At 75.4% G+C, this 115,343-nt stretch carries 86 protein-coding genes and 3 pseudogenes (1 of these 89 only partly in view); 38 read left to right on the top strand and 51 right to left on the bottom strand.

What is annotated here, in order from left to right; all coding sequences use genetic code 11:
• Positions 1–1,401 carry the 5' portion of an NAD-binding protein gene (locus ACZ6Y7_RS09220; protein ID WP_465757223.1) on the bottom strand. 609 nt of this gene lie to the left of the window's left edge, so the window shows 1,401 of its 2,010 coding nt (coding positions 1–1,401); its start codon is at positions 1,399–1,401; its stop codon lies beyond the left edge, outside the window.
• Between the two features lie 164 nt (positions 1,402–1,565).
• Here ACZ6Y7_RS09220 and ACZ6Y7_RS09215 point away from each other — a divergent pair, with 164 nt between their 5' ends.
• Positions 1,566–2,165, top strand: a complete 600-nt coding sequence (locus ACZ6Y7_RS09215) for an HdeD family acid-resistance protein (RefSeq protein ID WP_465757222.1) — start codon at positions 1,566–1,568, stop codon at positions 2,163–2,165.
• 153 nt (positions 2,166–2,318) lie between these two features.
• Here ACZ6Y7_RS09215 and ACZ6Y7_RS09210 read toward each other — a convergent pair whose 3' ends face one another.
• The 3 genes from ACZ6Y7_RS09210 to ACZ6Y7_RS09200 all read right to left on the bottom strand — a co-directional run bounded on the left by ACZ6Y7_RS09210 (position 2,319) and on the right by ACZ6Y7_RS09200 (position 5,973).
• The gene (locus ACZ6Y7_RS09210) at positions 2,319–2,957 is read right to left on the bottom strand and encodes a DUF6461 domain-containing protein (RefSeq protein WP_465757221.1); all 639 of its coding nucleotides are present in this window, start codon (positions 2,955–2,957) and stop codon (positions 2,319–2,321) included.
• A gap of 61 nt (positions 2,958–3,018) precedes the next feature.
• On the bottom strand, positions 3,019–4,530 hold the full coding sequence (locus tag ACZ6Y7_RS09205) for a CoA transferase (RefSeq protein WP_465757220.1): 1,512 nt from the start codon (positions 4,528–4,530) through the stop codon (positions 3,019–3,021).
• 111 nt (positions 4,531–4,641) lie between these two features.
• Complete coding sequence (locus ACZ6Y7_RS09200) at positions 4,642–5,973, bottom strand: cytochrome P450 (protein WP_465757219.1); 1,332 nt, start codon at positions 5,971–5,973, stop codon at positions 4,642–4,644.
• A 321-nt stretch (positions 5,974–6,294) separates the two neighbouring features.
• On the opposite strand from ACZ6Y7_RS09200, the gene ACZ6Y7_RS09195 reads away from it, so the two are divergent.
• A complete protein-coding gene (locus ACZ6Y7_RS09195; protein ID WP_465757218.1) occupies positions 6,295–7,227 on the top strand; it encodes a hypothetical protein in 933 nt (310 codons plus the stop codon).
• 278 nt (positions 7,228–7,505) lie between these two features.
• Here the strand turns inward: ACZ6Y7_RS09195 and ACZ6Y7_RS09190 are convergent, their stop codons facing one another.
• Positions 7,506–7,829, bottom strand: coding sequence for a zf-HC2 domain-containing protein (locus ACZ6Y7_RS09190; RefSeq protein WP_465757217.1), 324 nt, complete (start codon positions 7,827–7,829; stop codon positions 7,506–7,508).
• 97 nt (positions 7,830–7,926) lie between these two features.
• Between ACZ6Y7_RS09190 and ACZ6Y7_RS09185 the strand changes: the two genes are divergently transcribed.
• From ACZ6Y7_RS09185 to ACZ6Y7_RS09170, 4 genes are all read left to right on the top strand, one after another.
• Entirely contained in the window at positions 7,927–8,490 is a 564-nt protein-coding gene (locus tag ACZ6Y7_RS09185; protein ID WP_465757216.1) for a sigma-70 family RNA polymerase sigma factor, read from the top strand.
• A 264-nt stretch (positions 8,491–8,754) separates the two neighbouring features.
• A complete protein-coding gene (locus tag ACZ6Y7_RS09180; protein ID WP_465757215.1) occupies positions 8,755–10,128 on the top strand; it encodes an MFS transporter in 1,374 nt (457 codons plus the stop codon).
• Positions 10,129–10,218: 90 nt separating this feature from the next.
• Complete coding sequence (locus ACZ6Y7_RS09175) at positions 10,219–11,613, top strand: cytochrome P450 family protein (protein ID WP_465757214.1); 1,395 nt, start codon at positions 10,219–10,221, stop codon at positions 11,611–11,613.
• 146 nt (positions 11,614–11,759) lie between these two features.
• Positions 11,760–12,785, top strand: a complete 1,026-nt coding sequence (locus ACZ6Y7_RS09170; protein ID WP_465757213.1) for an L-tyrosine/L-tryptophan isonitrile synthase family protein — start codon at positions 11,760–11,762, stop codon at positions 12,783–12,785.
• Between the two features lie 31 nt (positions 12,786–12,816).
• Here ACZ6Y7_RS09170 and ACZ6Y7_RS09165 read toward each other — a convergent pair whose 3' ends face one another.
• The 3 genes from ACZ6Y7_RS09165 to ACZ6Y7_RS09155 form a co-directional block, all read right to left on the bottom strand.
• Positions 12,817–13,620, bottom strand: coding sequence for an ABC transporter ATP-binding protein (locus tag ACZ6Y7_RS09165; protein WP_465757212.1), 804 nt, complete (start codon positions 13,618–13,620; stop codon positions 12,817–12,819).
• The gene (locus ACZ6Y7_RS09160) at positions 13,617–14,651 is read right to left on the bottom strand and encodes a FecCD family ABC transporter permease (RefSeq protein WP_465757502.1); all 1,035 of its coding nucleotides are present in this window, start codon (positions 14,649–14,651) and stop codon (positions 13,617–13,619) included. The genes ACZ6Y7_RS09165 and ACZ6Y7_RS09160 overlap by 4 nt, the downstream gene beginning before the upstream one ends.
• 186 nt (positions 14,652–14,837) lie before the next feature.
• Positions 14,838–15,920 carry an ABC transporter substrate-binding protein gene (locus ACZ6Y7_RS09155; protein ID WP_465757211.1) on the bottom strand — a complete coding sequence of 361 codons (1,083 nt, stop codon included), beginning with the start codon at positions 15,918–15,920 and terminating at the stop codon, positions 14,838–14,840.
• Between the two features lie 275 nt (positions 15,921–16,195).
• Here ACZ6Y7_RS09155 and ACZ6Y7_RS09150 point away from each other — a divergent pair.
• Positions 16,196–16,771 (top strand): annotated as a pseudogene (locus ACZ6Y7_RS09150) (helical backbone metal receptor); the annotation flags it as partial.
• Positions 16,769–17,218, top strand: coding sequence for a transglycosylase SLT domain-containing protein (locus ACZ6Y7_RS09145; RefSeq protein WP_465757501.1), 450 nt, complete (start codon positions 16,769–16,771; stop codon positions 17,216–17,218). The pseudogene ACZ6Y7_RS09150 and the gene ACZ6Y7_RS09145, both read left to right, overlap by 3 nt.
• Positions 17,219–17,312: 94 nt before the next feature.
• Here the strand turns inward: ACZ6Y7_RS09145 and ACZ6Y7_RS09140 are convergent, their stop codons facing one another.
• From ACZ6Y7_RS09140 to ACZ6Y7_RS09130, 3 genes are all read right to left on the bottom strand, one after another.
• The gene (locus tag ACZ6Y7_RS09140; protein WP_465757210.1) at positions 17,313–19,553 is read right to left on the bottom strand and encodes a hypothetical protein; all 2,241 of its coding nucleotides are present in this window, start codon (positions 19,551–19,553) and stop codon (positions 17,313–17,315) included.
• A gap of 207 nt (positions 19,554–19,760) precedes the next feature.
• Positions 19,761–21,347, bottom strand: a complete 1,587-nt coding sequence (locus tag ACZ6Y7_RS09135; protein WP_465757209.1) for a lipase maturation factor family protein — start codon at positions 21,345–21,347, stop codon at positions 19,761–19,763.
• A gap of 392 nt (positions 21,348–21,739) precedes the next feature.
• On the bottom strand, positions 21,740–22,816 hold the full coding sequence (locus ACZ6Y7_RS09130) for a GAF domain-containing protein (RefSeq protein WP_465757208.1): 1,077 nt from the start codon (positions 22,814–22,816) through the stop codon (positions 21,740–21,742).
• A gap of 427 nt (positions 22,817–23,243) precedes the next feature.
• Here ACZ6Y7_RS09130 and ACZ6Y7_RS09125 point away from each other — a divergent pair, with 427 nt between their 5' ends.
• The 5 genes from ACZ6Y7_RS09125 to ACZ6Y7_RS09105 all read left to right on the top strand — a co-directional run bounded on the left by ACZ6Y7_RS09125 (position 23,244) and on the right by ACZ6Y7_RS09105 (position 28,716).
• Positions 23,244–24,515: an acyl-CoA dehydrogenase family protein gene (locus ACZ6Y7_RS09125; RefSeq protein ID WP_465757207.1), complete on the top strand. Its 1,272-nt coding sequence runs from the start codon at positions 23,244–23,246 to the stop codon at positions 24,513–24,515.
• Positions 24,516–24,930: 415 nt separating this feature from the next.
• Positions 24,931–27,153 carry a sensor histidine kinase gene (locus ACZ6Y7_RS09120; RefSeq protein WP_465757206.1) on the top strand — a complete coding sequence of 741 codons (2,223 nt, stop codon included), beginning with the start codon at positions 24,931–24,933 and terminating at the stop codon, positions 27,151–27,153.
• A complete protein-coding gene (locus ACZ6Y7_RS09115; RefSeq protein ID WP_402209789.1) occupies positions 27,153–27,584 on the top strand; it encodes a roadblock/LC7 domain-containing protein in 432 nt (143 codons plus the stop codon). Before ACZ6Y7_RS09120 ends, ACZ6Y7_RS09115 begins: the two co-directional genes overlap by 1 nt.
• Positions 27,581–27,964 carry a DUF742 domain-containing protein gene (locus ACZ6Y7_RS09110; protein ID WP_402209787.1) on the top strand — a complete coding sequence of 128 codons (384 nt, stop codon included), beginning with the start codon at positions 27,581–27,583 and terminating at the stop codon, positions 27,962–27,964. The genes ACZ6Y7_RS09115 and ACZ6Y7_RS09110 overlap by 4 nt, the downstream gene beginning before the upstream one ends.
• A gap of 176 nt (positions 27,965–28,140) precedes the next feature.
• Complete coding sequence (locus ACZ6Y7_RS09105; RefSeq protein WP_465757205.1) at positions 28,141–28,716, top strand: GTP-binding protein; 576 nt, start codon at positions 28,141–28,143, stop codon at positions 28,714–28,716.
• A 208-nt stretch (positions 28,717–28,924) separates the two neighbouring features.
• Here the strand turns inward: ACZ6Y7_RS09105 and ACZ6Y7_RS09100 are convergent, their stop codons facing one another.
• The 8 genes from ACZ6Y7_RS09100 to ACZ6Y7_RS09065 form a co-directional block, all read right to left on the bottom strand.
• A complete protein-coding gene (locus ACZ6Y7_RS09100; protein WP_465757204.1) occupies positions 28,925–29,377 on the bottom strand; it encodes a MarR family winged helix-turn-helix transcriptional regulator in 453 nt (150 codons plus the stop codon).
• Positions 29,378–29,522: 145 nt separating this feature from the next.
• On the bottom strand, positions 29,523–31,487 hold the full coding sequence (locus tag ACZ6Y7_RS09095) for a hypothetical protein (protein ID WP_465757203.1): 1,965 nt from the start codon (positions 31,485–31,487) through the stop codon (positions 29,523–29,525).
• A gap of 2 nt (positions 31,488–31,489) precedes the next feature.
• Positions 31,490–35,320 (bottom strand): vWA domain-containing protein, encoded by a 3,831-nt coding sequence (locus tag ACZ6Y7_RS09090; RefSeq protein ID WP_465757202.1) that lies wholly within the window; start codon positions 35,318–35,320, stop codon positions 31,490–31,492.
• Positions 35,321–35,324: 4 nt separating this feature from the next.
• Entirely contained in the window at positions 35,325–36,485 is a 1,161-nt protein-coding gene (locus ACZ6Y7_RS09085; protein ID WP_465757201.1) for an ATP-binding protein, read from the bottom strand.
• Positions 36,482–41,638, bottom strand: coding sequence for a hypothetical protein (locus ACZ6Y7_RS09080; RefSeq protein ID WP_465757200.1), 5,157 nt, complete (start codon positions 41,636–41,638; stop codon positions 36,482–36,484). Before ACZ6Y7_RS09080 ends, ACZ6Y7_RS09085 begins: the two co-directional genes overlap by 4 nt.
• On the bottom strand, positions 41,635–42,492 hold the full coding sequence (locus tag ACZ6Y7_RS09075) for a DUF4132 domain-containing protein (protein ID WP_465757199.1): 858 nt from the start codon (positions 42,490–42,492) through the stop codon (positions 41,635–41,637). The genes ACZ6Y7_RS09080 and ACZ6Y7_RS09075 overlap by 4 nt, the downstream gene beginning before the upstream one ends.
• A gap of 544 nt (positions 42,493–43,036) precedes the next feature.
• Positions 43,037–43,819, bottom strand: coding sequence for an ABC transporter ATP-binding protein (locus tag ACZ6Y7_RS09070; protein ID WP_465757198.1), 783 nt, complete (start codon positions 43,817–43,819; stop codon positions 43,037–43,039).
• 26 nt (positions 43,820–43,845) lie between these two features.
• Positions 43,846–44,892 (bottom strand): ABC transporter substrate-binding protein, encoded by a 1,047-nt coding sequence (locus tag ACZ6Y7_RS09065; protein WP_465757197.1) that lies wholly within the window; start codon positions 44,890–44,892, stop codon positions 43,846–43,848.
• A gap of 128 nt (positions 44,893–45,020) precedes the next feature.
• Here ACZ6Y7_RS09065 and fhuB point away from each other — a divergent pair, with 128 nt between their 5' ends.
• The gene (gene fhuB, locus ACZ6Y7_RS09060; RefSeq protein ID WP_465757196.1) at positions 45,021–47,201 is read left to right on the top strand and encodes a Fe(3+)-hydroxamate ABC transporter permease FhuB; all 2,181 of its coding nucleotides are present in this window, start codon (positions 45,021–45,023) and stop codon (positions 47,199–47,201) included.
• 31 nt (positions 47,202–47,232) lie between these two features.
• Positions 47,233–48,372, top strand: a complete 1,140-nt coding sequence (gene fes / locus ACZ6Y7_RS09055; RefSeq protein ID WP_465757195.1) for an enterochelin esterase — start codon at positions 47,233–47,235, stop codon at positions 48,370–48,372.
• 57 nt (positions 48,373–48,429) lie between these two features.
• Here fes and ACZ6Y7_RS09050 read toward each other — a convergent pair.
• From ACZ6Y7_RS09050 to ACZ6Y7_RS09035, 4 genes and pseudogenes are all read right to left on the bottom strand, one after another.
• Positions 48,430–48,813: pseudogene (locus tag ACZ6Y7_RS09050) on the bottom strand (Uma2 family endonuclease); the annotation flags it as partial.
• A gap of 232 nt (positions 48,814–49,045) precedes the next feature.
• On the bottom strand, positions 49,046–50,386 hold the full coding sequence (locus ACZ6Y7_RS09045; protein ID WP_465757194.1) for a DHA2 family efflux MFS transporter permease subunit: 1,341 nt from the start codon (positions 50,384–50,386) through the stop codon (positions 49,046–49,048).
• Between the two features lie 197 nt (positions 50,387–50,583).
• On the bottom strand, positions 50,584–50,769 hold the full coding sequence (locus tag ACZ6Y7_RS09040) for an MbtH family protein (RefSeq protein WP_465757193.1): 186 nt from the start codon (positions 50,767–50,769) through the stop codon (positions 50,584–50,586).
• Positions 50,766–58,559 carry an amino acid adenylation domain-containing protein gene (locus ACZ6Y7_RS09035; RefSeq protein ID WP_465757192.1) on the bottom strand — a complete coding sequence of 2,598 codons (7,794 nt, stop codon included), beginning with the start codon at positions 58,557–58,559 and terminating at the stop codon, positions 50,766–50,768. Before ACZ6Y7_RS09035 ends, ACZ6Y7_RS09040 begins: the two co-directional genes overlap by 4 nt.
• Before the next feature lie 118 nt (positions 58,560–58,677).
• Between ACZ6Y7_RS09035 and ACZ6Y7_RS09030 the strand changes: the two genes are divergently transcribed.
• Positions 58,678–59,835, top strand: a complete 1,158-nt coding sequence (locus tag ACZ6Y7_RS09030; RefSeq protein ID WP_465757191.1) for an amidohydrolase — start codon at positions 58,678–58,680, stop codon at positions 59,833–59,835.
• Between the two features lie 181 nt (positions 59,836–60,016).
• Here the strand turns inward: ACZ6Y7_RS09030 and ACZ6Y7_RS09025 are convergent, their stop codons facing one another.
• The 7 genes and pseudogenes from ACZ6Y7_RS09025 to ACZ6Y7_RS08995 form a co-directional block, all read right to left on the bottom strand.
• Entirely contained in the window at positions 60,017–60,772 is a 756-nt protein-coding gene (locus tag ACZ6Y7_RS09025; protein ID WP_465757190.1) for an AMP-binding protein, read from the bottom strand.
• Between the two features lie 56 nt (positions 60,773–60,828).
• Positions 60,829–61,062, bottom strand: a complete 234-nt coding sequence (locus ACZ6Y7_RS09020; RefSeq protein ID WP_465757189.1) for a phosphopantetheine-binding protein — start codon at positions 61,060–61,062, stop codon at positions 60,829–60,831.
• 173 nt (positions 61,063–61,235) lie between these two features.
• Positions 61,236–61,853 (bottom strand): annotated as a pseudogene (locus tag ACZ6Y7_RS09015) (isochorismatase family protein); the annotation flags it as partial.
• A 29-nt stretch (positions 61,854–61,882) separates the two neighbouring features.
• Entirely contained in the window at positions 61,883–63,559 is a 1,677-nt protein-coding gene (locus tag ACZ6Y7_RS09010) for a (2,3-dihydroxybenzoyl)adenylate synthase (protein ID WP_465757188.1), read from the bottom strand.
• Positions 63,556–64,767: an isochorismate synthase DhbC gene (gene dhbC, locus ACZ6Y7_RS09005; RefSeq protein WP_465757187.1), complete on the bottom strand. Its 1,212-nt coding sequence runs from the start codon at positions 64,765–64,767 to the stop codon at positions 63,556–63,558. The genes ACZ6Y7_RS09010 and dhbC overlap by 4 nt, the downstream gene beginning before the upstream one ends.
• Positions 64,768–65,047: 280 nt before the next feature.
• A complete protein-coding gene (locus ACZ6Y7_RS09000; protein ID WP_465757186.1) occupies positions 65,048–65,830 on the bottom strand; it encodes a 2,3-dihydro-2,3-dihydroxybenzoate dehydrogenase in 783 nt (260 codons plus the stop codon).
• Positions 65,831–66,954: 1,124 nt separating this feature from the next.
• Entirely contained in the window at positions 66,955–68,121 is a 1,167-nt protein-coding gene (locus ACZ6Y7_RS08995) for a CapA family protein (RefSeq protein WP_465757185.1), read from the bottom strand.
• Positions 68,122–68,609: 488 nt separating this feature from the next.
• Between ACZ6Y7_RS08995 and ACZ6Y7_RS08990 the strand changes: the two genes are divergently transcribed.
• From ACZ6Y7_RS08990 to ACZ6Y7_RS08975, 4 genes are all read left to right on the top strand, one after another.
• The gene (locus ACZ6Y7_RS08990; protein WP_465757184.1) at positions 68,610–69,374 is read left to right on the top strand and encodes a universal stress protein; all 765 of its coding nucleotides are present in this window, start codon (positions 68,610–68,612) and stop codon (positions 69,372–69,374) included.
• A 143-nt stretch (positions 69,375–69,517) separates the two neighbouring features.
• Positions 69,518–70,927, top strand: coding sequence for a M48 family metalloprotease (locus tag ACZ6Y7_RS08985; RefSeq protein WP_465757183.1), 1,410 nt, complete (start codon positions 69,518–69,520; stop codon positions 70,925–70,927).
• Positions 70,928–70,970: 43 nt separating this feature from the next.
• Entirely contained in the window at positions 70,971–71,393 is a 423-nt protein-coding gene (locus ACZ6Y7_RS08980; protein ID WP_402209714.1) for a MarR family winged helix-turn-helix transcriptional regulator, read from the top strand.
• Between the two features lie 71 nt (positions 71,394–71,464).
• Positions 71,465–72,730: a PP2C family protein-serine/threonine phosphatase gene (locus ACZ6Y7_RS08975; RefSeq protein ID WP_465757182.1), complete on the top strand. Its 1,266-nt coding sequence runs from the start codon at positions 71,465–71,467 to the stop codon at positions 72,728–72,730.
• Between the two features lie 103 nt (positions 72,731–72,833).
• Here the strand turns inward: ACZ6Y7_RS08975 and ACZ6Y7_RS08970 are convergent, their stop codons facing one another.
• Complete coding sequence (locus ACZ6Y7_RS08970) at positions 72,834–74,294, bottom strand: ABC transporter substrate-binding protein (protein WP_465757181.1); 1,461 nt, start codon at positions 74,292–74,294, stop codon at positions 72,834–72,836.
• Positions 74,285–74,893 (bottom strand): MTB12 C-terminal domain-containing protein, encoded by a 609-nt coding sequence (locus tag ACZ6Y7_RS08965; protein WP_465757180.1) that lies wholly within the window; start codon positions 74,891–74,893, stop codon positions 74,285–74,287. The genes ACZ6Y7_RS08970 and ACZ6Y7_RS08965 overlap by 10 nt, the downstream gene beginning before the upstream one ends.
• A gap of 105 nt (positions 74,894–74,998) precedes the next feature.
• Here ACZ6Y7_RS08965 and ACZ6Y7_RS08960 point away from each other — a divergent pair, with 105 nt between their 5' ends.
• The 5 genes from ACZ6Y7_RS08960 (at position 74,999) to ACZ6Y7_RS08940 (ending at position 80,109) form a co-directional block, all read left to right on the top strand.
• The gene (locus tag ACZ6Y7_RS08960) at positions 74,999–75,676 is read left to right on the top strand and encodes a hypothetical protein (protein ID WP_465757179.1); all 678 of its coding nucleotides are present in this window, start codon (positions 74,999–75,001) and stop codon (positions 75,674–75,676) included.
• A 6-nt stretch (positions 75,677–75,682) separates the two neighbouring features.
• On the top strand, positions 75,683–77,764 hold the full coding sequence (locus ACZ6Y7_RS08955; protein ID WP_465757178.1) for a branched-chain amino acid ABC transporter permease: 2,082 nt from the start codon (positions 75,683–75,685) through the stop codon (positions 77,762–77,764).
• Between the two features lie 309 nt (positions 77,765–78,073).
• Entirely contained in the window at positions 78,074–78,844 is a 771-nt protein-coding gene (locus tag ACZ6Y7_RS08950; RefSeq protein WP_465757177.1) for an ABC transporter ATP-binding protein, read from the top strand.
• A complete protein-coding gene (locus tag ACZ6Y7_RS08945; protein ID WP_465757176.1) occupies positions 78,844–79,515 on the top strand; it encodes an ABC transporter ATP-binding protein in 672 nt (223 codons plus the stop codon). The genes ACZ6Y7_RS08950 and ACZ6Y7_RS08945 overlap by 1 nt, the downstream gene beginning before the upstream one ends.
• A gap of 60 nt (positions 79,516–79,575) precedes the next feature.
• Positions 79,576–80,109 carry an SCO4402 family protein gene (locus tag ACZ6Y7_RS08940; RefSeq protein WP_465757175.1) on the top strand — a complete coding sequence of 178 codons (534 nt, stop codon included), beginning with the start codon at positions 79,576–79,578 and terminating at the stop codon, positions 80,107–80,109.
• A gap of 40 nt (positions 80,110–80,149) precedes the next feature.
• Here ACZ6Y7_RS08940 and ACZ6Y7_RS08935 read toward each other — a convergent pair whose 3' ends face one another.
• The 4 genes from ACZ6Y7_RS08935 to ACZ6Y7_RS08920 all read right to left on the bottom strand — a co-directional run bounded on the left by ACZ6Y7_RS08935 (position 80,150) and on the right by ACZ6Y7_RS08920 (position 84,061).
• Positions 80,150–80,932, bottom strand: a complete 783-nt coding sequence (locus tag ACZ6Y7_RS08935; protein WP_465757174.1) for a GNAT family N-acetyltransferase — start codon at positions 80,930–80,932, stop codon at positions 80,150–80,152.
• Positions 80,933–81,280: 348 nt separating this feature from the next.
• On the bottom strand, positions 81,281–81,853 hold the full coding sequence (locus ACZ6Y7_RS08930) for a 3'-5' exonuclease (protein WP_465757173.1): 573 nt from the start codon (positions 81,851–81,853) through the stop codon (positions 81,281–81,283).
• Positions 81,854–82,100: 247 nt separating this feature from the next.
• Entirely contained in the window at positions 82,101–82,892 is a 792-nt protein-coding gene (locus ACZ6Y7_RS08925) for an SDR family NAD(P)-dependent oxidoreductase (RefSeq protein WP_465757172.1), read from the bottom strand.
• Between the two features lie 242 nt (positions 82,893–83,134).
• The gene (locus tag ACZ6Y7_RS08920) at positions 83,135–84,061 is read right to left on the bottom strand and encodes an NADP-dependent oxidoreductase (RefSeq protein ID WP_465757171.1); all 927 of its coding nucleotides are present in this window, start codon (positions 84,059–84,061) and stop codon (positions 83,135–83,137) included.
• Between the two features lie 148 nt (positions 84,062–84,209).
• Here ACZ6Y7_RS08920 and ACZ6Y7_RS08915 point away from each other — a divergent pair, with 148 nt between their 5' ends.
• From ACZ6Y7_RS08915 to ACZ6Y7_RS08905, 3 genes are all read left to right on the top strand, one after another.
• Complete coding sequence (locus ACZ6Y7_RS08915; RefSeq protein ID WP_465757170.1) at positions 84,210–85,853, top strand: helix-turn-helix transcriptional regulator; 1,644 nt, start codon at positions 84,210–84,212, stop codon at positions 85,851–85,853.
• 199 nt (positions 85,854–86,052) lie between these two features.
• Positions 86,053–86,583 carry a protein-tyrosine phosphatase family protein gene (locus tag ACZ6Y7_RS08910; protein ID WP_465757169.1) on the top strand — a complete coding sequence of 177 codons (531 nt, stop codon included), beginning with the start codon at positions 86,053–86,055 and terminating at the stop codon, positions 86,581–86,583.
• A gap of 10 nt (positions 86,584–86,593) precedes the next feature.
• The gene (locus tag ACZ6Y7_RS08905) at positions 86,594–89,563 is read left to right on the top strand and encodes an NACHT domain-containing protein (protein WP_465757168.1); all 2,970 of its coding nucleotides are present in this window, start codon (positions 86,594–86,596) and stop codon (positions 89,561–89,563) included.
• On the opposite strand, the gene ACZ6Y7_RS08900 is transcribed toward ACZ6Y7_RS08905, so the two are convergent.
• The 13 genes from ACZ6Y7_RS08900 to ACZ6Y7_RS08840 form a co-directional block, all read right to left on the bottom strand.
• Positions 89,547–90,158, bottom strand: a complete 612-nt coding sequence (locus ACZ6Y7_RS08900; protein ID WP_465757167.1) for a restriction endonuclease — start codon at positions 90,156–90,158, stop codon at positions 89,547–89,549. The two genes, ACZ6Y7_RS08905 and ACZ6Y7_RS08900, sit on opposite strands and share 17 nt — an antisense overlap.
• An 80-nt stretch (positions 90,159–90,238) precedes the next feature.
• Positions 90,239–90,469, bottom strand: coding sequence for a hypothetical protein (locus ACZ6Y7_RS08895; protein ID WP_465757166.1), 231 nt, complete (start codon positions 90,467–90,469; stop codon positions 90,239–90,241).
• A gap of 236 nt (positions 90,470–90,705) precedes the next feature.
• Positions 90,706–91,095 carry a hypothetical protein gene (locus ACZ6Y7_RS08890; RefSeq protein WP_465757165.1) on the bottom strand — a complete coding sequence of 130 codons (390 nt, stop codon included), beginning with the start codon at positions 91,093–91,095 and terminating at the stop codon, positions 90,706–90,708.
• A 126-nt stretch (positions 91,096–91,221) separates the two neighbouring features.
• Positions 91,222–92,181, bottom strand: a complete 960-nt coding sequence (locus tag ACZ6Y7_RS08885; RefSeq protein WP_465757500.1) for an urease accessory protein UreD — start codon at positions 92,179–92,181, stop codon at positions 91,222–91,224.
• 89 nt (positions 92,182–92,270) lie between these two features.
• Positions 92,271–92,891 carry an urease accessory protein UreG gene (gene ureG / locus ACZ6Y7_RS08880; RefSeq protein WP_465757164.1) on the bottom strand — a complete coding sequence of 207 codons (621 nt, stop codon included), beginning with the start codon at positions 92,889–92,891 and terminating at the stop codon, positions 92,271–92,273.
• Between the two features lie 122 nt (positions 92,892–93,013).
• Positions 93,014–93,853, bottom strand: a complete 840-nt coding sequence (locus tag ACZ6Y7_RS08875) for an urease accessory protein UreF (RefSeq protein WP_465757163.1) — start codon at positions 93,851–93,853, stop codon at positions 93,014–93,016.
• A 14-nt stretch (positions 93,854–93,867) separates the two neighbouring features.
• A complete protein-coding gene (gene ureC, locus ACZ6Y7_RS08870; protein ID WP_465757162.1) occupies positions 93,868–95,592 on the bottom strand; it encodes an urease subunit alpha in 1,725 nt (574 codons plus the stop codon).
• Entirely contained in the window at positions 95,592–96,047 is a 456-nt protein-coding gene (locus ACZ6Y7_RS08865; RefSeq protein WP_465757161.1) for an urease subunit beta, read from the bottom strand. The genes ureC and ACZ6Y7_RS08865 overlap by 1 nt, the downstream gene beginning before the upstream one ends.
• Before the next feature lie 23 nt (positions 96,048–96,070).
• Positions 96,071–97,003 carry a sirohydrochlorin chelatase family protein gene (locus ACZ6Y7_RS08860; protein ID WP_465757160.1) on the bottom strand — a complete coding sequence of 311 codons (933 nt, stop codon included), beginning with the start codon at positions 97,001–97,003 and terminating at the stop codon, positions 96,071–96,073.
• Positions 97,004–97,114: 111 nt separating this feature from the next.
• Complete coding sequence (locus ACZ6Y7_RS08855) at positions 97,115–97,420, bottom strand: urease subunit gamma (RefSeq protein ID WP_465610343.1); 306 nt, start codon at positions 97,418–97,420, stop codon at positions 97,115–97,117.
• Positions 97,421–97,481: 61 nt separating this feature from the next.
• Positions 97,482–98,453, bottom strand: a complete 972-nt coding sequence (locus ACZ6Y7_RS08850; RefSeq protein WP_465757159.1) for an urea transporter — start codon at positions 98,451–98,453, stop codon at positions 97,482–97,484.
• 234 nt (positions 98,454–98,687) lie between these two features.
• Complete coding sequence (locus ACZ6Y7_RS08845) at positions 98,688–99,446, bottom strand: dienelactone hydrolase family protein (protein ID WP_465757158.1); 759 nt, start codon at positions 99,444–99,446, stop codon at positions 98,688–98,690.
• A 142-nt stretch (positions 99,447–99,588) separates the two neighbouring features.
• Complete coding sequence (locus tag ACZ6Y7_RS08840) at positions 99,589–100,353, bottom strand: alpha/beta fold hydrolase (RefSeq protein WP_465757157.1); 765 nt, start codon at positions 100,351–100,353, stop codon at positions 99,589–99,591.
• 344 nt (positions 100,354–100,697) lie between these two features.
• Here ACZ6Y7_RS08840 and ACZ6Y7_RS08835 point away from each other — a divergent pair, with 344 nt between their 5' ends.
• The gene (locus ACZ6Y7_RS08835) at positions 100,698–101,231 is read left to right on the top strand and encodes a SigE family RNA polymerase sigma factor (protein ID WP_465757156.1); all 534 of its coding nucleotides are present in this window, start codon (positions 100,698–100,700) and stop codon (positions 101,229–101,231) included.
• The gene (locus tag ACZ6Y7_RS08830) at positions 101,228–102,133 is read left to right on the top strand and encodes a hypothetical protein (protein ID WP_465757155.1); all 906 of its coding nucleotides are present in this window, start codon (positions 101,228–101,230) and stop codon (positions 102,131–102,133) included. The genes ACZ6Y7_RS08835 and ACZ6Y7_RS08830 overlap by 4 nt, the downstream gene beginning before the upstream one ends.
• A 99-nt stretch (positions 102,134–102,232) precedes the next feature.
• Here ACZ6Y7_RS08830 and ACZ6Y7_RS08825 read toward each other — a convergent pair whose 3' ends face one another.
• Positions 102,233–103,447: a glycosyltransferase gene (locus ACZ6Y7_RS08825; protein ID WP_465757154.1), complete on the bottom strand. Its 1,215-nt coding sequence runs from the start codon at positions 103,445–103,447 to the stop codon at positions 102,233–102,235.
• A 180-nt stretch (positions 103,448–103,627) separates the two neighbouring features.
• On the opposite strand from ACZ6Y7_RS08825, the gene ACZ6Y7_RS08820 reads away from it, so the two are divergent.
• Positions 103,628–104,431, top strand: a complete 804-nt coding sequence (locus ACZ6Y7_RS08820) for a nucleotidyltransferase domain-containing protein (protein ID WP_465757153.1) — start codon at positions 103,628–103,630, stop codon at positions 104,429–104,431.
• A gap of 260 nt (positions 104,432–104,691) precedes the next feature.
• Here ACZ6Y7_RS08820 and ACZ6Y7_RS08815 read toward each other — a convergent pair whose 3' ends face one another.
• On the bottom strand, positions 104,692–106,494 hold the full coding sequence (locus tag ACZ6Y7_RS08815; RefSeq protein WP_465757152.1) for a 2-isopropylmalate synthase: 1,803 nt from the start codon (positions 106,492–106,494) through the stop codon (positions 104,692–104,694).
• A 180-nt stretch (positions 106,495–106,674) separates the two neighbouring features.
• Between ACZ6Y7_RS08815 and ACZ6Y7_RS08810 the strand changes: the two genes are divergently transcribed.
• From ACZ6Y7_RS08810 to ACZ6Y7_RS08780, 7 genes are all read left to right on the top strand, one after another.
• Positions 106,675–107,358: a FadR/GntR family transcriptional regulator gene (locus tag ACZ6Y7_RS08810; protein ID WP_465757499.1), complete on the top strand. Its 684-nt coding sequence runs from the start codon at positions 106,675–106,677 to the stop codon at positions 107,356–107,358.
• A gap of 564 nt (positions 107,359–107,922) precedes the next feature.
• Positions 107,923–111,033, top strand: a complete 3,111-nt coding sequence (locus ACZ6Y7_RS08805; protein ID WP_465757498.1) for a sensor histidine kinase — start codon at positions 107,923–107,925, stop codon at positions 111,031–111,033.
• Positions 111,030–111,476: a roadblock/LC7 domain-containing protein gene (locus tag ACZ6Y7_RS08800; RefSeq protein ID WP_465757151.1), complete on the top strand. Its 447-nt coding sequence runs from the start codon at positions 111,030–111,032 to the stop codon at positions 111,474–111,476. The genes ACZ6Y7_RS08805 and ACZ6Y7_RS08800 overlap by 4 nt, the downstream gene beginning before the upstream one ends.
• Positions 111,477–111,673: 197 nt before the next feature.
• The gene (locus tag ACZ6Y7_RS08795; protein ID WP_465757497.1) at positions 111,674–112,039 is read left to right on the top strand and encodes a DUF742 domain-containing protein; all 366 of its coding nucleotides are present in this window, start codon (positions 111,674–111,676) and stop codon (positions 112,037–112,039) included.
• A gap of 2 nt (positions 112,040–112,041) precedes the next feature.
• On the top strand, positions 112,042–112,665 hold the full coding sequence (locus ACZ6Y7_RS08790) for a GTP-binding protein (protein ID WP_465757150.1): 624 nt from the start codon (positions 112,042–112,044) through the stop codon (positions 112,663–112,665).
• A gap of 170 nt (positions 112,666–112,835) precedes the next feature.
• Positions 112,836–113,969, top strand: a complete 1,134-nt coding sequence (locus ACZ6Y7_RS08785; RefSeq protein ID WP_465757149.1) for an FAD-dependent monooxygenase — start codon at positions 112,836–112,838, stop codon at positions 113,967–113,969.
• A 243-nt stretch (positions 113,970–114,212) separates the two neighbouring features.
• Entirely contained in the window at positions 114,213–115,217 is a 1,005-nt protein-coding gene (locus ACZ6Y7_RS08780; protein ID WP_465757148.1) for a hypothetical protein, read from the top strand.
• Positions 115,218–115,343 lie beyond the last annotated feature (126 nt).

Here is a 115,343-nt window from a genome sequence, read left to right as displayed (position 1 = left end):
CAGCTGCTCCTCGAAGGGGCCGTCGCCGATCACGACCGGGATCCCGAGCGCCCGGACGGCGGCCACGCCGCGCGCCTGCGGATCCCGTTCCATGCAGACCACGGGCACGCCCATCTCGTGTAGTTGGGTGGCGACCCGGGTACCGACGTTGCCGAGTCCGACCACGATCACGTGGTCCCGGGTGCCCGCACCGGGGCTGCGGGGCTGTCCCCGGCGCCCGGAGCCGAGCACCTCGACCGCGATGGCGGTGGCGACCGGCGCGAAGGTGATCCCGCAGATGGTGATCACCACCTGCGCGACCCGCTGCCAGATCCCGCCGGTGCCCGTCCCGGCGGCGATGTCGGAGAGCTGGTCGGGCTGCGCGGCGCCGGCCAGGTCCAGCAGCGAGATGTAGACCGTCCAGCCGAAGTCCCGGTTGAGGTACCAGAGCACGCCGAAGGACATCAGCACCGCGGCGAGGGCGGTGAGCAGCACCAGCCGCATCCGGGCGCTGGTGAAGAAGCGCATGGTGTCGAGCACGCGCCACCGCAGGCGCCGCCGCCAGCTGATCGGCTCCCGGGGCTCGATCCGCAGCACCTGGAGCGCGGCGGTGCCGCCGGGCCCGTCGGCGGTCTCGGGCTCCTCGGGCACGGTTTCGGAGGCGGCATCAGGGTCGGGCTCGGGTGCGGGTCCGGAGTCCGCCGCGGCGGCCGCCGAGGCGGCGGGGGCGGTGGGGGACGCTTCGCGCCGTACGCTGCCCGGGCGGATCGGCCCGTCGTCGCCGAACTCGCGCGCGAGCCGGACGAATTCGGCTGAGTCGCCCTCCTGCTCGGGGAGCAGCCGGATCCTGCCGAGGTCCTGCCGGTGGATCTGGTCGGCGACGATGCAGACCCGGTCGGCGGTGATGGCGTCGTCGAACGCGATGTGCAGGTAACGGCCGTCGATCTCCACCGAGTTTGGTCGTCCGAGGGCGGCGGCCGCGAAGGCCGGGGCGGCGGTGGCGGACCCGGAGAGCGCGGCCCCGTTCCTGAGCAGCCGTTCGATGTTCTCGCCGAGCCGCTGGTTGAACATCCGGAACACGATGCGGATGTCCGGGTTGTGGTTCTGGGCGCTGAGCGCGGCGTGGATGTTCTCCTGGTCGCTGCCCTCGACCAGCGCGAGGCCGCGGGCGGTGCCGATGGACACCGCCCGCAGGGCCTCGTCGGTGATGCTGGCGTACTCCACGACCGCGGCGACGCCGTCGAGTTGCTCGATCTGCGGCGCGTGGTCACGGGTCCGGTCGGCGACCAGGACGACGACCGGGACCTCGTAGTGCTCGACGAGTTCCAGGACCAGTCGGTGCGCCAGCGCATTGCCTCCGCAGACGATGTAGTGCTGGCTGATCGCCTCGACCGGAGGGGTCCCCCACCCTTCAGAAGTCATACCGCCGGATGGTATCGACCGCGAGTGTCCGGAGGATGTCGTTCCGGCGACCGCGACGGGTCCCTCGAACGGCGGTGTCCGGCGCGCGGACCGGCGGCGGCGCGGAGAGGCTGGGGTTCGCTCCCTGCCCACAGCTTCCGTCCCAGCCCGAGGAGTTCGCCACCGTGGTTTCTCCGATCATCACCCCCGACGGGTCCCCGGTCCAGGGCCCGCTCGGCGCCCTCGCCAAGGCCGCCTGGCAGGTCCTGCTGGTCGCCGGGCTCGTTTCCCTCGCGCTCGGGATCGTGGTCTTCGCCTGGCCCGAGCAGACGCTGCTGGTGGTGGGCGTGCTGTTCGGCCTCTACCTGCTGGCGGTCGGCATCATGCAGCTGGTCGCCGCGTTCGGCACCCACGCCACGACCGCGCTGCGCGTGCTGGCCTTCATCAGCGGCGCGATCTGCGTCCTGCTGGGGCTGCTCTGCTTCCGCAGCGGGACGCGGTCATTGCTGCTGCTCGCGCTCTGGATCGGGATCGGATGGCTGTTCCGCGGCATCACCCAGCTCGTCGCCGCGATCTCCGACCCGCTGATGCCGGCCCGTGGCTGGCAGGCCTTCGCGGGCGTGGCCAACACGCTGGCCGGCGTGCTCCTGTTGGTCTGGCCGGTCGAGACGATCTCCGCGCTCACCGTCCTGGCCGGCTGCTGGCTGGTGATCCTGGGCCTGGTCGAGATCATGACGGCGATCCAGGTGCGCAGCCGGGCCAAGACGATCCCCTCGGGGGTCTGAGCGGCGCACCGCCCGAGCGGGCGGACCGCCGGATCGACCCGCCCGCTGCTCACCGGGCGCCGCTCACCGCGCACAGCTCGGACCGGCCGGGCGCCGCAGTCAGGTCCCGCGGTCAGGGCCCGCGGTCAAGGTCGCGGCGTCAGGGCCTCGACGTCAGGGCCGCGGGGCGTAGCCGAGCCGGAACGTGGCCGCCTCCAGCCGCTCCGGATCGAGCCGGACCTCGGTCAGCCGCTCGGCCAGCGCGAACGCGGCCTCGGTGTGCAGCTCGTGCCGCTCCCCGTCGAGTCGGAAGCCGCAGGCGGTCATCAGCTCGGTGATGGCCGGGGCGTCGGCGTCCGTGCCGTGCCGCTGGTCGGCGAAGAGGGGTTCGAAGCCGAGCCGGCAGCCGTTCCGCTCCCACCAGGTGAAGGCGTCCTCCGCCATGGCGCCCCGGTAGTTCGAGACCAGCCGGGTGCCGTCCGCCAGGCCGGGGATGATCTCGGGCAGGCTGCCGAGGTAGCCGTACGGCTCCACCGCCAGCGCCCAGCCGTCCAGTTCGGTGACGGCGACGAGTAGCCGGTCCTCGTCCTCGCCGAGCAGGGCCTCGGCCTCCTCGTCCTCCCCGTCGTCGAAGGCCTCCCAGGCCTCGACCACGGCGTCCAGGCCGGTGGCCGAGCGGCCGGGCAGGGCGTCGAAGCGGCGCAGCAGTTCGTCGGCGGATATCCCCTGGACGCGGGTGAGGCAGTGGGCCTCGCCCAAAACGGGATAGCGCTGCTCGAACCAGGTGTAGTCGGTGGCGTGTACGGCGGTCATGCCCCTGATGCTGTCAGACGGCTCCGACACCGCGCCGCCGGGATCTCGGCCGGACGCCGGTTCAGCGCCAGACCGGCGCGTCCGTGCCCCAGCGCCCGGGCGGCCGCGACCAGTCGGCGGGCGCGCCCTCGTAGCCGATCGGCGGCAGGGCGTGGCGCAGCCGCCCGTGTGCGGAGTCGGTCTCCACGAGCCAGCGCGCGGGGTCGTAGGGCTCGACCGGTGCGGCGGTTTCCGGAGCGGCGGTCTCCGGTGTGGCGGTTTCCGGTGTGGCGGTTTCCGGTGCGGCGGTCTCCGGTGCGGCGGTGTCCCGGTCGATGCCGTGCATCAGCCAGGCGGCGGTGCCGGCGAGGGAGAAGCGCAGGTGGCGGCCGCCGGGGCGGCCGGTGCGCTGTTCGGTGAGGGCGCGCAGGACGGCGGCGGCCATGAGGTAGCCGGTGCCGTGGTCGAGGGCCTGGGCGGGCAGGACGCCGGGGCGGCCGTCGGGGGCGGCCTCGTGGGCGGCGATGCCGACGCCCGCCTGGACCAGGCTGTCGAAGCCGCGCCGCGCGGCCCAGGGGCCGGTCCAGCCCCAGGCGCAGAGCTGGACGACGATCAGGTCGGGCCGGCGGGCGAACAGGTCCGCCGGGGCGAGGCCGTGGGCGTCGAGGGCGCCGGGGCGGTAGCCGGTGATGACGACGTCGGCGGTGGCGAGCAGTTCCTCGAAGGCGGCGCGGTCGGCGGCCTCGGCGAGGTCGAGGCGGGTGGAGCGCTTGCCGAAGCCGGTGTCGGCGTGGGCGTCCTCGGCCTCCGGCAGCCGGGGCGAGTCGATCCGCAGGACGTCCGCGCCGAGCAGGGCGAGGGTGCGGGTGGCGACCGGTCCGGCGATGACCCGGGTGAGGTCGAGGACCCGGACCCCGGCGGCCGGCCGGTCCACCGGCGCCTCGCCCCATGGGCGGGCCGGTCCCGCGTCGGCGCCACCGACCGCCAGGTGTTCCACCAGGGGGTGTGCGGCCGTGCTCACCGGCGCGACGGCCACGGCGAGCGCCCCCGCCGCGTACGCGCGCTCCTGGATCTGCTCGGCCGGCAGGGTGCCGAGCACCTCGGCGAGCTGCTCGGGTCCGGCGTCCGCGGCGAGACCGAGGGCGGCCAGCAGCCGGGTGCGGTGGTGCGGGTAGTTGGCGTGGGTGCGGACCCAGCCGTCGGCGGTGCGCCAGAACCCGGAGTGCGGGGCGAAGCTGACGGGTGTCCGACCGTCGATCGTCAGATGCCGCTCGCTGAGGAAGGCGGTGGCGACCGCCCCCTGGTCCACCCGTACGGCGGGGACCGGGCCACCGCTGCGGAGCGCGGCCAGCTCGGCGGCGGCCAGCGAGCAGACCGCCACGGTGGCCCGGGCCAGCCGCCGGACCGGCAGTCCGGAGGGCAGGACGTCGTCCGGGCCGTGGAAGCTCACCCGAGCCGGCAGGTCGGCCGGCCCGCCGAGCGCCGCCCAGGCGTCGGCGGTGGGGCGGTCGGCGGACTCCCCGCTGACGGGACCGGCGGGACCGGCCGTTCCGGTGGGTCCGGGGGCTGCGGCGGGCAGCGGACGATCAGTCATGCCCGGCATTGTGCTCCCCTTCCCGCCCCCTCGCTGTGACGCCGGCCACCACCGTCGGCGGCTGGTGCGGCTGCGGCTGCCGCTGCTGTCGCGGCGGCGGGCATCGGCGGCTCAGGACGTGAAGCGCAGGGAACGGACCCGGTGGTCGAAGCTGGACGGGACGAGCTCCGGCTCGCCAACCGACCGCGTCTCGGGCAGACGGGTGAACAGCTCCCGGAACAGCGCCGTCATCTCCTGTCGGGCCAGGTGCGCACCGAGGCAGTAGTGCGGACCGCCGCCGCCGTAGCCGAGGTGGGGGTTGGGCGTGCGGGTGATGTCGAAGGCCTCCGGGTCAGGGAAGACCGCCTCGTCGCGGTTGGCCGAGCCGTAGAACAGCGCGACCTTCTCCCCCGCCCGCAGCAGCGGGCCGCCGGGGCCGCCGAGCTCGTGGTCCACGGCGACGGTCCGGTGGAACTGGATGATCGGCGTGGCGTGCCGGACCATCTCGTCCACCGCACCGCCGATCCTCCCGTCCAGGTCGGCGAGGAGCAGCGCGCGCTGCTCGGGGTTGACGGTCAGCAGGTGCAGGCCGTGGGCGAGCGCGTTGCGGGTGGTCTCGACCCCGGCGACCAGCAGCAGGGTGAAGAAGGCGCCGAGCTCGCGGCCGGTGAGCCGACGGCCGTCCACGTCGGCCGTGACGAGCGCGGAGATCAGGTCCTCGGCCGGCCGACGGCGCCGCTCCCGGCCGATCCCGGCCACGATGAGCTGCATCCGGGCGAGCGCGCGCAGCCCGCGGCCGGGGGACCGGAGCCGGTGGCGCAGCGTCCGGGCCACCCCGATGTCCGCGGAGGTCCGGTCGACCAGGTCCAGGATCTCGCGGCGGGGCCGCTCGGGGATGCCCATCATCGTGCAGATCACCTGGAACGGGAGTTCGGCGGCGACGGCGCTCACGAAGTCCTCCGGCCGCTCCCGTTCCACCCGGTCGACCAGGGCGACGCTGATCCGCCGGACGTCCTCCTCGACCCGGCCGAGCAGCCGAGGGGTGAACGCCCGCGAGACGATCCGGCGCAGCTGGGCGTGGCGGGGGTCGTCCAGGTTGACCATCGAGTCGCCGAACAGCAGCCGGACCCAGCGGGCCGGGGCGGGCGTGGTGACGCCCGGGCCGCTGAGGAAGACGGCGGGGGTGCGGCTGGCCTCGACCACGTCGGCATGGCGGACCAGGGCGTGGAAGCCCTTGCCGGCGGCGCGGTCGCCGAAGAACACCGGCTCGGGGCGGCGGCGCAGCTCGGCGAAGGCGGCGGCACGGGCGGGGGCGGGCAGCTGCCAGAAGCGCGGGTCGGCGAGGTCGGGAATCCCGCCGGCGGAGGTGGGCGCTCCGGTGGGGGCGCCGGGGCCGGAGGTGGACGCTCCGGTGGGCGCGGCCATGTCGGCAACGGACTCCGTGGCTTCCGTCGGGGTCTCCATGGCCGGCCTCCCTGCTCCTGGACGACACCGCTCCGATACGCACGGAACGTGTCTACGTGTGGACATTTAGTGAGCAGGGGGTGAGCGCTTGTCAAACCGCGCTGATGGTCGTACGAACAGACTGACAGCGCCGACGCCTCCGACGAGCGCCTGGTCCGCCCTCCCGAGCAACCGGCCAAGAGCCGAGCAGTCGAGCAGTCGAGCAGTCGAGCAGCCGAGCAGCCGAGCAGCCGAGCAGCCGAGCAGCCGAGCATGGTCTCACGGGCCGAAATCGGCCAGAGCCGGAGGGTGCGGTACGAGCGGGGCGGGGCGGGTGCGACGATGAGTGCCATCGTGATGACCGACCGGATCCGCCTGCTGCGCGCCGCGGTCTTCGCCGCGCTCTGCGTGGCGATGGCCGCCACCGCGCACGTCGTCATGGCCGGATCCGGGGTCTCGCCGACGACGCTGGCCGGCACGTTCGGGGCGGTCCTCGGGCTGACCTGGCTGCTCGCCGGGAAGCAACGCGGGCTCGGCGCGATCACTCTCTGGATGATCGTGGCGCAGACCGCCCTGCACCAGCTGTTCGAGCAGGCCGGGGCGCACGGCCGCGGGGGCGGCGGTCTCGGCCGACTCGCCACCACGGACTGGACCGCCCTGCTGCTCTGCAACCCCGACCGCATGCCCGGCGGGCTCTCGCCGGTGGAGCTGGCGCGGACGGCCGGCATCGACCCGGACCTCCCCCCGGCCACCGGCGGCCTGCGCCCGATGGCGGGAATGCACCACACCACCACCGGGGCCGGGGCGCCCGCCGACGGCATGGCCATGGACATGAACCTGCCCGGGATGACGGGGATGCCCGGGCCGTCACACCCGATGCCGGGCGGGGCGCCCGGCGGAACAGCAGTCGGCATGACGCACGACATGGCGCACGGCACGGCCGGCGGCATGACGGGGGGTCTGCCGGACGGCATGGCCCACACGATGTCGGCGGGCATGGCCACCGCCCACGTGCTGGCCGCGGTGGCCTGCGCGCTGCTCCTCTGGCGTGGTGACGCCGCTCTGGTCCGGCTCTTCGACCTGCTGGGCGCGCTCGGCACCGTGGTCGCGGGGGCCCTGCTGCTCCCGCTGCTGGCCCTGTTCGCGCGCCCCTTCGGCTACCGGGCCCCGGCAGCACCGCGACCCGCCGCCGACCGGCCCCGACCGCCCCGGACGGTGCTGCTCACCCATGCCCTGGTCCGGCGCGGACCGCCCGCGTTCGCCCTCGCCCGCTGACGCGCCCGCCGCCCCCCTCCCCCGGCCGACTCCGGCCACCGGAATCCCCGCGACGGGCAGGTCGCCCTGCCGTACGGACGCGCCTTCGGCCGCCGTTCCGTCAGGGCCCGGGCGCGCGTCCGGCACCGCGCCCCCGGCTTCCCGGGGAGGCGCGGCGTGCCGCGCGCGCCCACGGTCGCCGACGGCGCCGCCCCGAGCGGTGCCGTCCCCCGCCTTACCCTCGGGACCCTTCCATGTCTGACCACGACGGCGCACCGGCTTCCGCCGGCGCCCTCGCCCTACCGCTCGCCGGCCTGCGGGCCCTGCCCGGACGGCCGGGATTCCTCTGTCGAGCCGGTCTTCTCCGCCCGGGACTCCTCCGCCCGGGACCCATCCGACCCGGACGGCTCCGACCCGGACGGCTCCGACCCGGCGGCTTCCAGTCCGGCCAACAGCCGGGCCGACCACGCGGACGACGGGCCGTCGGCGGCGGCCGTCCGGACGTGGCCGCGCAGGCGTTCCGCCCGGTCCAGCCAGTCCCGGCAACCGGCGCAGCGCGCGATGTGCCTGTCCAGCCGGGAGTCCGGCAGACCGCTCGGTTCGCCGTCGAGCCGTGCGGACAAGGCGGTACGGAACTGCGCGCATCTCATATGACCATCGTCCCGCACGCCCACCGCGCCGGGACCGACCGGGTCAGCACCGACCGGGTCGGCGGTCGCCGTGGATGACGAGCAGCTCACCGCCCTCGCGCTGAGCGCCCGCTCCGGCCGGGCATCGGACGTCGAGGCCTTCGTCCGCGCGACCCAGCGGGACGTCTGGCGCTTCGTCGCCCACCTGACCGACGTCCAGTCCGCCGACGACCTCGCCCAGGAGACCTTCCTGCGCGCCCTGCGCGGCCTGCCCGCGTTCGCCGGGCGCTCCTCGGCCCGCACCTGGCTGCTGTCGATCGCCCGGCGCACGGTGATCGACCGGTACCGGATGGCCGCCGCCCGGCCGCGCTGCGCGGCGCTGCCCGATTGGCAGGAGGCGGCGGAGCGGCAGAGCGGCGCGCCGGAGGCCGGGTTCGAGGACGGAATCGCGCTCGGCGACCTGCTCGACCGGGTGCCCGCCCAGCGACGGGAGGCCTTCGTGCTGACCCAGGTGGTCGGGTTGAGCTACGCCGAGGCCGCCGAGGTCGCCGGCTGCCCCGTCGGCACCGTCCGCTCCCGGGTCGCCCGCGCCAGGGAGGAACTGATAGCGCGCCTGCGGGCGGCGGAGGCCGGGGAGCTCGCCGCCGCCTGCTGAGCGACGGAGACGGGCGAACAGCTGGCAGCCGACGGACGACGGATGACAACCGACCGGTAACAGATGACAGATAACAGATTTCGAAATCTGTTATCTGTCATCTGTCGCCTGTCATCCGCCGTCCGTTCTGCCACCGCCGGCCACGGCGTCGCCGAAAAAATCACCCAAGTGTTCGGAACCGGAGCCCTCGCGCCCCCGACTGCTGTACCGGACCTCGCCGCCGAGGCGGCGTCCGGTACGGCAGCACGGGAACGGAGGGACTCCATGGCAGCGCAACCGCCCACGGCCACAGCTGAACTGACGGATCGTCAGCAGGAATCGGTCGATCGCTGGAGCCTGGTCGTGGCCGCGGGCCTGCTCTCCTTCGTCGCGATGCTCGACATGAACGTGGTCAACCTCGCGCTCACCGACATCTCGGCCGGTCTGCACGTCTCCCCCGGCGTCGCCCAGTGGGCCGTGCTCGGCTACCAACTCCCGCTCGTCGCCCTGCTCCTGCCCGCCGGGCGGTGGCTGGACCAGGTCGGCACGCGGTCCGCGCTGCTGCTCGCCGTCGGCTGCTTCGCCGGGTGCAGCGTGCTGGCGTCCGCGGCCCCGTGGGCGGGTTGGCTGATCGCCGCCCGGCTGGTGCAGGGCGCGTTCGGGGCGGTGCTCTTCGTCCTGATGCCGGTGCTCGCCGCGACCTCCGTGCGGGCGGAGCTGCGCGGGCGGGCGATGAGCGTGCCGGCGACGCTCGGCCCACTCGGCGCCGTGACCGGCCCGGTCGTCGGCGGTCTGCTGCTGGACCACCTCGGCTGGCGGGCGATCTTCCTGGTGAAGCTGCCGGTCTGCCTGGCCGCCGTGCTGATCGTGCGCCGGCACGCCCCGCGCCGCGGCGGGCTGCGGCTGCCCGACCGGGGGTCGCTCGGCGACGCCGGACTGATCGGCGGCGCCGTCGCCTCCACCCTGCTCGGGCTCACTCTGGCGCCCGAGGCGCCGCAGTGGCTGCTGCTCGTCCTGCCCGCCGTCCCCCTGGTGCTGCTGTGGCTGCGACGGCCCGGCGGCCGACCGGTGGCCGAGGTGCTGCGGGCCGCCGGAACCGCCGGGGTCAACGCCTCGGTGCTGGCACTCGCCGCCGGCTTCGCGGCCTGCCACTACCTGCTCGCCCAGCACCTGCGCGGCCCGCGGGGCGAGAGCGCCACCACCACCGCGCTGACCATGCTGGCGTTCCCGCTCGGCATGGTGCTGGCCGGGCGGGTCGGCGGGCGGCTGGCCGACCGCTGGGGCGCCCGCCCCACCGCGCTCACCGGCGCCGGCGTCACCACCCTCGGCCTGGCCCTGCTCGTCCCGCTGGACACCGGCTGGTCCGCCCTCGACATCGCCGCCCGGCTCGCCCTCGCCGGTGCCGGGATGGGCCTCAACGGCGGGCCCACCCAGGCCCTGGTGATGACCGCCTCCCCGCCCGGCAAGCTGGCCACCGCCGGGTCCGCCGTCCAACTCGCCCGCAGCCTCGGGTTCGCGCTCGGCCCGGCCCTCGCCACCGCCGCCTCCCTCGCCGGCCCGGGCAGCACCGCCGGGACCCGTGCCGGGATCGCCCTGGCCGCCCTGGCCGCGGCGACCGCGGTCGCGCTGCTCGCCCTGCACCGCCGCCCCGCGCCCTGAGGGCCCCCGGCCCCACCCGTCACCCGCCACCCATCACTCGTCACCCGTCCCGAAGCTCCCGGATCCGCTCCCACCGAAGGACCGTCCCAGATGACCGACACCATCCCCGGCGCAACCCCCGACACGACAACCGACACGACAGCTGACACGACAGCCGACGCGACAGCCGGCTTGACGGCCGGTCCCGACGGCACGCCGCGCTGTCCCCACGGCCATGACCGCCTCCCCTCCCCCGTCCCGCTGTACGGTCCGGCGTACAAGGCCGACCCGTACCCCCTGTACCGCCGGATGCGGGAGGCGGGGCCGGTGCACCGGGTGGAGTTCCCCAGCGGCATCCACGCCTGGCTGGTCACCGGCTACCGGGCCGCCCACGCGGCCCTCAACGACCCTCGCCTCGGCAAGAACCACGCCCTGGGCAACGACGATTGGCGCCGGTTGGCCTCGATCATGCCCGAACCGCAGCACTCCCAGCTCCAGGTGCACCTGCTGCACCAGGACCCGCCGAAGCACACCTCGATGCGCCGGCTCGTCCTGGACGCCTTCGCCCCGCGCCGGGTGGAGTCCCTGCGCCCCCGGCTGCGGGAGCTGGCCGACGCACTGGTGGACGGCCTGCCCGAGACCGGCGGCGCCGACCTGGTGGCCGGGTTCGCGGCCCACTACCCGTTCCGGGTGCTCGCCGAAGTCATCGGCCTGCCCGCCGAGTTGGCGGACCGCTTCGACCGCGACTGGGGCAAGGTGGTGCAGCCCGTCGGCCCGCAGGACCCGGGCCGCCCGGCGTACGAGGCGCGGCTGCGCGCTCTGCAGACGTACATCGCCGAGGTCGTCGCCCGGAAGCGCGCCGACTGCCGCGAGCCCGGCTGGGTGGAGTCCGAGGACCTGCTCGGCCGGCTCGTCGCCGCCCACGACGCGGGCGAGTTGAGCCGCGAGGAGCTCGACTCCATGGTGTTCCAACTGCTGGTCGCCGGGCAGGAGCCGGTCACCAACCAGATCACCACCATGCTGATCACCCTGCTGCGCCACCCCGAGCAGCTCGAGCGCCTGCACGACGGCGTCGACGAGCCCGGCCGGCTCGCCCGCGCGGTGGAGGAACTACTCCGCCACGACGCCGCGTTCGAGCTCACCACCTGGCGGTTCTTCGCCGAGGACAGCGACCTGTTCGGCACCGCCGTCCCGGCCGGCGACTCGGTGATCGTCTCGCTCTGCGCCGCCAACCGCGACGACGAGCAGTTCCCGGAGGCCGACCGACTCGACCTCGACCGTTCTCCCAACGCCCATCTCGCCTTCGGCCACGGCATCCACTACTGCCCCGGCGCCGCCCTGGCCCGGGCCGAACTCCAAGTCGCCCTCGGCACCTTGCTCACCCGCCTGCCCGGCCTGCGCCCGGCCGAGGCCCCCGGGGACGGCCTGGCGGACCTCGCGTGGATCCCCGCCGTCCTGGCCCGCGGGGTCAACCGGCTGCCCGTCGCCTACGACCGGCGCCGCTGACCGCACCGGCACCAGCCCACCGAGGCGCCATCCCGCGGTCGGCGCCCTCGGAACGCCGAGGCTGCGCACGCCGCTTCGCACCCCGCTCCGGACCCGCTCCGCCCGCCCGAAACCCGTACCGCCCCGCCATCCGTGGAGGACCGACCATGCCGCCCGGCGGCACCGCCACCGCCCCGCACCCCGAGACCAGCACCAGCACCAGCACGCCCCGCACCAGCACAGCGAGCACCAGCGCACCGAGCACCGTCACCGGCAGCACCGACCACGCCGAGCGGCTGGCCGCCCGCATCCTGGGACTGCTGCTGCCGCACCGACGCGCCTGCGACCCGGAGCTCGACGCCCGGCCGGAGCACTTCCCGCTCCAGCTAGCCCAGTTGACGGAGTTCATCGCCGCCGACGAGCCGATCGTGTTCACCCTGCCCGGATTCCCGTGCAAGTCGCCGAACCCCGCGAAGGTGCTCGGCCACCTGCCGGACGAGGGCGAGCGGCTGTCGCTGACCTTCCTCGACCGGCTCTGCGCCGAGATAGGCCGCCACCACGCGCCCGGCGCCCGGATCCTGATCTGCTCGGACGGGCACATCTTCGGCGACCTGATCGACGTCCCGGACGAGCACATCGACGCGTACTCCGACGAGTTGACCGCGATGATCGCCCGCGAACGCCTCGGCCACCTCGCCACCTTCGACCTCCGGGCCGTCCTCGGCGACCTCCCGTACGACGAGAAGCGCGCGCGGGTGCACGAGCGGTACGCCCCCACCGTCGAGGAGCTGCGCGAACAGGTCCTGACCGAGGAGGAGACCCTGCGGCTCTACCGCGGCATCACCCGCTTCCTCACCGAGGACGCCGTCGACTTCCCCGGCACCCGCTCGGCGCTGCAGCGGGAGTGCCGGCGCCGCGCCTACGGGGTGATCCAGCGCAGCCGCGCCTGGGGCGAGTTGATCGCCGAACAGCACCCCAGGGCCGTCCGGCTCTCCATCCACCCGCAGCCGGCGGGTGCGGCGAAGTTCGGCATCCGGCTGCTGGCGGCGGCCGACGTCTGGACCACGCCGTGGCACTCCTCGGTGCTCCACCGGAGAGACGGGAGCTGGGAGTTGCTGCGCAGCGAGGAGGCCGCGAAGCTCGGCCGGCCGGTGCTGCGCGACGGTCGGCCGAGCCACTACGAGGCCTGCTGAGGAACCTTCCGGGGGCGACGGAAGGGGCGGACTACCGCGCCGCCGCCGCGGCCACCGCACCGGCGACCGGGGTGCGGTGGTCGAAGGCGATCAACGGGTCGCCGGTGAGCGGGTGTTCGACCACCGCCGCCCGCACGCCGAAGACCTCCGCCAGCAGCTCGGCGGTCAGCACCTCGCGCGGCGCCCCGGAGGCGACCAGGGCGCCCCGGTGCAGGACGTGCAGCCGGTCGCAGACCGAGGCGGCCGCGTTGAGGTCGTGCAGCGCGACCAGGGTGGTGCGGCGCTGCTCACGCAGCAGGGCGAGCAGCTCCACCTGGTGCCGGACGTCCAGGTGGTTGGTCGGCTCGTCCAGCACCAGGACGTCGGGCTGCTGCGCGAGCGCGCGGGCCAGCAGCACCCGTTGCCGTTCGCCGCCGGAGAGTTCGGCGAACCGGCGGTCGGCGGACGCGGCCATGCCCACCCGGGCCAGCGCCTCGGCGGTGATCCGGTGGTCCTCGGCGTCGTCGGCGGAGAAGGCCCGCTTGTACGGGGTGCGGCCCATCGCGACCACCTCGCGGACGCTCAACTCGAAGTCACCGCCGCGCTCCTGGGGCAGTGCCCCGACGTGCCGGGCGGACTGCGCGGGCTTCAGCTCGGCCAGGTCCCGCCCGGCCAGCAGCACCCGTCCGGCGCTCGGCCGCAGGTGCCGGTAGACGGTGCGCAGCAGGCTGGACTTGCCGCTCCCGTTGGGCCCGACCAGTCCGGCGATCTCCCCCTCCTCGGCGACCAGGTGGACTCCGGCGACGACCGTCCGGCCGGCCAGGGTGACGCTCAGGTCCTCGACGGCGATCCTCACGTGCGCTCCAGTCGTCGGTCCAGCAGGTAGAGCAGGGTGGGGGCGCCGAGGACGGCGGTGACCACGCCGATCGGCAGCTCCTGGCCGTCGAGGGCGGTGCGGGCCACGGTGTCGACGACGACCAGCAGCAGCGCCCCGGTGAGTGCGGACAGGGGCAGCAGGCGCCGGTGGTCGCCGCCGAGGAGCAGCCGGCAGACGTGCGGCACCATGAGCCCGACGAAGCCGATCGCACCGGAGACGGCGACCAGGACGCCGGTGAGCACACTGGTGACGACGAAGACCTCGCGGCGCAGCCGGGTGACGTCCACGCCGAGCCCGGCCGCCGTCTCGTCGCCCATCAGCATCGCGTTGAGCCCCCGGGCGCGGGCCTGCAGCAGGGCCAGGCCGAGCGATACCGCGGCTGCGGGCACGGCGAGTTGGGCCCAGACGGCGCCGCCGAGGCTGCCCATGAGCCAGAACAGCACGCCCCTGGTCTGCTGCTCGTCGCGGGTCTGCAGGACGAGGTAGCTGGTGAGGCCGCCGAGGAACTGGGCGATGCCGATGCCCGCGAGCACCAGTCGCAGCGGAGAGAAGCCGCCGCCGCGTCGGGCCATCAGCCAGACCAGGGAGAACGCGGCGAGCGCGCCGGCGAACGCCGCCAGGGAGACGGTGAGGCCGAGCGCGCTGCCGAAGGAGAGCTGGAGCCCGAGGGCGCTGCCGAGGACGATCGTGGCGACGGCCCCGAGTGAGGCACCGGAGGAGATGCCGAGCAGGTACGGGTCGGCGAGCGGATTGCGGACCAGGGCCTGGACGGCGGTGCCGACCAGGCCGAGTCCGGCTCCCACCACGGCCGCCAACAGGGCCCGTGGAACGCGCAGTTGCCAGACGATGAGGTCGCGGGTGCCGGGTTCGGCGGGCCGCCCGGTGAGGCGGCGGGCGACCACCGACCAGACCTCGCCGGGTGGGAGGTCCACCGAGCCGAGCGAGACGGCCGCGGTCAGTGCGAGCACCAGGGCGACGGCGAGGGCGGCGGCCAGCGGCCCGGCCCGCAGCGTGCGGGCCGGGCGGCGGGTGTCGAGGGCCCGGGCGTGAACGGCCTCGGGGCCGGCGGCGGGATCACCGGCGGCGGGGCCGGCCTCGGAGCCGGCGGCGGCGGGATCAGCGGCGGCAGGATCAGCGGCGGCGGGGCCGGCGGCGTCGGCTTGGTCCCCCTCGGTGCGAGCGGCCGAAGTCACGGTCTACTGGCCGTTCTTGACGAGATCGGGGTGGACGGTCGCGGCGATCTGCCGGACGGCGTCGGCGTTGCGCACGCCCGCGATCGTGGTCACCTCGGAGCCGAGCCGGACGAAGTGGCCCTCCTGGACGGCCTTCAGGCCCTGGGTCGCGGGGAAGCCCTTCAGGAAGGCCTCGGCCTCGTCGAAGGCCTTGCGGGTGGCTTCCTCGCTGCCCCGGTTGCGGACGGCGAGCTGGATCCAGTCCGGGTTCTTGGCGACGACGTCCTCCCAGGAGCCGGGCTTGAAGTCGGCGTCGCAGTCGGCGAACACGTTGCGCGCCCCGGCCTGGGCGATCACCGCGTTGGCGACCTGCCGGCCGCAGACCGCCACCGGCTGCTTGGTGCCGGCGTCGAAGTCGAAGACGAAGTAGCTCGGCCGCTGACCCTCCGGGAGGGACGAGAGCGCCGTGCGGACCTCCCCGACCTGCTTCTCCATCCCGGCCACCAGCTCCTCCGCGCGGGCCGCGGTGCCGGTGACGGCGCCCAGCCGGCGGATGTCGTCCTCGACGCCCGCGAAGTCGGTGCGCGGCGCCTTGGCGGCCTTCGGGGTCCCGGCGCAGGCGGTGGAGAGCAGGAAGACGTGCTGGATTCCGGCCGCCGCGTACTCCTGCTCGCTCGGCCCGGTCGCGCCCCCGCCCATCATCGGCATCGCACTGAAGGTGTCGACGTAGAGGTCGGCGCCGGAGCCGAGCAGCTTCTCCTTGGGGATGGCCTTCTCCCCCAACACCGGGATCCTGCCGCCCTGTTCGGCGAGGTCGGCCGGCAGGGTGCCCTTGCCGGGCGGGAAGCCGGTGCCGATCACCCGGTCCCCGGCACCGAGGCGGAGCAGTAGTTCCAGGCTCGACGCGTTGCTGGTGACGATCTTCGTCGGCGCCTTGGTGATCACGGTCTCGGTGCCCGCGCAGTCGGCGACCTTGACCGGGTAGGCGCCGGCCGGGGCGGCCTGGGCGGTGACGGCGGCGCCCTGTCCACCCCCGCCACCGCTTCCGCAGGCCGTGGCGAACAGGGCGACGGCGGCCGCGATTCCGCAGACAACGCGTGGGCGCATGACAACTCTCCTGGTCGTGGTCCGTGCTCGGGCCCGTGCTGCGGACCCGGACCAGGTAGTCGGACGGCCGGGTCGGCCGGTTCCCGGGAATCACGGCGGCCTTCCGGACATAGGCTGGCCGGATGGCCGACCCCACCGCCCCGCGCGACGACCTCGACCTCCCCGTCCCGCGCGACGACCTCGACCCCACCGCCCCGCGCGACGACCTCGACCCCACCGCCCCGCGCGACGACCTCGGCCTCCCCGTCCCGCTCGGACCGCGCCCGCCCCGCCGGGTGGTCTCGCTGGTGCCCTCGCTGACCGAGGCGGTCGCCGCCACCGCCCCCGGCCTGCTGGTCGGCGCCACCGACTGGTGCAGCCACCCCGCCGACCTGGCCGTTCCCCGGATCGGCGGCACCAAGAACCCGGACGTCCCCCGCGTCCTCGCGCTCGAACCCGACCTGGTGATCGCCAACGACGAGGAGAACCGGCGCCCCGACCTGGACGCGCTGCGGGCGGCCGGCGTCCCGGTCTGGGTCACCGACATCCGCACCCTGGGCGACGCCTTCCGCTCGCTGGACCGGCTGCTGACCGTCGCCTGCCGACTGCCGCGCCCCGCCTGGCTGGACGAGGCCGCGACGGCCTGGGCACCGGTCGGGCCCGACGGGTCGGACACGGCCGTGGGCCCGGCGGAGGGCCCGGCGGAGGGCACGGCGGACCGGGATCCCGACGGCCCCCGCACGATCGTGCCGATCTGGCGCCGCCCCTGGATGGTCCTCGGCCGCGACACCTTCGCCGGGGACCTGCTGCGACGCCTGGGCCTGCGACTGGTGCACGCCGACCACCCCGAGCGCTACCCCGCCGTCCCGCTGCCCGTCAACCTGGTCAAGGCGATCGCCTGGCAGGAGAGCGGCTGGCAGTCCGGCATCCTCGCCTGCGACGGCGGCATCGGCACCATGCAGGTCATGCCGAACACCATCGGCTGGATGAACGGCAAGTACGGCACCACCTCGGACGCCGCCACCCTCGCCGGGAACGTCCAGCTCGGCACCCAGCTGCTCGACTGGCTCGTCGCCTACTACGGCGACTCCTCCTTCGGCGGCACGTACGACCTCTCCCCCGACCCGGCCACCGGCAAGACGCACCTGCTCGACCTGGTCATCGCCGCGTACAACGCGGGCGCGGGCAACGTGCACTACAACGCCGTCACCGACCCGACCACCGGCGAGGTCGTCGGCAGCCTGGTCATCCCCAACCCCGGGTACGTCGCCAACGTGAAGGCCCTGATGGCCGGCCAGCCCTGGAACAAGGCCGGCTGACCCGAGCCCGGAACACGACGGGCCCGGAAAACGAAGGGGCCCGGGACGCGATCCTGCGTCCCGGGCCCGTTCGGTCCGGCGGGCGGGTCCCCGGTCAGCCGCGCGCGGCGGTGACGGCGGCGCCCAGCGCCTCCTTGATCCGGGGGCCGAGACGGGCGAAGCCCAGCTCCTTCATGGCCGCCCGCAGCAGCTCCTCCTCGCTCCGCTCGACCCCGTCGCCGTCCACCCACCGCACGACGGCGAGCAGCTCGTCGGCCGAGTAGGCGGTCACCGGACGACCGGGCGTGAAGTCCGGCTTCGCGGGACGGCCGGAGGCGTCGTCCGCGGCCACCGGCTCAGCGGCGGGCGCCTCGGCGACCTCGGCCTCAGCGGCGGGCTCGACCGCGGCCTCAAGCCCGGCAGGGGGCTGTTCCACGACGGCCCCGGGCTCGACCGCGGACTCCTCCACCGCGGACTCCTCCACCGCTACGGCGACCACCTCGGCCTCGGCAGCCGGCTCCTCGACGACGGCCTCAGCCACCGGCTCGACGGTCTCGGCGGTCTCGGCGGTCTCGGCGGCAGGCTCCTCGACCGCAGCCTCGGCCACCGGCTCGACGGCCGTCTCCTCGGCGACGGGCTCGGCCACGGGCTCGACACCAGCGGACTCCTCGACGACCGGGGCCTCCGCCACGACCGCCTCATCGGCCGCCTCGGCGACCTCGACCTCGGCCGCGGGCTCGACGACCTCGGCCACCGGCTCCTCGGACGCCTCCGCCTCGGCAGTGGGCTCCTCGACCTCGACGCCCCGGTCGGTCTCCTCCGCCACGGCCTCGTCCGCCTCCGCGGCCTCGGCCAGGGCGGCGGTCGCGGCGGCGACCAGGTCGTCGGCGGCCGGGGAGGGAGCCGGGAGGGAGACCACGTCGACCGGGGCCTCCTCCTCCGTCAGCTCCTCCAGCGCGGCCGGCTCGACCTCGGCAGTCGCGGTGTCGGTGTCCGTGTCGGTGTCGGCGTCCGCCGCCGGGGCCGACTCCAGCTCGATCTCAGGCTCCGCCTCCGCCTCGGCCTCAGCTTCGGTCTCCGCCTCGGCCTCGACCTCGGGCGCGGCGGCCTCCTCGACCGCCACCTCGGTGTCGGCGACGACCTCGACCGCGGCGGCCTCCTCGATCGGAGCGGTCACCGAGACCGGGACCTGCTCCACGAGACCGTCCCGCTGTCCGCCCGCCAGCGCCTGACGCGCCGCGGCCTCGGCGTCCGTCGCCTCGGCGTCCGACAGCTCGGTCTCCGACTCCGCGACGTCCGATCCCGCGACGTCCGATCCCGAAGCGTCCGACGCCGCGACGTCCGAGGCCGGAACGCCGGACGCCTCGGTCGCCGTCTGCTCGACGACGGCCGGCTCCGCCAGCCCGTCCCGCTGCCCGCCCGCCAGCGCCTGACGGGCCGCGTACGCGGCCTCGGCGGCGCGGCGGTCGGCCTTGGCGGCGGTGAGTTCGGCGAGCAGTTCGCCGAGGCCGGCCTCCTCCAGGGCGGCGCGCAGGGTGCGGATGGTGGGGAGGCGGTAGAGGGTGCCCTCGTCGGCGGCGAACCGCTCGACCAGGTCGACCAGGTCGCCGAAGGCCAGGCCGTCGAGGTCGTGGTCGGGCAGCAGCCGGGCGAGGTCGCGCAGGCCGGTGGTGATGGCCTCGAAGGCCTGGGCGGTGCGGTCGACCAGGGCGCCGTCGGAGGGCGCGACCGGGAGGGTGCCGGCCGGGGCGAGGGCGGCCCAGGCGCGGCGCTCGATCTCGGCGGAGGCGAGGGCCGCGTGCAGGTCCTCGCGGCGGACCCGGCGGTCGGTGGCGAGGGCGGTGGCCTGCTTGCGCAGCGAGCGGCCGCGCAGCCAGGAGAGCTTGACGCCGTTCTCGCGGCGCCAGGCGCTGTCGGCGGTGGCGGCGGCGAGGGCGCCGAGGTCGGCGTCGTACGCGGCGGGGACGAGGGTGGCGGAGGTGCGGTGCACCCGCTGGAGCAGCTCGACCAGCAGCGCGGTCTTGGCGACGGTGTCCGGCTCGTCCAGCTTGACCTCGGCGGCCAGCGCGGTGACGGCCTCCCAGGTCTGCTGCAGGTCGCGGCCGCGCAGTTCGGCGAGCGCGGTGGAGGCGGCGCGGGCGTCCTCCGGGGTGGCGACGGTGTCGACGGCCGCGTACCAGGCGTGGGTGTCGGCGGTGAGCGTGAAGGCCCCGAGGTCGGCGTAGCGGCCGAGGTCCTCGCGGAGGTCGGGCTCCGCGGCGGCGTCCTGGGGGTCCTTGACGTCTGCGGCGTCGGCGGCGTCGGCGACGTCCGCCGGGTCGGCTGCGTCGGCGTTGCGCGAGTGAAGCACTGTCATGTGAGGTCCGGTTCTGGGCGACGGCGGCGGGGCTGACGACGAGGGGGCGGCGGACCGGGTGCGCGGGGGTGCCCCGGGGGCGGGGCGAGGGGGCGCGCGGTCGGGCTGCCGGTTGTGGAGGCCCAGAATACGGGTGCCCGTTCGAGCCTTGCACGCACCCACCGCCCCGACGGGCCGGTGTCGTATGCCGTACCGCCCGCCTGGCCGCTACTCGGGGGACCCTCCCGGGTGGTCCGGCGCTGGTCCGGACGGGTGCTCCGTGCGCCGACCGGTGGACGGGCCGGGGCGGCGGACGGGCCGTCGGGGCCGTTCCAGCGGGACCTCGCGGACGCCTCGGCGCGGTCGGCCGAGGGGTGGTCGGTACCCGGCCCGGCCGAGGGCGGCCAGGTCGACCGGCGCGAGGTACTCGCTCAGCGCGGTGCGGTGCCACCACGCGCCGGTTTCCCGCAGTTCGCGCCAACCGGTGAACCGGTAGAGGTAGAGGGTCGCCCGGACGTGGGTCGGCGGGGCGTCCGGGAAGGGGTTGTGGCGCAGCAGGCGCAGCGTGGCCGGGTCGCCGGCCAGCAGCCGGGCGACGAAGGGCAGGAACCAGGGGCCGGCGTAGCCGGGGGAGATGCCGGCGAACCACATCAGCCAGTCGAGCCGCAGGTGGTAGGGGGCGTACTGGCGCGGCAGGCGGCGCACGTCGCCCGGTTTGCCCTTGAAGCCGTACTCGCGCCAGACCGTCCGCGGGGTGAGGGCGGCTTCGTCGGTGCCCTCGACCACGACCTCCTGGCGGAGGCGGTTGACGCTGCCGAAGGCGCCGTAGGTGTTGACGAGGTGGAGCCGGTTGAAGGAGCGGTTCATGACCTGGCCCCGGGAGACCATGTTCCGCACCGGCCAGTAGCTGAGGACGGCGACGGACGCGGTCAGCGCGATCACCAGTGCTTCGTACCAGACCGGGCTGCCGGGGTAGCGGCGGGCGTGGACGGGCAGGCCGAGGCGGGCGGGTTCGACGGCGGCGACGGCGAGGGTGACGGTGAGCCAGTTGAGCCAGGCGAAGTTGCCGGAGGCGATCAGCCACAGCTGGGTGGCGATGACGGCGCAGGCGGCGTAGCTCGCGACGGGCTGTGGCAGGAGCAGGCCGACCGGTACGACGAGTTGGACGACGTGGTTGGCGGCGACCTCGACCCGGTGCAGCGGGTCGGGCAGGTGGTGGAAGAACCAGCTGAGCGGCCCCGGCATCGGCTGGGTCTCGTGGTGGTAGCGCAGGCAGGTCAGGTCGCGCCAGCAGCTGTCGCCGCGCAGTTTGATCAGTCCGGCGCCGAACTCGACCCGGAAGACCAGCCAGCGCATCAGCCACAGCACGAGGGTGGGCGGGGCGGTGTCGGCGTTGCCCAGGAAGGCGGCGAGGAAGCCGGCTTCGAGCAGCAGGGACTCCCAGCCGAAGGAGTACCAGGTCTGCCCGACGTTGACGACGGAGAGGTAGAGGACCCAGAGCACCGCCCAGAGCGGGACGGAGGCCCAGAGCGGGACGGCGTCGCCGAGCCCGGCCGTCACGGCGGCGGCGAGGGCGGCCCCGCTCCAGGCGACGACGGCGAAGAAGCGGTCGCTGTAGTGGAGGTGGAACAGGCTGGGCGAGCGGCGGAACGGGACGCGGGCGGTGAAGCGGGGCACCGGCAGCATGCCGTCCGTGCCGATGAGGGCGCGGAACTGCGCGGCGGCGTTGAGGAATCCGATCAGGTAGAGCGCGGCGAGCAGGCGTTGGACGATCAGCCGGCTCGGCCAGTAGTCGGGGGCGGCGAACCAGTCCATGCGGCCCATGCCTACCACCGCCGCCCGGCGGACGGGTCCGGCCGGGGCGCGGGCGGGGGACGGTTCACCCGCTCGGACCGGCCGGACCGCGCGACGCCGCACGGCCGGGGTGCCCGCCCGGGCCCGGCCCCGGACGGCGCGATGGCGGGGAGCCCCTCCTCGGGGGCGAGGGGCTCCCCGCCACGGTGGCGGGCAGGACGGGCGCCGCGGTGGGCACCGGTCGTGCGGACGGCGCGGGTGCCGCAGGTGCCGCGGGTCGGACGAGCAATGCGGGTAATACGGGCGAACCAGCCGGTACGGACGGACGGCAGGACGGGCGGACGGGCGGACGGGCGGACGGACGGGAGGAGGCGCAGCCGCGCGGGACGACGGGCGGGCGGGCGGGCGGCAGTTCAGCTCGGCAGGACGAGTCCGGTCCCACCCGGGACGCCGGGGCGGCCGGTCGGGGTCGCGGCGCCGTTCTGCTGCAGCCGGTCGACCAGCAGCGCGGCCAGCGTGCCGAGCTCCTCCTCCGTGCGGGACTGGGCGGTGACGTCCATGCCCACCGTGAGGACGCCGTTGACCTGGCCGGTGCGCGCGGCGCGCATCGGGGTGCAGGTGAAGCTGAAGATCTGCTGGATCCGCTGGGCCTCGGGGCGGTTCGACTGCACCCGGACGTCGTTCAGCACGGTGGCGCGGCCGGTGTGGTACGCCTCCGCGACGGCCTGCTGGAGGCCGGCCGCTCCGAGCTGCGGGTAGGCCTGCCCGATCGAGCCGTACGCCACCGGGGCGCCGAAGGTGTCGGCGTGCTGGGCGTTGGCGTAGCGGATCTCCTGGCCGGGACCGTCGGTGAGCATGATGGGGAACGGGGAGCCGTCGAAGGCGGCGAACATCTCCTGCTGCTGGGCGAGCAGGTTGTCGCGCAGGCGGATCTCGGAGAGCAGCGCCTCGGCGAGGTGCTGGATGTCGCGCAGCCGCTCGCGGCCCCACTGCCGGGGTTCCCGGTCGAGGACGCAGACGGTGCCGATGACGGTCTTGGTGTCGTCGACGAGCGGGGCGCCGAGGTAGGCCCGGACGCCCAGTTCGTCGACGACCGGGTTTCCGGCGAACCGGGGGTAGGCGAGGATGTCGTCCAGCGCGAGGGGCGAGCGCTGGGCGACCACGTGCGGGCAGAAGCCGTGGCTGAGGGGCATCTGCCGGGTGGGGAGGTCGAAGGCGATGCCCCGGTCCGCCCAGGAGGCCCCCTCTTCGGCCGCGATCTCGGGCGAGCTTGGCGGAATGTAGAGCCCCCGGAACATCTGGCGCTCGTCGTTGATGAAGTTGACCATCGCGATGGGAGCGCGGGTGATGCTGGCTGCCAGGTGCGCGAAGCGGTCGAAGGCCTCGTCCGCGGACGGTTCGTTGAGACCCAGGCTGCGCAGCCTGCGAGTCCGCTCGGACTCCCCGGCGGCACCCGGGAACTGGCCTTGAGTGCTCATCACATCAGTCATGGCGCACATGTAATCAGACATTCGGGCTCTTCGGTGCTACCGGTACCGGCCACCCAGCTTGCTGATGGCCAGTCAAAGCCGCATGTGAGCGGCCGTTCACCGGCCGCAACGAAGGGGAAGATCATTTCCCCGCCCGCGCCGGACTCAAACACACCAGCGAGAAGGCCGACTCGAATCCCGCCAATCCAAGATCGACTCTGCCCGGAGGGGCACCCCCATACGACAATGAGCCCTGCCGAAGACACGGACGGTATTCGCCCCCTCTCGGGGCGGAGCCGCTCCAGGGTCCGCAGCACCGATTGCACGGGGGCGATCGGCCCGCCCCATCCCCACAGCTCCACCGGGTTCCACCGGTTCCACTGGGGCGGCCGCGGCATCGACGGCGCGAACGGAGGGCACGACACCCGCTGCAACGAGAGGACCGACCATGGCGATGGACTACTTCACCGACGAACGGCACGAGAGCCTCCGGGCGGAAGTGCGTGAGTTCGCGGAGAAGGAGGTTCGGCCGCAGGTGGCCAGAATGGAGGCCGACCGGGAAGTCGAGTTCGAGCTCTCGCGGGAGATCGCGCGGCGGGGCTGGATCGGTGTGACCATCCCCAGGGAGTTCGGCGGTCTGGGCCTCGGCCACCTCGCCAAGACCATCATCGTGGAGGAACTGGCCCGGGTCAGCGGCGCGATGGGCGCCGTGGCGCAGGCCTCCCAGCTCGGTGTCGCCAAGGTCATCCACTTCGGCTCGGACGTCCAGCGGCGCAAGTGGCTGCCGAAGTTCGCCTCCGGCGCGTCCCTGCCGACCATCGCGGTCACCGAGCCGGAGTCGGGCGGCCACGTGCTGGGCATGACCGGCTCGGCCCGCCGCGAGGGCAACGAGTACGTGCTGAACGGCCGCAAGTGGTTCGTCGGCAACTCCCACATCGGCGACGTGCACGGCGTGGTCCTGCGCACCGGCCAGGGCAGCGGCGGGCTCTCCGCCTTCCTGGTCGAGAGCGACCGCCCCGGCTTCCGCACCGGCGACCTCGGCAGCCAGGGCGGCCTGCACGGCTTCAGCTTCGGCGAACTCGTCTTCGAGGACTGCCGCATCCCGGTCGGCAACCGGCTGGGCGCCGAGGGGCAGGGCCTGGACGTCGCCTACTCCTCCTCCACCCTGTACGGCCGCCTCAACCTGGGCGCCGTCGCGCTCGGCATCCACGTGGCGATCGTCGAGGAGGTCGTGCGGTACGCGGAGGAGCGGGTGCTGTACGGCCGGCCGCTCAACCAGCTGAACAGCGTCGCGCTCAAGCTGGGCGAGCTGCAGTCCCGGCTGATGACCGCCAAACTGGCCGCGTACCACGCCTCGCACCTGCTCGACAACGGCAAGGCCTGCGACGCCGAGCTGATGAACGCCAAGCTCATCAACACCGAGTACGCGCTGGACTCGGCCCGCAGCGCGATGGAGATCCTCGCCGCCCGCGGCACCCAGGAGGAGTTCAACATCATGCGCTACCTGCGCGACGCCACCCACGTCTACGCCCCGGCCGGCACCTCGGACGTCCAGCGGCTGCGGCTCGGCCAGGTCGCCTCCGGCACCTACGGCAAGCAGTGGTCGGCCGAGCTGTCCGACCTGGCGAGCTGGGCGTGGACCGAGCTGAAGGAGCTGGAGGCTGCGGAGGAGCGGGTCCAGCGGGGCGGACGGGTGGTCCCGATCCCGCTGGCCAGCTGACCCGCCCCCGGTCGGGCGGGAGGACGGCGGACGTTCGCCGCAGGATCGTTTGACCTGTTCCTGACGACTCTCCGGGGGCCCGACTCGCCCCCGGAGAGTCGTCCGGCCCTCCCCGCAAACATGCTCCGAGCTGCTGCGATCCGTCGGCGAACAGATCCGCGCGACGGATCCGCCGACGCCGCCCTCCGCTTACATATCGTCAGTTGATGTTGCGATAAGGCCACCTGGGACTGATAGGTTTCCTGCCGTCGGCGGCCGTGGCCGCATTCGGCCCGGACGGTGACACTGCGTCACCTCGCCCGGCGACCCCGGCCTCGGCGCCCTGAACCCGCCCGGGCCACCCGGGCCGTACGGGCCGACCCACCGTTCGGACCCGAGCCCCGGCCCGCAACTCGGCCCTGCACCAAGGAATCAGATGCCAGGCATATCGGCCCCCCGCACGGGCCACCGCGCCGGCCGGTCCGGCTCCCTCCGCAGCTCCCTCCTCGCCCTCGTCCTGGTCCCCAGCCTCGGCCTCGCCGCCGCCTGGGGCTACGCCGCCTACCTGCTGCGCGACGCCGGGAACCGCACCGCGGTGCTGGCCGGCAGTGCCGCCGTCGCCGTGGTCCTGCTGTTCAGCCTGATCCGCGGCGTCCGGGCCGCCCGGACGCTGTCCGGCCGGCTGTCCGGACTGCGCGCCGACACCCTCGCCCTCGCCCAGCAGGAGATCCCCGAGGTGGTCGGGCGGCTGCGCGCCGGGGAGCCCGTGCCCACCCCGCCCGCCTGGGCGCCCTCCCGCCGGATCGGCGACGAGGTCCAGCAGACCGCCGACGGCCTCGCCGCCGTCCGCCAGGCCGCCGTCGCCGCCATCGTCCACCAGGCCCAGGGCCGCGAGGGGACGAAGAAGGTCTTCCTCAACATCGCCCGCCGCACCCAGATCCTGATCCACCGCCAGATCAGCATGCTGGACGCGCTGGAGCGCGAGCACGAGGAACCCGAGCTGCTGCGCGAACTGTTCGCGGTCGACCACCTGGCCACCCGGATGCGGCGCAACGCCGAGAACCTGGTCATCCTCGGCGGCGCGCTGCCCGCCCGCCGCTGGCGCAACGCCGTACCCGTCGTCAACGTGCTGCGCAGCGCCGTCTCCGAGACCGAGAACTACGCCCGCGTCGTCGTCCAGGGCGTGCCCAGGGCCTCGCTCAGCGGACAGGCCGTCGCCGACGTCATCCACCTGACCGCCGAGCTGATCGAGAACGGCACCACCTTCTCCCCGCCGTACACCCAGGTGCAGGTCTCCGCGCAGGAAGTGCCCAAGGGCCTGGCGGTCGAGGTCGAGGACCGCGGCCTCGGCATGACCGAGGACGAGTACGAGCGCCTCAACGCGTACCTGGCCAACCCGCCCGAGCTGGACGTCTCCGCGCTCGGCGACGACCTGCGCCTCGGCCTGTTCGTGGTCGCGCGGCTGGCCGCCCGGCACGACATCCAGGTCACCCTGCGGCCGTCGCCGTACGGCGGCACCCGGGCCGTGGTGCTGGTGCCCTCGGTGCTGCTGGAGCAGCCCGAGCAGCCGGCCGCGGTGCCCGGGCTGCCCTCCGGCGCGCGGGTCACCCGCACCCCGGTGGCGGAGGCCCGGCCGAGCGCGGACGGGAGCGTCCGGGGCCCCGGGGGCGTCGGGGACCTCGGGGACGTCGACGAGGAGCTCTCGGGCACGCTGGCCGGGGTGCTCGGCGGGCTGCTGGGCAACGGGCCCGCGGGGCCTGCCGCTTCGGAGGCTCCACCGGTCGTCGGCGGTGCCGCCGGGATCGGCGGTGCGGCGGGCATCGGTGCGCCGGGTGCGGGTGACGGCGTCGTGCGGAGCGCGGGTGACGGCGGCGTGAGCGCCGACGCGCTGCTCGGTCCGGGGTCCGGAGGCGGTCCGGCGGAGGGAGCGGGCGGTACGGCGGACGGTGGTCCGGCGCTGCCCCCCAACGGCGGCCTGCCCGTCGGCGCCGAGATCCCCGGGCTGCCCGGGGCCGTGGTCGTCCCCCGGCCCGCCATGCCGCGCCCTTACGAACTCCCGGTCGCCGTCCCGGCGGACGCCGTGCCGGACACCGGAGCGGGCGCCGTGCCGGACACCGGAGCGGGCGCCGTGCCGGACACCGGAGCGGGCGCCGTGCCGGAGGGGGTGCCGGGCGCCCGGCCGAGCGGTGTGCCGGACGCGCTGCCGGGCGGCGTGCCCTCCCCGTTCGACGGGGTCCCCGCCGACCGCTCCGCGCCCACCCACGAACGCCCGCGGGAGGACCGGGTGGAGCACGGCCCGGACGGCGAACTGCGCACCCCGCGGGTCCTGCCGCAGCGGGTCCGCAACGCCAGCCTCGCCGAGCAGCTCCGCGAGGCCAACGCGCCCGGCGCGATGCTGCCGCCGTCCGTCGGCCGCTCCGCCCCCGTCGCCCCGACCGTGCCGTCCGTCCCGGCCGCCCCCCGGTACGGCGGTGCCGACGCCGCCGCCGAGGACCCCTCGCCGCAGCGCTCCCGCGCCACCATGGCCGCCATCCAGCGCGGCACCCGGACCGCCCGCGCGGCCGACACCGAACCGGGCGACCCGGCCTCGCCCGCGCCCGCCGCCCCGCACACCCCGGCCGCACCTTCCGCCGCTCAGGACGCCAAGGAACAGCAGTGATGACGCAGCACACCGAAACCCAGCGCGACCTCAACTGGCTGCTGGACCAGCTGGTCGCGCGGGTCCCCGAGACCCGGCACGCCATCGTCCTCTCGGAGGACGGCCTGCTGGTCGGCACGTCCCAGGGCCTGGACCGGGCCGACGCCGAGCACCTGTCCGCCGTCGCCTCCGGCCTGCAGAGCCTGGCCCGCGGCGCCGGTCACCGCTTCAACGGCGGGCGGGTCCGGCAGACCGTGGTCGAGATGGACCAGCTGTTCCTGTTCGTCACCACCGCCGGTCAGGGCGCCCGGCTCGCCGTCCTCACCAGCGAGCAGGTGGACGCCGGGCTGATGGCCTACGAGATCAACATGCTGGTCAAACAGGTCGGCCAGTACCTCACCGCGGCGCCGCGCAGCGACGCCGGCCAGGCCGGCGCGGGCGGCGGTGCGTGACCACCGCCGACGCCGACGAGGGCTGGTTCTACGACAAGGACGCCGGCCACCTGGTCCGCCCTTACGCGATCACCAACGGGCGCACCGGCCCGGTCCGTGACGGGTTCGCGCTGATCACCCTGGTGGTCACCGCCGACCCGCGCACCGACACCACCCGGTTGGCGCCCGAACCGGCCGCGATCATCGACCTGTGCCGCGAACGCCCGCTGGCCGTGGCCGAGATCGCGGCCACCCTCGACCTGCCCGTCAGCGTGGTCAAGGTGCTGCTGGACGACCTCGCCGAGGCCCGGCTGATCCTCACCCGCGCCCCGGTCCAGCTCGCCGAGGCGCCGGACATCTCGCTGATCCAGGCCGTGATCGAGGGCGTCAGACGGCTCTGACGGGCGTCCGCCGGACGTCGGACGGTCCTCGGGCGGACGTCCGGCGCACGGGCGTTCCGTGCTCCCGTCCCCGTCGGCGCTGCTCTCGGCGACCGACGGGGCGTCCCTCCGCCGGCGGCCGCGGCCGCACCGGTCGGGGCCCACCGTTCTCCCAGCACACTTCCAGGAGACCCGAATTGACGACCCAGAGCCTGGTGCCGGGCGCGGTCAAGATCCTCGTCGCCGGTGGCTTCGGCGTCGGGAAGACCACCATGGTCGGTTCCGTCAGCGAGATCGAACCGCTGCAGACCGAGGAACGGATGACCCGCGCCAGCATCGGGGTCGACAGCCTCGACGGCGTCCAGGACAAGTCCACCACCACGGTGGCCATGGACTTCGGGCGGATCACCGTCCACGAGGACCTGGTGCTCTACCTCTTCGGTACGCCCGGGCAGTTCCGGTTCTGGTTCATGTGGGACGACCTCGCGCTCGGCGCCCTCGGGGCGATCATCCTCGCCGACACCCGTCGGCTCGAATCCAGCTTCGCCGCCGTGGACTTCTTCGAGCAGCGGGGCATCCCGTTCGCGATCGGCGTCAACTGCTTCCACGGCCGCCGCGAGGCCACCCCCGAGGAGGTCCGCCGCGCCCTCGACCTCGGGCCGGAGGTCCCGGTCGTGCTGTGCGACGTCCGGGAGCGGGCGTCCAGCAAGGAACTGCTGCTCGCCCTGCTCGACCACGTGCACCGCACCGCCCTGGCCGCCGGGCGGCGCTGAGGGCGCCGGACGGGGGGCGGGCGGACGGGCGGACCGGCGGACGGGCGGGCGGACCGGCGGGCGGACCGGCGGCCCGCCGGAAGCCGCTGGGGGCGTGGAAGGCCGCTCGGGAGCTTCGCGGGCCTCGGCAGCCGCAGGAGCCGCAGGAGGCACACGAGCCCCGGGAGCCTCGGGAGCCTCGGGAGCCGAGGCGGCTTCGGCTGCCGGTTCAGGCGTGCGCCGGGTCGAGTTCGGCGAGCGAGGTGACCAGCGGCGCCAGCTCCGGGACCTCGGTGGCCCGGGCCAGGACCTCCTCCAGCGCGGCGTCGTGCACCGGACGGGCGGCCGCCAGCAGGTCGCGGCCCTGGGGCGTCAGCTCCGTGTAGATGCCGCGCCGGTCGTCCGCGCAGAGGTAGCGGCTCAGCAGGGCACGGTCCTCCAGACGGCTGACCAGCCGGGTGGTCGCGCTGCTGCTCAGCGCCGCCGCGCGGGCCAGCTGCTGCATCCGCATGTGCCAGCCGTCCTGGCGCGAGAGCGCCTCCAGCACCGTGTACTCGACCACCGACAGCTTGCACTCGGCCTGCAGCGCCTTCTCCAACGCGGCGTCGATCATTCCGTGCAGCGCGGCGAGCGTGCGCCAGCCGCGGGCCCGGATCTCGGCCGCGTCGTCCCGGATCCCCATGACGCGCCGTCCTTTCCGCTGCGCTGCGGCACCGCGGGCGCTTCCGCGCTGCCGCTCCGCCGTACCGGCTGGTGAGTGCCTCCCTTCCCGTCAGTATGCCAGTCCGCGCGGATTACCGGTCCGTGCAACCAGTTCGTCCCGGGGTTCACCCCTCCCCTTCCCAGGCCGCCGAGCACAGCGCCGTCGCCAGTTCCTCGGTGTACCAGGCGGCCGCCAACCAGGCGGTGGCGAAGGCGTCGTGGTCGTCCGCGACGATCCGGCCGAAGACGTCGCGCCGCTGGTTCGCCGCGGCGGCCCGCAAGCCGTCCAGGAGCTCGGCGGCGGTGGACAGCCCGGCGGCGCGCAGCAGGCCCCGGTCGGCCGCCGCCGTGGCCCGGCTCGGGGCGAGCGCGTGCCGGCCGGTGGTGACCGTCTGCTCCACCCGACGGCCGAGCACATGGACCGGCGGGCCGGCGGGCGCGGGCGGCCCCGGCTGCCCCCCGGCCGGCAACGCGCCGCCCCCCGCCGGGGCCACGAGGTCGGTGGTCCGCAGGTCGGCCGTCTGAAGGTGTTCGAGGCCGAGGTTGACCCGGCCCGCGAGGTCGGCGGGGAGCGCGAGCGGGTCCGGGGCCTTTGGGGGCGCGCCGATCGCGAGCAGCCGCAGCACCGGACGGTCGGCGCGCTCCAGTCGGCCGATCACCCGCAGCCGCAGCCCTGGGGCGGTGGCGAGCAGCGCGAGGTTCGCGCGGAAGGGCAGCCCGGGGTGTTCGATCGCCGGCCGCAGGGCGAGCACCGGGCCGTCCTCCGCCCACTGTGCCGACAACTGCGGCGCCCCGCCCGGCCCGCCGGGGGCGGCGCCGAGCAGCGTCACGTCCAGGAACAGCAGATCGCTCCCGGCCGGTCGGCTCTCGTACGGCTGGTCCAGCGCCGCCAGCGCCCGCTCCACCTGCACGGCCGCCGGGACCGACCACAGCCGGGCCGCCGGCTCCGCCGTCCACGCCGCGCCCGCCGCCCGGACCGCCCGGACGGCCGCGCCCGCGCCCAGCCGCCCGGAGGCCGACCTGGTGGCGCCCTGGACGGCCAGCCCGGCGCGGCTGAACTCGCGGTGGCTGAGTGCCGCGTCACCCAGGCGGAGCGTCCGGTTGCCCGCCCCGACCGCCTGCGGGGCGGCCGCCGCCGCGTCCTGGTGCGGCATGACCTCGGCGATCGTGCTGAGGCGCCCGGTGGCGTCCACCGCCCAGCTGACGACGCCCGCGTGGGTCGCCGTCAGCACCGGCTCGGCGAACAGCCCGTAGAGGCGCAGGCCGCCCTCCTCCCGGTAGCTCTGCCGCGCGGTGCCGCGCAGCTCGGCGACCGGCCCGGTACCGGCCGTCAGCGCGGTGGTGAGGCCGAGCAGCTCCCGCAGTCCGGCCACCAGGTCCGCCAACCGGTGGTCGGGCGCGCCGGACCGGGCCGCGCGGACCCTGGTCGCCACCGCGACGCCCGCCGCGGCCGGGCGGTGCAGGCCCGCGAGCCGGGCCCGGTGGGCGGCCCGCAGCAGCTCCGCCTGGGCCACCGCGCCCGCGCCGCCCACCCCGGCGGCGAGGACGGCGGCCGCGGCCCGGTGGAGGTGCCGGGCGGCGGCCAGCTCGACGGCGGTGAGGGGCGCCTGCGGAGTGGCCGGTCCCGCGGGGGCGGCCGACCCGGCGGGGCCGGTCGGTGACGGCGTGTCGGTCGGCCCCGTGGCCGTTGCCGCTGAACCCGGTTCGGCCGTCGCGATCGGATCGGTCAGCGCGGTCGGACCGGGCGTCGCGGTCGGATCGGTCAGCGCGGTCGGTTCGGCCGGATCGGTCAGCTCGGCGATCGGGCAGAGGGTGACGGCTGCGGCCCGGTGCACGCAGGCCGGGGCCAGCAGGCAGCCGCAGCGGACGTCCGCCTGGCCGGCGACCACCCCACCCGGGGCGTGCAGGACGAGCGTCGTCTCCTCGTCCACCTCCACCCGCCACTCGTCGCCGTCGCGGACCACCGGACGGTCCGCCAGCTTCGCCGCCGCGCCGTCCAACCGCTTCTGCAGCCGGGCGCTCAGCCCGGCCACCACCTCGGCGACCACCTCCGGCCGCACCGCGGGCCAGTCGTTCGTCCGCCCCGTCACGCTCATCGCACCTTCTCCCCCACCCAGCGGGCCAGTTCCAGCGGGCTCAACGCCGCCACGGGCATGCCGGCCGCGACCAACTGGCCCGCGACCGCCTTCGAGTAGCGGGCCGTCCCGGTGTCGTCCAGCGCCGCGCAGCCGAGCACGTGCACGCCGGAGTCCACCAGTGCCCTGGTCTGGGCCAGCAGCCCGGAGACCGGCCCGCCCTCCTCGAAGTCGCTGACCACCGCGACCAGCGTGCGGGACGGCACCGTCACCAGCTCCCGCGCGTAGCGCAGACCGCGCGCGATGCTGGTGCCGCCGCCGATCCGTACCTCCAGCAGCAGGCTCAGCGGGTCCTCCACGCGCTCGGTGAGGTCCACGACCTCGGTGGAGAACGCCACGAAGTGGGTGGTCAGCGAGGGCACCCCGGCGAGGATCGAGGCCGTCAGCGCGGCCCAGACCGTGGAGGCCTCCATCGATCCGGAGACGTCCACCACCAGGATCAGCCGCCAGTCGTTGGCCTGCCGCGCCCTCGTCCGGAACACCGGGCGCTCGGGCACGATCAGTGTGCCGCCCTCCGGCGTGGGACGGGCGGTTGCCAGGTTCGCCCGGATGGTCCGGTCCAGGTCCAGACCGCCGCCCGGCCGGCGGGACGGCCGCGGCACGGCGATCCCGGTCAGCGCCGGGCGCAGCCTGGTCGCCAGCTCCCGGGACAGCTCGTCCACCAGGCGCCGCACCAGCGGGCGCAGCCGCGCCACCCGGGCCTCGGGCAGGCCGCCCGCGTGCTCCAGGACGGTGCGCAGCAGGTCGACCGAGGGGCGGACGGCGGAAGGGTCGATCGCCTCCAGGACGTCGTCGCGGCCCCGCGCGACCGCGGCGGCCAGCACCTCCTCCCGCAGGCCCGGGCCGAACAGCGCCTCCAGCTCCTCCGCCCACTCCCGCACCCCGGGGTAGGGGGCCTCGCGGCCGCCCCGGTCGCCCCGGCTCTCCAGGCCGGGGCCGGAGCCCTCGCCGCGGCCGGTGCCGTACAACTCGTCCAGGGCGGTGGCCAGTCGGGAGCTGCGGCCGCTCAGGCCGCCGCTGCCGGGCCGGCCGAGGAGCAGCCGCCAGCGCTCGGCGGGGGAGAGGGCGTGCCGGGACTCGCCGGTCCGTACGGGAGCGGGCTGCGGCGCGGGCGCCACCGTCGGCTCCGGCGTGCTGGGAGGGGCCTCCGCCGGGAGCAGGCCCCGGCGGGCCAGCGCGGCGCGGGCCGCGAGGTCCGCGCGCACCCAGCGTGCGACCACGGCGGGGGCGGTCTCCTCGGGCAACGCGGTGAGCCGGGCGCCCAGTTGCTCCTCGACCAGGGCCAGCAACCGGTCGCGGGCGGCGGGGCTGAGCGTGTCGAAGCCGCCGCGCAAGGCGGGCAGCCGGTCCAGGAAGGCGCTGTCGGACAGCGAGGTGACCCGCTCCAGCACCGGTTCGAGCGCCTCCGGCGCGGAGTCGAACAGCCCCTCCGCGGCCGTCAACAGGCCCACCAGCGCCCGGCCGAGCGCGTGCCTCGCCTGCGGCCCGGTGGCCCCGTCCACCCAGGACGCGGCCCGACCGCCCAACGCGCCGGCCGGCTCCTGCCCGAGCAGCACCCGCACGGCTCCGGCCGCTCCCCGTACCAACGGGCTGCCCTGCTCGGCGAGTTCGGCCAGCACGTAGGCCAGCCGCACCCCGCCCAGTCGGTCCGCCCGCCGCACCAACTCCACCAGCGCCCGGGCGTCCTGCGGATCGTCCGACCCGCCCAGCCCCTCCAACTGCCGCACCGCGGCGACCGTCAGCACCTCCCCCGCCTCGGCCAACGGCCCACCGGGAACGGCGGATCGGGAGGAGGTGGGGGTGGAAGAGGGGGTGGGGGCGGAAGAGGGGGTGGCGGAGGAGGGCGCGGCGGCAGAGCCCTCGGCACCGGCACCGGCGGAGGGCGCGGCGGTGGAGGAGAGCGCGGCGGTGGGGGCGGCACCGGAGGGGGGCCCGACGGCGGAGCCCTCGGCACCGGTACCGGAGGAGGAGGCGGCTGCGGAGGTGAGGGCGGCGGAGGTGGGCGCCGGTGCGGCGGCGACGCCGTCGGCGGTGCCGGGCGGCCCTTCCTCGGCCGGGGTGTGGCCCGGGAAGTGGCCTGCGGTGAGGCGGTCGAGGAGGGCGATGGCGTCCAGGAGTTCGGGGAGGGTGGCGGTGGTGGGGAGGACGGTGGTGAGTTGGGTGAGGCGGGTCTCGGTGAGCGCGGGGAGCGCGCAGGAGGCGGCGGCGGTGAGGCCGTCGATGATCTCGCGCGGGGTGGGGTCGGCGGTGAGACGGGCCCGCAGGGCGCCTTCGGCGGCCTGGGCCGGGGTGACGCCGCGGGTGCCGGCGACGGTGAGCATGGCGGCGGTGGCGGGCGTCCAGTGGAGCTGCCAGCGGGTGCCGAGGGTTTCGGTGCCGCCCGCGCCGGTGGTGGCGACGGGGTCGGCGTAGGGGACGTCGCAGGCGGTGAGGCGGTGGAGGAGGATCTCGCGGCGGCGGTCGAGCGGGCTGCGCAGCGGGTCGAGGCGCAGGTCGCGCGGGCCGGGGTCGGCGGGGCCGGGGAGGCCGAGGTCGGCGAGGAGGCCCTCGACGGCGGGGGCGAGTCCGCTGCGCGGGGCGGCGGGGGTCGGGCGGCCGGTACGGGTGCCGACCAGGACCTGTTCGAGGGCGCGGGCGACGGCCCGGCCGCGGCCGAGGGGTTCGCCCTGGGCGAGGACGGTCTGGACCGCCTCGACGAGCTCCCCGCGGCCGGGGGCGGCGTGGCCGCGCAGCCGGGCGAGGTCGCCGGCCAGGCGGACGATCTCGCGGGCGTCGGCCGGGCCGCTCGGGTGGTCCTGGGTGCGCAGGGCGGCGCAGATCCGGACGGCGGTGGCGGTGAGCGCCTCGGCGAGCCGCTCGGGGTCGCCGGCGGCGTCGAGGACGGTGTGCTGCCACTCCGGGTCGCGGATGCCGGCCGGGTAGCCGGAGCGGGCGTCGAGCAGCGGGTAGGTGTACGGGATCAGGGACAGGACGTGCCCGGGGTCGCCGGGCCGGGGCGGTTCCTCGGTGGCGATCGGCCCGTCCAGCAGGGCGGGGGCGTGGAAGGCGCCGATGACGGCGGCGATCCGGCGCCCGCCGGCCGCGGCGGCCCGGATGCGGGCGCGCATCCAGGCCTCGCGGCGCAGGTCGTACGGGTCGACTCCGGGGCCGGTCTCGGCGTCGCGGCGCAGGGCCCAGCCGACGAGCAGGGCGGCGCGCCGCACGGCTTCCGGAGTGGAACCCGGGGCGGCGGTCTCGACCAGCCGGTCCCACAGGTCCTCGTCGGAGTCGCGGCCGGTGAGGCGGTGGCGCAGGGCGTCGGCGAGGCCGGGGGCGTTCGGGTCGCCGACGGACGACTCCCGGGGGCCGCCGGGGTGCCGGCCCTGCGCGAGGGAGCGGGCGGTGCGCTGGGCGAGCGGGAGGTCGCAGGCGACGGCCTCCACGCCGTTGCGGCGGGCCCACCGCAGGGCGGCGAACTCCGGGGAGAAGTCGGCGAACGGGTAGAAGGCGGGCCCGCCCGCCTCCTCGGGCCCGGCGGGGGCGGCGGCGAGGGCGACCGGGGCTTCGGTCGCCTCGTCCGCGAGCCAGCCGAGCCAAGGCTGGAACTCGGCGGGCAGTTCGACCAGCACCGCCTCGGGCCGGGCCGCGTCGAGCAGCGCGGGGACGACCGCGCTGAGGGACGGCGCGTGGTGGCGCACGCCGATCAGGTAGGGGCCGGGGCGGCCGGCGCCCGAGGCGGCCAGGCGGTCGGCCTCGGTCCGGACCGTCCGGTCCGCGTCGTCCGGGACGCGGGTCTCCGCGCTGCTCATCGGCTCAGGCCTCCAGTGCCGAGCGGAGGTCCCACAGGGTGCGCCAGGTCGCGGCGCCCTGTTCGGCGCGGCGGCGGACCGGGCCGTCCCAGTAGCCGAGCAGCCGGGCCGCGTCGGCCGGGTCGTCCTTGCGGACCACGCCGAGGAGTTGGCCGGGGAGGCGGCCGAGCAGGTCGCCGCCGTCGGGCAGGTAGGCGGCGGTGACGCCGAGGGCGGTGGCGACGGAGACCGCCTCGGCGGTACTCATCACGGTGGACGGGCGTTCGACGTCCCAGCCCTCGGTGGAGCGGCCGCTGCGCAGGTCGCGGAAGGCGGTGACCAGGGCCTCCAGGACGGCGTCGTCGACCGCGTAGGCCGCGCCGGCCCGGGCGACGGCGACGGTGGACTGGCGGCGGACCAGCTCGACCTCGGCGGCGAGGCTGCCGATCGGGCCGACCGTCTCGAAGTTGAACCGCCGCTTGAGGGCCGCGGACATCTCGCTGACGCCCTTGTCCCGCAGGTTGGCGGTGGCGATCAGGGTGAAGCCGGCCGCGGCGTGCAGCTGCCCGTCCGGGCTGCCGGCCAACTCGGGGACGGCGATGCGCCGTTCGGAGAGCAGCGAGACCAGGGCGTCCTGCACCTCGGGCAGGCAGCGGGTCACCTCCTCGACCCGGGCGACCGCGCCGGTGGTCATCGCGGTGAGCACCGGGGAGGGGACGAGGGCCTCGCGGCTGGGGCCCTTGGCGAGCAGCAGGGCGTAGTTCCAGCCGTACTTGAGCTGGTCCTCGGTGGTGCCGGCGGTGCCCTGGACGGTGAGCGCGCTGGTGCCGCAGACGGCGGCGGCGAGCAGTTCGGAGAGCATCGACTTGGCGGTGCCGGGCTCGCCGACGAGCAGCAGGCCGCGCTCCCCGGCGAGGGTGACGACGCAGCGCTCGACCAGCGCGCGCTCGCCGACGAACTTGGGCTCGATGGCCAGGCTCCTGCGCCCGGCCTTGAGCTTCTCGCCGCCGCTGCCCATCACGAAGGTGACCACGGCGCGCGGGGTGAGGCGCCAGCCGGGCGGGCGCGGTCCGCTGTCATGCGCGGCCAGGAACTCCAGTTCGGCCGCGTACTTCTCCTCGGGCGGGACGATCTGCCGCTCTGCAGTCTTGGGGGCGGTGGTCCCGGGGGCGGTGGTGGTGCTCATCGGCGGGCCTTCCTGCGCTTGCTGGTCTGGAGCTCTTCGTAACCGGGGGTGTCGCCGTCGAGGGTGCGCTGCCAGGCCCGGGCGAACAGCTCGGGGACGGGCAGCTGCGCCAGCACCGGCCGGTGGGTGGGCAGTTCGTACAGGGCGGCCTTCCAGGTCTCGGCCGGCAGGGCCGGGGCCTTGGCCTCCTGCCAGCCGCCGGGCAGGAAGAGTCCGCGGCCGGCCCGGGACCGCTTGGCCTCCAGCACCAGGTCGGTGGCGGCGAGTTCGGCGCGGGCCCGCTTGAGCCGGGCGGGCTTCCAGCCCGTCCAGCGGGCGACGTTGCGGTCGGTGGGGTCGGGCAGGGCGAGCAGTTGGAGGTAGAGCGCGGCCGCGTCCTCGCCGAGGCCGTGGGTGCGGGACACCTCGGCGACCAGCTCGGGGACGGACAGCTGCGGGTTCTGCAGCCAGACGGTGCCCGCGCCGGTGTCGCTGCTGCCGCTCCCCTCCGTCGCCCCGGGCGCCACCGGGACCGACGCCGTGACCGTCACCGCGGCGGCGGAGGCGGCCAGGCGCTCCGGCTCGCCGCGCAGCACGGACGCGATGGCGGCCCGCTCGGGACCGAACCAGTAGGTGTTGGCCAGCCCGCCGATCAGGTCGAGCAGCGGGTCGTCCGGGCCGGTGAGGGCGGCCGGCCGCAGCCAGACCCGCTCGTACGCCTCGTGGCTCGGGGTCAGGACCAGGGCGGGGCCGCAGCGCACCACGCCGTCCGGGTCGGCGCCGCCCTCGGCGGGCAGGCCGAAGTGGGTGCGCAGCACGGGGGCCAGCGGGGTGTTCTTGGTGGTGCCGAGGAGGTCGTAGTCGAGCAGCAGCTCCGGGTCGGCGAGCCGCTCGCGCAGTGCGGTGGCGGCCCGGGGCAGCAGCGCGCGCAGCGGGCTGTCCGCGGGCAGGTGGTAGGCGAGCCAGCGGATGGCGTCGACGGCCTGGGAGAGCGCGCCCGAGTCGGGCAGGGCGGTGACGTCGTCGGCGACCAACCGGGGGGTGCCCTGGGTGTCCTGCCGGATCCGAAAGGCGGTGGTGCGGCTGAGCCACGGGGTGTGGGCCGAGTTGAGCACCGCCTCGATGGCGCCGATGGTGACGCCCTGGACGGTGGTGTGGGCCTCGTCGGGCAGGGTGACGAGCCGTCCGAAGCGTCGGATCCAGGCCTCGGCGCCGGCGGCGAGGTCGGGGCCCTCGGTCCACAGCGTCTTGGGATCGGCGGTGAGCAGGGCGCTCCAGACCTCGGCGACACCGTCGTGGTCGTGTCCGCGCAGCCAGTTCTGGGCGGCCTGGACCTGGGCGGGCTTGAGGCCGTACTCGGCGGGCAGCTCGGTGGCGCCCCAGTCGAGGAGGCCGGAGGGCGGGCTGAGCAGCAGGGTGGCGCGGGCGGTGCCGATGCCGGTGAGTTCGGAGAAGGCGGCGGCCCGGGACGGGTCCCACGGGACGGGCCGGCGGATCGCGACGACCCGGCAGAGCTTGGCGACCCAGGCGGCGGTGACCCGCTCCTCGGTGTCGCGCTCCTCGACGGTGGTGAAGTGCGCGACGGGGCCGAACCGCCCGCTCGGGTCGTGGTCGACGGCGAGCCAGTGCACCGTGCCGTCGTCGAACTGGCGCCGGTGGCCGAGGATGACGACGGTGCGGTCGCCGTGGCGCAGCACCTCGCCCTGGCGGTGGTCGGCGGGGCCGTCGCCCCGGGCGTTCCTGGCGCTCTCGACGGACTCGGCGAGGACGATCTCGCGCAGGGTGGCGCCGCGGTCGGCGAGCGGGCCCTTGGTGAGCTCGGTGAGGAGGAGCGTCAGCGTGGAGCGGGAGGCCGACCGGGTGAGCGGGGCGGCCACGGCGTGCGCCAGCACGTCGACCCGGCCGAGCAGGTGCAGCCAGCCGTGGTAGGCGTCGCCGCCCCGCAGGGTGACGCTCGCCGGGGAGCTCCAGCCCTCGCCGGTCGGGGCGGGCGGGGCGGCCAGGACGGCGGTGACGGCGCGCAGGTTGTTCAGCACCCAGCAGCGGTCGGAGCTGCCCCAGGTGTTGCCGAAGCCGCGGATACCGGGCAGCACCGTGCGGACGGCGTCGCGCAGTTGGTCGTCCCGGCCGTGGTCGGGACGCCATTCGGCGGCCTCCGCCTTGCCGGGGCGCTCGGCCTCCGGCTGCGGGACGAACCGGGCGACCCGGTCCAGCAGGTCGGCGGCGGCGCGGGCGAGCCCGGCGACGCCGGCGAGCAGCAGCGGGTGGGTGATCCCGGGCAGGGCGGTGCCGACCGCCTCGACGGGCAGGGTGTCGCGGGCCTCGCCGCGCTGGGCGAGCGGGCGCCGGACGCCCTGGACCGTCAGCCAGCGCTGCTCGTCCTCCGGGACGGGTTCGGCGTCGACGGGCCAGGCGAGGTCGATCAGGCGGGCGGCGTGCTCGGCCGTCACGCCGCGCAGCACGCGCGATCCGGCTTCGTCGCGGGGCCGCAGGGAGTGCCAGTGGTCGTACGGCGGGACGAGCGCGGTGCCGGCCGCGGAGAGCTCGCCGGACCGGCAGGGGCGCAGGTCGGTGGTGCGGTCGGCGCGGTCGGCGAGGTCGGGCAGGTTGAGCGCGAGGTCCTCGCCGCCCGAGCGGCTGACCACCGGGGCCGCGCCGCCGGGCAGGGCGAGCCGGCCCACGGGGAGGGTGTCGGGCTCGCGGCGTCCGTTCAGCGGCAGGACGATGCGCTGCCCCCCGGCCGTGAAGGTGGTGACGGCGCGGCCGGGGTCGGTGCGGAGCCAGTGGCCGAGCACGGTGCCGTCGGTGCCGAGCGGGGTCTGCTCCAGGCCGGGCTGCAGCGGCAGCAGCCGGGTGGTGCCCGTGGCGAGGCGGCCGGCCTCGGCGGTGGCGGCGATCACGGGCGGCTCGGCGGCTCGGCCCACGGTGCCGGTGGCCGGGTCGAGTTCGCGCAGGACGGGGCCGTCCGGCCCGTGGCGCAGCGTCCAGTAGCCGGTGCCGTCGCCGAGGACCGGGTGCTGGTGCGGCATCCGGGTGTCGCCGGCGTGCAGCGGACGCTCGCCGGTGGTGCGGCCGCCACCGGGCAGCGGGAGGGAGGGCTCGTCCGGGAACCGGTCGCCGTAGTGGTAGCCGGCGATGGCGCGGCCCTCGAGTTCGAAGGTCTCGCCGGGTCGGCCGGACCAGTACGCCGTCTGCTTGTTGCCCTCGTACCAGGCGACGAGGAGTTCGCCGTCGACCAGGCGCAGCCGGGGCCGGTTCCAGCTCTCCGGGAGCTTGGGCACGCGCAGGGTGTGCTCCAGCAGGATGCCCTGCGGGCCGACCACGACGGCGCGGTCGAGGCGGGACAGGATCAGGTGCGGCCAGGCGTCCTCGACGATCAGGCCGCTCAGGCCCCGGGCGCGCAGGCCGGGGGCGGTCACCGGGAGGGCGTCGGCGGCGGGCGGGTCGGCGAGCTTGTCGAGCGCCTCCTCCAGGGCGGGCCAGCCGAGTTCGTCCAGGATGCCGGCGCCGAGGGCGCGGGCGAGCAGGCCGGTGACGTCGAGCGCGGCGATCCGCTCGGCGGCGGCCGGGGCGACCGTGCGGATGGCGGTGCGGTGCTGGGCCAGCGAGCGGACCAGTTCGGCGGCGCCGGCCAGGCCGCGGGCGGCGCCGACCTCCTGGGCGCGGGCCTCGGCCCACTCCGCGAACAGCTCGTTCAGCAGGGGCAGGACGGCTGCGCGGTTCTTCACGGCCGTCTCCCAGGCGGCCGGGGTGGCCTGGCGCAGCAGCGGCCGGTAGCGGGCGTCGGCGGCCACGGAGGCGAGGGCGGGGCTGTCGGGGCCGCACTGCCCGATCCAGTCGCGCAGGTCGAAGCCGGCGCCGGCCGGCGGGTCGGCCACCGGCACACCCGCGGTGAGCAGGAGGTCCAGCAGGTCGATCCGGGTGTGGCTGGCGCGGATGCCGGTGAAGAGGTCCACCGGGACGGCGTCGGCGCGCAGCCGTTCGACCATCCGGCCGGCCAGGGCGAGGGTGGCCGGGCAGCTCGGCCGGGTGCGCCAGCCGCGGCCGAGGTGGTGGCACCAGCGCTGGAGCCAGGCGGCGGCGGGTTCGGCGTCCTCGGCGCGGGGGCCGGTGAGCAGGGTGTCGGCGCCGGTCTCGGCGAGCACCGCCAGCCAGGCGGCGTCCTGCTGGGCGGAGTCGGAGCCGGCGGAGGCCGGGTCGGGCAGCAGCTCCAGCAGGCGGTGCCGGACGCCCGCGTCCCGCTTGCCGAGTTCGACCAGCGCGCCGTGCCAGGACTTCCAGAACGCGGCGGGCGCCCGGTTGACCGCCGGGGAGTCCAACAGCTCGGCGAGCAGGGCGTGTTCGTGTTCGGTGCGGTCCAGCCCGGCGGCCCTGATCAGCGCACGGGCGTCCTCGGCGACCCCGGCGTACGGGGCCATGCCGGCCGCGGAGCGCTCGGTGCACAGCTGGCGGAACCGCTGCCAGGCGGTCAGCGGGTCAAGCCGCTGGGCGAGCTCCTTGACGTACTGGCGCAGGGACTTGACGGTGAGCGCTCCGGCCAGGGCGAACTCCAGGAAGACGGCGCGCAGCCGCTCCTCGTCCACCGTCAGTCCGTACGTGCGCTCGGCCTCGCGGGCCTTGCCGAACCAGGCGGCGGCGTAGGTCTGGTTGCCGTGGCCGAGGAAGATCCGGCCGACCTCCTCGCAGAAGGTGGGCAGGAAGTGCGGGACGGCGCGGCCGAGGCGGGCGGCGAGCGCGTCGAAGCCGTCCTTGGCGGCGCCCGGCTTGGAGGTGGCCTGCCGGGCGAGCCGCTCCATCTCCTTCACCAGGGCGAGCGCGTGGTGGCCGTTGGCCGGGTCGTGGACCAGCGCCCAGGCGGGGAAGCCGAGCGCCTCCTGGCGGACCTGGCCGACCTCGACGGGCTCCTGCTCGGGCGCCAGGCCGAGGAAGTCGAGGGCGAGGTCCTCGGCCCGGCCGAGCGCGCCGGGAACCAGCCGGACGATCCGGCGGCCGTCGAGCGCGGGGTGGCTGTAGCCGCGGGCGGTGAGCACGTCGGCGGCGCTGTCCGGGCGGCCGGCGCCGGGCACGGTGCCGAGCGGCAGCACGGCGCCGGCGTCGAGCAGGGCCTCGGGCGTGGCGGTGGCGGTCGTGGCGGTGCTGCTGCTGGTGGTGGTGTTCGAGCCGGTGGCGGTCATGCGGCGTCCTCCCCTTCGTGCGTGCGGCCGGCGTACAGGGCGGCGGCCATCCGCATGCCCTCGGACCAGGCGACCGGTCCGACCTCGGTGAGCGGCAGCGCCCGGCCGTCGGGCCCCGCCCAGCTGAGCGCGCCGGTCTCGCACGCGTCGTACTCGTAGTAGTCGCCGACCCAGACCCGGGCCTCGACGGTGCGCCCGCCCTCGGTGACCGGCAGGACGGCGGAGCCGCCGCGGACCCGGCAGCCGAGCCGGTTGCAGCGCCCGACCAGCTCGCGCAGCTCGCGGTAGCGGCCGCCGGCGTAGGTGGTGACCTCGGTGCCGCCGGGCAGCTCGGCCGGCCGGTGCCAGACCTCGCGGTAGAGCTGCTGGAGGCGCTGGGAGACGCCGAGTTCGACGGCGAACTCGCGCAGCTCGTCGAGGTCCTCCAGGAGGACCGGGTGGGGTATCAGGACCTCGCCGTCGGTGAGCCGGACGGTGTCGCCCTCGAGGTCGACCAGGCCGAGACCGCGCTCGGCGTCCGCCCCGCGCAGGAAGCCCGCCACCGAACCGTCCGGGGCGGTGACCACCAGGTCGCGCAGCACCGCCTGCCAGGCCTCGTCCGGCCAGACGGCGGTGATCACCGCGGCGGGCACCGGCAGCGAGCGGACCATCCAGCGCTCGACGTCGTCCTGGCAGCCGCGCTCGTGCGCGGCCAGCCACTCGGCGAGCTGCTTGAGCTGGACGACCACCGGGTCGTCACCGAGCTTCGACGGAACGGACTTGAGCGCGCGGCCCGCCGCGTTGCGGCACACCACCCTGCCCTCCCCGTCGAGCGCGACGCGGTACCCACCCGCGCCCGTCTCCACCCATGCCACGGCCGTACTCCTCCCACCGGGGAACCACCCGGGAACCACCTCCCGCCGGCCTGCTGACCAGCGATGCGAGGAACGTAGCGAGGCCCTCTGACAACGAGGAGGCCGGGGGGCGGTGGACGGGGTCCCACGGACCCCAAACCCCTCGAACAGGTGAACCAAGCCGGTCGGGGTGCGAATCGGGAGCGGGGTGCGGATCGGGAGCCGGGTGCGGATCGGGAGCGGATGCGGATCGGGAGCCGGGTGCGGGTCGAACGGGGCCGGACCGGGGCGAGGCCGGCCGGGGCCGGGCCGATCATTCCGAGCCGGGCCGAGTCAGCGTGCGCGGTCATCGCGCCGGCGGGCCCGGGAGGGTGGGCCGGAGGACGCCGTCGTCGCCCGGACGCGGATCACCGCGGCCGTCCGGGGTACCGGTGGCGAGCGGCGGCGTGCCGTCCGGGTCGGCGACGTGTCGGGCCCGTCCCGGCCGTCCGTGCCGAACTCGCGGGCCCTCAGCCGGGATTCGGCAGGACACCGCACCCCACCCGACGGACCCGCCGCCCCGCCGTCACACCACCGGCGCCCGGGGCACGATGAGCGGGGCACCGTCGCCCGGCGCCGTCAGGACGTGGCTGTCGATGTCGTACAGGGCCCGCACCAGCGACGCGTCCACCACCTCGCGCGGCGGCCCGCAGGCCACCACCGCGCCGTCCCGCAGGGCGACCAGCAGGTCCGCGTAGCGGGCGGCCGCCGCCAGGTCGTGCAGCACCATGACCACCGTCCGCCCGCCCGCCGCGACCTGGCGGACCAGCTCCAGCACCTCCACCGCGTGCCCGAGGTCGAGCGCGCTGGTCGGCTCGTCCAGCAGGACGACGGGGGTGTCCTGGGCCAGCACCATGGCGAGCCAGCAGCGCTGGCGCTGGCCGCCGGAGAGCCGGTCCAGCCGGCGGTCGGCGAGTTCCTCGACGCCGGTGGCGCGCAGCGCCTCGGCGGTCAGCCGCTCGTCCTGCGGCGACCACTGCCGGAACAGGCCCTGGTGCGGGTGGCGGCCGTAGCGGACGAGTCCGGTGACGGTGACCGCCTCGGGCGCCTGCGGGCTCTGCGGCAGCAGGGCGATCCGGTGCGCGGCCCGGCGCGGGCGCAGCCGCCACACGTCCTCGCCGCCGACCAGCACCCGCCCGCCGTCCGGCCGGTGCAGTCGGGCGACGGCCCGCAGCAGGGTGGACTTGCCGCAGCCGTTCGGCCCGACCACCGCCACCACCTGCCCGGCCGGGACGGTGAGGTCGATCCCGCCGAGCACCGGGCGCCCCGGGCCGTAGCCGGCGGTGAGCCCCTCGATCGTCAACTCCATGGCCGCTCCCCGGATCCGGCGCCCGCTCAGTGGCCGCCGAGGGCCTTGCCGAGGTCGCCGATGACGACGTCGGCCGCGAGCGGGCCGCCCCGGGTGGACCAGACGGAGCCGTCCACGGTGACGACGTGGTCGTTCTTCACCGCGTTCAGTCCCCGGTAGGCGGGCTTGGACTGGACGTCCTTGAGCGCGGACCTGCCGTCGTCGGTGAGGGTGGACAGGAACAGCCAGTCGCCGTCGATCTCGGAGAGCTTCTCCAGGCTGAGCGCCGGACTGTGGGCGTTGCCGTCCTTGTCCTGGGCGGCCGGGCGGGTGAGGCCCATGTCGAGGGCGACGCCGCTCGCGAACTGCTTCTTCTCCATCCAGCTGGGGCCGGTGGGGTTCCAGCGGACGATGGAGACGGCGGCGCCCTTGTTCCCGGTGAGCTCGCCGCCGGCCTTGGCGGCCTTGGCCTCGTACTCGCCGATCACCTTGTCGGCGGTGTCGAGCTTGTTGACGGCGTTGCCGATGCCCCGGAAGGCGAGCTTCCAGTCGTCGGTGGGCGCCATGGTGACCAGCGTCGCCGGGGTGATCTCGCGCAGCTGCTTGAGCACCTGCTCGTCCTGCATGTCACCGGCCAGGATCAGGTCGGGCTTGGCGGCGATGACCTTGTCCATCACCGGCTGCAGCAGGTTGCCGACCACCGGCACGCCCTGGACCTTGTCCTTCAGGTACGCGGGCGGCTCGTTGAGGCCCTGTCCGTTGGTGATGCCGGCCGGCTTCACGCCGAGGGCGAGCACCGCGTCGAGGTCCTCCTGGGTGAGGGTGACGATCCGCTTGGGCTCGGCCGGGACCTCGACGGCCTTGCCGGTGGCGTCCTTGACGGTCCGCTTGCCGCCGACGCCGCCGCCGGCCCCGCCGTTGCCGGCCCCGCCGCCGGCCACCGCGCCTCCCGACGGGGAGGAGGCGGACGAGGAGGAGCCGGAGGAGCCGGAGGACCCGCAGCCGGCGAGCAGCAGGGCGGCCGCCCCGGTGACGGCGAGCGCCTGGGCCGCGCGGCGGCGGGCGGGGCGGTGCGGGCGGCGGGCGAACGGCATGGGTGCCTCCGGGCAACGGTGGTACGGGAGTTGAGCGACGTCCGGGCAGCGCGGCGGAGCGGGAGTGCCGCGCGGTGCGCTGTGGGGTTCCCCACGGGACGGCTCGATGATTAGGTTAGCCTTACCTTATGACACTGTCGCAAGCGGGCGTCCACGAAGCGTCCCCCGCCCCCGCGCCGGACGCCCCGCCACCGGAGCGGGAGCCGCGCCGGTCCGCGCCCCGGCGGCCCACCTGGCCGCTCGCCCTCGGAGCCGTGGCCCTGCTGCTCGCGCCGACCGCGCTCTCGCTGTCCGTCGGCGCCGGCGAGGTCGGCCCCGCCCGGGTGCTGGACTACCTGCTGAACCGCGACGGCGCCCGCGCCGACGGCCGACTCGCCCTGGTCGTCGGCGACCTGCGACTCCCCCGCACCCTCACCGCCCTGCTGGTCGGATCCGCGCTCGGCGTCGCCGGGGCCCAACTGCAGGCCGTCACCCGCAACCCGCTCGCCGAGACCGGCCTGCTCGGCGTCAACGCCGGCGCCTCCCTGGGCGTCGTCCTCGGCGTCGCCCTCCTCGGCGTGCAGACCTCGTACGGGTACCTCGCCTTCGCCTTCGGCGGCGCGGTGCTCGCCAGCACCCTGGTCCTGCTGATCGCGGGCAGCCGGGGCGGCGGGTCGCCGATGCGCCTGGTGCTCGGCGGCTCCGCCGTCGGCGCGACCTTCGGCGGCCTCACCGGCGTGCTGACCGTCAACTCTCCGGAGGCCTACGACCGTTACCGGGTCTGGGTGCTCGGCTCGCTGTCCGGCGTGGAGGGCTGGGCCGCCCTGGGCCGGCTCGCCCCCGTACTCGGGGCCGGCTTCCTGCTCGCCCTGCTCACCACCCGGCCGCTCACCGCCCTCGCCCTCGGCGACGACCTCGCCCGCGGCCTCGGCCACCGGCCCGGCGCCACCCGGGCCGCCGTCGCCCTCGCCGTCACCCTGCTGACCGCCTCGGCCGTCGCGCTGGCCGGACCGGTCTCCTTCCTCGGCCTGCTCGCCGGCTACCTCGCCCGAGCCGTCGCCGGGCCCCGGGTCGGACGACTCACCCTGCTCGCCGGGCTGTTCGGCGCCGCCGTGCTGACCGGCGCCGACGTCCTGGCCAGGGTGGTCGCCCGACCCTTCGAGGCGCCGGTGTCGGTGATCGTCACCCTGGTCGGCGCCCCCGCGCTGATCGCGATCGTCCGCTCCCGGCGTTCCGCCGCGCTCGCCCTGACCGAGCCCGCCGAGGCCTCCGTCCCGCCCGCACGGCGCGCCGAACCAGCCGCCCCGAAGCCCGAGGTGGCGCTGCGGTGCGGCGCCTGGTCGCTGCTGCTGCCCCGGCGGGCGCTGATCGCCGCCCTCGGCCTCGCCGCCGCGCTGCTCGCCGCCGTCGTGGTCTCCGCGTACGCCGGGCAGGGCGAACTCGGCCTCGGCCGCACCTTCCGGGCCGTGTTCGGCTACGGCGAGCGCCTCGACGTGCTGCTGGTGCGGAAGTTCCGGCTCGGCCGGATCGTCGCCGGGCTCGCCGCCGGAGCCGCGCTCGGCCTGGCCGGCTGCCTCACCCAGACCCTCGCCCGCAACCGGCTCGCCACCCCCGAACTGCTCGGCGTCAACGACGGCGCGACCGCCGCCGTGCTGATCTCCGCCACCGTCTCCGGCACCTTCGGCGCCTGGTGGGCCGGGCCGCTCGGCGCGCTCGCCGCCGTACTGGCCGTCACCCTCGCCTCCGGCGGGCTCGGCGCCCGCGGCCACCGGGTGCTGGTCGTCGGCCTGGCGATGTCCGCGCTCGCCTCCGCGGTCGTCCAGGTCGCGCTGGCCCGCCGCTCGCTCAACGCGGCGGGTTCGCTGTACGTCTGGACCTCCGGCAGCCTCAACGGACGGGACCACGCCGTCGCCACACCCGTCCTGGTCGGGCTGGCCGTGCTGGTGCCGCTCGCCCTGGGCGTCGCCCGGCGCCTGGCGGTGCTGCGCTTCGACGACGACGTCGCCTCCGCCCTCGGCGTCAGCCCCGGTCGGGTCCGGCTCGCCTGCCTGCTGCTCGCGGTCGCGCTCGCCGGACTGGCGGTCGGCGTCTGCGGGCCGGTCGGCTTCGTGGCGCTGGCCGCGCCGGTGATCGCCGGACGGCTGGCCGGGCCGGCCCGCGTGCCGGTCCTCGGCTCGGCCCTGGCCGGCGCCCTGCTCGTCGTCCTCGCGGACACCCTCGGACGGGTGCTGATCGGCGGGGTGGAGATCCCCGTCGGCATCGTCACCACCGTCCTCGGCGGCCCCTTCCTGCTCTGGGTACTGCTCGGCCGCAAGGGCAGCACCCCGTAAGCCCCTTGGAGTCATCGCTGTGGAGAACCCCGTGGAAACCGCTCCCGTCGTCGCGCCGGATCCCGACGACCCCGCCTACCGCCTGGTCACCCTCACCCACCGCGGCGAGGAGTGCGACGGCGTCCTCGCCCTGCTGCACACCGTGACGGACAAGGACCGCCACTCCGGCGACCTGACGCCGCACCTGATGGTGCGCCGGCCCGACGGCGCGTGGTCGATCACCTACCGGCTGCGCGCCGACCACCGGGCCTCGTACCAGCTCTACCCGTTCCGCGGGCAGGCCCCCGGCACCGGCCGCCCCGACTGGGTGCGCGTCCTCGACCACGCCCGCCCCGACCCGTACGACACCGAACCCCGGCTGCCCGCCCGCGACGGCCGGCACCCCGCCTCCGTGCTCAGCCTCCCCGAGGCGCCCGCGCAGCCGTACGTCCGGCGGCGGCAGCACGTGCCGCGCGGCCGGACGGTGCCGCACACCGTCGCCGGGCGGCGGGTGGACGTCCACCTCCCGGCGGGGCACGGGGACGGCTCCGGCCCGTACCCGGTCGCGGTGCTGCTCGACGGCGAGATGTGGGGCGAGGTGCTGTCCGTCGGCGACACCCTCGACAACCTCACCGCCGACGGCGCGATCCCGCCCACCGTGGCGCTGCTCGTCCACACCATGGGCCCCGGACGGCCCGACGACCTCAGCTGCAACCCGGCCTTCGTCGACCTCCTCGCCGACCGGCTCCTCCCCTGGGCCGCACGGGAGTTCGACGCGACCACCGACCCGGCCGGCACCGTCCTCGCGGGCCAGAGCGCGGGCGGACTCACCGCCGCCTACGCCGCCTACCGGCGCCCCGAACGCTTCGGCAACGCGCTCTGCCAGTCCGGCTCCTTCTGGTGGCCGGACGAGACCGAGTTCGACGAGGGCAGCGAATGGCTGACCCGCCGGTTCGCCACCGGCAAGCGGCGCCCGGCCCGCTTCTACGTCGAGGTCGGACTGCAGGAGTGGATGCTGCTCACCCAGAACCGGCACCTGCGGGACGTCCTGCGGGCGCGCGGCTACGACCTCGCCTACCGCGAGTTCAACGGCGGCCACGACTACGCCTGCTGGCGCGGCGGCCTGGCCGACGGACTCGCCCACCTGCTCGGAACGCCGGCCTCGACGGCCGCACCCGCCGGGGCGGGGTAGCGCGGACCGGCCCGCCCCGCCGGCCACCGAGGCCCGCCCGGCGAAGGCGGGCCCGGCTCAGTCCCGGTAGGGCACCAGCCGGGCCAGGTCCAGCTCGAAGCCGAACGGCTCGGGGATGCGGATGGTCTCGCCGAACTCCCGTTCCGTCCGGGTGTGGTAGCGGTCGCGGTTCGGCTCGGAGAACAGCGTCACGGTCTTCTGCCGCGGATCCACGACCAGGTAGAGCGGGAAGCCCATCCGCGGGTAGTCGCGGACCTTTCCGGTCCAGTCGTTGTCGGGATCGGAGGGCGAGACGATCTCGACCGCGATCAACGCCAGTTCGGCGGGAATCTCCCGACCCAGCTCGATCACGTCGTCGGGCAGGTACGTGAGGTCGGGATTCCGGACGGAACCGACCTCCGGCGAGGAGAGGTCGCTGTTCCCGGTCGGGAAGTAGCCGGCCGGGCAGTGCGCCTCGAACTGGCGCTGGACGAGCGCAAGGTTGAGCTGGTGATCGGCCCCGGCCGCGCCTGCAGGACGATCAGCTCGCCCGCCAGCTCGGCCTTGAAGCCGTCCGGGAGGCGGCGCCGCGCCTCATCGAGCAGGCGGAAGCGCTCAGGGTTCATGCGGACTCCTCCGGTGCTCCGACCACCGTACGGCAGCCTGGGCAGCGGAGGAGGGATCCGCAAGGTGGTCAGTCCTCCGGGGGCGGGGCCGGGGGGCTGGTGGGGAGGCGGGCGGCGAGGAGGGTGGCGGCGGCGACCAGGGCGGCGGTGAGGAGGAGGGCGAGGCAGTAGGGGGTGGTGCCGGAGTCGGTGGGGAGGGCGGCGACGAGGGCGGCGGTGGCGGCGATGCCGAGGGCGCCGCCGAGGGTGCGCAGGATGGTGAACAGGCCCATCGCACGGCCCATCGCGGGTGGGGGGAGGTCGGCGAAGCCGGCGATCTGGACGGTGAGGACGGCGGTGCCCAGGATGAGGCCGACGCCGAACATCAGGGCCCGGACCAGCCACGGGTTCTCCGCGCAGCCGAGTGCGGCGAGGACCGCGGCGGCGAGCAGCAGGCCTGGCAGGGCGAGGCGGCGGGGTCCGAGACGGGGCAGCAGGCGGTCCACCACCTGGGAGGCGGCCATCAGGCCGATCGCCTCCGGGAAGACGCTCAGTCCGGCGTCGAGGGCCGAGGCGCCGAGCGCGGCCTGGTGGAGCAGCGGCAGGGCGAACAGCGCGCCCATCAGTCCGGCCGAGGTGAGCAGGGCCGCCCAGCTCGCCGCCCCGAAGGTCCGGTCGGCGAGCAGCCGTAGGTCCACCAGCGGTTCGTCGGAGCGGAGTTGGTGCCGGACGGCGGCGCCCAGCAGGCTCAGGCCGGCGACACCGGCGATCGCCACTCCCGGGGACGACCAGCCGTGCGCCGGGCCGAAGCCGAGGGCGTAGGTCAGCAGGCCGAGTCCGGGGGTGGCGAGCAGGAAGCCGGTGGTGTCGAAGCGGCCGGCCGGGGGTTCCTCCGCGCCGCCGCCCAGGCGGAGCAGACCGAGCGTGACGGCGGCCACCCCGATCGGCACGTTCACCAGGAACAGCCAGTGCCAGGAGAGGTGTTCGGTGAGGAACCCGCCGAGCGGCGGCCCGAGGGCGGGCATCAGGGCGGTCGGGACGATCAGGATCCGGCCCAGGCCGGCCCGCTCGTGCGGGGCGAACGCCCGGAACAGCAGGGTCATCCCGACCGGGGTGAGCAGTCCGCCCGCCACGCCTTGGACGGCGCGGGCGAGCGCCAGCGGGCCGAGGCCGGGTGCGGCGGCGCACAGCGCGGAGGCGAGGGTGAAGGCGCTCAGCGCGCCGAGGAACACCCGCTTGACGCCGTACCGGTCGCCCAGCCAGCCCGCCACCGGCAGGCCGAGGGCGAGGCCGACCAGGAAGGCGGTCTCCACCGCGTTGGCCGCCGAGACCGGCCGGCCGAAGTCCTCGGCGATGCTGAACAGCGCGGGGTTGACGATGGTCGAGTCCAGGCCGTTCATGCACATCGCGGCCGTGTAGACCGCCACCACGGCGGCGCGCCCCCCGAGCGGGGGGCGCGCCGGAGCCTGGACGTCGGGGACCGCAGCGACAGACCCCTGGGCACCGGCGGACCGGGCGTCGGGGACCTGGGCGCCGGGAGCTTGGGCGTCGTGAGCCCGGGCGTCGGGAACCCGGGCGTCGGGAACCCGGGCGCCGGGAGCTTGAGCGTCCTCGGCCTCGGGAGGGGTCACAGGGCGGTCCAGTGCGTGCTGATCCACTCCAGCGCCGCCGCCCGTCCGCAGGGGCCGTGGGCGACGTCCCAGCCGGCCGGGACGGCGGCGAAGGCGGGCCACAGGGAGTGCTGCCCCTCGGGGTTGACGAGGGCGAGGAAGTCGCCGTCGGCGTCGAAGGGGTTGGCGGGGGCGTCACTCATCGGTGGTCCTCTCCATCGTCGGTCGTCGTCAGGTGGTCGGCGATCACGCGCGCGATGTGCGCGATCGGGGCGGGCAGGGTCATGTCCTTGTGGGAGCAGGCCACGTCGGTCGCGGCGATCCGCCCGGACACGTACGGGGTCCACAGCGCGGGCACCAGGGTGTCGTCGACGGTCTCGACCGTGGCGCGGAAGAACAGCACGTCGCCCTCGAAACGGCGGTGGTCGTAGCCGCGCACCAGGTGGTTGGTGTGGAGGTAGATCCGGTTGAGCGCGGCCACCGTGGCGTCGTCGAGTCCGGCGAGCGGGCTGCCCTCGCGGCGCAACAGCTCGGTGACGGCTTCGAGTTCGAGCGGCCGGCCGGCGAGGTCGGCCGGCCCGAGGCCGCCCATGGTGAGCAGCGCCTCCAGGGCCTCGGCCTGGTCGGGGACGGGCAGGCCGCGGAAGCCCTCGGCCGGGTAGGCGTCCAGGATGGCGAGCAACTCGACCGCCTGGCCGAGCTCCTGGAGCCGGACCGCGACCGCGTGGGCGATGATTCCGCCGGTGGACCAGCCGAGCAGCCGGTAGGGCCCCTCGGGCTGGACCTCGCGCAACCGGTCGACGTAGTGCGCGGCCAGCTCCTCCAGGGTGCGGGGCAGCGGCTCGGCGGCGGTGGCCGCCCCGACGCCCTGGGCCTGCAGGCCGTAGATCGGCACGCCCCCGGGCAGGTGGCGGATCAGCCCGGTGTAGCACCAGCTGAGGCCGCCGGCCGGGTGGACGGCGAACAGCGGGCGCTGCCGTCCGGGGGCCGCGGGCCGCAACGGGAGCAGCACGTCCAGGGCGTCGGTGTCCTCCGCTCCGGCCGCGAGCGCGGCGTCGAGGGCGGCCACGGTGGGCGCCTGGAAGAGCGTGCCGATGCCGACCTCCCGTCCGAGCACCTCGCGGATCCGCCCGGCGAGGCGCACGACCAGCAGCGAGTGCCCACCGAGGGCGAAGAAGTCGTCCTCCACACCGACCTCGGCCACGCCCAGGACCTCGCCGAACAGAGCGCAGAGCTGCTGCTCGCGCGGGGTGCGCGGCGGGCGCCCGGCGGCGCGGGCCGGCGCCTCGGGGGCGGGCAGGGCCCGGCGGTCCAGCTTGCCGTTGGCGGTCAGCGGCAGGCGGTCGAGCAGGACGACGGCGGACGGCACCATGTGGACGGGCAGTTCGGCCGCGGCGTGGGCGCGCAGCTCCTCGGGCGTGAGGCTCCCGGGGTGCCGACCGGCGCCGCCTTCGGCGCCGTTGTCGCCGTCGTCGTCGTTGTCGCCGTCGTTGTCGTTGTCGTGGTCGTGGTCGTTGTCGGCAGCAGCAGCAGCAGCGGCAGCGGCAGGGGCAGGGGCAGGGGCAGGGGCAGCAGCCACCGCGTAGCCGACCAGTCGCTTGTCGCCGGGCGCGTCCTCGCGGACGATCACCGCCGCGTCGGCGACGCCCGGGTGGGCCGCCAACACGGCCTCGATCTCGCCGAGTTCGATCCGGAAGCCGCGCAGCTTGACCTGCTGGTCGGCGCGGCCGACGTACTCCAGGACGCCGTCCGCGCGGCGCCGGGCGAGGTCGCCGGAGCGGTACATCCGGGTGCCGCGTTCACCGAACAGTCCGGCGTACGGGTCGGCGACGAAGCGGGTCGCGGTGAGGCCGGGCCGGCCGAGGTAGCCGCGGGCGAGGCCCGCCCCGGCCACGTACATCTCGCCGGTGACGCCGGGCGGGACGGGCTGCAGGTGCTGGTCGAGCACGTAGACCCGCAGGTCGGGGATGGTGACGCCGATGGTGCTGCTGCTCCCTGCGGCGGCGCTCGCCCGGTCGAGGGCGACGTACGAGACGTGCACGGTGGTCTCGGTGATGCCGTACATGTTGACCAGGGTCGGCGCGTCCTCGGCGTGCCGGGAGTACCAGTCGTCCAACCGGCCGAGTTCGAGCGCCTCGCCGCCGAACACCACGTAGCGCAGGGCGAGTTCGCGTCCGGGGCGGTCCCGGTCGGCGGCGCTGAGCTGGTAGAACGCGGACGGCGTCTGGTTGAGCACGGAGACGCGCTCGCGGGCGAGCAGGTCGAGGAAGGCGGCCGGGTCGCGGCTGACCAGATGCGGGACGACCACCAGCCGGCCGCCGTGCAGCAGGGCGCCCCACAGCTCCCAGACGGAGAAGTCGAAGGCGTAGGAGTGGAAGAGCGTCCAGACGTCGTCGGCGCCGAAGCCGAACCAGTGGTCGGTGGCGGTGAACAGCCGGACCACGTTCCGGTGGGTGACGGGCACGCCCTTGGGGCGGCCGGTGGAGCCGGAGGTGTAGATGACGTACGCGGTGTCCTCGGCCCGCAGCGGGCGGGTGCGCTCGTGCGGGGCGAGCGGGACGGCCGGGTACCGTTCGGCCTCCGGTCCGTCGACGAGGATCCGGGGCACCTCGTGGGCGGGCAGCCGGGCCGCGGTGGCGCGGTCGGTGAGCACGGCGGCCGGGGCGGCGTCGGCCAGCATGTAGGCGAGGCGGTCCGCCGGGTAGTCGGGATCGAGCGGCAGGTAGGCGGCGCCGGACTCGGTCACCGCCAGCAGGGCGACCACGAGGTCGAGCGAGCGGGGCAGGGCGAGGGCGACGATCGTGCCGGGGCCGATGCCGCCGGCGACCAGCAGCCGGGCCAAGCGGTCGGCTCGGGCCGCGAGTTCGGTGTAGTCGAGCTGCTCGTCCTGGTAACTGACGGCGACGGCGGCCGGGTTGGCCGCGGCAGCGGCCCGGAACAGCTCGGACAGGGTGGCGGACTCGGCGTCGGCCGTGGCGGACGGGCCGGGCGCCGGGGTCCCGGTGTTCCAGGTGACCAGGGCCCGGCGCCGCTCCTCCTCGCCGATCAGCGGGAGCCGCCCGATCGGGGTGTCGGGGGCGGTGGCGGCGGCGGTGAGCAGCCGGGCCAGGCGTTCGGCGAGCGCCGCGACGGTGGCGGCGTCGAAGAGGTCGGTGCGGTACTCCAGGAAGCCGCCGATGCCGCCGCCGGGCAGCTCGCCCGCGTTGAGGGTGAGGTCGAACTTGGCGGTCCCGGTGGGGACGGCGGTGACCTCGGCGGTGAGGCCGCCGCCCAGTGCGAGGGGCTCGTCCGGGCGGCTCTGCCAGGCGAGCATCACCTGGAACAACGGGTGCCGGGCGAGGGAGCGATCCGGGTTGAGCTCCTCGACCAGGCGGTCGAAGGGCAGGTCGGCGTGCTCGTGGGCGCCGAGGACGGCGGCGCGCACCCGGGCCAGCAGCTCGCGGAAGGTCGGCTCGCCCGCGGGGGCGTCCCCGGCGGAGCGGGCCGACGTGTCGATGCGCAGGACCACCGAGTTGACGAAGTAGCCCACCAGCGCGGCGGTTTCCTCGTCCTCGCGCCCGGCCACCGGCGTGCCGACGGGGATGTCGGTACCGCACCCGTGCCGGGTGAGCAGCGCGGCGAGGCCGGACAGGACGGCCATGAAGACGGTGCCGCCGGCGGCCCCGGCGAGTGCGGCGAGGGCGCGGTGGGCGGTGGCGTCGAGGGCGAAGGGCACGGTGGCGCCCCGGTGGCCGGCGACGGCCGGGCGGGGGCGGTCGGTGGGCAGCTCCAGCCGGTCGGGCAGTCCGGCGAGCGCGGTGCGCCAGTACTGCGTCTGCCGGACGGCGAGCGGGGTGGGTGCGTCGGCGGTGCCGAGGCGCCGGTGCTGCCGGGCCGCGTGGTCGGCGAACTGGTAGGGGAGTGCGGGGAGTTCGGGCACGCGGCCGGCGATCCGGGCGGTGTAGGCGGCGGCCAGGTCGCGGACCAGGGGGGTGGTGGAGGCCCCGTCGCCGGCGATGTGGTGCAGCAGCAGGAGCAGGGTGTGCCGGTGCGGGCCGGTGGAGAACAGCGTGGCCCGCAGCGGCGGTTCGACGGTCAGCTCGAAGGCGTGGCGGACGGCCTCGGTCGCCTCTCCCGAACCCTGGTGGAGTTCGATCGGCCCTGCGGGCAGGATCCGCTGGTACGGCGTGCCGTCCGACTCCTCCCCGTAGACGGTGCGCAGGACCTCGTGGCGGGCGACGAGGTCGCCGAGGGCGAGGGCGAGGGCGTGCCGGTCGAGCGGGCCGGTGAGGGTGAGGGCGAGCGGGATGTTGTAGGTGGGGGTGGGGCCTTCGAGGCGGTGCAGGAACCAGAGGCCGCGCTGGGCGGGCGAGAGCGGCATCCGCTCGGCGCGCGGAACGGGCGCGAGGGCGGTGGCGGGAGGGGCGGGGGTGCCGGTCTCGTCGGCGCCGGTGCCGGTGCCGGCGCACTGCGTGCCGACGAGGAGCCCGTCGCGCAACCCGTCGAGCGGGGCCTCGCGCAGCTCGTCGAACGGGGCGTCGCGCAGCCCGTCGAGCAGACGGGCGAGGCCGGCCGGCGTCGGGTGGCGGAACACGTCGGCGAACCCGACCGGGGCGGCGAAGGTCTGGCGCAGCCGGGCGGCCAGCCGGCCGGCGAGCAGCGAGTGACCGCCGAGGTCGAAGAAGGAGGCGTCCCGGCCGGGGGCCCGCGGCAGGCCGAGGACGTCGGCGAACAGCCCGCAGACCAGCTCCTCCCGGGGCGTGGCCGCGGCGGCCCCCTCGGCGGTGGCGGCCGGCTCGGGCAGGGCGCGGTGGTCGAGCTTGTCGTGGGCCGTGCGGGGAAGGGCGTCCAGCAGCAGCACGGCCGCCGGGACCATGTGCGCGGGCAGCCGCGCGGCGAGCGCCTCGCGCAGCCCGGCCGGGTCCGGAGTGCCGCCGGGCGCGGGGACGGCGTAACCGAGCAGGCGGGTGCCCTGCGGACCGGGGCGGGCGATCACCACGGCCTGGGCGACGCCGGGCAGTTCGGCCAGCACGGCGGCGGTCTCGCCGGGTTCGACCCGGAAGCCGCGGATCTTCACCTGGTCGTCGACGCGGCCGAGGAACTCCAGGGTGCCTCCCCCGGCCTCCGCCCGGGGGCACCCCGACGGGCGGCGGCGGGCGAGGTCGCCGGTGCGGTACATCCGGCTGCCGGGCGGCCCGAAGGGGTCGGCGACGAAGCGTTCGGCGGTGAGGTCGGGGCGGCCGAGGTAGCCGCGGGCCAAACAGGCGCCGGCGACGTACAGTTCGCCGGTCACGCCGTCGGGCACGGGGCGCAGCGAGCCGTCCAGGACGTAGGCGCGGGAGCCGCGCACCACCCGGCCGGCCGGGGCACCGTCCGGGCCCGGGGTCCAGGCGTAGGCGTCGACCGTGGTCTCGGTCGGGCCGTAGAGGTCGACGGGGTGCAGGCCGGGGACGGCGGTCAGGCGCTGCCAGAGGGCGGGCGGGGTGGCCTCGCCGCCGACCACGAGGACGGACGGGCGGTGCCGGCCTTCGTCCAGGATCCCCTCGGCGATGAGGACGTCGAGGTAGGAGGGGGTGAGGTCGAGGTAGTCGATGCGCTCGCGGTCGAGGTGGGCGGCCAGCGCGGCCGGGTCGCGGTAGGTGGCGTCGTCCAGCAGGTGCAGCTCATGGCCGTGGACCATCCAGAGCACCGGGTCCCAGGAGGCGTCGAAGGCGAACGAGGCGCTGTGGGCGACGCGCAGGCGCTCGCGGCCGGTGCGCCGCACGGCGGGGGCGATGTGGTCCTCGGCGAGGCCGGCGTGCAGGTTGGCCAGCGAGGCGTGGGTGACCACGACGCCCTTGGGGCGGCCGGTGGAGCCGGAGGTGTGCAACACGTAGGCGGGGTGGTGGAGTTGCGGTGCGGGCGGGGCGGTCGGCGACTCAGCTTCGGCCGGGTCCTCCCGTGCGGCCGGGTCCTCCCGTGCGGCCGGGTCCTCCCGTGCGGCCGGGTCCTTGGCTTCGGCCGGGTCCTCCCGTGCGGCCGGGTCCTTCGCTTCGGCCCGGTCCTTCGCTTCGGCCGCGCCCGGTGGCACGGTGGGCAGGCCGGCGAGCAGCTCCGCGGGCAGGTCGAGGGCGGCGAGGGCGTCGGGGGCGCCGATCGCGCAGACCGGGCGGGCGTCGGCCAGGACGGCGGCGAGCCGCTGCCCGGGGTGGGTGAGGTCGAGCGAGACGCAGGCGCCCCCGGCCTTGAGCACGGCGAGCATCGCGACCAGCGTGTCCGTGCCGCGCGGCAGGGCGATCGCGACCGGCGCGCCGTCCCGTACGCCGAGCGCGGTCAACCGGTGGGCGAGGCGGTTCGCGGCGGTGTCGAGCCGCCCGTACGTCAGGGCGCTCGTGCCGCAGCGGACGGCGACGGCCCGCGGGGTGCGGGCCGCCTGGGCGGCGAACAGCTCGGGCACCGTCCGCTCGACCGGCGGTTCGGTGCGACCGGCGGTGGCCCGGCGCAGGCCGTCCGCGTCCAGCAGCTCGATCCGGGCGATCGGCGTCGTCGGGGCGGTGAGCAGCAGCTCGACGAGGGCGTCGAGGTAGCGCACCAGACCGTCGCGGTGGGCGGCGAGGGAGGCGGCGCCGTAGCGGGTCGGGTCGGCGTCGACGACCAGGCGCAGCGCGCCGTCCGGGCCGGGCGAGACGTTCAGGGCGAGGTCGTCGACCGGTCCGGCGGCGAGGTTGCGGACGGTGCCGGGCAGACCGGCCAGGTCGAGATCTCCCTCGAAGGCCTTGATGTTGACCATCGGGCCGAACAGGGCGCGGCGGTCGCCGGTGCGGCCCAGGTCGCGGCGCAGGTCCTCCAGCGGGTAGCGCTGGTGGCGGCGCACGGCGCGCAGCTCGCGGACCACCCGGCGCAGCAGCGCCTCCGCGCTGTCGGCGGGGCGGACGGCCAGGCGCAGCGGCAGAACGTTGACGGTGGCGACGGGGGTGCGCAGCGCGGCCGGGCCGCGGCGGTTGGCGAGCGGCAAGCCGAGGACGACGTCCGGGCTGCCGGACAGCCGGTGCACGTAACCGGCGGTGGCGGCGAGGAGCAGTTCGGCCCAGGTGGCGCGGACGGCGTCGGCGGCGCGCTCCAGGCGGTCGCGGGTACCGGCGGGAAGGTCGGCGGTGAGGCGCAGCGGGGCCGGGTGGGCTTCGCCGGCGGGGGCACCCGGGGTGCCGGGGACGGCGGACGGGATGGCCGGGGTGCCGCCGAGGGCGGACGGGGCGGCCGGGGTGCCGGGGACGGCGGACGGGATGGCCGGCAGGGTCGCCGGGGTGGCGGCGTCGGCCATCCGGGCGGACCAGTGGGCGCGGTCCGCCCGGTACTCCTCCCCCGCGCGGTACGCGGCCTCCTCGGCGGCGACCTCGGCGAGGTCGGCGAACGGGTTCGGGGTCGGCTCGGTGCCGGTGGCGTGCACGCGGTACAGCTCGGCGACCCGCTCGCCGAGGAGGGTCAACGCGTAGGCGTCGACGGCGAGATGGTGGATCCGCCGGTACCAGATCCACCGCTCGTCGGCGAGCCGGATGAGCGCGTGGGTGAACAGCGGGCCCTCGGCGAGGTCGGCCGGACGGGCGAGGTCGGCGCGCATCCAGGCCTCGGCCTCCGCCATCGCGCCGGCCTCGGAGGCGGGCTCGGAGGCGGGCTCGGCCCGGAGGTCCAGGCGGTGCAGCGGCCACGCGCGGTCGGGCCTCAACCGCTGCCGGGGCGCGCCGTCCGGGCCGGTGACGACGACCGCGCCGAGCGCCTGCGCCTCCGCCACGGCCTGCCGCAGCGCCCGCTCGAACCGCTCGTCGTCGAGTGGACCGGTGATCTCGACGGCGTCGCCGGTGTTGTAGACCGGGCTCGCGGGTTCGAGGGCCTGCGCGTACCAGATGGCGGCCTGGGCGGCGAGCAGCGGGATGTCGCCTTCGGGGCGGTCGACGGCGGGAGTTCCGCCCTTCGGGAGGTCGCCGGTCGGAAGGTCGCCGGTCGGAAGGTCGCCAGTCTGGGTCTCGGCGGCGGGCATGGTTCGGAGAACTCCTCGGGGATCCGGGCGACATATTTAGGTTAGCCTAACCTAACTTTATAGGATCTGGTCAACGGCCCAGGAAGGGCCCGGCCCTGACACCCCGGAGGCGCCAGCCATGCCCCTGTCCGCGACCAAGCAGGCCGTCCGCGACCGCGTCCACGCGCACCGCACGGACCTGCTCGCGCTCAGCCGCCGCATCCACGCCCACCCCGAGACCGCCTTCGAGGAGCACCGCGCGGCCGCCTGGTGCGCCGAACTGCTGCGGCAGCACGGCTACTCCGTCACCGCGCCCGCCCACGGCCTGGCCACCGCGTTCACCGCGACCCTCGGCAGCGGACCGGTCACCGTCGCCCTGGTCTGCGAGTACGACGCGCTGCCCGGCCTCGGACACGCCTGCGGGCACAACCTGATCGCCGCCGCCGGCCTCGGCGCGGCGCTCGGCCTCGCCCCCTACGCCGGCCGACTCGGGCTCACCGTACGGGTGATCGGTGCACCGGCCGAGGAGCGCGGGGCGGGCAAGGCACTGCTGCTGGACGCCGGAGCCTTCGACGGAGTGGACGCGGCGATGATGGTCCACCCCTGCCCGGTCGAGGTCGCCGACTTCCGCTCCTTCGCGCTCGGCACGCTGTCCGTCCGCTACACCGGGCGCGCCGCCCACCCGAGCCTCGACCCGCAGGAGGGCCGCAACGCCGCCGACGCGCTCACCGTCGCCCAGGTCGCGATCGGACTGCTGCGCCAGCAACTCCCGCCGCACTGGCGGGTGCACGGCATCACCACGACCGCCGGGACGGCACCGAACCGGATCCCCGACAGCGCGAGCGCCGAGTACGAGATCCGGGCCTCGGCGGCCGAGGACCTCAAGGAGCTGCGCACCCGGGTCGAGGACTGTTTCCGCGCCGGGGCGCTCGCCACCGGCTGCACGGTCGAACTGACCCGGCCGGAGCCGGACTACCTGGACATGCGCTCCGACCCCGGGCTGCTGGCCCTGTGGCGCGCCAACGCGGCGGCGCTCGGTCGGCCGGAGCCGGTCGAGCGCGAGCCGTTCGCCTGCACGGACATGGGGAACGTGTCGCACGCGGTGCCCTCGATCCATCCGGTCCTGGACATCACCGGCGGAGCCTGCGCCCCGCACGAAGCGGCGTTCGCCGAGGCGGCGCTGGGCGCGGAGGCGGAGCGTGCGGTACTGGACGGCGCGGTGGCGATGGCCTGGACGGCGGTGGACCTGGCGGCGGCGCGATCGGATGACGGCGCAAGGGTGAGCGCGGACGGGTGATCGCGGACGGGTGATCGCGGACGGGTGATCGCGGACGGATGGCGGCGAACAACTGACAGCCGACAGCTTTCAGCGAACAGATTTCAGATGACAGATTTCATCATCTGTTCGCTGAAAGCTGTCATCTGAATCCTGTTCGCCGCCCCTCCCTGCCAACCCGCCACCCGCTTCCCTCCGCCCGTCACCCGCCCGGCAGCGCCGCCGGAGCCACCCGCACCGCCGTCACGCCCAGCTCCCGGACCAGCGCCCCGACCTCACCCTCCCGCCGCGGGTCGGCGAGCACCACGGCGGCGCCGGTCCGCAGCGGCCAGAGGAACTCCCAGAGCGGCAGGCCCAGGTGCAGCACCCGGTCACCCGGGCCGAGCGGGTGCTCCGCCTGCAGTGCGCGCACCCGGCGGTCCGCCTCGGCATGGGTGAGCCGGACGGCCGTCGGGCGCCCGCCCGGGCCGTACCCGACGCAGAGCAGGTGCTGCGGGGTGAGCGCCCTCGGCGGGTCGGTGGGCAGCTCGCCGTCCGTCTCCGCGCCGGTGGGAGCCCCCGGCACGCCCTCCCCCAGCACGCACACCGGGGCGTTCTCGGCGAGCAGCCGCTCCCGCCGCCCGGGGGTGTCCGCCGGGTCCAGCGGCAGGTAGGCCGCCCCCGACTTCACCACCGCCAGCAGGGCCGTCAGCAGCTCGGCCGGATTCCGGAAGCCCGCAAGCCCGACCACCGTGCCGGGCCGGGCCCCGCGAGCGGCCAGGGCGCGCGCCAGGCGGTTGGCCGAGGCGTTCAACTCCCGGTAGTCGACGGTCTCCCGGCCCGCGAGGACCAGCGCCGGCGCGTCCGGGGTCCGTGCCGCCTGGGCCTCGACCGGCCCGATCAGGGTGGTCGCCGGATACGTCACCATGCGCCGGGGCAGCGGCGGCACCGCGCCCAGCGCGTCCGTCCGCGCCGGCACCGCAGCCCCCTCCCCCCGGTCGGCCCCGCGGACGGGCACCCGGGCGATCGCCGCCATCAGGCCGCGCCCAGCAGTTCGGCCCAGGCCTCCAGGGCCGGACGCTCCGCCAGCCGGACGAAGGACACCTCGGCGCCCTCCGCCCGCCAGCGCTCGGCGAGCGTCATCAGCCGGATGGAGTCCAGCCCCCAGTCGACCAGGTTCTCGTCCGGCGGGATGTCCGCCGGGTCCTCGCCGAGCAGGTCGGCGACCTCGGCCCGGATCCGCTCCACCGTGAAGCCCACGCCCGTCACTTCCCGTCCACCTCGTCCGTGTCCGTCGCCCCGCCGGAAGCCCCGCCGGAAGCCCCACCGGGAGCCCCGCCGGGAGCCCCGCCCGTCGGCCCTTCCCGGTCCGTCGGCCCGTCCCCGCCCATCGCTTCGCGTCCCCCCGTCGCCCCGGCCGCCGCCCCGCCGAGCGCCGCGCGCACCGCCGCCGTCGTGGTCACGACCCCGCAGCGTCCGGCCACCCAGGCCAGGGCCGCGCGGTGCTCCTCGGGCCCGAAGTCGGCGACCGCGTCGGCCACCACGAAGGCCTGGACGTCGCGCATCCAGGCGTCGCAGGCGGTGGCCTGCACGCCGATGTGCGCGTACACACCGGTGATCACCAGCTGGTCCCGGCCCTGCTCGCGCAGCAGCCGCTCCAGTTCGGTGCGCACGAAGGCGCTGTACTTCCACTTGGTCAGCAGCGTGTCGCCCGGGGCCGGCGCGACGGCGTCGGCGATCGCGGTGGCGTGCGGGTCGTCCGGGATGCCGGGGCCCCAGAAGTCCTGCTGCAGTCCGCGCTCGGCCGGGCTCTGGCCGCCCGGCTGCGCCGAGTACACGACCGGCACTCCGGCGGCGCCGGCCGCCTTGGCCAAACCGGCGACGTGGCCGAGGAGTTCGGGCACCGGGGCGGCCTCGGGGTCGAAGGCGCCCAGGAAGTGGTTCTGCAGGTCGTGCACCAGCAGGACGGCGCGCGCCGGGTCCACCGTCCAGGGGACCCGGTTGGCGGGCAGCTCCTCGGCGTCGGGCAGCGGGTAGGAGGGAATGCGGGGCAGGCCCACGGTGGTCGTTCCTTCGGTAGACGGATGGTTCAACTGGCCTTCACTGAGGCCTGGATGGCGGCGCGCAGGTCCTTCTTGCTGACCTTGCCGATGCCGGTGGCCGGGAAGGCCTCGACGAACTCGACCCGGTCCGGGACCTTGTAGTCGGCCAGCCCGCGCCGCCGCACGAACCGCTTCAACTCGACTCCCTTCGGGGGTCGTTCGCGGTGCTCGGCGCGGAGCACGACGTACGCGCAGGTCCGCTCGCCGAGGTACGGGTCGGGCATCGACACCACCGCCGCGTCGTGCACGGCGGGGTGCGCCAGCAGGTGGTTCTCGATCTCCTCGGCGGCGACCTTCTCGCCACCCCGGTTGATCTGGTCCTTGGCCCGCCCCTCGACCACCAGGTGGCCGGTCGGGGTCCGCCGGACCAGGTCCCCGGTGCGGTAGAAGCCGTCCGCCGTGAAGGAGTCGGCGTTGTGCTCAGGGGCGTTCCAGTAGCCGCGGATGGTGTACGGGCCGCGGGTGAGCAGGTGGCCGGTGGTGCCGTCGGGCAGGTCGCGGTCCAGGTCGTCGACCACCCGGACCTCGTCGTCCGGGGAGATCGGACGGCCCTGGGTGGTGGTGATCAGGTCCTCCGGGTCGTCCAGCCGGGTGTAGTTGACCAGGCCCTCGGCCATCCCGAACACCTGCTGGAGGGTGCAGCCCAGCACCGGCCGCACCCGGCGGGCCGCTTCCGCGCTGAACTTGGCGCCGCCCACCAGCAGCACCCGCAGGCTCTCGTAGCCGGTGGCGCCGCGCTCGGCGGCGTCCAGCCAGAGCAGCGCGAGCGGCGGCACCAGTCCGGTGATGGTCACGCCTTCCCGCTCGATCAGCGGGAAGGCGGTCTCCGGGCCGGGCTGCGGGCAGAGCACCACCCGGCCGCCCGCGTACAGCGTGCCGAGCGAACCCGGCGAGCTGAGGGGGAAGTTGTGGGCGGCGGGCAGCACGCACAGGTACACGCCGTCCGCGTCCAGCCCGCACAGCTCGACCGAGCCGCGTAGCGAGTAGATGTAGTCGTCGTGGGTGCGCGGGATCAGCTTCGGCACGCCGGTGCTGCCGCCCGAGAGCTGCAGGAAGGCGACGTCCCCGGGCCCGGGTTCGCGCGCGGGCCCGGGCCCGTCGCAGGGCACGTCCGCCAGCCGGACGTGCTCGCCCGGGTCCTCGCCGGCCACCAGCACCAACCGCAGTCCGGGGTTCTCCGCCCGGACCCGGGAGGCGAGTTCGCGGTGGTCGAAGCCGCCTTCGACGCCCGGTACGACGTACGCCGCCGCGCCCGTGAAGGAGCAGAAGTGGCCGATCTCGGTGTACCGGTGCGCGGGCAGCGCGAAGACCGGCAGCGCGCCGATCCGGAACAGCGCGAAGACCACCTCGAAGAACTCGGCGGCGTTCGGCAGTTGGACGACCACGCGGTCCCCGGCGGCGATCCCCCGAGCGAGCAGTCCGGCGGCCATCCGGTCGGCCCGGCGGTCCAGTTCGGCGTACGTCCAGCGTCGTTCCGTCGCGGCCACCGAGTGGCCGCCGGGGTCGACGACGGCGATCCGCTCGCCGTGCGCGGCGGCGCGCTCGCGCAGCATCCGCCCGAAGGTCTCGCCGCGCCAGTACCCGGCGGCCCGGTAGCGCTCGGCGAACTCGGCGGGGTACGGGGTGAACCCGTCCGGGAGCGTCCGGGGGGCGGGCGCCGTCACCGGGACACCCCCGCCGCGTCCAGGAACGTACGGAACTTGGCGCTGGTCTCGGCGAGTTCGTCCGCCGGTCGGGACCGGTCGACCACGCCCGCACCCGCGTACACCCGCAGGGTCCGCCCGTCCGCCTCCGCGCATCTGATGGTGACCACCCACTCGCCGTCGCCGGACGCGTCGCCCCAGCCGACCATCCCGGTGTACAGGCCCCGGTCGAAGGGCTCGACCTCGTCGATCACCCGGCGCGCCACGTCCGTCGGAGTGCCGCAGACGGCCGGTGTCGGGTGCAGCGCGCAGGCCAGCTCCAGGGCGGAGACGGCCGGGTCGGCCAGCTCGCCGCCGATCGTGGTGGCCAGGTGCCACATCGCCGCCGTCCGGACCAGGGTGGGCCGTTCGGGCACCTCCAGAGTGCGGCAGTACGGCGCCAGCGCCGCGCGGACGGCGTCCACCACGACGGCGTGCTCGTGCAGGTCCTTGGGCGACTCCAGCAGCGCGGCGGCGCGACGGACGTCCTCGCCCAGGTCCTCGCTGCGCGGCACCGAGCCGGCCAGCGGGTTGGCCAGCACGGCCGTTCCCCGCCGGGAGAGCAGGAGTTCGGGGCTCGCCCCGATCAGGGTGCGACCGCCGCCCGCCGGGACGGCGAAGCTGTAGCCGCCCGGATCCCGGCGGGCCAGCCGCTGCAGGACGGCGGGCAGGTCGAGCGGTTCGGCGGCGGTCAGCTCGAGCGTCCGGGCCAGCACCACCTTGCTCAACTCCCCACCCCGCAGCCGTTCGACGGCCGCCGCGACACCGGCGCCGTACGCCTGCGGCTCGGGCACCTGCCGGATCCGCCAGTCGATCCGCTCGGCCGGCGGCGCGGGCAGCGCGATCAGCGGATCGTCGCGCAGCGCCCCGGCCGCCCTGACCCGCTCCGGCACGGCGAGCTCGACCCGGCCGTCCCGGTCGAAGGCCACCGCACCGACCACCAGCGGCCGTTCGACCCCGGCGGCGTCGGCCGCGGCCAGCGCCTCGGCGACCCGTACGGGCAGCGGCCGCCCGTCCTGCAGCACCCGGGCGCGCACGCCGGAGGTGAGCAGGGTGCGGGTCGGCGAGGCGAAGAAGGTCTCGTCGGCGGCGGCCCGGTACTGGCCGAGCAGTCCGCTGGCCGCGCCGATGACGGCGTGGTCGGGGCCGCCCGCAGTGGGGGCCGCCGGGGCGTGGTGCACCGTGGTCACGGTGGATTCTCCAGTCTGGGACGGGTCTACGGGGGCGCCGGTCTACGGCGGGGAGGCGGACGGCGGATGCGCGGGTCCGCCGCCGGCCCGAAACGGAGCGCGAACGGGAGGCTCAGCACGTCAGAGGGCTCAGCGACTCAGGGGGCTCAGCGACTCACAAGCTCAGCGACTCACAAGCTCAGCGGCTCACAAGCTCAGGGGCTCGTGGGACTCAAGGGCCTCAGAGGCTCAAGGAGGCTCAACGGCAATCGAGGAGGTTGGACAGGACTCAGGCGGCGGATCAGGCGCGCAGCGTCGCGCCGCCGTCGACGTAGAGGTCGTGCATGGTGATGTGCCGTGCGCGCTCGGAGGCCAGGAACACCACGGCCTCCGCGACGTCGGCGGGCGCGGCGATCCGCCCGAGCGGGATGCCGACCCGCCAGGCGGCCAAGTCGCCGTCGATCACCCGCTGTTCGGCCGCCGCGGTGTCCTCGCCCCACAAGGCGCGCTGCATCGCGGTGTCGGTCGATCCGGGTGACACCACGTTGCACCGCACCCCGGAGCGCGCCAACTCCAGTCCCAGGCAGCGGGTGAACATGGTGGCCGCCGCCTTGGACGCCGCGTACGCGGCCATTCCGGCCCGCGGCACCCCCGCTGCGTTGGATCCGACGGTCACGACGGACCCGCGTCCGCGCCGGGCCATCCGCCGCCCGACCGCGCGACTGACGTGGAACACCCCGGTGGCGTTGACGGCGAAGGTGTCCGCCCAGTCGGCGTCGGTGAGTTCGGCGACCGGTGCGGTGCGCAGGATGCCCGCGACGTTCGCGAGCACGGCGATCGGACCGAGCTGTCGCTCGATCAACTCGATGACCGAGTCCACCGCTTGGCCGTCGGACACGTCCAGCACGTACGGCCGGACGGCCGGGAGCTCCGCCACCAGCGCGTCCAGCGAACCGGCATGACGGTCCACCGCCGCGACGACGGCCCCCTCGGCCGCCAGCGCCCGGACGACGGCCGCGCCGATGCCCTGCCCGGCCCCTGTGACCACCGCGACGGCACCGGCGAACTCGGACTGCTGCTGCACAGGACATCCCCTCCGACCAGCAAGATTAGGTAAGGCTAACCTAACACAGCTGTTCGCCTACGCCGAGAGCCTGTGCGAGCGTGCGGGTTCGGACATCCTGCGGCCGGCGCGCACCCACGAGACGGGGCGATCCGTCGCACCGCCCCCGCCGACCTCCACGCCTGCGCCCTTCCGACGCGTCGGCTACCCGCGACCGCAGCCGCCCGCGTCACCCGCGCCACCTGCGTCACCTGCGTCACCCGCGTAACCTGCGTCACCCGCCCGCAGGACGGCGTCCGCGAACAGCTCGCTCGTCAAGTCCCGACCGTGGAGGCCGAATTCGTCCATCGCCGCGCGCACCGCGGCGAGTGCCGGTGCCAGGTCGGCGGTGTCCTGGGCCGCCGCCTCCACCTCCAGGAACACCCCGCGAGCTGCGGCACCCGGACGAGTGTGGCGAGGAAGCGGCGGCCGTTCCGCCCCAGGCGTAGCTGCGGCAGTGTGTGCGGTAGGCGAGCCGGGCGCGGTACCCGAGGCCGCGGAGGATGGGGTGGGCGGCCTCGGTGCTCGCGACGGCGGTCTCGTGCTCGCGCTTGGAGCCGGAGGCGTCGTCGACGCGGGGGGGCCTTGTGGGTGAGCAGGGTACGGCGGGCGCCGTCGTGGGAGGTGATCCGCGGATGCGCAGTCCGCGGTCGCCGCCGAGGAGGCTGCCGTCGGGCAGGTCGTCGTAGGTGTCGCGGTAGACCTCGGGCCGACCGGGGCCGTGGGCGGCTTCCGGCCGGCGCAGCAGGGCGCCGGGGTCGCGGACCCGCGCCGTGAGTTCCGCCTCGATCGTCGCGCCGCCTCCACCCGTGTCGGCCCGAACGCGCGGCGGGGACTCCGGCTGCGCCAGGCGGTGGTGGCTCCGGTCGAACCTTCGCGACCTTCCGCGTCAAGGTGCCCGGCCCCGCGCCGCAGCGGCGCGGGGCGCGAGCCGATCGGCCATCAGGTGCTCACGCTCCTCCGCGCGACGGCACCGCCCCTCGGCGCGAAAGAGCCGCGGCTCGGCGCGAGGGAGCCGCGGCTCGGCGCGAGGGAGCCGCGGCTCGGCGCGAGGGAGCCGGGGCTCGGCGCGGGGGAGCCGGGGCTCGGTGCAGGGGAGCCGGGGCTCAGTGCGACGGGGACGGAGCCGGGGCCGGGGCCTGCGGCGCCGGCGAGAGTCCCGTGCAGCCCCGCAGTCCGTCGCGGCGTTTGAGCGCGGCCTCGGCGGCGGCGCCGCTGACCGGCTCCGGGATGCCCTTGTCGTCGATGGTCGCCGGGGCGAAGGACTCGCCCGTCACCTTGCCGTCGCCGGTGAGCGTGAGGGTGGTGACGCCGGTCTCGTTGGAGTTCGCGTAGTTGGAAGTGCCGTACCAGAGGAAGTTGCCGAAGCCGTAGCCGACGTAGGTGTTGCCGAGCATGCCGGAGCCGACCATGGTGTGCGCGTGGGTGCCGACCACGGCGGTGGCGCCGGCGGTGGCCAGCTTCTTGGCGACGGCGGTCTGCGCCGAGGTCGGGCAGGCCTTGCCCTCCTCGCCCCAGTGCAGGTAGACGAGCACCACCGGGGCCTGCTGCTTGGCCGCCTCCACCGCCTTGACCAGCGCCGGGACGTCCAGGGCGGAGGCGATGCCCGGCTTGTTCGCGCCGGCCCGCCACTTCTGGTTGGTGATGTCCTCGACCTGGCTGGCGGCGACCACCGCGACCTTCACCCCGCGCACGGTGGTGACGTACGGGGCGTACGCCTCTTTGGCGTTGCGGCCCACGCCGACCACCGGGATCGGGGAGGAGTCCTTGGCGGCGAGGGTGTCGGCCAAGCCGTCGGCGCCGAAGTCCACGGCGTGGTTGTTGGCCATCGAGACGACGTCGACGCCCGAGTCCTTGAGCACCGAGAGCGCCTTGGGCGAGGTGCGGAAGGTGTAGGTCTTGGGCTCCGGGGCGCCGCGCCCGGTGATCGCGGTCTCCAGGTTGAGGACGGACAGGTCGGCGTCGGCCAGGGTGCGGGAGATCGGGCCGAGCGCCGGCTCGGGCGGCTGGACGGCCAGCCGGGCCTCGGTGCGGCCCTCGAAGTGGACGTCCCCGGCGAAGGCGACGGTGATGGTGCCGTCGGGCCGCGGTGCGGCGTTCTTGCTCGGGGCCGCGCCGGCCTGGGCGGCGCCGGAGGACGGTGCGCCCGGGGTCGGGTCGGCGGACTTCGGGGCGGCGGCACCGGCCGGGGCCGGTTCGGGGTCGTCCGGCCCGCAGGCGGCGACGGCGGTCAGCCCGACGAACAGCGCGACGGCGGCCGCGGCACGGCGCATGAGTGGTTCCCCCCGAGGACGAAGCAAGAGCGGTCAGCCTACGCCACCGAATCACCACCGTTTGAGCCCGGACCCGCAACGTTCCGGCCACAAAAGGGCACCGGCGGATCGACTCCTGGCCCGCACGTCCCCATCGCCCCGCCCGTCCGGGCCATGGCGTCCCTGGCGCCGGGGCGGGGAGGGCGCGCAGCGTGGTGGTACGGGAGGTGCGGTCGTGCGCACGGGGAACCGTCCCGCGCCGAGGGACGCGGTCCCGCGCCGGAGGTCCGCAGGCCCGGGAGGACCGGAGGTGTGACGTGATGAGCAGCAACGCGGGCGGCCGGCCGGTCGACGGGCCGGGCGGGGAACCGGGAGGGGCGCCACGCGGGTCGCCGGGTGGTGGCGGGCCCTCCCCCGCCCCGGAACGCCGCTCCCCTGAAGGCAGCGCCGCGGAACGCAGAGCCCTGGAACGCGGCGCTCCGGAAGGCGCTGCTCCGGAACACCGGATCGTGGTCGGCATCGACGGCTCGGGCCCGTCCGAGGCCGCCCTGCGCTGGGCGGTCGGACAGGCAGCCCTGACCGGGGCGACGGTGCACGCGGTGGCGGCCTGGGAGTACCCGTCGCTGTACGGCTGGTTCGCACCGATGGTGGACGACGGTTTCGAGCGGACCGCCCGCCGCACGCTGAGCGCGGAGGTCAACGAGGTCCTCGGCCCGGAGTGCCGGGTGGAGGTCCGGGAGAGCCTGGTGCTCGGTCACGCCGCCGAGGTGCTGTTGGAGGCGGCCGAGGGCGCCGACCTGCTGGTGCTCGGCAGTCGCGGCCGCGGCACTTTCGCCCGCACACTGCTCGGCTCGGTCAGCGCCCGCTGCGCGGTGCACGGGAGCTGCCCGGTGGTGATCGTCCGCGCGGACGGGTCGGCCACCGTGCCGCCGGGGCGGGAGGAGACGGCGGACGCCTCGGCGCCGACGACGGCGGATGCCCCGGCGCCCGCACCGGCGGCCGGGCGGGGCGAGGCGGCGAAGGGGGCCGTCCGCACCAAGGACTGGCAGCTCAGCCTGCACGTGGTCGAGGACCGCGACACCACCCGGGTGCACGCCGTCCTGGACGCGGACGGCACCCTGCTGCACAGCGACGCCCGCTCCCGCCGCAACCCGCGCGACACTCCGGCCCCGCAGGTCGGCGACGAGTTCGCGGTCGGCCGGGCCCTGGTGGACCTCGGCCACCAGCTGCTGCGCGCCGGTGTCCACGGCGCCACCGGCCCCACGGAGGAGTGAACGACCCCGCCCGGGACGGGGCAGGGCACGCAGGAGTGAGCGGCTCCCCGCGGAGGAGTGCGCACCGCCCGCCCGGGTACGCCATGCTGAACCGCCGCACCCGCCCGGAAGAGCCGCCCGACCGGAGGACCCTCATCCCGCCCATGGACACCACCCCGGACCCCCGGCCCGCCCCCGAGCCGAGCCGCGCCCCGGCCGCCGGTCCCACCGCCGAGCCGACCGCCGGACCGGCCGTCGGACCGGCCGTCGGACCGGCCGCCGACCCGACGCCCGGCTCCGTCTCCGCACCCACCCCCGGTCCCGCCCCCGGTCCCACCCCCGACCCCGCCCCCGACTTCACCCCCGCCGAGCGCGCCCGGGGCCGCGAGCTGCGCCGCGCCCAGCTGCCCTGGGCGCTGGGCGGTCGGCTGGCGGGTCTGGCGCTGACCCTGGTGCTCGGCCTCACCCCGGCGGGCGCCGCCCTGGTCACCGCCACCGGCAGCCTGCTCGGCGGCTCCCGCACCGCCGACGTCCTGGGCGGCGCGGCGGCCCTGGTGGTCCTCGGCCAGGTGCTGCAGCTGCCGTTCGGGGCCGGGGTGCGGACCGTCCGGGCCCGGTTCGGGCTGGTGACGCAGGGCTGGGCCGGGTGGGCGCTGGACGCCCTGCGCGGCCTCGCGCTGACCCTCGTCCTCGTCCTCCCGCTCGCCCTCGGGCTGTTCGCCCTGACCGCCCGGTCGCCGCAGCACTGGTGGCTGCCGGCGGCGGGCGCGGCGGCGCTGCTCACGGTCGCGCTCTCCTTCCTCCACCCGCTGCTGATCGAGCCGGTGTTCAACCGCTTCACCCCGATGGAGCCGGGCCCGCTGCGCGGCGCGCTGTCGGAGCTGGCCGAGCGGGACGGCGTCCGGGTGCGGGACGTCCTGGTGGCGGACGCCTCCCGCCGCACGACGGCGCTAAGCGCGTACGTCTCCGGGTTCGGCGCGACCCGCCGGATCGTCGCGTACGACACGCTGCTGACCACGGCCGAGCCGCGCGAGGTGAAGCTGGTGGTCGCGCACGAGCTGGGCCACGTGAAGCACCGGGACGTGCCGGTCGGTACGGCGCTGGGCGCGGCCGGGGCGGCCGTCGCGGTGGCCGTGCTCGGTGTGTTGAGCACCTGGCGGCCGCTGCTGGAGGCCGCCGGGGCGACGGACGCGGCGGACCCCCGGGCGCTGCCGCTGCTGGCGGCGCTCGCGGCGCTGCTGGGTGCGGTGTCGGGGCCGGCCCAGTGCGCGGTGAGCCGCCGGGTCGAGGCCCGGGCGGACCGGCACGCACTCGAACTGACGGGTGACGCCGAGCAGTTCGTGGCCATGCAGCGCAGACTTGCCCTGGCGAACGTGTCCGATGTCGACCCGCCGAGGCTGCTTGAGCTACTGTTCGCCACTCACCCGAGTGCGACCCGCCGGATCGCCGCCGCGCGGCTCTGGCAGGCCGACCGGACCGCACAGGCCACCCCGACCGAGCGGGCCACCCGGACCGAGCGGGACCCGAGCGGCACCGGGGCCACCGGGCCCGGAGCAGCGCGGGACTCCGAGTGAATCCGTTGTATAGTGCAACAAATATCGAGGAGGTAGGAACGCCGTGCCCGGCCGCCAGTCGTCCATCGACACCATCCAGCGCGAGCTGACCGCCTTCGCCCGCCGCGCCCGGCACAAGGCCTCCCAGCTGCACCCCGACCTCTCCCTGGTCACGTACAGCATCCTCGACCTGATCACCGAGCGCGGCGGCTGCCGGGCCGCCGACGTGGCCGCGCACTTCATGCTCGACAAGTCCACCGTCAGCCGCCAGGTCACCGCCCTGGAGAAGCTCGGGCTGCTGGCCCGCGAGGCCGATCCGGACGACCAGCGCGGCCAGATCCTGCGGGCCACCGAGGCCGGACTGACCCTGCTGAGGGACGCCAACGAACAGCGTCGGCTGGCCTTCACCGCGCGCTTCACCGACTGGTCCGACGAGGACGTCGCCCGCTTCGCCGCCTACCTGGCCCGCTACGGCGAAGAGGGCTGACCCGGACGGACCACCCGCCGGGGCCCGGTCTCGGGGTGCGCCCCGCCGCCACCACGGTGTACAGAGGAGAGGTGCCCCTCCGGCAGCGTCCCGATGCGCCGCACCCGCCGCACCCGCCGCATCCCCCCGGCCGCCGCCGCGCCTGGCGACCCGACAGCCGGGTGCTGACGGCGCTGACGCTCGCGCTGATCGTGCTGATCACCGTGATCGACATCCTGACCCCGCCCGACGTCCATCTCGGCCCGCTGCTGATCGTCGCCCCCGCGCTCACCGCCTCCTTCGCCGGGCCCCGGGCCACCGCCGCCGTCGCCCTGATCGCGTTCGCCGCGCTGGCGGTCATCGGCGCCGTCCGCGACAGCCTGACCAGCGCCAACATCGAGAGCCAGCTGAGCGCGCAGTTCGTCGTCTCCGTGCTGATCATCGGCCTGCGGGTGCTGCGCGAGCGGCACGAACGCGAGCTGGCCCGGGTCCGCTCGGTGTCCGAGGCCGCCCAGCGGGTCCTGCTGCGCCCGCTGCCGGAGCAGATCGGTCCGCTGCACCTGGCCTCGGTCTACCTGGCCGCCGAGGCCGAGGCCCAGGTCGGCGGCGACCTGTACGCGGCCGCCCGCACCGCCACCGGCACCCGGCTGCTGGTCGGGGACGTGCGCGGCAAGGGCCTGTCCTCACTGGGCGACGCGGCCCTGCTGCTCGGGGCCTTCCGCGCCGCCGCCCACCTGCACGCCGAGCTGCCCGACCTGGCCGCCTACCTGGACGGCAGTGTCAGCTGGGACCTCGCCCAGCTCGCCGAGCAGTCCCGGCAGGCGCGGCAGTCCCGGCTGCCCGGACTTCCGGGCCTCCCCGGGCTCTCCGGCCTCTCCGGGCCGTCCCCGCTGGCCATGCCCCGCGACCCGCCCGAGGAGGTGCCCGAGGAGACCGGCGAGGCCGGGGAGTCCTTCATCACCGCCGTGCTGCTCGACATCCCCGACGACGGCTCGCCGGTGCGCCTGATCGACTGCGGCCACCCGCCCCCGCTGCTGCTGCGCCCCGAGGGCATCACCACCCTGGCCGCACCCCACCCCGCCCCTCCCCTGGGCCTCGGCGAACTCGCACCGGTGCGGTACGTGGTGGAGACCTTCCCGTTCCGCCCCGGCGACCGGCTGCTGATCTACACCGACGGCGTGATCGAGGCCCGGGACGCCCAGCGCCGCTTCTACCCGCTCACCGAACGCGTCACCGCGTGGCGCGCCGACCGCCCCGCCGCCCTGCTGGACCGCCTGCGCCACGACCTGCTCGCCCACGTCGGCGGCCGGCTGGACGACGACGCGGCGATGGTCCTGGTCGAACGGCTCCCGGAGTGACGGCCCCGGCTCCGGGTCGGACGGCCGGGGCAATGTACGGACGGGGCCCGTACCGCCAGGCGTCGTACGGCCGGGGGTCGTGCGGCTACGGCCCGGACGGCGGCTACGGCTTGTACGGAAGCTGCGGCACGTCGAAGCAGTTCGTCGTCATCGACGGCACCTGGGTGACCCAGCCGCCCTTGCCGCCCTGTGCCGAGTCCTGCCAGCGGGCGGCGTTCAGGCAGGCACGGGTCGGCCCGCTCGGCGGCGGCTGCGGGACGAAGGAGGCGGGCAGGATCAGGCCGTGCGCGTCGTAGGGCTCGGCCCGGTTCATGAACGCCTCGACGCAGGAACGGGTCGGCGCGGTGCCGCAGGAGTCCAGCGCGTCGGTCAGCCACTGCGCTCCCGCCCAGCCCTCCAGCTCCCAGGCGGACAGCAGCCCGGCCCGGTCCGGGTAGTAACGGGCCATCGCGGTCCGGAAGTCGCGCACCGCCGGGTACTGCTCGTCCTCGTAGTTCAGGCTCGACGAGGTCGCCCAGAGCGCGTTGCGGCAGTTCGGCGAGGACTGGTAGTCGCCGCGCACCGACTCCGACCAGTTCTGCACGTTGGTCACCTTCGCCGCGACCGTCACCCCGGACTCGTCCAGCGCCCGGCAGAGCGCCGCGTTGCCCCGGGTGTCCATGGCGTCGAACAGCAGCTGCGAGCCGTCGGCGCGCACGGCCGCGGCCACCGCCTGGAAGTTCGGCAGCGCGAAGTCCACCGTCTGGAGCAGCACCCGGTAGCCCTCCGCCTCCAGCCCGGACTTCAGCTGTCCGGCGTAGCGGGCCGAGTCGGCCTGGTTGTACGCGACCACGGCGGCGCTGGTCGCGCCCAGGCGCTGCTTGAAGAAGCGGAACACCTCGGTGCTCTGGTACAGCGTCCCGTTCCAGCCGACGGACCGGCCGTCGCGCGGGGCGCCGCTGCCGTAGATCCCGTACAGGTGCGGCCAGCGGTCGTAGGCCGTGCCGATCGGCTGGCCGCCGACGTCCGGCACCGCCTTGCCGCTCACGTACGGGGCGCCCGCGTAGTCGAGGACGCTGCCGCTGACGAAGGCGAACACGTGCGCCTGGTCGGTCAGCCGGTGCACGCAGTCCTGGTTGCCGACGCCGCTTCCGCCGTCGTCGCAGGTCACCACCCGGATGGTGCGCCCGTGCAGGCCGCCGCGGTCGTTCAGGGCCTGGAAGAAGGCCTGGGCGCCGTACCGGGGGCCGCTGAACACCTCGCTGCCGACCGGGCTGGTGAGGGAGGTGACGATGCCGATCCTGATCTCGTCGGGGGTCACACCGGTGTCGGAGGCGGGGTTGGTGCTCCCGGTAGTACCGGTGCTTCCGGTGGTGCCGCTGGTGCCGGTGGTTCCGCTGGTGCCGGTCGTTCCGGGGGTGCGGGTGGCGCGGGCGGTGAAGACGCCGTCGGGCAGCCGGGTGCCGCAGCCGGCCAGCGGCGCCAGGGGCAGGAGGACGGCGAGCACCGCCGCCACGACGCGGCCGGGCCGCCGCCGCGCGAACGCGACGACGGCCCGGCTCCGCGGGGCGGCGGTCAGCTGCATCCGGGGATCGGGGTGCCGCTGGCGCCACCGGCCTGGGTCAGCAGACCGCACAGGGTCGAGCGGGACACCTTCCAGGTGCCGTTCTCCAGGACGGACTGGCCCGACGCGCTCGGCTCGACCACGGTTCCCTGGAGCGACAGCGAGTAGGTGACGGTCGCGTCGGAGGCGTCCGTGAACGCGACGTCGGAGACCTTCGCCTGCACCTGGCCGACCCGCGGGTCCTGCGAGAAGCCCTGCAGCACCGGGAGCAGCATGTCGCCGCCCTGGAGCAACTTGGCCTTGTCGGGGATCGGGGTGTCGGGAGCGAAGAACTTCTCCCAGTTGGCGGTGATCTCGGCCTTGGCGGCCACCGGGTCGGCGGGGGCGGTGCCGGTGGCAGTCGCCCCGGCGGTCGCGCTGGGGCTGCCGGTCGCGCCGGCGGTCGGGCTGGCACTGGCACTGGCGCTGGCGCTCGGGCTCGCCGGGGAGGAGGTCGAGGAGCTGGACTTGCTGCTGCTGCACGCGGCCGCCGTGCCCGCCAGTACCAGGACGAGCAGCGCGCTCGCCGTCCGCAGGGCCCGGCGTCCGCCCGTGGGGGTGCCGCTTCGCGTCACGTGCATGGTGTTCCCTCTCGACTGCGCCGCCGGGGCCGGTCGCACGGTGTCCCGGATGCTGTTCCAGGCCGATCCTGGAAACGTCTCAAGTGACACCATGAAGGCGGATCCATGGACGAATCGCAATCCGACCGGGAAATCACCCGTAACGCCCCACGGCGTTCCTCCGTCCGGGGCGGTGCGGTCCGCGGTGCGCTGCGGGGCGGCGCGTTCCGGAGCGATGCGGCCCGGGGCGGTGCGGCTCGTGCTGGGCGGGAGTGGGCCGGCTGGCTGCTCGTCGCCGTCGGGGCGGTGCTGAGTGTGCTCGGCTGGTACGGGGTCTCCGGAGAGCGCTTCGTCGAGCAGCAGATCCCCTATCTGGCCTCCTCCACCGTCCCGGGTGCGGCACTGATCGTGGCCGGGGCCCTCCTGGTCGCCCTCCGGCCACCGTCCCCGCCGGTGCGCCCGGACCTGACGGACCAGCGGGTGCAGCGGCTGTACACGCTGCTGGTCGAACCGGAGGAGGAGCCGACGGCGGAGCCGCCCGGGGAGCCGACGGAGGCCGACCCGGGCGCCCCGGAGCCGGGCGGCCCGCGGACGGAGGGGTGGCTGGCCGTCCCCGAGGGCACCCGCTACCACCGCCCGGACTGCCCGCTGATCACCGGCAAGGCCCGGGCCGGCCCGGTGGACGCGGACACCGTCCGGGCCCGGGGCCTGACACCCTGCCCGCTCTGCTCGCCGCCCTCGCCGCCCCCGGCGGGGCCCTCCCCCGCCACCCGTCCGGGCGAACCCGCCCCGCCCACCGGCTGACCGCCCGTGCCCGCCGCAACCCTGCTCACCACAGCGCCGCTCACCGCAGCGCCGCCCAGCGCCGCGCCCGACTCCGTCGGCCTCACCGTGGACCTCGCCCTCGCCGGGCTCACCGTCGGCGGCGCCGCCGCGCTGAGCGGCATCGGCCTGGTGGTCTGCCACCGCGCCACCGGGGTGCTCAACATCGCCCAGGGCGCCCAGGCCATGGCCGTCGCCTACCTGCTGCGCGACCTCGTGGTGGTCCGGCACTGGCCGGTCTGGCCCGCCGTCGCCTGCTGCCTGCTGGTCGTCGCCCCCGCGCTGGGCGTGCTGCTCGACGTCCTGGTCTACCGCCCGCTGCAACGGCGCGGCGCCGGACCGGCCGAGACCATGGTCGCCGGGCTCGGCGTGTTCGTGCTGCTCATCGGGGTGACCGTGCTGCTGTGGGGCACGGCGCCGCTGGCCGGCGCGCCCTCCCCGCTCGGCGGCGCCGCGATCCACCTGCCCGGCGGACACCGGCTGCGGCCCGACACCGTCGCCCAGCTCGCCGCCGTCCTGGTCCTCGGCCTCACCGTCCTCGCCACCACCCGGTGGACCGGCTTCGGCCTCCGGCTGCGCGCCGTCGTCGACGACCGACGCCTCGCCGCCCTCAGCGGGGTCGACGCCGACCGGGTCTCCGCCGCCGGCTGGGCCTTCGGCACCTTCACCGCGGGCCTCGTCGGCATCGCCCTCGCCCCCTACCTGCTGCTCGATCCGTACGGGCTGCCGCTGCTGGTGATGGAGACCATGGCGGTCGCGGTCGCCGCCCGGCTGCGCAGCATCCCGGTCGCCGTCGTCACCGCACTCGCCCTCGGCATCGCGCAGGCCGAACTCACCCGGCTGCGTCCGTCCGGGCAGCTGCTGCCGCTGGTCGAGGCGGTGCAGTCCAACCTGTTCGTGGTCGCGCTGCTGGCCACCGCGCTGCTGGCGGGGCCCCGCATCGGCGGGGGCCGCTCCGAGGCCGCGCCGCTGGCCGTCGGCCGTACGCGAGGCGTCGGCCGTGCGCGAGGCGCCGGACGTGCGGGGGGTGGGCGCCATCCGGCGACGGGGGGACGTCCGCGGGGTGGGGGCGGACGACTGGCCGGGGCGGTCTGCCTGGTGCTGCTCCTGCTGCCGCTCGGCTTCCGGGGCAACGACCTGCGCGACGCCCTGCTCGTCCCCGCGCTGGCGCTCGTCCTGCTCTCGATCGTCGTGGTCACCGGCTACGGCGGGCAGATCTCGCTCGGCCAGGCCGGGTACGCGGGCCTCGGTGCGCTCGGCACCGCGCTGCTGATGTCCGGCCGCGTCCCCGGGCTGCCCCCGCTGCCCGCCGCACCCGCGCTGCTGATCGCCGTCCTCGTCACCGCCCCGCTCGGCCTGCTCACCGGGTGGCCCGCGATCCGCCGCCGCGGGCTCGCCCTCGCCCTGGTCACCTTCGCGGTGGGGACGGCGATGAGCCGCTTCGTCTTCCAGCAGCCGTACGCCACCACCGGGCTCCTCCTGGACCGCCCGGGTTTCCTGGCCGGCGACCGCGCCTTCTACCTCGCCGAACTGCTACTCCTCGGCCTCGGCCTGCTCGCGGTCCGCGCCCTGCACCGGGGCCGCCTCGGCCGCGCCCTGACGGCCATGCGGGACCACGAACCGGGCGCGGTCGCGGCGGGGGTGGACGTCCCGGGCCTCAAGCTCTTCGCCTTCGTCGCGGGTGCGGCCCTGGCCGCCCTCGGCGGCGGGCTGATGGGCCTCGCCGGTCGCGCCTTCGACCCCGCCGCCTTCGATCCGGTCCGCGGCCTCCTCTGGTTCGCCGCCGTGGTCGTCGCCGGTGCCGACAGCGCCCTCGCCGCCGTCCTGGCCGCGGCCCTCCTGATCGGCCTCGACGCGGGCACCGTCGCCGGGGTCTCCGCGGTCGCCGTCGGTGTCCTCGCCGCCGCCATCGGCCGTCTCCCCGGGGGCCTCGCCGCCCTCCGCGCCCCCCGCCCCGGCCCTCCCCCGCCGCTCCCACCGCTCGCACCCTCGCGCCTCAGCCCGACGGGGCTCCGGGTCCGGGCGGTGGTCGCGGCGCGACTGGAGAGAGAGGACGGGGCGTCGTCATGAGCAACTCTCATGGCAGGACACCGACCGGCGGGTGGGGCGTCATGAGTGACGCTCATGGCCCTGCGGGCGACAACCCACATGAGCAACTCTCATGGCGGCCCACCGGTCGCCGGGCGCAGATCCATGAGCAACTCTCATCGCCCTCCCATGAGCGACTCTCATCACCGCCTCGACATGAGCGACTCTCATGGAGGCCTCCCATGAACAACGCTCATGCCCGCCCTCCGTCCCCACCGCCCGAGCCGTCCCCACCGCCCTCCGCACCCTCCCCGACCCGGCCCGCGACCGTCACGCCGGAGGGCAGCCCCCATGAGCAACTCTCATGACCGGCCCGCCGCCCGGCTCACCGCCCGCGGCATCGTCCGGCGGTACGGCGGGATCGAAGCCGTCGGCGGGGTGGACCTGGTGGCGCGGCCGGGGCGGATCACGGCCTTGGTCGGGCCGAACGGGGCGGGCAAGAGCACCCTGTTCGACTGCCTCGCCGGGACGGTCCGCCCGGACGCCGGGCGGGTGGTGCTGGGCGGCCGGGACGTCACCGGGCTGCCCGCGCACCGTCGGGTGCGGCTCGGGCTGGCACGGACGTTCCAGCAGATCGCCGTCTTCCCCACGCTCTCGGTGGCCGACAACGTCCGGGTGGGTGCCGAGCAGTCGCCCGGGCCGTCCGGTCAGAGCCGCCGGATCGGCCGGGCCGAGGCCCGGGCCGTGGCGGAGCGGACGGCCCGGGCGCTGCGCCTGTTCGGGCTGCAGGACCTCGCCGCCGAGCCCGCCGGGGCGCAGCCGACCGGCGTCCTGCGGCTCGTCGAGCTGGCGCGGGCGCTGGCGGGCGGCCCCCGGGTGTTGCTGCTGGACGAGCCGGCGGCCGGGCTCGACGCGGCGCAGACCGCCCGCCTGGTGTCCGTGCTGCGCGGTCTCGCCGAGCGCGGCATGGCACTGCTGCTGGTCGAGCACGACGCCGAGCTGGTCGCCGAACTCGCCGACACCGTTTACGCCATGGCCGAGGGCCGGATGGTCGCCGGCGGCCCGACCGCCGGCGTCCTCGCCGACCCCCGGGTCACCCGGGCCTGGGGGACGGTGCGCTGATGCCGGTCGAAGCCGCCCTCCGCGCCGCCCGGGTCCGGTACGGCCCGCTGGAGGCGCTGCACGGGGTCGACCTCGCCTTCCCCTCCGCCGCCGTCACCGTCCTGCTCGGCCGCAACGGCGCCGGGCGGACGAGCGCGCTGCACGCCCTCGCCGGGGTAGTGCCGCTGTCGGGCGGGCAGGTGCTCTGGCGGGGCCGGGACATCGGCGGGCTGTCGGTGCACCGGCGGGTACGGCGGGGGCTGGCCCTGGTCCCCGCCGAACGCGGGGTGTTCGGGTCGCTGACCGTCGCCGAGAATCTGACCATCGGCGGCCCCGGTCGGAGCGAAGTGCTGGATCTCTTCCCGGAGTTGGCCGCGCTGCTGCCCCGCCGGGCGGGCAGCCTCTCCGGCGGTCAGCGGCAACTGGTCGCCATCGGTAGGGCGTTGGCGGCGAGGCCCGGCCTCCTCCTGCTCGACGAGCCCGAGCGCGGCCTGGCCCCCGCCGTCGCCGCCCGGCTGCACGCCCACCTGCTCGCGGGCGCCGCCGACGGCCGTACGGTCGTGCTCACGGCGCAGTCGCTGCCGCGCACCCTCGCCGGGGCGGCGGCGGTGCACCTGCTGCACCGGGGCGAGGTGGTCTTCTCCGGCGAGCCCGGGGAGCCGCTCCCGGGGCGGCTCACGATCACCCGGTGAGGAGCACCCCCGAGCAGAAAAGGTCTGCCCCGATGATCATGCCCTGAGTACCCTCGGGGCGTGATCGATCACGGCATCGCCTTCCCGTACTACCGCCTGCACATCGTCCCCGCGGTGGTGGCCCTGGCCAGCCCGTCCTGGCAGGGGGAGGAGTGGCTCGACCCGGGCAGGCTCGAGGACCTCGACCACGTCGTGCACGTGCTCTTCGACGATTTCTGCGATGCGCGGGAGCCCGCTCCCTGGCTGGGACTCAGTCTGCGCACCGAGGAGGAGGTCGAGCTGATGGCGCGTCTCGGGGTCGCCTACGACCGGGTGCAGGACACGGTCGGCGCCGACGCCCCGGACGAGGTCTACCTGGACGCACCGGGCTGGCCCGCCGTGGTCGCCGAGGCGGCCCGGCTGGCCCAGGTGATGGTGACCAACGACCTCATGGCCTTGCAGGGCTTGCAGGGCTTGCACCAGGCCGGCCACCGCTGGCCGCCCGGCACCGGCATCGCCCCGCACGAGCTGGGGGAGCAGGAACGCGAGCAGGCGAGGGAGTTGGCGCGGGAGCGGGAGCCGGGCCGGCCAGGCGAGGACCCGGCGAAGGCCTGACGGCCCCGCCCGGGGCCGTCAGACCCCGGGGCTCCGCGCCTCAGGCCCCGGGCCGGTACACGTACGGCGTCGTCGTGCTCAGCCGGGCGAAGCCGAGGCGCTGGAGGATGGGGCGGCTGTCGTCGCTCGCGTCGACCTGCAGGTACTGGTAGCCGAGGTCGGCGGCGATGCGGGCGCGGTGGGCGACGAGGGCGCGGTAGATGCCGCGGCCGCGCCAGTCGGGGGCGGTGCCGCCGCCCCACAGGCCGGCGAAGCCGGTGCCGGGGTTCAGTTCGATCCGGGCCGCCGACACCGGGCGGTCGCCGGCCAGGGCGACGACCATCCGGACCGTGTCGGTGCCGTGCCGGAGGTGGTCGAGCAACCGTCCGCGCAGCCGCGCCGAGTCGGTGCCGAACGCCTGCCGGTGGGCCTCCGCCATCAGGTCCACCCCGGCCTCGTCGGTCACCGGGTGCAGTCGGACGCCCTCGGGCAGGACCACCTCGGTGGGCAGGTCGGCGATCCGGGCGATCATCAGCGCCTCGTCCGGTTCGGCCTCGAACCCGGCCGCCGACAGCCGGTCACCGAGGTCCGCGGGGCGGTCGTGGGAGTAGACCTTCCATTCGAACTCCAGGCCCAGCCCGGTGAAGTGGCGCACCTGTGCCGCGATCGCGGCGTCCGCCCCGGCCTCGTCCAGGCCGGACCAGAGCACGCCGTTCCAGTCGTCCTTCCCGCCCACCTGCCGTATCACGGCGCCGTCGTGCTCGATGCGGGCACCGGGGCCGTCGGCGAGCGCGTTGCGCCGGACCCGGTCGTCGAACAGGGCGAGTACCTCGTCATGATCCATCCGCTCACTCCAGCACGGTCCGGGAGGGCACGCCACTGGTTTCCGCACGGCCCGCTCCAGCTGCTCGGACGGTGGGCCGGGCACCCGTCGGGCGCCCGAACAGGCCGCCCCACAGACAGCGGATCGGGCAGCCGTGCCGCATTGCACCGTGGTCGAGCTGCTCTCCGTCCAGGCTCGGCCCCGCAGGAACAGCCGGCCCAGAAGTGGCCCGCCCAGGAACAGCCCGCCCAGGAACAACCCGCCCAGGAACAGCCGGCCCAGAAGCAGCCGGCCCAGGAACAACCCGCCCAGGAACAGCCGGCCCAGAAGCAGCCGGCCCAGGAACAGCCCGCCCAGGAACGGCAGTTCTCAGGGGCGCCCCGTCTGCGGCCAGTCCCCGCGCCCGGCCAGGTCCAGGACCAGGGCGGCGATGTTCCACGCGTCGTCGTCGCCGCGGTGGTGGCGGCCCTCCAGGGGGAGGCCGGCCACCGTCAGGGCCTGCGCCATGCCGGGGCGCCGGCGCAGGCCGTAGGAGGCGGTGAAGGCGACCTTCGCGTTGGTGTGGTGCCCGCCGAAGGGGTACGCGGCGCCGGTCCGGTGGCATTGGCGGGTGAACTGGTTGCGGTCGTAGTCGCCCCAACTGGCCCATGGCAGCGCGGCCGTCCGGTGTTCGGCGGCCAGCGCCCGGCAGGCCTCGGCGAAGGAGAGGCCCCCGTCCACCTCGGCCTGGGTCAGCCCGGTCAACCCGGTGCAGAACGGGCTGACCTCCGAACGGGCCGGGCGGACCAGCAGGCGGTGCTTGGCGAGGCGTTCGCCCGCGCGAAGGTCGACGACGGTGAGCCCGATCTCGATGATCTCGCTCACCTGGCCGGGCGGCGGCTGCCCCTCCCAGCAGGTCGCTTCCACGTCGACCACGTTCAGCAGCTGCGCCTTGACGTCCATGGGAGCGAGCGTAGGGACGGCGTCAGCGCGGGTCACCCGGTTTTCGCCGGGCCCACGACCGGTCTCGCATCCGGTCCGCGCGCCCGGTCTCGCCGCCTGGGCCTCGGGCCCCGGACTCACCGCCTGTGCCTGGCATCCCGGGCCCGGCACCTCGCACTGGGACCCCGGCCTGGCACCTCGCACTGGCATCCCGGCCTGGATTCCCGGGCCTCGCCGCGCGGGCCGTACGTCCAGCACCGCCTCCGCGCTACTGCGCCAGGTACCCGCCGTCGACCGGCAGGACGGCGCCGGTGATGAAGGAGGCGTCGTCGGAGGCCAGGAAGAGGACGGCGGCGGCGACCTCGGCCGGGGCGCCGAGGCGGCCCATCGGGTGGAGCTTCTCGATCGCCGCGAGGTACTCGGGGCCGCCCGGTTCGTCGCGCAGGCGGGCGACGCGTTCGGTGGTGATGGTGCCGGGGGCGACGGCGTTGACCCGGATGCCGCGGTCGGCCCACTCGACGGCCAGGTGCTTGGTGAGGCCGGAGGCCACGAACTTGGCCGGCCCGTACACCGCCTGGCCGCGCTGTCCGGCCTCGCCGGAGATGGAGGAGAGGCAGACGACGGATCCGCCGGGCCGTTCCTGGGCGGTCATCGCCTGGATCGCGTACTTGCAGGTGAGGAACATGCCGCGGCCGTCCACGGCCATCACGTGGTCCCACTGCTCGGCGGTGGCCTCGGTGATCTCCATCAGCGGGAGCACCCCGGCGTTGGCCACCAGGACGTCCAGGCGGCCGTACCGGTCCACGGCGGCCTCGATCATCCGCCGGGCGTCCCCGTCGTCGGCCACGTCGCCGACCACCGTGCTGACGGCTCCCGGGAGTTGGGCGGCCAGCCGGTCCAGGCCGACGGCGTCGAGGTCGGTGGCGACCACCGACGCGCCCTCGCGGACGAACCGTTCGGCGACGGCCCGTCCGATCCCGCTCGCCGCACCCGTCACCACGCAGGACCGACCGGCCAGCCGCCCGGCCGCGGGGCTTTCCGCCGCGTTCTCCGTCGCCATGGCGCGACTCTACCGACCGGGCGGGCGGCACACCCGTCTCCCACCACCGGTCGCCGGTGCGCGCGTCGGCCGGTCGGCGCGCGCGAGGGCCCGCACCACGGGCGCATCGACCGACGCCGCAAGGACCACACGGACCACAAAGACCACCAGGACCACAAAGACCGTGCAGGCCTGGTTCGTTGTGGCGGCGGCGCCCACGAACGGCCCGGCGCGGGGCCGGTGCGAGCGCCGCCGGCCCCGGATCAGACCGTGAGCACGATCTTGCCGCGCAGGTGGCCGTGCTCGCTGAGCCGCTGGGCCTCGGCCGCCTCGGCGAGCGGGAACACCCGGTGCAGCGGCAGTCGGAGGGTGCCGGCCTCGTGCAGGGCCAGCGCGGTGGCGAAGGCGCGCTGGTGCTCGTGGTCGGTGTCAGCGCCCGCGCTGATGCGGACGCCGTACTTCTGCGCGCCCACGAAGTCGGCGATCGTCAGGACCCGGTCCGCGCTGCCGGTGAGCTCGATGGAGAGCGGCAGCACGCCGCCCTGCCCGGCCGCGTCCAGCGCTCGGTCCACCCCGCCCGGGGCGGCCGCCCGCACCCGCTCGGCGAGGCCCTCGCCGTACGTGACCGGGATGGCGCCGAGCGCGCGCAGGTGGTCGTGGTTGGCCTCGCTCGCGGTGCCGATCACGGTGATCCCGCGGGCCCGGGCGAACTGCAGCAGCACGGTGCCGACCCCGCCGGCCGCGCCGTGCACCAGCAGGGTCTCGCCGGACCGGACGCCGAGGATGCCCAGGGCCCGCTCGGCGGTCTCCGCGGCGACCGGGAGAGCCGCGGCCTCCTCCCAGCGGAGCGAGGTCGGCTTGTGGCCGAGCGAGGCCACGGACACCAGCACGTGCTCGGCGTAGCCGCCGCCCATCACGGCGCCGAACACCTCGTCGCCGGGTGCGTAGCCGCTCACGCCCTCGCCGACGGCCTCCACCACCCCGGCCACCTCGTAGCCGGGCACGGCCGGGAAGGTGACCGGGAACAGCTCGACCATGGCGCCGCTGCGCACCTTGTGGTCGATCGGGTTGACGCCGGCCGCACGGACGGCCACCCGTACCTGGCCGGGCCCGGGGACGGGCAGTTCGAGGTCGATCGGACACAGCACGTCCGCGTCGCCGTACTCGTGGAAGGCGATGGCCTTGGTCATGGAAGCTCCTTGGACTGGGGGGAGTCGGCTCCTCCGACGGTTCCCATCCTGATCCGGGGGCCGTGGTCGGGGGACCCTGCCGTTCGGCCGGTCCGACCTGTCCGAACGGCCAGGCGGATCCGGTCGCGTCCGGACTAGGCTCGACGCCATGGACGGTGCGTACGGCGTGAACGGGACGGGCGGCATGAACGGGACGGGCGGCGTGAACGGGACGGGCGGCACGAGCGGCGTGAGGGGTGGCACGCGTGGCACGCGTGACGCGGACGGCGTGAGCGGGGCGAGCGGCCCGGACGAGAGGTGGCGGGAGTCCTGGGGCCGGCCGGAGGACGCGCTGGCGCGGGCCGTCGAGGTGCTGCGCACCCCGCGGCCGGAGCTCCTGATCCACCTCTCCCGGATCCTCCGCACGCTCGTCCCGCACGTGGCGGTCGCCCAGCTCAGCGGCGTCTGCACGCACTCACCCACGCACGCCCACGGCCTGCCCGAGCTGACCGAGGGGGTCAGCGGACTGGAGCTGTCCCGGCTGGCCGAGCGCGCCACCGCGACGACCGCGGCCGGCCGGCCCTGGCAGGGCGAAGCCGAACTCGCGGGCCGGACCCGGCCGGTGGTGGTCGTCGCGGCCGACCCGGCCCGCAGCACCGAACCCGACCACAGCACCGCCCCCGCCCGAAGCACCGCCCCCGCCCGCAGCACCGAACCCGGCCACGGCACCGGCCCCCGCAGCGGCACCGCCCCCAGCAGCGACAGTGGCCCCGGCGACGGGAGCACCACCGGCACCGCAGCGGTCGGCGGCACGGCGCAGAGCGGCAACGGTGCCGTGCTGGTGCTCGTCCGGGCGAACGCCGACCCGGTGGCGCCCGGTGCGCTCGCCGTCCTGCAGCAGCTGTGGGAGCTGGTCGTCGCCCACTCCGACCACCGCGCCACCGACGCCGGGCCCAAGTACGCCGCGGCCTCCCGCGCCGCGGCGAACGCCCGCGCCCGGGCCATCGCCGAGTTCACCGGCACCCACAGCGCGGCGCTGAGCGCGATCCTGGCGCCGCTGCGCTCGACCGATCTGGACGACGCGGCCGCGCGCCGCAACGCCACCGAGCTGGCGGTCACGGCCCTGCTCGACCTGCGCCGCGGCGCCGAACTGGACCGTACGCTCAGCGAGGAGCCGGCCGACGCCGCCTTCGCCCGTCTCGTCCGGGAGCTGCGCCCGCTGCTGCGCCACACCGGGGTCCGACTGGACGCGGCGCCCCCGGCCGAGGTCTCCCGGACCGTGCCGGCGGACGCCGCGCACACCGTCCGCGACGCCGTCCGGGCGGCCGTCCTGCTGATGCTGGAGCAGGAGAAGCCGTCCCGGCTGCACGTGAGTTGGCGGTTCACCCGGGAGGACGCGCTGCGGGCGGTGGTCCGCGGCGACGGTCTCGGCGTGCTGGCCGTCGACGCGCTCGCCGTCCACCGCACCGCCGACCGCGTCGCCGCACTCGGCGGCCGCTGCGCGGTCGAGGCCGTCTCCGGCTGGGGCACGACGGTGACGGTCGACCTGCCGCTCACCCTCCCCGAGCCCGCCCTCGCCACCGACCCCCTGGACGGCCTCCAGCCACGGGAGCTGGACGTGCTCGACCAGCTCGCCCGGGGCCGCCGCAACCGGGACATCGCGGCGGAACTGCACATCAGCGAGTCGACGGTGAAGTTCCACGTCGCCAACATCCTGGCCAAGTTGGGCGTGGCCTCGCGCGGCGAGGCGGCGGCCCTGGCCCACCGCGCCGGGATGCCGGGCGGGATGGTGGGCCTGCACGTGGCGTCCTGAGCCCGCACCCGGCACCCCCGCGGCCCGGCGCCCGCGGCCCGTCCCCGACCCGCCCCCGGGCCGCTCCTACGGCCGGACCCGCGAGGCCGGGGCACACGCCCAGGCCTACGACCCGCGGGCCCGCGCCGAGTTCTGGCGGCGCAGCCTGCGGCTGGTCGGGCACCTCGGTTTCTGACGACTCCCCGTGGAGAGAAGCGACATGACCGGACCCACCGAACCCGCAGAACCCACCGAACCCACCAACCCGACGCACCCGGCCGAATCGGATGACACCGCGGGCCCCGCGCACCAGCCGGACACCTGGGCCGCCACCACCCCCGGCCTCCTGCGGCTGCCCTCCGGCCGCCTCCTGCGCGGCCGCGGCCTCAGCCGTCCGATGCCGCCCGGCCCCCAACCCGCCTTCGGCCTCTACCTGTTGGGCCGTCCGCCGCAGGGCATCGCCTGGCCGCACCGCTGGGTGCGCTGGCCCGACTTCCGGCTGCCCGCCGACCGGGCCGACGCCGCCGACGCCTTCCGGGAGGCCTGGGAGCGGGCCGCCACCGAGCGCGTCGAACTCGCCTGCGCGGGTGGGCGCGGCCGCACCGGCACCGCGCTCGCCCGCATCGCCGTCCTGGACGGCGTCCCGGCCGCCGAGGCGGTCGCCTACGTCCGGGAGCACTACGGTCGGCACGCCGTCGAGACGCCCTGGCAAAGGAAGTTCGTGGAGCGGTCGGGTCGGCCGAGCGGCTAGCCTGGGCGGCATGGGTGGGGATCCAGAGGTCTCGGCGGTCAACCGCGTCTCCGTCGGCACGATCACCGGCGGCGTCTACCAGGCCGGGACGATCAACCTGACCAGCGGGGGCGGCGAGCCGCAGGTCAGCGCCGAGTCGATGGCCGCCGCCCGTAACGCGTACGCCCGCAGGGTCCGCGAGACGTACGGCCGACTGGACCTGGAGGTGCTCACCCCGCTCTCCGAACAGGGCGAGCACCCGGTCGTGGAGCTGCGGGAGGTGTTCGTCACCCCGCAGGTCCGGGAGGACCCGCCGCCGGTGGAGCTGCCCCGCGAGCTGGTCCGACGGCTGCTCGCCGGCGGTGAGTTCACGGACGTGGACGAGGCGCTTCTGCCCGGTCACGCCCAGGCCGCCGTCGAGCAGCTGCGCGGGGGCTACCTGGACCGCCCGACCGAGGACGCGCTGTCCGTCCTGACCGGGTCACGCGGCCGACGGGTCGTCCTGCTCGGCGACCCCGGTTCGGGCAAGTCGACGCTCGCCCGCTACCTGGCCCTCGCCCTCCTCCACGGGAGTGCCGGACCGCTCGCCCCGCTGGACGGCCTGGTCCCCCTGGTGGTCGAACTGCGCCAGTACGCCGAAGGGCAGTGGCGCGAGCGCACGTTCGAGGACTTCCTGGACCACCGCCACCACGTCGCCGGGATGTCCCTCCCCGGGCCCGAGCTGCGCCGGCTCCTCGACGAGGGCCGGGTCGTGATCGTCTTCGACGGACTCGACGAGGTCTTCGACCCGGGCGTCCGCGCCGCCACCGCCGAGCGGATCGCCGCCTTCGCGGCCCGCTACGGCCGGGTGCGGGTCATCGTCACCTCCCGGGTCATCGGCTACCAGCGCGGGGCCCTCGGCGGCGCCGGCTTCACCCACGTCATGCTGCAGGACCTCGACCCCGGCCGGATCGCCGACTTCGCCCGCCGCTGGTACGCGATCGCCTGCCCGGCGGATCCGGACCTCGCCGCCCGCCTGGTCGACCGCATCACCGGCGCGGTGGAGGCCTCCCGGCCGATCCGCGAACTCGCCGGGAACCCGCTGCTGTTGACCATCCTCGCCATCATCGGTCGGCGCCAGACCCTGCCGAGGGACCGCCGGGGCGTCTACGAGCACGCCGTCCGCGTCCTCGTCGCCCACTGGGACCGCGACACCAAGTACCTGAGCACCCCGCTGAAGCCCGGCGCCGCCGAGGCCATCGACCTCCTCGACGACCGCGAGCGCATGGAACTGCTGCGCCTCCTCGCCCGCCGGATGCAGGAGGGCACCGGCGGCATCGCGGGCAACCACATCCACGCGGAGGACCTGGAGGCCGTCTTCCGGGACTACTTCGCCCAGTTCGGCCTGCCGCCCCTGCAGTGCCTCACCGCCGCCCGCGCCCTGCGCGACCAACTGCGCGAGCGCAACTTCATCCTGGCCCGGTACGGCGGCGAGGTGTACGGCTTCGTGCACCGGGCCTTCCTGGAGCACCTGGCGGCGGAGGACGTCGTCCACCGCTACACGGTGCGGCGCGAGTGGACGCCGGAAGGACTGATCGAGGAGGTCTTCGCGGAACGGGCGGACGATCCCGCCTGGCACGAGGTGCTGCTCCTGGTGGTCAACCAGCTGAGCGAACCGGACGCGGGGCGGGTGATCGACCACCTGCTGGACCGGGGTGACGAGGCCTCGCTGGTGCTGGCGATCCGCTCCCTGGCCGAGGTGCGGAAGATCGGGCTGCTGCGCGACCGGAGCGACCGCGCGGTCGACGCCCTCATCGCCCGGCTGTCGGGGCGCACCGACTTCGCGTTCCGGGCCGACACGCTCCTCGCGGCGCTGTCGGTCCTGGCGGCGACCTCCGCCTGGACGGGGCGCGAGCGCTACCTCCGGTGGTTCCACCTGCGGGGCCAGTTCCTCTCCTCGGGCAGTGTCGGGACCGCCGTGGCGGTCACCTTCCACACGTCCATCAAGGCCTCGATCGCCCTCGCCGCCTTCGGGTTCGGCGACACCAGGCACTCCGCGATCCCCGCGCTGGCCCGGCGGTGGAGTTCCCACCCCGACATCGTGCCCGCCCTGCTCGCCCTCGCGAACGACCGGACCTCCGACCTGTCCCGGTACAAGGTGATGGCCGAACTGGTCGCCCGGTGGCCCGATCACCCGGACGTCCTGCCGCTGCTGCCGGATGCCGAGCGGCTCCTCGCCTCGCCGCTGTTCAAGGAGGACCGGGTGATCATGGGGGTGCGCCCCGTCCTGTGGCGGGAGGACCCGGGCGATCCGGCCGTGCTCCTGGAGCTCGCCGCCGACGGGAAGACGGGCTCGGTCCGGACCGACGCCCTCAAGCGCCTCTCCGTGGCAGGGCCCGCCCATCCCGGAGCACTCGCCGTGTTCCTCGACCGCGCCGTGGGCGACCTGCAGAACGGCGTCCGGGAGATGGCGGTCACCGGACTGGCCCGCTGGTGGGCGGACGACCCCGCCGTCCAGTCGGTCCTGCGCGACCGGGCCGCGCACGACCGCAGCCCCAACACCCGCCGCCGCGCCCTGGAGGGGCTCGCCGCCGTGGACGCCGAGGGCCCCGAGACCGTCGCGTTGCTGACCCGGACCGCGTCCGGCGCCGAGAACTCGCAGGTGCGGCTGAAGGCACTGGACCTCCTGGCGGAGTACCGGGGTTCGCACCGGGAGACGGCCCGGGTCCTGCTCGACCGGATGGTGGCGGATCCCGACCACGAGGTCCGCGCCGCGGCGCTCGGCCACTTCGCGGTGCTCGTCCCCGACGACGCCGAGGCCGTCGTCCGGGCCCGGGCCGGCGACGATCCCGGCCCCGGTGTGCGCCGCCAGGCGCTGACCATGCTCGCCTGGCAGTGGCCCGACCGTCCCGCGACCTGCGCCGCGCTGGAGCGCGCGGCGGCCGCGGACCCCGAGGAGTACGTCCGCGACGCCGCCCGGTCGGGCCTCGCGGCCGTCGCCCACCTCACCTCCGCCTCCTGAGCCGCAGCACCTCCTCCAGCGGCACGCCGCCCTCCGCCCACGCCGCCAGCCGCGCCCGGTCCAGCCAGTGGACGGCGTGGCGGTCGCCCCAGGCCATGGCGTCCCTGGTGAGGCCGCCGTTGGTGACCACGACCGCCAGGTCCGCGCGGTGGACCGGGCCGGCGGTGCCCTTCACCTGGTACATCACCTGCACGCCGACCTTGGCCGCGACCTTGGTGTGCTTGGCCTGCAGGACGATCCGGCCCAGCTGCGGGTGGTGGCCGACGACGTCGGCCGCCTGGTCGCCGTGCTGCCCGACCTTGCGCGCGCTCCAGCCGTCGCGGACGAGCAGGTCGCGCAGCGCGTACTCGAAGGCCTGGTCGTCCATGGCGTCGACGGTGGTCAGCGGGATGCGCAGCGCGGCGAGCCCGCGGCTACGGGCCCGGTCGAGAGCGGGGCCGCGGGCGGCGGAGAGCAGGCAGGCGACGGCCACCGCGGCGAGGAACACCCAGGACCGCAGCAGCGACTGGGTCACGTCGACGACGACCACCGCCGCCGCGACCGCCACCAGGGCCGCGCCGATCCGCTCCGCCGCCCCGCGCGGGCGCCGCACCACCCGGCAACGGCGGGCCGTCCGGGAACGGCGCACCCCCGGGGAACGGCGGGCCGTCCGGCCGGGGCGCCCCGGGCCGGCCATCAGGGCGCGCCGATCGCGCCGCCGGGCCCGGTCGTCGTGGCCGCGGCCGGCGCGGGCGGCGGTGCGGCGGGCGGGGTGTCGGAGAAGCCGACGAAGTGCGCCCAGAGCCAGAACGCCGCGGCCGCCCCGGCGATGAGCCAGCCGCTGCCCCTGGCCGCGGCCGAGCCGCCGCGCGTCGGTCGACGGCGGACGTGTGCCCGGACGAAGACCCGGTCGTCGTGGTTCGCCACTGTGCCTCCCCTGCGGGGCCCGGCGCCCGGTGCGCCGGTGTGCCCCCTCCTCGGATGTAGCAGCGGGTGTTCGGCACACGCACCACCGCCCGTTCCGGAACCGGCCACCCGACACTCCGGCGGGCCCACGACGGGCGGGCCGGGGAGGGCCCCTGAGCTGCGCCGACGCCGCCGCGCCGGGTTGGCGCGAACGGGCCCGGCTCGTACGGGTGCGGGTCGGGGCGCCCGCGCGCCGTTCACTCCGCCCGCTCCTCCCGCAGGGGCGTCAGGTCGGCCGCCTCGCCCGTCGTGGCGAAGCGCTGCGCTGCGCCCGGCTCCTCGGGGCGCCAGCCGGCGGCCAGGCCGGCGCGGATCAGGTCGGCGGTCAGGGCGGGGGTGACGGGGACGAGTTGGAAGACCTCGGCGATGCGGTCGGCGGGCGCGGCCAGCAGGACGCCGTAGTGGTGCCAGGGGTCGTCGAAGCGGCGGACGACCTCCAGCGGGCGCCCGGGGCGGCCGGCGGGGCGGGATTGTTCGGTGGTGTCGAGCCAGACGCGCACCACCACGTGCTCGCTGTCACGGAAGCGGACCACCCAGTGGTAGTCGCGGCCGTCGACGTGGATCCTGCGCGGTGTCCTCGGGGCCATCCGGACACCGTACGCCCCGCGCCCTCGGCCGGATCCGTCGCGGCACCTTCCTGCTCAGGCACATGAAGCGCACGGTGGAGCTCAGCCACCGCCAGATCACCCGGCTGGCGGGGGCGAGCCGCTTTCCTAGGTCTTGCGCAGGTCCGGCGCCGGAGCCCCGATCAGCAGCCGCCGTACCGCGTCCCAGGCCGTTCGCAGGGCGGCGGCGCAGGCGCGGGTGTCGGAGCCGAGCAGGCGCAGCCAGGCGCCGCTGTCCTGGGGGAGCACGCTGACGCCGTGGAGCAGGCCGGAGCCGGCCAGCGCCTCGTGCAGCGTGTCGGCGACCTGCCCGGGCGGGGCGAGCGGGGTGAGGACGTAGAGGCTGGACATCACGCCGTGGCCGGCCAGCACGGCCGGGCCGGTGACTCCGGCGGCGGTGGTGGAGGGCTCCAGCCGTACGGTGTCCAGGGCGACCAACTCGCCGTCCGGCCGCCGCACTTCGAGGTCGGAGGCGAACACCCGGTAGGCGTTGCGCTCGCCGCGCGCCAGGCGGCCGGCGAGCACGGTCTCCCCGGCCAGGACGGTCGCGCCCGGGTCGACGGTCAGGACGGTGCGCTGGTAGAGGCGGGAGTCGACGAAGGGGATCACCGGCTCGGGCAGGTACTCGACGTAGGCGCCCGGGCCGGCCGTCAGGTGGAACAGCTGGGTCGCGTAGTCGTGCTCCATCCGGTAGACCTTGGTGGCCGCCTGGGTGGTGAGGTGGACGGCCGTGTCGGCGCCGCAGCGCACGTCCGTCCGCAGCCGGTCGGCCTGCAGGATGCCGCCGCCGGTGGACAGCAGGAAGGTGACGGCGAGGTCGGGGCGGGCCGGGTCGAAGTGCAGCGGGCGCATGATCTGCAGCGGCGACTTCTGGTAGTGGCCGGTGAGTTCGGTGCGTCCGCCGATCCGATCGAAGGCCAGTTCCAGCAGCCCGACCTTGCCGGGGCGCCCGACCGCGAGGGTGTCGGGCGTCCCGGCGTACCGGCGGACCTGGTGCGGGACGCGGGCCGGCTCGTAGTGCCGGGGGTCGAGCCGGGGCACCGCGGCCGCGTGCGCCGCCGCCGACAGCGCCTCCGCCTCCGTCGGCACCGCCTCCGCCCCCGCCGCCGCTCCTGCGTCTCCTTCTGCGTCCGCCTCCGCCGGGAACACGGGAACCGTCACGCCGGGACCTTCCGGAAGGTCGCCAGGAAGGCCGCGACCTCCTCCAACCCCTCCCCCGTCAGGGAGTTGGTGAGCACCACCGGCCCGCCCTCGCGGACCCGGCGGGCGTCGGACTCCATGATGCCGAGGTCGGTGCGGACGTACTGGGCGATGTCGATCTTGTTGATGACCAGCAGGTCCGACTCGGTGATGCCCGGGCCGCGCTTACGGGGCATCTTCTCGCCCTCGGCGGTGTCGAGGACGAAGAGGAACAGGTCCACCAGCACCGGGCTGAAGGTCAGCGTGAGGTTGTCGCCGCCGGACTCGAACAGCAGGGTGTCCACGTCCGGGAAACGCTCCAGGAGTTCGGCGCCGGCCGCGAGGTTCATCGTCGGGTCGTCCCGGACGGCGGTGTGCGGGCAGGCGCCGGTCTCCACGCCGACCACCCGCTCGGGGTCCAGCACCCCGGCCAGCGCACGGCGCACGTGCTGGGCGTCCTCCTGGGTGTAGATGTCATTGGTGATGACGGCGGGGCGGTGGCCGCTCGCGATCAGCACCGGGACGAGCGCCTCGATCAGCGCCGTCTTGCCGGAGCCCACCGGGCCGCCGATGCCCACGCGGAGCACGTTGTCGGTCAATTCTCCTCCTTGGTCCTTGGTCCTTGGTCCGTGGTCATGGAATCGTCCGTGGAACCCGAACGACGGGGAACCCGTACGACGGGAACCCCGAACGACGGAGAACCCGTACGGCGCGGGCGGGTTCAGGTCGCGAACAGCCGGGCCTCGGCCCGTTCGTGCCGTCCGGACATCGCGTCGGCGACCGGGACGCAGCCGCCGAGGTCCGCCAACTCCCTTTCCAGTGCGGCCTCCACCACCTCCCGGATGACCGGCGCGGCGGCCCGCAGCACCACCTGCGCCTTGCGGTGGTCGGTGAGCCGCAGCCGGAGCGCCGCCCCGACGAAGCTGGTGCAGAAGGCGAACAGGTCGCCGGTGACGGCCTGTTCGACGGGGACGGCCGCCGAGGCGTAGGCCACGCCGGCGGCGACCGCCTGGCAGCCGGGGGCGCGCTTGGCCGCGACCAGGGCCGCGTACCGCTCCAGCGGCTCACCGCCCACCGACTCCCGCGCGATGTCCAGGAGTTGGCGTCCGGTCCGGGTGGCGGCCAGCCGCAGCTCACGGTTGAGCTTGGTGGCGTGCAGCCGCCGGTCGGTCTCGGCGAGCAGCTCCCAGTCCCACGCCGAGGCGGCCCGGTGGGCGAGCGCGAGCGCGGTGGCGTCGGACGGTCCGACGCCGTGCCGCAGCAGGTCGGCGAGCAGCCCGGGCAGGGTGTCGGGGGTGACGGCCTTGGCCTGCGCGTAGCCCTCCAGGCCGTGCGAGAGGGTGTAGAAGCCGCTGGGGAAGGCGGAGTCGGTCAGCTGGAGGCAGACCAGCAGGGCGTCCAGCCCGCGCCCACCCGTCTGCGGCCCGCCCTCCCCGGCGTCCGGACCGACGATCCCGACGTCCGGACCGCCCTTCCCGGCGTCCGGACCGGCGTTCCCCACGATCGACCCGCTCTCCCCGACATCCGGACCGGCGTTCCCCGTGTCCGCTTCGGCGCTCATCCGAGGGGCTCCGTTCACGCGAGGTAGAACAGGTGGTTGAGCGGCAGTTCGCGGGCCGGTTCGATGGTGGCCGGTTCGCCGTCCAGGGTGACCTTGTACGTCTCCGGGTCGACCGCGATCTTCGGCAGCGCGTCGTTGCGGACCATGTGCTGCTTGCCCACCGACCGGCACCGCCGCACCGGCAGCACCCGGCTCTCCAGCCCGAGTTCGTCCGGCACGCCGAGGTCCACCGCGGCCTGGGACATGAAGGACACCCGGGTGGCCTGCCGTGCCCGCCCGTGGGCGCCGAACATCGGCCGGTAGTAGACCGGTTGCGGGGTGGGCAGGGAGGCGTTCGGGTCGCCCATCAGCGCCCAGTTGATCACGCCGCCCTTGATCACCATCTTGGGCTTGGCGGCGAAGGAGTTGATCGGCCAGAGCACGATGTCGGCGAGCTTGCCGGGCTCCAGCGAGCCGATGTGGTCGGCGGTGCCCGAGGCGACGGCCGGGTTGATGGTGAGCTTGGCGAGGTAGCGCAGCACCCGGACGTTGTCGTGGCGTTCGCTGTCGCCGTTCAGCTTGCCGCGCTGGTCCTTGCAGTGGTGGGCGGTCTGGAAGGCGCGGGTGAAGCTCTCCCCGATCCGGCCCATCGCCTGCGAGTCGGAGGAGAAGATCGAGATGACGCCCTCGTCGTGCAGCACGGTCTCGGCGGCGATGGTCTCGGCGCGCACCCGGGAGTCGGCGAAGGAGACGTCCTCGGGGATGTCGTGGCTGAGGTGGTGGCAGACCATCACCATGTCCAGCAGCTCGTCGACCGAGTTGACGGTGTAGGGCAGCGTCGGGTTGGTGGAGGACGGCAGGACGTTGGGCTCGCCCGCGATCCGCATGATGTCGGGGGCGTGGCCGCCGCCCGCGCCCTCGGTGTGGAAGGTGTGGATGGTGCGGCCGTCGATCGCGGACAGGGTGTCCTCGAAGTAGCCGGACTCGTTGAGGGTGTCGGTGTGGATGGCCACCTGGACGTCGTACTCGTCGGCGACGCTCAGCGCGCTGTCGATCGCGGCCGGGGTGCTGCCCCAGTCCTCGTGCACCTTGAGCCCGCACACGCCCGCCTCGACCTGTTCGCGCAGGGCGCCGGGCAGCGAGCCGTTGCCCTTGCCGAGGAGCCCGACGTTGACCGGCAGGTCCTCCACCGCCTGGTACATCCGGCCGATGTTCCACGGTCCGGGCGTGCAGGTGGTGCCGTTGCTGCCGTCGGAGGGGCCGGTGCCTCCGCCGATCAGGGTGGTGATGCCGTTGCTGAGCGCCTCCTGCACCTGCTGCGGCGAGATGAAGTGGATGTGGGTGTCGATGCCACCGGCCGTGGCGATCAGGTGTTCCCCGGAGATCACGTCGGTGCCGGGGCCGATCACCAGCCGGGGGTGCACCCCGCTCTGGGTGTGGGGGTTGCCGGCCTTGCCGACGGCGGTGATGAAGCCGTCCTTGACGCCGATGTCGCCCTTGACGACGCCGAGCACCGCGTCCATCACGACCACGTTGGTGATGACCAGGTCGAGCGCGCCCTGGGCGGAGGTGGCGGCCGGGTCCTGGGCCATGCCGTCGCGGATGCCCTTGCCGCCGCCGTAGACGGCCTCGTCGCCGTAGTGGCCCTGGTTGAAATCCCGTTCGACCTCCACCACGAGGTTGGTGTCGGCGAGGTGGAAGCGGTCACCGACGGTCGGGCCGAACAGGTCGGTGTACTGCTTGCGGGGGAGGATCGCCATCAGCGGTCGCCTTCCTGCTGGGTCGCCGTGCGGTGGTGGGTCTCCGTGTGGGAGTCCTGGGGCCGGTCTTCCTTGAGGTCGAGGTTGGTGCCCTTGAAGCCGCGGGCGATCGCCCGGTCGATGGCGCGGGCGCGGGTGGCGGGAGCGGTGATGCCGCCGTCCACCAGGTTGCTGAAGCCGACCAGCCGGCGGTGGCCGCCGAACTCGGTGAGCGTGACGTCCCTGGTGTCGCCGGGCTCGAAGCGGACGGCGGTGCCGGCCGGGATGTCCAGGTGCTTGCCGAAGGCGGCGTTGCGGTCGAAGTCGAGGGCCCGGTTGGCCTCGAAGAAGTGGTAGTGGGAGCCGATCTGGATCGCCCGGTCCCCGGTGTTGCTGACCGTGACGGTGGCCTTGGCGCGCCCGGCGTTGATCTCCACCGGGTCCTCTCCGTACAGGTATGCGGCGCCACCGGACATGGCTGGCCTTCCTCTCTGACGGTTCAGTGGGGGATTGGTGCGTGCGCGTGGGGATGCGCGTGGGAGTGGGGATGCGCGTGGGAGTGGGGGTGTGGAGGGGAGTGGGGGTGGTGCGCTTCGCCGGGTCCGTGGCTGTGCGCGTAGCCGTGCCCGTGCTCCGCGTCGAGACCGGCCAGGATGCCGTCCTCCCCGTGTCCGAGCAGGTGCACGGCCGCCGCCGTGCGGGCCGCGATCACGCCGGCGATCGCGGACGGTCGCAGCAGCGGTCCGCCGTCCCGGACGCCTGGCGGCGCGGTGCGCAGGGCCGGGCCGAAGGCGGCCGGAACGGCCGTCACCTCGCTCGCCCCGAGCAGGCGGCAGCGCTCGGCACCCTCGCCCGGGTCGGGGTCGCCGCCCTCGAAGGCCACCTCGACCCAGCGGTGCCGACCGTACTGGCGGACCAGTCGGGCGATCCGGAACAGTTCGGCGTCCTCGAAGGGGCCGGCCGCCGGGGCGGTGATCAGCACCGCACCGTCCGGGGCCGGGCCGGCGGCGGCGCGCAGCCAGCCGACGAGGTGCTCGGCGGCCCCGAAGGGGGCGGTCAGGGCGAGCCGCCCGCGGGCCGCCGGGGTCTCCCCCGTGCTCGCCTCCGCTGCGAGCCAGCGCAGCGTCCGGGCGGTCTCGGCCACCAGGGCGGGGTCACGGCCGAGGGTCATCGGCACCACGCAGACCGGTCCGTCGCCCGCCGCCAGCGCGGACCGTACGGCTTCGGCGAGCGGACGGCCGGCGGGGGCGACGGCGTGCGCCGCCGGCGCGGAGGACGCCGTGGGCGCGGCGGTGCTCCCGTGGGCCGTCGGCAGTCCGGCCAGGTCCCGTCCGCCGTGGCTCTCGTGTCCGGCCGCCAGCACCACGGTGGCGGCGCGTCGCTCTCCCGCGCCGCGCCCGGCCGCCACGCGCGCGGCCCGGCCCGCAGCCACCCCCGCAGCCGATCCGGCAACGGGTCCCGCAGCCGTTGCGGCGCCCGTCCCCGCAGCCGTTGCGGCGCCCGGTCCGGCGGCCGATCCGGCGGACTGAGGACGCGCCATGGCTCAGGCACCCACCGGGTCGTGACAGGAGACGAGCTTGGTGCCGTCCAGGAAGGCGGCTTCGACCTGGAGGAGCGGGAGCATCTCGCGCACCCCGGGCATGACGTCCGCGCTGCTGACCACCTGCTTGCCGATCTCCATGCACTCGGCGACGGTGCGGCCGTCCCGGGCGCCCTCCATGATGGCCTCGCTGATCAGCGCGCAGGCTTCGCTGTAGTTGAGTTTGACGCCGCGGTCGCGGCGTTTGCGGGCCAGATCGGCCACGACGTAGATGTAGAGCTTGTCCATCTCACGCGGCGAGAGATTCACGGGAATCACTCTTCCTTTCGGATGTTTCGATGGAATGAATGCAAGGGAGTTGGACGGAACGTCAGACCCGGCGTAGGCGGGGGACGGCCGGGACCGCCGCCAGGAACAGCATCGTGGTCAGGACGAACGGCCAGGTGAAGGCGTGGCCGCCGAACGGCGCGGAGATCGCGTCCAGCGCCGGGGTGAGGACGGTGGCGGTGGCCGCGCCCAGCAGGGCGTAGCCCGCGCTCCAGACGCTCGGGGCGACGAACACCCCGCACAGCGCGAGGGCCACCAGCACGCCGCTGTAGCCGAGCAGCCCCTGCTCGACGGCCTCGGCCGGTGCGCCGAGGCCCCAGGCGGTGAGCAGTCCGGTGGCGCTGCCCGCGCCCGCCATCACGCCCGCGAGGCGGCTCGCCGCGAACAGGCCGACCAGGAACAGCAGGCCGACGTACCACTGCGGCAGGAAGAAGACCTGGCCGATGTTGGCGAAGAACCCGCGCCAGAGCTGCTCCCAGCCCAGCGCCGTTTCGCCGGTGGCCGCGACCGGCAGCGCGGCGGTCGCGTCCGCGCCCCGCCACAGCCGCGGGAAGCCGGGGGCGGCGGCCGTGACGGCCGTCGCGACCAGGCAGAACGGTGCGGTCAGCGCCGGGAGCCGCCACTTCTCCAGCAGCGTCCCGAGCCCGGCCGTGACCACCACGGCGACGACGGACCCGAGCACCGCCACCGAGGCCGTGGCCGGGTACCCGGCCCCGAGGAAGACGGCGCAACCGAGCGCCACCAGGCACCCGTTGCACCCGTGCAGCCCGGCCGCGACGGCGCTCCGGTCGAGGCCGAGCCCGTACGCGACGGCCGTGGAGACGGCGCTGCCGAGCAGTCCGTAGACCCCGTATTCCGGACCGCCCGCGAACAGTGCGACGACGAACAGGACTCCGCACACCACGGACGGCATGAAGTCGACCTGCGCGACGCCGCGCAGGACTTCGGCGACCAACGTGAGGGTTTTCGGACGAGCCGTCGCGGCGACGCTCTCCCCACCCGTGTCCAGACCCATGCTTCGCACCAATTTTCCGGTACGGCCGAGGGCCGGCATGAAGCCCCCCGACGATTCCTCCGGAACCGTACTCCTGCGCATTGCGACGGTGAACGCACACGGGCGGTTACGTCAAATGGACGAAGCGTCATGACAGGGGCGCTGAGCTGCAACATTTTGTTGAAACGCGCGGCCGTGGATTCGTTGAAGAGAGAAATTCTTTGCGAAGTTTTACTCATCGATGACGACTTCCGTTCAAGCCCTGTCGTCGCGTCCCTCGCCCAAGTGCCGGACCAGGAACCGCTCCGAGGCCGCCACCTCGAAGTCCGGCACCTCCAGATGGCCGCCGGGATTGGCGTGCAGCGACTTCTCCCGCGAGCCGAACGCCGCGTACAGGGCCAGCGCCCCCTCGCGCGGGACCAGCTCGTCGTCCCACTGCAGGACGAACTCCAGCGGCACCCCCACCCGCCGCGCCGCCTCGGCCTGCGCCGCGTGGCCCGTCAGCCCGAACACCGCGGCGGCGATCCTCGGTTCGGCCGCCGTCAGCGGGATGCCGACCACGCTGCCCAGCGACAACCCCCAGAAGCCGACCGGCCCGAGGTGCTCCCCCGCCGCGTCCAGCGTCCTCTCCAGCGCGTCCAGCGCGGCCACCCACTCGGGCACCGCCCGCTCGGCCAGCGCCGCCGTGTGCCGCGCCACCCACGCGCTGATCGGCCGCCGGGCCGCCAGCAGCTCACCGACCTCGGTGACGAACCGTTCGTCCTGCGCGGTGCGCGGCCGTTCCCCGTGCCCGGGCGCGTCCAACGCCAGCGCCGCGAAGCCGTACCGTCCGACACACCGCCGGGCCCGCTCCGCCACCCCCAGCTTGTCCCCGCCGCCTCCGTGGCCGAGCAGCACCAACGGCCGGCCGCCGAGGGGCCGGTCGGCCGGCTGCCAGAGCACACCGGGCACCGCGTCGAGGGTGAAGCCGCGCTGCGCGATGCCGTCCGAGCTGATCTCCGAGGTGAAGTGCACCCCGCCATGATGGCGCCCGACACGCGTTCGAGTCCCGGCCTTTGCGCAGCCGGCCGACGGACGCCCGGGGCGCCGGGGGTGCGGGGAGTGGGAAGTCGGCCGGTCCGACGTCCCGCTCCCCCACACCCGGCGTAGCGGGCTCCTACGGCCGGCGCGCCTGCGCGGTCTCCCCCAGGAAGTCCAGCAGCAGCGCGGTCGTCTCCTGCGGCCGCTCCAGGCTCGGCAGGTGGCCGGCCCACGGCAGCTCGACGTGCCGGGCGTTCGGCAGGACGGTGGCCAGGCGGGCGGCGATCTCCCGGTGGTCGGGCACGTCGTGCGCACCGCCGACGGCCAGGGTCGGGGCGGTGATCCGGGAGAGGTCGACCTCCTCCTTGTCCGGGCCGACCGTCGCCTCCCGCTGCACGTCGAACGCGTGCCGCTGCATCCGCCGGACACTCGCCCTGGTCTCCTCGTCGGCCTCCGGGCCCAGCCAGGTCGCGACGTTCAGCTCCACGGCCCCGTCGATGTCGCCGGCCTCGATCAGCTCGTCCTCGCGACGGCCGAACGCCCGCAGCGCCTCGCTGGGCCGGTGCCCGGGCATGCCCGGCGCCAGCAGCGCCAGGGCGGTGACCGCCTCCGGCCGCAGGGCGGCCACCGTCAGGGCGATCCGGCCACCGTGCGAGGACCCGACGAACGCGGCGGACTCGATCCCGAGGTGGTCCAGCAGCGCCAGGACGTCCCGGGAGTCGCTGTACGGGACCTCCGAGAGCGGCGACTCACCGAACCCGTGGAAGTCCGCCCGCACCACCCGGTACCCGGCGTCGACCAACGGCTGCCACTGCGCGTCCCACATCCGCCGGTCGCACACGGCGGAGTGCAGCAGAACGACGGCGGGGCCCCTGCCTGCAACATCATGAGAGATGATCATCGCGCGGATCCTAGCCGCCCCGCCCCCGGCCCCCAAGGGATTTCTGTACGTCACCGCGACTCCCCCGCCGCGACTCCACCCGGCGTCCCGCCCCTGCCCCGGATCCCACCCCGCCGCCCGCGGATGCCCACCCCCGCCCCACCGGCCCCCGGGCGCCCAGCCGCCCCTCACACCCACAGACAACCCCGGGAAGGGAGTAACGCTCCTGCACACCCCACCCCACCACACAGCCCCCGCCCCACCGGCCCCCGGGCACCCACCCGCCCCTCACACCCAGAGTCGGCCCCGGACGGGAGTAAGCGGTTCTGTCCGTCGGTGGGCTCTGGGTGGGTGAGGAGGTGCTCATGGGAGATGCGAAGAGGGCGCGGGACGACGAGTTCCAGGCGTTCATCGTCGCGGTGTGGCCGCGGCTCGTGCGGACGGCGTACCTGCTGGCCGGGGAGCAGTACGCGGCGGAGGACCTCGTGCAGTCCGCCGCGGAGCGGGCGTGCGCGGCCTGGTCGAAGGTGCGGCGGGCGGACGATCCGTACGCCTACGTGCGGCGGATCCTGGTCAACCAGCACGCCCGCCGCTGGCGGCGCCGGCCGCCGGAGCTGCTGGTGGACGCGGTGCCGGACGCGGTGGGGGTGGAGGACGGCTTCGCGCGGTCCGACCAACGCGGGGCGCTGCTGGCCGCGCTGGCCACGCTGCCGCCGCGGCAGCGGGCGGCGGTGGTGCTGCGGCACTGGGAGGACCTGAGCGACAGCCAGACCGCGGCGGCCATGGGGTGCTCGGTGGGCGCGGTGCGCAGCCACGCGGCGAAGGGGATCGCGCGGTTGCGTCTGGTCACGGAGCTGGCGGGGCTGAAGGACACGACACACATCGGAGGTGCGGTATGAGCGGGGGCACGGGCGTGGACGGGGACAGGGACGTGTGGATCGGCCTCGGTCTGGCGGAGGCGGCGGACGGTGCGCGGGTGGGCCCGGCGCCGGTGGCGGACATCCTGGCGGGCGGCCGCCGGCTGCGCAGTCGCCGCCGTACGGTGGTGGGCGCGGTGGCGCTGGCCTCGGTGGTGGCCCTGACGGGCGGGGTGTTGGCGCAGCTGCGCCCGGCCCCGGCGGCGTCCGCCCCGGCTGCCGTCCCGGCCGCTGCCCCGGCTGTCGCCGCCGCTCCGAGCGCTCCCGCCACGACCTCCGCCGCCGCGCGTGATCCGTTCACACCGGTCCGGGTCCGGCTCGGGCAGGGTGTCGCCGACGGCAGGTCCTGGGAGGTCTGGCAGGCGCTGTGGCCGGCGGCGCCGAGGGACCGGGCGTACGAGCAGGCGCTGGCGGTGTGGCAGGATCGCGTGCCCTTCGACGCGGGCATCGCCAAGCCGACGCCGGAGTTCGTCGCCCAGTACTGGGCCCCGGACTCCGATGTCGTCGACACCTACTTCGTCGTGGACGGGGTGCGTCTGGGCCACGACGCGCAGGGCGTCACCCCGTCCCCGGGAAAGCTCGACCCGCGCCGGGCGACGGAGCACAGCGGCGGTCAGTTCGGCCGCAGCTCCAAGGACGGCGTTGTGCCCCCGGCGGACGTGGTGACGCTCTCGATCGGGCCGGACGTCGGCCGGGTGGTGGTGACGTGGATGGACGGCACGACCACCGAGCCGCAGCCGGTCAGTGTGGGCGACTCCCCGATCCGGCACATGGTGGTGGCCCGCCCGGGGACGATGCGGGCGAAGTCCTGGCAGTTCTTCGACACGAAGGGCAACGAACTCCCGGACGAGGGAGCCAGGTACCTCACCGAGCCCGTTTCCTGAGCCGCCCGGGCCGCCTGGGGAGTGGGAAGTCGGCCCTGTCGACGTCCCACTCCCTGTCCCCGACCACCGTCACCATGACCGCTGTCCACACGACCGCCGTCAGAGCGCCGCGGCCTCCAGCAGCAGGCCCGCCGCCACTGCCGCGCCGTCCGTGCGGATCTCGCCCGCCGTGGCGGCCGCGCGCTCGCGGGTCGCGGGGGCGAGGGCCTGCCGGAGGGCGGCGGAGAGGGAGCCGACGGTCGGGGTGGGGCCGTCGTGGGCGACGCCGATGCCCAGCGCGGCCACCCGCGCGGCCCAGTAGGGCTGGTCGACGATCTGCGGCACCAGCACCTGGGGCACCCCGGCCCGGGCGGCCGTGGTGGTGGTGCCGGCGCCGCCGTGGTGGACGACGGCGGCGACCCGCCGGAACAGCGCCTGCTGGTTGACCTCGCCGACGACGAAGCAGTCGTCCGCGCCGTCCACCTCGGCCAGTTGCGCCCAGCCGCGACCGAGCAGCACCCGGCGGCCCTGCGCCCGGACGGCGTCGACGGCGACCCGGGCGGCGTCGGGCGCGTCGCGCAGCGGCATGCTGCCGAAGCCGACGTACACCGGCGCTTCGCCGGCCGCCAGGAAGGCCTCGAGGTCGGCGGGCAGCGGGCGGTCGTCCGGCAGGATCCAGGCGCCGGTGTGTTCCACCTCGCGGTCGGCCGGGAGCAGCCACGGCCCGAGGGTCCGGTCGGTGGCCAGCCAGGGGCGGTCGGTGAACACGTGGTCGCGGACGTTCTCGACGACCGGCAGTCCGGCGGCGGCCCGGTGGGTGTTGACCGGCCCCCCGAACAGCGCGTTCATCGTCTCGACGTTGTGCTCCCACAGCTCCCGGTTGTCGGTCACGCCCGCCGGGTACGGCCGCATCGGGTACTCGAAGGGCGGGTGGTGCGGGGAGGGCAGCATGGTCGGGTGCAGGGCGACGTAGGTGAAGCGCGCGCCCAGCTTCTCCGCCGCCGCCTGCGCGCCGGCCACCGCCGGGAACAGCCCGGTCGCGACCACGGCGCCGCCCGGCGCGGCCGCCTCGACCACCGCCTCGTAGAACTGACCGACCAGCACGGCCGCCCGTGTGGCGAAGTCCGTCGTCGGCGGCGGCCCGCTCACCATCGAGCGCACCGACGCGCCGACCGGCACCGTCTCCACCCCGACCTCGGCCAGTCGCGCCGCGAACTCCTCGTCCGACGGGGCGCACACCCGCACGTCGGCGCCCGCGGCCTTCAGTCGCAGCGCCAGCCCCGCCAGCGGCTCGACGTCCCCGCGCGACCCATACGTCGACAACACCACACGCACGTCGTGACTCTCCCGTTTTCGCTGGTCCTGGCCTTGAGTCGGCGATTCTGCGGCATGACCGGGGCCTTGTGGCAAGGGCCCCCTTGCGCTATACGGTGATCACGGCGGGGAGTGTGGACGCCTTCTCCGGCTCCTCCACCTCTTCTCTCCTTCGTACTGTCGCTCTGTCAGACTCCTTCCATGCGGGCGATCATCGAGGACATGGCCGAGCAACTGGCCGGTGTGCCGGGCGTGGTGGGCGTGATGCTGGGCGGCAGCCGGGCACGCGGGGAGCACACGGCGGACTCCGACTGGGACCTCGGGGTCTACTACCGGGGCGGCGCCCTCGACCTGGACGCACTGCGGGCGCTCGCCGGGCCGGGCGTGGAGGTGGCCGGACCGGGCGGGTGGGGGCCGTGGGTGAACGGCGGCGCGTGGCTGCGGGTCGACGGGGTCGCGGTGGACTGGATCCTGCGGGACGTGGACCGCGTCGCGCGGGTGTGGGCGGACTGCCGCGAGGGCCGGTACGAGGTCGGCGTGCAGGCCGGCCACCCGCTCGGCTTCTGGTCGCCGTGCTATCCCGGCGAGGTGGCCTGCGGGCGGGTGCTGGCCGATCCGACCGGCGAGCTGACGGCCCTGCGGGCTGCCATGGACTACCCCGAGCCGCTCCGCGAGGCCCTGATCGCGGCCACCTGGGAGGCCGGGTTCCTGCTGGACGCCGCCGCGAAGGGCGCCGGTCGCGCGGACACCCTGTACGTCTCGCTCTGCGTCTCCCGTGCCTTCGGCATCCTGGTGCAGGCCCTGCACGCGCACGCCCGCCGCTGGTGCCTCAACGAGAAGGGCGCCCTGGCCACCGCCGGACACCTCCCCGCCGCACCACCCGACTTCGCCGGGCGCGTCCGTGCCCTCCTCGCCTCCCCCGACGGTTCGGCCCCCGACCTCACGGCGACGGTCGCCCGGGCCCAGGACCTGACCCGGGAGACCATCGCCGCGCTCAGCCCATGAGGTTCGCTCATGGGGTTCGCTCATGGGGTTCGCTCATGGGGTTCGCTCATGGGGTTCGCTCATGGGCATAGGCCATGCGGCTAGTTCATGGGGTTCGCCGATGAGGATCGTTCATGGGGCGAGCCCATGAGACCCGCTCATGACCAAGCCCCTCATGAGACCCGCTCATGACCGCGCCCCCCATGAGTTCCTCTCATGCCCCTCCTCCATGAGACTTGCTCATGGGCGCGCCGCTCATGAACGGCCCTCATGCCCTTCCGTCATGAGTGACGCCGGCTGCGCCCCGCCGCACTGAGCACCGCGCGGACGCCCGCCGCGAGGACGGAGGCGTCCCGCCCGGCGCCCCAGACGGTGCGGCCGTCGACCCGGGCCTCGACGTAGGCGACGGCGTCCGGGCCGGAGCCGACGGCGTGTTCGGCGAAGGAGAGGATCTCGACGCCCACGGCCGCCGCGACGGCGTCCAGCGGGCCGGCGCCGGTGCCGCGCTTGCCGTCGACCTCGGCCCAGTCGTCGCCCACCTGCCAGGCCCATGAGGAACTCTCATCGAGGTACTCCGCCCGGAAGAGTGCGTACAGCTCCTCGCCCGTCACCTCCTTGCCGCTGTCGTCGGTCGCGTCCTGGACGATCCGGGCGAACTCGATCTGCAGGCGGCGCGGCAGCTCCAACCCGTGCTCGGTCTGCAGCAGGTAGGCGATCCCGCCCTTGCCGGACTGGCTGTTGACGCGGATGACCGCCTCGTAGTCCCGTCCGAGGTCGGCCGGGTCGATCGGCAGGTACGGGACCGACCAGGGCGCCTCCCGTTCGGGCAGGCCGAGTTCGGCGGCCGTCGCGGCGTGCCGGGCGAGGCCCTTCTTGATGGCGTCCTGATGGGTGCCGGAGAAGGCGGTGTGCACGAGGTCGCCGGCGTAGGGGTGGCGTTCGTGGACGGGCAGCCGGTTGCAGTGTTCGACGGTGCGCCGGATCTCGTCGATGTCGGAGAGGTCGAGCATCGGGTCGACGCCCTGGGTGTGCAGGTTGAGGGCGAGGGTCACCAGGTCGACGTTGCCGGTGCGTTCGCCGTTGCCGAACAGGCAGCCCTCGACGCGCTGGGCGCCGGCCAGGACGGCGAGTTCGGCGCAGGCGACGCCGGTGCCCCGGTCGTTGTGGGGGTGGACGGAGAGGATGACCGCGTCGCGCCGTTCCAGGTGGCGGTCCATGTACTCGATCTGGTCGGCGTAGACGTTGGGGGTGGCGATCTCGACGGTCGCCGGCAGGTTGTGGATCACCGGCCGCTCGGGGCTCGCGTCCCACAGCCGGGTGAGCCCGTTGCACACCTCCAGGACGTAGTCGGGTTCGGTGAGGTTGAACACCTCGGGCGAGAACTGGAACCGCAGGCCGTCCCGGCCCTCTCCCCGGCGGGCCATGTCGGTGGCGGCCTCGGTGATCAGTGCCCGCAGTTCGGCGCGTTCCTTGCCGAGGACGACCCGGCGCCACAGCGGCGCGGTCGCGGTGTAGAGGTGGACGACGACCCTCGGCAGGCCGGCGACGGCTTCGAAGGTGCGCTCGATCAGGTCGGCCCGGGCGGCGGTGAAGACGACGACGGTGACGTCCTCGGGGACGGCGTCGGGAGTGGTGGCCAGTCGGCGGACGAAGTCGAAGTCGGTGCGGCTGGCGGACGGGTAGCCGACCTCGATCTCCTTGAAGCCCATGGCCAGGAAGAGGTCGAACATCCGTTGCTTGCGCGCCGGGTCCATGGGTTCGGCGAGTGCCTGGTTGCCGTCGCGCAGGTCGACGGGCACCCACAGCGGGGCCCGTTCGATGCGTCGGCCGGGCCAGCGCCGCATCAGCGCGGGGACGTGGACCCGTTCGTGGGCCGGGCGGTAGCGGTGGGACGGCATGGCGCCACCGCGCTGCGGGTTCCAGGCGGGGGCACCGGCCGGGACGGGCCCGCCGGGCGTGCGCAGGGTCGGAAGGGCCGGGCCGGCCGACGGGACGGCCGGACCCGACGGGACGGCCGGACCCGACGGGACGGCCGGACCCGGCGGGACCGGCGTGGACTCGGTGGACGAGTTCGGGGAGATCATGCGAGTTCCTCATGACGCGTACCGGTGACCGGCAGGACGGCGCCCCGCAGCGGGGTGCCGGTCCGGTCATGCCCCGCTGCGGCCACCAAGAAGAAGGCCCCCCACGGGGAGGATCCACGGCTGCATGCCGGGTAGGGTAACCACGACACAAGTCCTCAGACAACCTGACAGGTGAGCCCGATGACCCCGCTGCGCCCCTCCCCCCTCGCCGCCCAGGCCGCCGCGCTGATCGAGGAGCAGATCCGGGCCGGCCAGTGGCCGGTGGGCGGCAAGCTGCCGGGCGAGGTGGCGCTGGCCAAGGAGCTGGGAGTCGGCCGCTCGACCGTCCGGGAGGCGCTGCGCACCCTCGCCGCGGCGGGGATGGTGCAGAGCCGCCAGGGTTCGGGGGTGTTCGTCACCGCCGACCGGCCCGTCGGGGACTGGTCCGCCCGTCTGCACCGCGCCGAGCTGGCGCACGTCTACGAGGTGCGGACGATGGTCGAGGTGCAGGCCGCCCGGCTGGCCGCGACCCGACGCACGGAGGCGGACCTCGCCGCACTGGACGCCGCCCTCGCGGCCCGACGCGCGGCGGGCGACGCGGACGACACCGCCTTCGTGGACGCCGACATCGCGCTGCACACCGCCGTCGTGGCCGCCGCCCACAATCCCGTCCTGGACGACCTGTTCGCCCAGTTCGCGCCCGTCCTGCGCGAGCAGCTCGTCAGGCTGGTCGGCCTGTTCGACATCCGGGCGCAGGACCCGAACCAGGGCTACGACTCCCACGCCGCCCTCGTCCGCGCCGTCCACGACGGCGACGGGGAGGCGGCCGGGCAGGTCCTCGCGGCGGAGCTGGAGGCCACCCGCTCGCGTCTTCTGGCGAGTTGAACGCCCGACGCCCTCCGGCCCGTGTAGTCCGATGAGACACCCACCCGTCCCACCGGCCCCACCATCCCCATCCACCCCACCGGCCCGGCCAGCCCGACCAGCACCGTCCACCCCACCGGCAGGCCCCTGGCGCGACGTCACACAGTTTTCACACGGCGGCCATTCGCCCGCCGTGCGGGCGGTTGACACTGTGTCGGGCGAGCCCGGGAAAGCCTGCTCCGTACACAGACAGTCAACAACTGAATGACATTGTGTCGGACATGTGCACAAGCACCGCCCAGGAAGCGAACAGGCTTTCACGTCAATCACACGGTATGACTAGTATCACCTCGTCAGAAAAGCCCGTGCCCGGACGGCCCGCCCCTCAACCGGCCGGCCGCCAGCCCCAAGGAGACTGCTCTGCGCGCGCGTGCGAATCGGCGGCCCCCGACGCCGAAGGGCCCCCGCAGGCGTCCACGCCTGTCCCTGCGGACGGCGCTGCTCGTCCTGGCCGTCGTCCCCAGCCTCGCCCTCGTCCTCCTCTGGGCCGTCACCAGCGGCGAGACGGTCTTCGACTTCCAACGGCTGGCCGACCAGGGCCTGCTGGCCCAGAAGGCCGGCCAGCCGTCGAACATCGTCTACTACAACCTCCAGGAGGAGCGCCGGCTCAGCGCCGAGGCGCTCGCCCGGCCGGGGAGCAACACCGACCAGCTGCGCCGCCAGCGGCAGTTGACGGACGACGCGGTGCGGCAGTTCCAGACCCTGTCCGGCGAGACCGCCGACCGCGCGCCCGAGGAGGTGCGCACCGCCGTCGCCGAGGCCCGCCAGTCGATGGGCAAACTGGCCGAGCAGCGCGCCGCCGTGGACCGCGGCTCGATCGACCAGCAGACCGTGTTCGCCTACTACACCGACCTGATCGCGGTGGACCTCCGACTGTTCACCGCGCTCAGCCACGTGGACACCGGCGAGGTCACCTGGATCTCCAAGACCCTGGTCAACGCCTTCTGGGCGAAGGAGATGCTGGCCCGCGAGGACGCCGTCCTGGCCCGCGGCTGGCCCAGCGGCCGGCTGAGCAGCGCCGACTACCAGGCCGTCCAACAGGCCATCGGCGCGCAGGACCACCTGCTCACCGTCCAGGTCGTCCCGTACGTCCCGGACGGCGAGGCGGCCGCCTGGCACGATCTGCTGAACAGCCCGGCCTGGCAGGCCAAGGCCGCCGTCGAGCAGCAGCTGACCAAGCCCACCGGCGCCGACGCCAACGGCACCGTCCGGCTCCCGGCCGCCCAGGAGCAGTGGCGCCAGGCCCTCGACCAGCTCAACCCGCAGCTGGTCAAGGCGATCGAGACCCGCACCAGCGGTGTGGTCGACGTCGGCAAGGGCTCGATCCTCAGCCTGCTGACGCGGGTCGTCCTGACCACCGTCGTCGGCCTGATCACGGTGATCGCGGTGGTCGTCGCCTCCTGGCGGATCAGCCGCTCGCTGCGCCGCCGCATCGGCGAACTGCACACCCAGGCCGAGGAGATGCGGCGCACCCTGCCCGAGGTGGTCGAGCGCCTCGGCCGCGGCGAACAGGTGGACGTCGAGGCCGAGACCCGCGGCATCGCCGCCGGCCCGCGCGACAGCGAGAACGCGAGCGCACACGCGAACGGCACCGGCACCGGCACCGGCACCGGCACCAGCACAGGCACCGGCAGCACCAGCGGCGACGGCGGCAGCGACGAGCTGGACCGCCTCGGCCAGGCGCTCAACCTGGCCCGCTCCTCCGCCCTGGCGGCCGCCGTCCGCCAGGCCGAGCAGCACCGCGGCTTCGAGCGGCTGCTGCAGCGCATCGCCCGCCGCACCCAGCTGCTGATCGGCCGCCAGCTGCGCAAGCTGGACGAGCTGGAGCGCAAGCACGAGGACCCGGAGGTCCTGGAGGGCCTGTTCGACCTGGACCACCTCACCGCCCGTCTGCGCCGCTACGAGGAGAACCTCGTGATCATGGCCGGCGGCCAGCCGCAGCGGCGCTTCCGCAAGCCCGTCCCGCTGCTGGACGTGCTGCGCGCCGCGCAGGGCGAGGTGCAGGACTACCGCCGGATCGTGCTGGACGTCGAGGGCCACCCGTGGCTGTCCGAGCGGGCGGTGGGCCCGGTCGCGCACGTGCTCGCCGAGCTGATGGAGAACGCCACCACCTTCTCCAAGCCGCCCACGCCGGTCGAGGTCCGGGCCGCCATGGTCGGCCGCGGGCTCGCGATCGAGATCGAGGACCGCGGCCTCGGCATGGACCCGGACCAGTACGACGCGGCCAACGAGCTGATGAGCCGCCCGCCGCGCACCGACGTGCTGGCCCGGGCCGACGACATCCGCCTCGGTTTCCACGTGGTCGCCCGCCTCGCCTCGCTGCACGGGCTGCGGATCGACTTCCGCCCGTCCGCCTTCGGCGGCACCCGGGTGGTCGTGCTGGTCCCGGACGAGCTGGTCATCGAGGGCGACACCGGACTGCCGGACGGCGCCGTCCCGGGCACCGCCGCCGAGCCCATCCCGCTGGTACGGCGCTCGCGCCGGGCGGTGCGCTCGGCCTCCGACGACGTGCCCGCCCCGGCGCCCGTCGGGCCGCCGGTCGCGCCGGTGGAGGCCTTCGGCCAGGGCGGCTTCGCCCCTCAGGCCGCTCCGCAGGCCGCCCTCCACGCCGCTCCGCAGGCCGCTCCGCAGCCCGCACCCGCCCCGCACCCGCTGCCCGAGCCGGCACCGCTGCCCGTCCCGGCCCCGCAGGCGCACCCGGCCCCCGCCCCGTTCCCCGCGCCGGCCCCGGCCGCCGGGTACCCGGTGGCGCCCGGACAGGAGGCTCCGGTCCAGGAGGCGCCCGGACAGGAGGCTCCGGTCCAGGAGGCGCCGGCCCAGGAGGCGCCGGCCCAGGAGGCTCCGGTCCGGCAGCCCTTCCAGCCCCGGCACCCCGCCCAGCAGCACCCCGTGCACGGGCAGCACTCCGAGCACCCGCAGGCGGCCGGGAACCAGCAGCCCGCCGAGAACCAGCAGCACCCCCAGCACCCCGAGAACCCCCAACACCCCCAGCACCACCAGCACCCCCACCGCCCCGAGCAGACGATCGAGCACCGCTCCCCCGCCGATCCGGCGCCCGCGCACGAGACCCCGGCCTACCCGGACATCGCCTACGCCCGGGTCACCGAGGCCGAGGCCCCGTACGCCGACGAGCAGTACCGCCCCGCCGACCACTACCGGCTGGCCGAGCGGCGCCGCAGCCGGGAGTACCCCACCTCCGTGCCGTACAGCCCGGCCGAGGGCGGGCAGCCGCCGCTGCCGCAGCGGGTGCGGCAGCGCAGCCTGGCCGCCGAGCTGCGGGTGCCGCCGCCGGCCCGCCCCTCGTGGGTCGAGCCTCCCGCCGAGGGCGCCCCGGCCCCGGCCGGTCCGTTCCAGCGCCCCGACCGCCCGGTGCGGCGGGCCGGTGCCGCGATCGGCGCGTTCCAGCGCCAGTCCCGCGCCGCCCGGGCGGCGCAGGTCGGCGGCGAGCACCGGCCCCCCGCCGACCTGCCCACCGCCCCGCCCGCGGCTCCCCCTGCGGTCCCCACTCCCCCGGCGCCCCCCGCTCTGCCGGCTCCTCCCGCATCCTCCGGTCCCCCCGCTTCCGCGCCGGGCCCTTCCCTCTGGGCCCTCCCGACCGCGGACCCCCGAAACACACGAACGGATGACCAGTCATGAACCGCACGATCGCCACCCACCAGGACCTGGACTGGCTGCTGGACGGACTCGTCGACTCGGTGCCCGGGACCAGGAACGCCGTCCTGCTCTCCGACGACGGTCTCGTGGTCAGCCACTCCCGGAGCATCGAGCGGGCCGACGCCGAGCGCCTGGCCGCCGTCGCCACCGGCCAGCAGAGCCTGGCCCGCGGCGTCGGGCAGCTCTTCGACGGCGGCCCGGTGCACCAGGTGATCGTCGAGCTCGCCGAGTGCTGGCTGTTCGTCATCGCCGCCGCGCAGGGCACCCACCTGGCCGTGGTCGCCTCCCAGGAGGTGGACGCCGAGGTGATGTCCGTCGCCATGCACACCCTGGTGCAGCAGGTCGGCCAGAAGCTCAGCACCCCGGCCCGCCAGGACGGCGCGCCGGCGTCCTTCGACGTCTTCGCCGCCCGGAACCGGGGCTGACCCGGGTGGGCCCGTACGGGAACGGCTCCCGGCACGCCGACGCCCCGGCCGGCACCAGCGCCGGAACCCCGGCCGGCACCGGCGCCGGAAGCCCGGACGACTCCGATGCCGGAGTCCAGGACGACACCTGGCGGCGCGGGGCGGTGCCGCACTGGAGCGAGGTGGAGGACGAGGACGCGGAGGACGGGACGGGCAGCATGGTCCGCCCGTACACGATCACCCGCGGCCGGACCGCCCCCGAGCGGGACGACCTCACCCTCATCACCGTGCTCACCACCGTCGGGGAGGACGCCGCCGCGGCCCCGGCGCGGGGCAGCCGCGCCGGTGCGCGCGGCCTCCAGCCCGAGCACCGCATGATCCTCGACCGCTGCCGCCGCCCGGCGGCCGTCGCCGAGGTCGCGGCCGGCCTGGACCTCCCGGTCTCGGTCACCAAGATCCTGCTGGGCGATCTGGTCGCCCAGGGCCTGCTGAAGGCCCGGGCGCCGCTCTCGGTGGCCCGGGCCGCCGGGGGCGTGGACCTCGGCCTGCTCACGGCCGTACGCGAAGGACTCCGGAGACTCTGAACATGGCAACCCCCCACCCCGCCACCCACTCCCCCCACCCCACCGCGGACGGGGACGGCGCCATTGCCGCCCCGGCCGCCGTCAAGATCCTCATCGCGGGCGGCTTCGGCGTCGGCAAGACCACCCTGGTCGGCTCGGTCAGCGAGGTCACCCCGCTGCGCACCGAGGAGTACCTGACCCAGGCCAGCGTCGGCGTGGACGACCTGTCCGGGGTCGACCAGAAGGACACCACGACCGTCGCGCTGGACTTCGGCCGGATCACCGTCAGCCCGGAGCTGGTCGTCTACCTGTTCGGCACACCCGGGCAGGAACGCTTCTGGTTCATGTGGAACGACCTGGTCAACGGCGCGCTCGGCGGCGTCGTCATCGCCGACACCCGCCGGCTGGAGACCAGCTTCGCCTCGATCGACTTCTTCGAGAGCCGGGGCATCCCGTTCGTGGTCGCGATCAACTGCTTCCACAACACCAACACCCGCACCCCGGGGGAGATCCGGGCCGCGCTCGACCTCGACCCGCACATCCCGATGCTGCTCGGCGACGTGCGCGAGCGCGCCTTCGGGCGGGACCTGCTGGTCGCCCTGGTCGACCACCTGATGGACCTGGCCGCCGTCTCCCCCGTCGGCTGACGGGCCCCCGACGCCGCACCGCCCTCGGGTGCACCCCGCCCTCCGGTCCACCCGCCCGCCCCGCCCTCGGCTCCGGCCTACCCGTCCCCGCCCTCCCCCGTCCCCGCCCTCCCCCGTTCCTCGGCCGCACCCGTCCCCCGGCCGACCCGCACTCCTCTGGGAGCACCACCATGACCACACCCCTGCGCGTCCTCGTCCACGGCGGCGGCATCGGCGGCCTCACCCTCGCCACCGCCCTCGCGGAGCGCGGCCACCACGTCGACGTCGCCGAGCTGCGCGAGCGGTTGGAGGCCCTCGGCGTCGGCATCATCCAGCCCTCCAACGCCCTGCACGTGATGCGGGAGATCGGCGTCCTGGACGACTGCCTGGCCGTCGGCTTCGCGTGGGAGGTGCTGACCATCTGCGATCCGGCCGGCGCCACCCTCGCCTCGATCCCGCAGCCCCGGATGGGCGACGCCCCCGCCAACAACGGCATCCCGCGCCCCGCGCTGGCCCGCGTCCTCGCCGACGCGGCCGTCAAGGCGGGCGCCACCGTCCGCTTCGGCACCAGCATCGCCTCCCTCACCGAGGACGGCGCGGGCGTCGAGGTCACCCTCACCGACGGGCACGCCGGCCGTTACGACCTGGTCGTCGGCTTCGACGGCATCGGCTCCCCGCTGCGCCGGCACCTGTACGGGGACCGGTACGCCCCCGAGTACACCGGCTTCGCCAACTGGCGCGTGACGCTGCCGCGTTCGCCCGAGGTGCGGGGCGTGGTGATGTCCACCGGCAACGTGGAGGCGAAGGCGCTGCTCACCCCCATCAGCGAGGAGCTGATGTACCTGGGCGCGGTGTTCGCCGAGGCCGAGGACTTCCGCCCGGATCCGGAGCGCGCCCACGAGCAGCTGCGCGAGCGGCTGGCGGGCTTCGGCGGTCCGGTCGCCGAGGCGCTGGCGCAGGTCACCGACCCGGCCGCCGTGGTGTACTCGCGGATCTCCCAGGTCACCGTGGAGGAGCCCTGGCACGCCGGCCGGATCGTGCTGGCGGGCGACGCGGCCCACGCCTCCACCCCGCACCTGGCCCAGGGCGCCGCGATGGCCGTCGAGGACGCGCTGGTGCTCGCCCGGAGCCTGGACGCGGCCGACGACGTGCCGGCCGCCCTCACCGCCTGGGAGGAGCGCCGGCGCCCGCGCGCCATGTGGGTCCAGGGCCTGTCCCGCGCGATCCTCAAGCAGGAGACCGGCACCCCGACCACGCCGGAGGAGGACGAGCTCCTCAAGGTCGGCATCCCGGGCGCGGCGCGCGTGCTGGTGCAGCCGTACTGAGGACGAGCCGTCGGGGCCCCGCGTGGACGTCGTTCCGCGCGGGGCCCCTGGCCGTTCCGCTCCCGGCTGATCCCCCATCCGCGGACTGTGCCAGTCATATGACCGCACCTCACTCGGGTACCGAGCACGCAGTCAGATGGCCGATGTGCCGGGGTGCTCCGGGGCGCCATGGTGGGACGCACAGCGGGTTGCCGTGGCGACCCGAGCGTGCCCCCGTGTGAGACCCGACCGGCAAGGAGCCCCGTGAACCTCTCCCTGAAGCGATGGCGGATAGCCGCCGTCGCGATGCTGACGGCACTGTCCGTGCTCTTCCTCTCGAACTCCTCGGCCTTCGCCACGCAGGTCGGCGAGGGCCCCGTCTGGAACGAGGAGATCGAGAACAACGTCACCGTCCAGACGGCCGGCGGCATGGTCGAGGCGCGCGACCCGAACAACGGGGTGCTGCTCCAGACCTGGCGCGGCTTCGACAACGTGATCTACCTGTCCGTCAACCACGGCCGGGTGATCGCGATGCCGGGTGCGACGACGTACGCCAACCCGGCGGTGGTGTGGCGCTGGTCGAACGGCGACAACGCGACCTTCCGGGTGTTCCACACCGGCACCAACGGGTTCGTGTTCTACACGGACGTCTCGACCATCGGCCCCGGTCACCTGCCGAACGTCCAGGGGTGGTGGAACCAGGTCCCCAACGGCGCGGCCACGCCCAACAACTTCCCGGTGACCGTCGCCGCGCTGCCCAACAACAGCATCTTCCTGGCCTTCCGCGGCTCCAGCAGCAACGAGATCTGGAGCCAGTTCTTCAGCGGGACGAGCAGCCAGTGGAGCAACCCGGCCCGGGTCACCGACGCGCGCAGTGACTCCGCCCCCGCGCTCGCCTTCAGCCGCAGCACCAACATCACCGTCCTCGCCTGGCGCGGCACCGACAGCCAGCTGAACCTCATCCGCCAGTCCTGGGGCGAGAGCTGGTGGTGGGGCCACGACATCCTGCCCGGCGTCGCGGCGGACGGGCAGCCCGCCGTGGCGATGGCGGACGGCGCGAACGGCCAGCTCGCCACCCGCCGGCTGGGGAGCCACCAGATCTCCCTGACCTCGATCTTCTCGACCGGTGGCTGGCAGGGCTACTGGGACGCGGAGAACACCGGGCGGGTGGTCAGCGCCATCTCCCTCGTCGCCTACGCGACCACGGTCTACCTGCTCGCCGCGCAGTACAACGGCGTGGTCAGCTGGAAGCCCTCGCGGCAGTTCTAAACCCTTCGGGGAGCGGGGGGGGGGGGGGGGGTCCCTCCCCCCCCCCCCCCCGCCCCCCCCCCCAAGAAAGGGGTCAAGAAGGGAAACAAAGACGCAAAACACAGCAGAGGAACAAGACAAGGGAGA

The sequence above is a fragment of the Kitasatospora sp. NPDC053308 genome (assembly GCF_055585785.1).
The sequence above is the reverse complement of the archived record's forward strand: the minus strand, read 5'-3'. Positions and strand labels throughout refer to the sequence as shown.

Bases quoted from the DNA above. Each gene is read 5' to 3' on its own strand.
- ACZ6Y7_RS09080 (WP_465757200.1), bottom strand. From the start codon at position 41,638: ATGACCGCCACCGGCTCGAACACCACCACCAGCAGCAGCACCGCCACG.
- ACZ6Y7_RS09155 (WP_465757211.1), bottom strand. From the start codon at position 15,920: ATGCGCCCACGCGTTGTCTGCGGAATCGCGGCCGCCGTCGCCCTGTTC.
- ACZ6Y7_RS08960 (WP_465757179.1), top strand. From the start codon at position 74,999: ATGGACGAATCGCAATCCGACCGGGAAATCACCCGTAACGCCCCACGG.
- ACZ6Y7_RS09125 (WP_465757207.1), top strand. From the start codon at position 23,244: ATGGCGATGGACTACTTCACCGACGAACGGCACGAGAGCCTCCGGGCG.
- ACZ6Y7_RS09210 (WP_465757221.1), bottom strand. From the start codon at position 2,957: ATGACCGCCGTACACGCCACCGACTACACCTGGTTCGAGCAGCGCTAT.
- ACZ6Y7_RS09040 (WP_465757193.1), bottom strand. From the start codon at position 50,769: ATGAGTGACGCCCCCGCCAACCCCTTCGACGCCGACGGCGACTTCCTC.
- ACZ6Y7_RS08985 (WP_465757183.1), top strand. From the start codon at position 69,518: ATGGACACCACCCCGGACCCCCGGCCCGCCCCCGAGCCGAGCCGCGCC.
- ACZ6Y7_RS09120 (WP_465757206.1), top strand. From the start codon at position 24,931: ATGCCAGGCATATCGGCCCCCCGCACGGGCCACCGCGCCGGCCGGTCC.
- ACZ6Y7_RS08800 (WP_465757151.1), top strand. From the start codon at position 111,030: ATGAACCGCACGATCGCCACCCACCAGGACCTGGACTGGCTGCTGGAC.
- ACZ6Y7_RS08790 (WP_465757150.1), top strand. From the start codon at position 112,042: ATGGCAACCCCCCACCCCGCCACCCACTCCCCCCACCCCACCGCGGAC.
- ACZ6Y7_RS09195 (WP_465757218.1), top strand. From the start codon at position 6,295: ATGAGTGCCATCGTGATGACCGACCGGATCCGCCTGCTGCGCGCCGCG.
- ACZ6Y7_RS08890 (WP_465757165.1), bottom strand. From the start codon at position 91,095: ATGGCCCCGAGGACACCGCGCAGGATCCACGTCGACGGCCGCGACTAC.
- ACZ6Y7_RS08835 (WP_465757156.1), top strand. From the start codon at position 100,698: ATGGGAGATGCGAAGAGGGCGCGGGACGACGAGTTCCAGGCGTTCATC.
- ACZ6Y7_RS08905 (WP_465757168.1), top strand. From the start codon at position 86,594: ATGGGTGGGGATCCAGAGGTCTCGGCGGTCAACCGCGTCTCCGTCGGC.
- ACZ6Y7_RS08810 (WP_465757499.1), top strand. From the start codon at position 106,675: ATGACCCCGCTGCGCCCCTCCCCCCTCGCCGCCCAGGCCGCCGCGCTG.
- ACZ6Y7_RS08965 (WP_465757180.1), bottom strand. From the start codon at position 74,893: ATGCACGTGACGCGAAGCGGCACCCCCACGGGCGGACGCCGGGCCCTG.
- ACZ6Y7_RS09140 (WP_465757210.1), bottom strand. From the start codon at position 19,553: ATGACAGTGCTTCACTCGCGCAACGCCGACGCAGCCGACCCGGCGGAC.
- ACZ6Y7_RS08920 (WP_465757171.1), bottom strand. From the start codon at position 84,061: ATGACCAAGGCCATCGCCTTCCACGAGTACGGCGACGCGGACGTGCTG.
- ACZ6Y7_RS09170 (WP_465757213.1), top strand. From the start codon at position 11,760: ATGCCGCCCGGCGGCACCGCCACCGCCCCGCACCCCGAGACCAGCACC.
- ACZ6Y7_RS09175 (WP_465757214.1), top strand. From the start codon at position 10,219: ATGACCGACACCATCCCCGGCGCAACCCCCGACACGACAACCGACACG.
- ACZ6Y7_RS09200 (WP_465757219.1), bottom strand. From the start codon at position 5,973: ATGGAGACCCCGACGGAAGCCACGGAGTCCGTTGCCGACATGGCCGCG.
- ACZ6Y7_RS09180 (WP_465757215.1), top strand. From the start codon at position 8,755: ATGGCAGCGCAACCGCCCACGGCCACAGCTGAACTGACGGATCGTCAG.
- fhuB (WP_465757196.1), top strand. From the start codon at position 45,021: ATGACACTGTCGCAAGCGGGCGTCCACGAAGCGTCCCCCGCCCCCGCG.
- ACZ6Y7_RS08910 (WP_465757169.1), top strand. From the start codon at position 86,053: ATGACCGGACCCACCGAACCCGCAGAACCCACCGAACCCACCAACCCG.
- ACZ6Y7_RS09070 (WP_465757198.1), bottom strand. From the start codon at position 43,819: ATGGAGTTGACGATCGAGGGGCTCACCGCCGGCTACGGCCCGGGGCGC.
- ACZ6Y7_RS08815 (WP_465757152.1), bottom strand. From the start codon at position 106,494: ATGATCTCCCCGAACTCGTCCACCGAGTCCACGCCGGTCCCGCCGGGT.
- ACZ6Y7_RS08865 (WP_465757161.1), bottom strand. From the start codon at position 96,047: ATGTCCGGTGGCGCCGCATACCTGTACGGAGAGGACCCGGTGGAGATC.
- ACZ6Y7_RS08875 (WP_465757163.1), bottom strand. From the start codon at position 93,853: ATGAGCGCCGAAGCGGACACGGGGAACGCCGGTCCGGATGTCGGGGAG.
- ACZ6Y7_RS08950 (WP_465757177.1), top strand. From the start codon at position 78,074: ATGAGCAACTCTCATGACCGGCCCGCCGCCCGGCTCACCGCCCGCGGC.
- ureC (WP_465757162.1), bottom strand. From the start codon at position 95,592: ATGGCGATCCTCCCCCGCAAGCAGTACACCGACCTGTTCGGCCCGACC.
- ACZ6Y7_RS09115 (WP_402209789.1), top strand. From the start codon at position 27,153: ATGACGCAGCACACCGAAACCCAGCGCGACCTCAACTGGCTGCTGGAC.
- ACZ6Y7_RS09030 (WP_465757191.1), top strand. From the start codon at position 58,678: ATGCCCCTGTCCGCGACCAAGCAGGCCGTCCGCGACCGCGTCCACGCG.
- ACZ6Y7_RS08970 (WP_465757181.1), bottom strand. From the start codon at position 74,294: ATGCAGCTGACCGCCGCCCCGCGGAGCCGGGCCGTCGTCGCGTTCGCG.
- ACZ6Y7_RS08795 (WP_465757497.1), top strand. From the start codon at position 111,674: ATGGTCCGCCCGTACACGATCACCCGCGGCCGGACCGCCCCCGAGCGG.
- ACZ6Y7_RS08995 (WP_465757185.1), bottom strand. From the start codon at position 68,121: ATGCGCCGTGCCGCGGCCGCCGTCGCGCTGTTCGTCGGGCTGACCGCC.
- ACZ6Y7_RS08820 (WP_465757153.1), top strand. From the start codon at position 103,628: ATGCGGGCGATCATCGAGGACATGGCCGAGCAACTGGCCGGTGTGCCG.
- ACZ6Y7_RS08830 (WP_465757155.1), top strand. From the start codon at position 101,228: ATGAGCGGGGGCACGGGCGTGGACGGGGACAGGGACGTGTGGATCGGC.
- ACZ6Y7_RS09065 (WP_465757197.1), bottom strand. From the start codon at position 44,892: ATGCCGTTCGCCCGCCGCCCGCACCGCCCCGCCCGCCGCCGCGCGGCC.
- ACZ6Y7_RS09090 (WP_465757202.1), bottom strand. From the start codon at position 35,320: ATGAGCAGCGCGGAGACCCGCGTCCCGGACGACGCGGACCGGACGGTC.
- ACZ6Y7_RS08785 (WP_465757149.1), top strand. From the start codon at position 112,836: ATGACCACACCCCTGCGCGTCCTCGTCCACGGCGGCGGCATCGGCGGC.
- ACZ6Y7_RS09085 (WP_465757201.1), bottom strand. From the start codon at position 36,485: ATGAGCACCACCACCGCCCCCGGGACCACCGCCCCCAAGACTGCAGAG.
- ACZ6Y7_RS08925 (WP_465757172.1), bottom strand. From the start codon at position 82,892: ATGGCGACGGAGAACGCGGCGGAAAGCCCCGCGGCCGGGCGGCTGGCC.
- ACZ6Y7_RS09035 (WP_465757192.1), bottom strand. From the start codon at position 58,559: ATGCCCGCCGCCGAGACCCAGACTGGCGACCTTCCGACCGGCGACCTT.
- ACZ6Y7_RS09135 (WP_465757209.1), bottom strand. From the start codon at position 21,347: ATGGACTGGTTCGCCGCCCCCGACTACTGGCCGAGCCGGCTGATCGTC.
- ACZ6Y7_RS08945 (WP_465757176.1), top strand. From the start codon at position 78,844: ATGCCGGTCGAAGCCGCCCTCCGCGCCGCCCGGGTCCGGTACGGCCCG.
- ACZ6Y7_RS08935 (WP_465757174.1), bottom strand. From the start codon at position 80,932: ATGGATCATGACGAGGTACTCGCCCTGTTCGACGACCGGGTCCGGCGC.
- ACZ6Y7_RS09100 (WP_465757204.1), bottom strand. From the start codon at position 29,377: ATGGGGATCCGGGACGACGCGGCCGAGATCCGGGCCCGCGGCTGGCGC.
- ACZ6Y7_RS09205 (WP_465757220.1), bottom strand. From the start codon at position 4,530: ATGACTGATCGTCCGCTGCCCGCCGCAGCCCCCGGACCCACCGGAACG.
- ACZ6Y7_RS08840 (WP_465757157.1), bottom strand. From the start codon at position 100,353: ATGATCATCTCTCATGATGTTGCAGGCAGGGGCCCCGCCGTCGTTCTG.
- ACZ6Y7_RS08850 (WP_465757159.1), bottom strand. From the start codon at position 98,453: ATGGGTCTGGACACGGGTGGGGAGAGCGTCGCCGCGACGGCTCGTCCG.
- ACZ6Y7_RS08915 (WP_465757170.1), top strand. From the start codon at position 84,210: ATGGACGGTGCGTACGGCGTGAACGGGACGGGCGGCATGAACGGGACG.
- ACZ6Y7_RS09130 (WP_465757208.1), bottom strand. From the start codon at position 22,816: ATGACTGATGTGATGAGCACTCAAGGCCAGTTCCCGGGTGCCGCCGGG.
- ACZ6Y7_RS08930 (WP_465757173.1), bottom strand. From the start codon at position 81,853: ATGGACGTCAAGGCGCAGCTGCTGAACGTGGTCGACGTGGAAGCGACC.